Origin of the sequence: uncultured Erythrobacter sp., from assembly GCF_947499705.1 — a bacterium.
Taxonomy (GTDB): Bacteria; Pseudomonadota; Alphaproteobacteria; order Sphingomonadales; family Sphingomonadaceae; genus Erythrobacter.
Genome location: NZ_CANMPJ010000001.1, coordinates 2,494,100 through 2,609,442 on the forward strand (window position 1 = coordinate 2,494,100; position 115,343 = coordinate 2,609,442).

General features: G+C 59.2%; 98 protein-coding genes, 1 tRNA gene and 2 riboswitches (2 of these 101 running past the window's edge). Of the genes, 44 read left to right on the forward strand and 55 right to left on the reverse strand.

Annotated elements, in window-relative coordinates; translation table 11 throughout:
* The 4 genes from Q0837_RS11680 to Q0837_RS11695 form a co-directional block, all read left to right on the forward strand.
* A protein-coding gene (locus Q0837_RS11680; RefSeq protein WP_298469192.1) for a YadA-like family protein crosses the window boundary here: on the forward strand, positions 1-843 show its final stretch. The gene continues 2,226 nt to the left of window position 1, outside the view; the window shows 843 of its 3,069 coding nt (coding positions 2,227-3,069); its start codon lies off the left edge, out of view; its stop codon occupies positions 841-843.
* A 233-nt stretch (positions 844-1,076) separates the two neighbouring features.
* Entirely contained in the window at positions 1,077-3,194 is a 2,118-nt protein-coding gene (locus Q0837_RS11685; protein ID WP_298469194.1) for a YadA-like family protein, read from the forward strand.
* Positions 3,195-3,447: 253 nt separating this feature from the next.
* On the forward strand, positions 3,448-6,612 hold the full coding sequence (locus Q0837_RS11690) for a YadA-like family protein (RefSeq protein ID WP_298469196.1): 3,165 nt from the start codon (positions 3,448-3,450) through the stop codon (positions 6,610-6,612).
* 198 nt (positions 6,613-6,810) lie between these two features.
* Positions 6,811-10,542, forward strand: a complete 3,732-nt coding sequence (locus Q0837_RS11695) for a hypothetical protein (RefSeq protein WP_298469198.1) — start codon at positions 6,811-6,813, stop codon at positions 10,540-10,542.
* A 22-nt stretch (positions 10,543-10,564) separates the two neighbouring features.
* Here the strand turns inward: Q0837_RS11695 and Q0837_RS11700 are convergent, their stop codons facing one another.
* Entirely contained in the window at positions 10,565-11,536 is a 972-nt protein-coding gene (locus tag Q0837_RS11700; RefSeq protein WP_298469199.1) for an MBL fold metallo-hydrolase, read from the reverse strand.
* Positions 11,533-12,813 carry an amidohydrolase family protein gene (locus Q0837_RS11705; RefSeq protein WP_298469201.1) on the reverse strand — a complete coding sequence of 427 codons (1,281 nt, stop codon included), beginning with the start codon at positions 12,811-12,813 and terminating at the stop codon, positions 11,533-11,535. The genes Q0837_RS11700 and Q0837_RS11705 overlap by 4 nt, the downstream gene beginning before the upstream one ends.
* A 152-nt stretch (positions 12,814-12,965) precedes the next feature.
* Here Q0837_RS11705 and Q0837_RS11710 point away from each other — a divergent pair, with 152 nt between their 5' ends.
* The gene (locus Q0837_RS11710) at positions 12,966-15,050 is read left to right on the forward strand and encodes a S9 family peptidase (RefSeq protein WP_298469203.1); all 2,085 of its coding nucleotides are present in this window, start codon (positions 12,966-12,968) and stop codon (positions 15,048-15,050) included.
* A gap of 128 nt (positions 15,051-15,178) precedes the next feature.
* Here the strand turns inward: Q0837_RS11710 and Q0837_RS11715 are convergent, their stop codons facing one another.
* On the reverse strand, positions 15,179-16,174 hold the full coding sequence (locus tag Q0837_RS11715; RefSeq protein WP_298469205.1) for a MipA/OmpV family protein: 996 nt from the start codon (positions 16,172-16,174) through the stop codon (positions 15,179-15,181).
* 165 nt (positions 16,175-16,339) lie between these two features.
* Between Q0837_RS11715 and crtY the strand changes: the two genes are divergently transcribed.
* From crtY to Q0837_RS11750, 7 genes are all read left to right on the forward strand, one after another.
* Positions 16,340-17,572, forward strand: a complete 1,233-nt coding sequence (crtY, locus tag Q0837_RS11720) for a lycopene beta-cyclase CrtY (RefSeq protein WP_298469206.1) — start codon at positions 16,340-16,342, stop codon at positions 17,570-17,572.
* Entirely contained in the window at positions 17,569-19,146 is a 1,578-nt protein-coding gene (locus tag Q0837_RS11725; protein ID WP_298469209.1) for a phytoene desaturase, read from the forward strand. Before crtY ends, Q0837_RS11725 begins: the two co-directional genes overlap by 4 nt.
* Before the next feature lie 5 nt (positions 19,147-19,151).
* Complete coding sequence (locus Q0837_RS11730) at positions 19,152-19,733, forward strand: TIGR00730 family Rossman fold protein (protein ID WP_298469892.1); 582 nt, start codon at positions 19,152-19,154, stop codon at positions 19,731-19,733.
* Positions 19,734-19,743: 10 nt separating this feature from the next.
* The gene (locus Q0837_RS11735; RefSeq protein ID WP_298469212.1) at positions 19,744-20,724 is read left to right on the forward strand and encodes a phytoene/squalene synthase family protein; all 981 of its coding nucleotides are present in this window, start codon (positions 19,744-19,746) and stop codon (positions 20,722-20,724) included.
* Between the two features lie 33 nt (positions 20,725-20,757).
* Complete coding sequence (locus Q0837_RS11740; protein ID WP_298469216.1) at positions 20,758-21,258, forward strand: nuclear transport factor 2 family protein; 501 nt, start codon at positions 20,758-20,760, stop codon at positions 21,256-21,258.
* Positions 21,248-23,134, forward strand: a complete 1,887-nt coding sequence (locus Q0837_RS11745; RefSeq protein ID WP_298469219.1) for an acetyl/propionyl/methylcrotonyl-CoA carboxylase subunit alpha — start codon at positions 21,248-21,250, stop codon at positions 23,132-23,134. Before Q0837_RS11740 ends, Q0837_RS11745 begins: the two co-directional genes overlap by 11 nt.
* 93 nt (positions 23,135-23,227) lie before the next feature.
* Complete coding sequence (locus tag Q0837_RS11750; RefSeq protein WP_298469894.1) at positions 23,228-24,778, forward strand: acyl-CoA carboxylase subunit beta; 1,551 nt, start codon at positions 23,228-23,230, stop codon at positions 24,776-24,778.
* Here Q0837_RS11750 and Q0837_RS11755 read toward each other — a convergent pair.
* Positions 24,775-26,007, reverse strand: a complete 1,233-nt coding sequence (locus tag Q0837_RS11755) for a multidrug effflux MFS transporter (RefSeq protein WP_298469222.1) — start codon at positions 26,005-26,007, stop codon at positions 24,775-24,777. The two genes, Q0837_RS11750 and Q0837_RS11755, sit on opposite strands and share 4 nt — an antisense overlap.
* Before the next feature lie 114 nt (positions 26,008-26,121).
* Here Q0837_RS11755 and dinB point away from each other — a divergent pair, with 114 nt between their 5' ends.
* Positions 26,122-27,246 carry a DNA polymerase IV gene (gene dinB, locus Q0837_RS11760; protein WP_298469224.1) on the forward strand — a complete coding sequence of 375 codons (1,125 nt, stop codon included), beginning with the start codon at positions 26,122-26,124 and terminating at the stop codon, positions 27,244-27,246.
* On the opposite strand, the gene Q0837_RS11765 is transcribed toward dinB, so the two are convergent.
* From Q0837_RS11765 to Q0837_RS11780, 4 genes are all read right to left on the reverse strand, one after another.
* On the reverse strand, positions 27,238-27,738 hold the full coding sequence (locus Q0837_RS11765) for an NUDIX domain-containing protein (RefSeq protein WP_298469227.1): 501 nt from the start codon (positions 27,736-27,738) through the stop codon (positions 27,238-27,240). The genes dinB and Q0837_RS11765 overlap by 9 nt on opposite strands.
* Positions 27,726-28,358, reverse strand: coding sequence for a 6-phosphogluconolactonase (locus tag Q0837_RS11770; RefSeq protein WP_298469230.1), 633 nt, complete (start codon positions 28,356-28,358; stop codon positions 27,726-27,728). Before Q0837_RS11770 ends, Q0837_RS11765 begins: the two co-directional genes overlap by 13 nt.
* An 85-nt stretch (positions 28,359-28,443) precedes the next feature.
* Positions 28,444-28,905, reverse strand: a complete 462-nt coding sequence (locus Q0837_RS11775; protein WP_298469233.1) for a DNA starvation/stationary phase protection protein — start codon at positions 28,903-28,905, stop codon at positions 28,444-28,446.
* A 133-nt stretch (positions 28,906-29,038) separates the two neighbouring features.
* Positions 29,039-29,602, reverse strand: coding sequence for a TMEM165/GDT1 family protein (locus Q0837_RS11780; protein WP_298469236.1), 564 nt, complete (start codon positions 29,600-29,602; stop codon positions 29,039-29,041).
* Between the two features lie 135 nt (positions 29,603-29,737).
* Between Q0837_RS11780 and Q0837_RS11785 the strand changes: the two genes are divergently transcribed.
* A complete protein-coding gene (locus Q0837_RS11785; RefSeq protein ID WP_298469238.1) occupies positions 29,738-30,532 on the forward strand; it encodes an SDR family oxidoreductase in 795 nt (264 codons plus the stop codon).
* Between the two features lie 30 nt (positions 30,533-30,562).
* Here the strand turns inward: Q0837_RS11785 and Q0837_RS11790 are convergent, their stop codons facing one another.
* The 6 genes from Q0837_RS11790 to Q0837_RS11815 form a co-directional block, all read right to left on the reverse strand.
* Positions 30,563-30,676, reverse strand: a complete 114-nt coding sequence (locus tag Q0837_RS11790) for an enoyl-CoA hydratase (protein ID WP_298469240.1) — start codon at positions 30,674-30,676, stop codon at positions 30,563-30,565.
* 35 nt (positions 30,677-30,711) lie between these two features.
* Positions 30,712-30,825, reverse strand: a complete 114-nt coding sequence (locus tag Q0837_RS11795) for an enoyl-CoA hydratase (RefSeq protein ID WP_298469242.1) — start codon at positions 30,823-30,825, stop codon at positions 30,712-30,714.
* Between the two features lie 45 nt (positions 30,826-30,870).
* Positions 30,871-30,984 (reverse strand): enoyl-CoA hydratase, encoded by a 114-nt coding sequence (locus tag Q0837_RS11800; protein ID WP_298469244.1) that lies wholly within the window; start codon positions 30,982-30,984, stop codon positions 30,871-30,873.
* 193 nt (positions 30,985-31,177) lie between these two features.
* The gene (locus Q0837_RS11805) at positions 31,178-31,726 is read right to left on the reverse strand and encodes a hypothetical protein (RefSeq protein WP_298469246.1); all 549 of its coding nucleotides are present in this window, start codon (positions 31,724-31,726) and stop codon (positions 31,178-31,180) included.
* A gap of 236 nt (positions 31,727-31,962) precedes the next feature.
* A tRNA-Gly gene (locus tag Q0837_RS11810) sits at positions 31,963-32,036 on the reverse strand.
* A gap of 47 nt (positions 32,037-32,083) precedes the next feature.
* Entirely contained in the window at positions 32,084-33,172 is a 1,089-nt protein-coding gene (locus tag Q0837_RS11815) for a tyrosine-type recombinase/integrase (protein ID WP_298469248.1), read from the reverse strand.
* 530 nt (positions 33,173-33,702) lie between these two features.
* Between Q0837_RS11815 and Q0837_RS11820 the strand changes: the two genes are divergently transcribed.
* Entirely contained in the window at positions 33,703-35,130 is a 1,428-nt protein-coding gene (locus Q0837_RS11820; RefSeq protein ID WP_298469251.1) for a hypothetical protein, read from the forward strand.
* 1 nt (position 35,131) lies between these two features.
* Here the strand turns inward: Q0837_RS11820 and Q0837_RS11825 are convergent, their stop codons facing one another.
* Entirely contained in the window at positions 35,132-35,899 is a 768-nt protein-coding gene (locus tag Q0837_RS11825; RefSeq protein WP_298469254.1) for a hypothetical protein, read from the reverse strand.
* A gap of 118 nt (positions 35,900-36,017) precedes the next feature.
* On the opposite strand from Q0837_RS11825, the gene Q0837_RS11830 reads away from it, so the two are divergent.
* A complete protein-coding gene (locus Q0837_RS11830; RefSeq protein ID WP_298469257.1) occupies positions 36,018-36,239 on the forward strand; it encodes a helix-turn-helix domain-containing protein in 222 nt (73 codons plus the stop codon).
* Here Q0837_RS11830 and Q0837_RS11835 read toward each other — a convergent pair.
* From Q0837_RS11835 to Q0837_RS11845, 3 genes are read right to left on the reverse strand one after another with little or no spacing between them, the layout of a single operon-like run.
* A complete protein-coding gene (locus Q0837_RS11835; protein WP_298469260.1) occupies positions 36,196-36,693 on the reverse strand; it encodes a hypothetical protein in 498 nt (165 codons plus the stop codon). The two genes, Q0837_RS11830 and Q0837_RS11835, sit on opposite strands and share 44 nt — an antisense overlap.
* Complete coding sequence (locus tag Q0837_RS11840) at positions 36,690-36,884, reverse strand: hypothetical protein (RefSeq protein WP_298469263.1); 195 nt, start codon at positions 36,882-36,884, stop codon at positions 36,690-36,692. The genes Q0837_RS11835 and Q0837_RS11840 overlap by 4 nt, the downstream gene beginning before the upstream one ends.
* Positions 36,881-37,447: a recombinase family protein gene (locus Q0837_RS11845; RefSeq protein ID WP_298469266.1), complete on the reverse strand. Its 567-nt coding sequence runs from the start codon at positions 37,445-37,447 to the stop codon at positions 36,881-36,883. Before Q0837_RS11845 ends, Q0837_RS11840 begins: the two co-directional genes overlap by 4 nt.
* Positions 37,448-37,951: 504 nt before the next feature.
* Between Q0837_RS11845 and Q0837_RS11850 the strand changes: the two genes are divergently transcribed.
* Positions 37,952-38,323 carry a TrbC/VirB2 family protein gene (locus Q0837_RS11850; protein ID WP_298469269.1) on the forward strand — a complete coding sequence of 124 codons (372 nt, stop codon included), beginning with the start codon at positions 37,952-37,954 and terminating at the stop codon, positions 38,321-38,323.
* A gap of 269 nt (positions 38,324-38,592) precedes the next feature.
* Here Q0837_RS11850 and Q0837_RS11855 read toward each other — a convergent pair whose 3' ends face one another.
* From Q0837_RS11855 to Q0837_RS11885, 7 genes are all read right to left on the reverse strand, one after another.
* Positions 38,593-38,844, reverse strand: a complete 252-nt coding sequence (locus Q0837_RS11855; protein WP_298469272.1) for a hypothetical protein — start codon at positions 38,842-38,844, stop codon at positions 38,593-38,595.
* Positions 38,845-39,031: 187 nt separating this feature from the next.
* Positions 39,032-39,412, reverse strand: coding sequence for a hypothetical protein (locus tag Q0837_RS11860; protein WP_298469275.1), 381 nt, complete (start codon positions 39,410-39,412; stop codon positions 39,032-39,034).
* Positions 39,409-43,833 carry an RHS repeat-associated core domain-containing protein gene (locus tag Q0837_RS11865; RefSeq protein ID WP_298469278.1) on the reverse strand — a complete coding sequence of 1,475 codons (4,425 nt, stop codon included), beginning with the start codon at positions 43,831-43,833 and terminating at the stop codon, positions 39,409-39,411. Before Q0837_RS11865 ends, Q0837_RS11860 begins: the two co-directional genes overlap by 4 nt.
* Positions 43,834-43,888: 55 nt before the next feature.
* A complete protein-coding gene (locus Q0837_RS11870) occupies positions 43,889-44,305 on the reverse strand; it encodes a hypothetical protein (protein WP_298469281.1) in 417 nt (138 codons plus the stop codon).
* Between the two features lie 10 nt (positions 44,306-44,315).
* A complete protein-coding gene (locus Q0837_RS11875; RefSeq protein WP_298469284.1) occupies positions 44,316-44,876 on the reverse strand; it encodes a hypothetical protein in 561 nt (186 codons plus the stop codon).
* A 368-nt stretch (positions 44,877-45,244) separates the two neighbouring features.
* Complete coding sequence (locus tag Q0837_RS11880; protein ID WP_298469286.1) at positions 45,245-46,342, reverse strand: HigA family addiction module antitoxin; 1,098 nt, start codon at positions 46,340-46,342, stop codon at positions 45,245-45,247.
* A gap of 3 nt (positions 46,343-46,345) precedes the next feature.
* A complete protein-coding gene (locus tag Q0837_RS11885) occupies positions 46,346-46,684 on the reverse strand; it encodes a type II toxin-antitoxin system RelE/ParE family toxin (RefSeq protein WP_298469289.1) in 339 nt (112 codons plus the stop codon).
* 157 nt (positions 46,685-46,841) lie between these two features.
* On the opposite strand from Q0837_RS11885, the gene Q0837_RS11890 reads away from it, so the two are divergent.
* Both Q0837_RS11890 and Q0837_RS11895 read left to right on the forward strand, forming a co-directional pair.
* Positions 46,842-49,082, forward strand: a complete 2,241-nt coding sequence (locus Q0837_RS11890) for a DUF262 domain-containing protein (protein ID WP_298469292.1) — start codon at positions 46,842-46,844, stop codon at positions 49,080-49,082.
* Positions 49,083-49,146: 64 nt separating this feature from the next.
* Positions 49,147-50,289, forward strand: a complete 1,143-nt coding sequence (locus tag Q0837_RS11895) for a phospholipase D family protein (protein ID WP_298469295.1) — start codon at positions 49,147-49,149, stop codon at positions 50,287-50,289.
* Here Q0837_RS11895 and Q0837_RS11900 read toward each other — a convergent pair.
* The 4 genes from Q0837_RS11900 to Q0837_RS11915 form a co-directional block, all read right to left on the reverse strand.
* Positions 50,286-51,977, reverse strand: a complete 1,692-nt coding sequence (locus Q0837_RS11900; protein WP_298469299.1) for an N-6 DNA methylase — start codon at positions 51,975-51,977, stop codon at positions 50,286-50,288. The genes Q0837_RS11895 and Q0837_RS11900 overlap by 4 nt on opposite strands.
* Before the next feature lie 284 nt (positions 51,978-52,261).
* Entirely contained in the window at positions 52,262-53,275 is a 1,014-nt protein-coding gene (locus Q0837_RS11905; RefSeq protein WP_298469302.1) for a hypothetical protein, read from the reverse strand.
* Positions 53,251-54,192 (reverse strand): tetratricopeptide repeat protein, encoded by a 942-nt coding sequence (locus Q0837_RS11910; RefSeq protein WP_298469305.1) that lies wholly within the window; start codon positions 54,190-54,192, stop codon positions 53,251-53,253. Before Q0837_RS11910 ends, Q0837_RS11905 begins: the two co-directional genes overlap by 25 nt.
* A gap of 316 nt (positions 54,193-54,508) precedes the next feature.
* Positions 54,509-55,399 carry a glycosyltransferase family 2 protein gene (locus Q0837_RS11915; protein ID WP_298469307.1) on the reverse strand — a complete coding sequence of 297 codons (891 nt, stop codon included), beginning with the start codon at positions 55,397-55,399 and terminating at the stop codon, positions 54,509-54,511.
* A gap of 162 nt (positions 55,400-55,561) precedes the next feature.
* On the opposite strand from Q0837_RS11915, the gene Q0837_RS11920 reads away from it, so the two are divergent.
* The 5 genes from Q0837_RS11920 to Q0837_RS11940 all read left to right on the forward strand — a co-directional run bounded on the left by Q0837_RS11920 (position 55,562) and on the right by Q0837_RS11940 (position 60,504).
* Positions 55,562-56,317 carry a WecB/TagA/CpsF family glycosyltransferase gene (locus Q0837_RS11920; protein WP_298469309.1) on the forward strand — a complete coding sequence of 252 codons (756 nt, stop codon included), beginning with the start codon at positions 55,562-55,564 and terminating at the stop codon, positions 56,315-56,317.
* Positions 56,318-56,524: 207 nt separating this feature from the next.
* The gene (locus tag Q0837_RS11925; protein ID WP_298469312.1) at positions 56,525-58,021 is read left to right on the forward strand and encodes a CoA-acylating methylmalonate-semialdehyde dehydrogenase; all 1,497 of its coding nucleotides are present in this window, start codon (positions 56,525-56,527) and stop codon (positions 58,019-58,021) included.
* A 10-nt stretch (positions 58,022-58,031) separates the two neighbouring features.
* Positions 58,032-59,261: a polysaccharide deacetylase family protein gene (locus tag Q0837_RS11930; protein ID WP_298469315.1), complete on the forward strand. Its 1,230-nt coding sequence runs from the start codon at positions 58,032-58,034 to the stop codon at positions 59,259-59,261.
* Positions 59,262-59,373: 112 nt separating this feature from the next.
* On the forward strand, positions 59,374-60,108 hold the full coding sequence (locus tag Q0837_RS11935; protein WP_298469318.1) for a glycoside hydrolase family 19 protein: 735 nt from the start codon (positions 59,374-59,376) through the stop codon (positions 60,106-60,108).
* 9 nt (positions 60,109-60,117) lie between these two features.
* Positions 60,118-60,504, forward strand: a complete 387-nt coding sequence (locus tag Q0837_RS11940; RefSeq protein WP_298469321.1) for a RidA family protein — start codon at positions 60,118-60,120, stop codon at positions 60,502-60,504.
* A gap of 15 nt (positions 60,505-60,519) precedes the next feature.
* Here the strand turns inward: Q0837_RS11940 and Q0837_RS11945 are convergent, their stop codons facing one another.
* The gene (locus Q0837_RS11945; RefSeq protein ID WP_298469324.1) at positions 60,520-60,927 is read right to left on the reverse strand and encodes a hypothetical protein; all 408 of its coding nucleotides are present in this window, start codon (positions 60,925-60,927) and stop codon (positions 60,520-60,522) included.
* A 125-nt stretch (positions 60,928-61,052) separates the two neighbouring features.
* On the opposite strand from Q0837_RS11945, the gene Q0837_RS11950 reads away from it, so the two are divergent.
* The 6 genes from Q0837_RS11950 (at position 61,053) to mmsB (ending at position 66,082) form a co-directional block, all read left to right on the forward strand.
* The gene (locus Q0837_RS11950; RefSeq protein ID WP_298469325.1) at positions 61,053-62,198 is read left to right on the forward strand and encodes an acyl-CoA dehydrogenase family protein; all 1,146 of its coding nucleotides are present in this window, start codon (positions 61,053-61,055) and stop codon (positions 62,196-62,198) included.
* Positions 62,195-62,590: a VOC family protein gene (locus tag Q0837_RS11955; RefSeq protein WP_298469327.1), complete on the forward strand. Its 396-nt coding sequence runs from the start codon at positions 62,195-62,197 to the stop codon at positions 62,588-62,590. Before Q0837_RS11950 ends, Q0837_RS11955 begins: the two co-directional genes overlap by 4 nt.
* Before the next feature lie 8 nt (positions 62,591-62,598).
* Entirely contained in the window at positions 62,599-63,669 is a 1,071-nt protein-coding gene (locus Q0837_RS11960; protein WP_298469896.1) for an enoyl-CoA hydratase/isomerase family protein, read from the forward strand.
* A gap of 334 nt (positions 63,670-64,003) precedes the next feature.
* Positions 64,004-64,282: a hypothetical protein gene (locus Q0837_RS11965; protein WP_298469329.1), complete on the forward strand. Its 279-nt coding sequence runs from the start codon at positions 64,004-64,006 to the stop codon at positions 64,280-64,282.
* Entirely contained in the window at positions 64,257-65,081 is an 825-nt protein-coding gene (locus Q0837_RS11970; protein WP_298469898.1) for an enoyl-CoA hydratase-related protein, read from the forward strand. Before Q0837_RS11965 ends, Q0837_RS11970 begins: the two co-directional genes overlap by 26 nt.
* A 113-nt stretch (positions 65,082-65,194) precedes the next feature.
* Positions 65,195-66,082, forward strand: coding sequence for a 3-hydroxyisobutyrate dehydrogenase (gene mmsB, locus Q0837_RS11975; protein WP_366519679.1), 888 nt, complete (start codon positions 65,195-65,197; stop codon positions 66,080-66,082).
* Here mmsB and Q0837_RS11980 read toward each other — a convergent pair.
* Positions 66,076-66,807, reverse strand: coding sequence for a hypothetical protein (locus tag Q0837_RS11980; protein WP_298469333.1), 732 nt, complete (start codon positions 66,805-66,807; stop codon positions 66,076-66,078). The genes mmsB and Q0837_RS11980 overlap by 7 nt on opposite strands.
* 91 nt (positions 66,808-66,898) lie before the next feature.
* Between Q0837_RS11980 and Q0837_RS11985 the strand changes: the two genes are divergently transcribed.
* Together Q0837_RS11985 and Q0837_RS11990 are read left to right on the forward strand one after the other, a co-directional pair.
* A complete protein-coding gene (locus Q0837_RS11985) occupies positions 66,899-67,720 on the forward strand; it encodes an NTP transferase domain-containing protein (RefSeq protein WP_298469335.1) in 822 nt (273 codons plus the stop codon).
* Between the two features lie 21 nt (positions 67,721-67,741).
* Positions 67,742-69,040 carry an oligosaccharide flippase family protein gene (locus Q0837_RS11990; RefSeq protein ID WP_298469337.1) on the forward strand — a complete coding sequence of 433 codons (1,299 nt, stop codon included), beginning with the start codon at positions 67,742-67,744 and terminating at the stop codon, positions 69,038-69,040.
* Positions 69,041-69,049: 9 nt separating this feature from the next.
* Here Q0837_RS11990 and Q0837_RS11995 read toward each other — a convergent pair whose 3' ends face one another.
* The 13 genes from Q0837_RS11995 to galK form a co-directional block, all read right to left on the reverse strand.
* Positions 69,050-69,511: a phage tail protein gene (locus Q0837_RS11995; RefSeq protein ID WP_298469340.1), complete on the reverse strand. Its 462-nt coding sequence runs from the start codon at positions 69,509-69,511 to the stop codon at positions 69,050-69,052.
* A gap of 11 nt (positions 69,512-69,522) precedes the next feature.
* Positions 69,523-71,115, reverse strand: coding sequence for an aminomethyl-transferring glycine dehydrogenase subunit GcvPB (gcvPB, locus tag Q0837_RS12000; protein ID WP_298469343.1), 1,593 nt, complete (start codon positions 71,113-71,115; stop codon positions 69,523-69,525).
* Positions 71,112-72,476 carry an aminomethyl-transferring glycine dehydrogenase subunit GcvPA gene (gene gcvPA, locus Q0837_RS12005; RefSeq protein WP_298469346.1) on the reverse strand — a complete coding sequence of 455 codons (1,365 nt, stop codon included), beginning with the start codon at positions 72,474-72,476 and terminating at the stop codon, positions 71,112-71,114. The genes gcvPB and gcvPA overlap by 4 nt, the downstream gene beginning before the upstream one ends.
* Before the next feature lie 55 nt (positions 72,477-72,531).
* Positions 72,532-72,903: a glycine cleavage system protein GcvH gene (gene gcvH / locus Q0837_RS12010; protein WP_298469349.1), complete on the reverse strand. Its 372-nt coding sequence runs from the start codon at positions 72,901-72,903 to the stop codon at positions 72,532-72,534.
* Between the two features lie 5 nt (positions 72,904-72,908).
* Positions 72,909-74,060: a glycine cleavage system aminomethyltransferase GcvT gene (gene gcvT / locus Q0837_RS12015; protein WP_298469351.1), complete on the reverse strand. Its 1,152-nt coding sequence runs from the start codon at positions 74,058-74,060 to the stop codon at positions 72,909-72,911.
* Between the two features lie 48 nt (positions 74,061-74,108).
* Positions 74,109-74,220, reverse strand: a riboswitch (glycine riboswitch).
* Positions 74,221-74,330: riboswitch (glycine riboswitch) on the reverse strand.
* 99 nt (positions 74,331-74,429) lie between these two features.
* Positions 74,430-75,638, reverse strand: coding sequence for a serine hydrolase (locus Q0837_RS12020; protein ID WP_298469354.1), 1,209 nt, complete (start codon positions 75,636-75,638; stop codon positions 74,430-74,432).
* A gap of 60 nt (positions 75,639-75,698) precedes the next feature.
* On the reverse strand, positions 75,699-76,592 hold the full coding sequence (locus tag Q0837_RS12025; RefSeq protein ID WP_298469357.1) for a phytanoyl-CoA dioxygenase family protein: 894 nt from the start codon (positions 76,590-76,592) through the stop codon (positions 75,699-75,701).
* Between the two features lie 84 nt (positions 76,593-76,676).
* The gene (gene metH / locus Q0837_RS12030) at positions 76,677-79,316 is read right to left on the reverse strand and encodes a methionine synthase (RefSeq protein ID WP_298469360.1); all 2,640 of its coding nucleotides are present in this window, start codon (positions 79,314-79,316) and stop codon (positions 76,677-76,679) included.
* A gap of 4 nt (positions 79,317-79,320) precedes the next feature.
* Positions 79,321-79,848 (reverse strand): GNAT family N-acetyltransferase, encoded by a 528-nt coding sequence (locus Q0837_RS12035; RefSeq protein WP_298469363.1) that lies wholly within the window; start codon positions 79,846-79,848, stop codon positions 79,321-79,323.
* A complete protein-coding gene (locus Q0837_RS12040) occupies positions 79,845-80,891 on the reverse strand; it encodes a homocysteine S-methyltransferase family protein (RefSeq protein WP_298469366.1) in 1,047 nt (348 codons plus the stop codon). Before Q0837_RS12040 ends, Q0837_RS12035 begins: the two co-directional genes overlap by 4 nt.
* Entirely contained in the window at positions 80,888-81,817 is a 930-nt protein-coding gene (metF, locus tag Q0837_RS12045) for a methylenetetrahydrofolate reductase [NAD(P)H] (protein ID WP_298469368.1), read from the reverse strand. Before metF ends, Q0837_RS12040 begins: the two co-directional genes overlap by 4 nt.
* The gene (locus Q0837_RS12050) at positions 81,814-82,815 is read right to left on the reverse strand and encodes a metalloregulator ArsR/SmtB family transcription factor (RefSeq protein ID WP_298469371.1); all 1,002 of its coding nucleotides are present in this window, start codon (positions 82,813-82,815) and stop codon (positions 81,814-81,816) included. The genes metF and Q0837_RS12050 overlap by 4 nt, the downstream gene beginning before the upstream one ends.
* A gap of 44 nt (positions 82,816-82,859) precedes the next feature.
* Complete coding sequence (galK, locus tag Q0837_RS12055) at positions 82,860-84,035, reverse strand: galactokinase (protein WP_298469374.1); 1,176 nt, start codon at positions 84,033-84,035, stop codon at positions 82,860-82,862.
* A 153-nt stretch (positions 84,036-84,188) separates the two neighbouring features.
* On the opposite strand from galK, the gene Q0837_RS12060 reads away from it, so the two are divergent.
* From Q0837_RS12060 to Q0837_RS12075, 4 genes are read left to right on the forward strand one after another with little or no spacing between them, the layout of a single operon-like run.
* The gene (locus tag Q0837_RS12060; RefSeq protein ID WP_298469377.1) at positions 84,189-86,096 is read left to right on the forward strand and encodes a beta-galactosidase; all 1,908 of its coding nucleotides are present in this window, start codon (positions 84,189-84,191) and stop codon (positions 86,094-86,096) included.
* Between the two features lie 40 nt (positions 86,097-86,136).
* Positions 86,137-87,216: a Gfo/Idh/MocA family oxidoreductase gene (locus Q0837_RS12065; RefSeq protein WP_298469380.1), complete on the forward strand. Its 1,080-nt coding sequence runs from the start codon at positions 86,137-86,139 to the stop codon at positions 87,214-87,216.
* Positions 87,217-87,218: 2 nt separating this feature from the next.
* The gene (locus Q0837_RS12070) at positions 87,219-88,175 is read left to right on the forward strand and encodes an aldo/keto reductase (RefSeq protein WP_298469383.1); all 957 of its coding nucleotides are present in this window, start codon (positions 87,219-87,221) and stop codon (positions 88,173-88,175) included.
* Positions 88,168-89,076 (forward strand): TauD/TfdA family dioxygenase, encoded by a 909-nt coding sequence (locus Q0837_RS12075; protein WP_298469385.1) that lies wholly within the window; start codon positions 88,168-88,170, stop codon positions 89,074-89,076. The genes Q0837_RS12070 and Q0837_RS12075 overlap by 8 nt, the downstream gene beginning before the upstream one ends.
* Here Q0837_RS12075 and Q0837_RS12080 read toward each other — a convergent pair.
* The 8 genes from Q0837_RS12080 to Q0837_RS12115 all read right to left on the reverse strand — a co-directional run bounded on the left by Q0837_RS12080 (position 89,056) and on the right by Q0837_RS12115 (position 102,627).
* Positions 89,056-90,774 carry a solute:sodium symporter family transporter gene (locus Q0837_RS12080; RefSeq protein ID WP_298469387.1) on the reverse strand — a complete coding sequence of 573 codons (1,719 nt, stop codon included), beginning with the start codon at positions 90,772-90,774 and terminating at the stop codon, positions 89,056-89,058. The two genes, Q0837_RS12075 and Q0837_RS12080, sit on opposite strands and share 21 nt — an antisense overlap.
* Positions 90,771-91,697, reverse strand: a complete 927-nt coding sequence (locus Q0837_RS12085) for an SDR family NAD(P)-dependent oxidoreductase (protein ID WP_298469390.1) — start codon at positions 91,695-91,697, stop codon at positions 90,771-90,773. The genes Q0837_RS12080 and Q0837_RS12085 overlap by 4 nt, the downstream gene beginning before the upstream one ends.
* 30 nt (positions 91,698-91,727) lie before the next feature.
* Entirely contained in the window at positions 91,728-93,311 is a 1,584-nt protein-coding gene (locus Q0837_RS12090; RefSeq protein WP_298469393.1) for a sodium/sugar symporter, read from the reverse strand.
* A 117-nt stretch (positions 93,312-93,428) separates the two neighbouring features.
* Positions 93,429-95,816 (reverse strand): glycoside hydrolase family 3 protein, encoded by a 2,388-nt coding sequence (locus Q0837_RS12095; protein ID WP_298469396.1) that lies wholly within the window; start codon positions 95,814-95,816, stop codon positions 93,429-93,431.
* 88 nt (positions 95,817-95,904) lie between these two features.
* Positions 95,905-97,077, reverse strand: coding sequence for an MFS transporter (locus Q0837_RS12100; RefSeq protein WP_298469398.1), 1,173 nt, complete (start codon positions 97,075-97,077; stop codon positions 95,905-95,907).
* A gap of 41 nt (positions 97,078-97,118) precedes the next feature.
* Positions 97,119-98,174, reverse strand: a complete 1,056-nt coding sequence (locus Q0837_RS12105) for a LacI family DNA-binding transcriptional regulator (protein ID WP_298469401.1) — start codon at positions 98,172-98,174, stop codon at positions 97,119-97,121.
* Between the two features lie 22 nt (positions 98,175-98,196).
* Entirely contained in the window at positions 98,197-99,174 is a 978-nt protein-coding gene (locus Q0837_RS12110; protein ID WP_298469404.1) for a glycoside hydrolase family 16 protein, read from the reverse strand.
* A 102-nt stretch (positions 99,175-99,276) separates the two neighbouring features.
* On the reverse strand, positions 99,277-102,627 hold the full coding sequence (locus Q0837_RS12115; RefSeq protein ID WP_298469407.1) for a TonB-dependent receptor: 3,351 nt from the start codon (positions 102,625-102,627) through the stop codon (positions 99,277-99,279).
* A 194-nt stretch (positions 102,628-102,821) separates the two neighbouring features.
* On the opposite strand from Q0837_RS12115, the gene Q0837_RS12120 reads away from it, so the two are divergent.
* The 4 genes from Q0837_RS12120 (at position 102,822) to Q0837_RS12135 (ending at position 110,465) form a co-directional block, all read left to right on the forward strand.
* Complete coding sequence (locus Q0837_RS12120; RefSeq protein ID WP_298469410.1) at positions 102,822-104,336, forward strand: tryptophan halogenase family protein; 1,515 nt, start codon at positions 102,822-102,824, stop codon at positions 104,334-104,336.
* A gap of 182 nt (positions 104,337-104,518) precedes the next feature.
* Positions 104,519-105,646, forward strand: a complete 1,128-nt coding sequence (locus tag Q0837_RS12125; protein WP_298469413.1) for a hypothetical protein — start codon at positions 104,519-104,521, stop codon at positions 105,644-105,646.
* 77 nt (positions 105,647-105,723) lie between these two features.
* Positions 105,724-106,998: an amidohydrolase family protein gene (locus tag Q0837_RS12130; protein WP_298469416.1), complete on the forward strand. Its 1,275-nt coding sequence runs from the start codon at positions 105,724-105,726 to the stop codon at positions 106,996-106,998.
* 179 nt (positions 106,999-107,177) lie between these two features.
* Positions 107,178-110,465: a TonB-dependent receptor gene (locus Q0837_RS12135; protein ID WP_298469419.1), complete on the forward strand. Its 3,288-nt coding sequence runs from the start codon at positions 107,178-107,180 to the stop codon at positions 110,463-110,465.
* Between the two features lie 79 nt (positions 110,466-110,544).
* Here the strand turns inward: Q0837_RS12135 and Q0837_RS12140 are convergent, their stop codons facing one another.
* Positions 110,545-111,009 (reverse strand): lasso peptide biosynthesis B2 protein, encoded by a 465-nt coding sequence (locus Q0837_RS12140; protein ID WP_298469421.1) that lies wholly within the window; start codon positions 111,007-111,009, stop codon positions 110,545-110,547.
* A gap of 138 nt (positions 111,010-111,147) precedes the next feature.
* On the opposite strand from Q0837_RS12140, the gene Q0837_RS12145 reads away from it, so the two are divergent.
* From Q0837_RS12145 to Q0837_RS12160, 4 genes are all read left to right on the forward strand, one after another.
* Positions 111,148-112,113 carry a hypothetical protein gene (locus Q0837_RS12145; protein ID WP_298469424.1) on the forward strand — a complete coding sequence of 322 codons (966 nt, stop codon included), beginning with the start codon at positions 111,148-111,150 and terminating at the stop codon, positions 112,111-112,113.
* A complete protein-coding gene (locus tag Q0837_RS12150) occupies positions 112,110-112,403 on the forward strand; it encodes a PqqD family peptide modification chaperone (RefSeq protein ID WP_298469427.1) in 294 nt (97 codons plus the stop codon). Before Q0837_RS12145 ends, Q0837_RS12150 begins: the two co-directional genes overlap by 4 nt.
* 7 nt (positions 112,404-112,410) lie before the next feature.
* Positions 112,411-114,279 carry an asparagine synthase-related protein gene (locus Q0837_RS12155; protein ID WP_298469430.1) on the forward strand — a complete coding sequence of 623 codons (1,869 nt, stop codon included), beginning with the start codon at positions 112,411-112,413 and terminating at the stop codon, positions 114,277-114,279.
* 76 nt (positions 114,280-114,355) lie between these two features.
* Positions 114,356-114,499 carry a hypothetical protein gene (locus Q0837_RS12160; protein WP_298469432.1) on the forward strand — a complete coding sequence of 48 codons (144 nt, stop codon included), beginning with the start codon at positions 114,356-114,358 and terminating at the stop codon, positions 114,497-114,499.
* 120 nt (positions 114,500-114,619) lie between these two features.
* On the opposite strand, the gene Q0837_RS12165 is transcribed toward Q0837_RS12160, so the two are convergent.
* A complete protein-coding gene (locus Q0837_RS12165) occupies positions 114,620-115,156 on the reverse strand; it encodes a phage tail protein (protein WP_298469434.1) in 537 nt (178 codons plus the stop codon).
* A gap of 53 nt (positions 115,157-115,209) precedes the next feature.
* Positions 115,210-115,343: the final stretch of a phage tail protein gene (locus tag Q0837_RS12170; protein WP_298469435.1), read on the reverse strand. 403 nt of this gene lie beyond the right edge of the window; the window shows 134 of its 537 coding nt (coding positions 404-537); its start codon lies beyond the right edge, outside the window — the gene reads right to left on this strand; the stop codon is at positions 115,210-115,212.

Consider the following 115,343-nt stretch of genomic DNA (forward strand, 5'->3'; position numbering starts at 1 on the left):
ACCGCGCTGGGTGCGGGAACGCTGGCGACCGGCGTGCAGTCCACCGCTGTCGGCTCCGGTGCAGGCGCGAACGGTGTCGGCGCTCTCGCCTTTGGTGCGTTTTCTCAAGCGCGCGGCACGTTCTCGACCGCGCTGGGCTATCAGTCTTTCGCTGCTGTCGACCGTGCCACGGCAATCGGCAACACCGCGCAGGCGACCAATGTGCAATCGACCGCTATCGGCTTTGGCACCCGCGCTCGTGGGACGGACTCGACCGCCATCGGTTCGGGAGCCGTCGCCGACCAAGCCAACGCTACGGCAGTTGGCGCTGGAGCCACCACCACAGCCGCTAACCAAGTCGCTCTTGGCGGCACGGGCAGCGCGGTTCGGATCGGCGATATCGAAGCCTCGACCATGGCGCAGGTTGGGCCGGTTGACGTGGTCACTGTCGATCAGAACGGAACGCTCGGTCGTCAGCAAGTCGCAGCCGCCGCTTCGGTGCAGAATGTGCGCACCTCGATCAACGCTCTCGCCGAAATTTCAGACGCGCAGTTTGACGCGCTCGCTGGGCGGGTGACTTCGGTCGAAGGACGGCTCGATCTGGTCGAAGGGCAACTGGAAGTCCTCGGTAACGAGATCGCCAGCTCCACTGCGGTTGCTGTGGCGATGGGCGGAACCACCTTCCTGCCTGACACCAGTTTTAGCCTTAGCGCCAATGTCGGCACCTATGATGGCGCGCATGCCGGATCGTTCACGATCGGCGCGCTCGTCAGCGAGAATGTCGCGGTCAACGCCGGTGTGGCGACCGGCTTCAACCGCAACGGGAAAACTGCCGGACGCGTTGGCGTTACGCTGGGCTTCTAAGATAGCGAAACAAACGGAAGAACGATTGCGTGGGATGCGAACGTCGCATTCCACGCAATTTGAAATTGTCTCATTTCGACAAGTAAGCAGTAATCCAATGCTCTAAAGCCTTCACGATGCGGAGGTTTTGAACGGATTAGGGACAACTGGCGCAGTTTTCATAATCGGCCACAGAGCCGACTGGTCGGGTCGTGAGCCGACCGTCCCTTCATCGCTGATGAAAGGGAAATGAAATGAGGAATACACTGCTGCTTTCGACTGCGCTCACAATAGGCGCTGTCGCTTCGTTGATTGTGCCCGCGGAGCAGGCGCGCGCCGATGACTGCCTGCTAGACCGGGACAATGATGGCAATGTCGATCTGGGCCCTACCGACAATGATGGCGGGGCGAACTCTTCGGATTCAGACACCCGAACGGCGTGCGGCGTCGGCGCAGTGGCCACGGGTTCATTCGCCAGTGCTTTTGGCAGCGAGGCCAATGCAACAGGGCTGCGCAGCATTGCAATTGGTCGTATCTCGGAAGCAACGGCTGCTGACGCGACGGCTGTGGGCCACTTCGCCCAAGCGACCGGTGATGATTCCACGGTTGTCGGACAGGCCGCAATTGCGAGCGGAGCTCGCGCGACCGCTCTCGGTCAAGGTAGCTCTGCAAGCATGGCTGACGCCACTGCAGTCGGCCAGTCCGCCAACGCCAGCGGTGCGGGCGCAATCGCAATTGGCCACGGCGCCGCTGCGCCAACCCAAAATTCAATCGCCATCGGCACCGATTCCGACGCCACCAATTCGGGCAGCGTCGCGATCGGAGGCGATGGCACCGATGGAGATACGCTAGGCGCGCAGGCGACCGGAGCCGAGTCTGTCGCGATTGGTGCCGACGCGGTGGCATCAACCGTTGCAGCGGTCGCCTTGGGCAAGGGGGCAACCGCCAGTGGCGTTGGCGGGACCTCTATCGGCACAAGTACGATTGCCTCTGGCGCCCGCTCGACTGTCGTGGGTGTGAACTCGCAAACCATCGGAACCGACAGCACAGCAATCGGCGCAAACGCAATCGCAGATTTCAACAATTCGACCCTGCTAGGAGCCAGTTCCGCAGTCGGAGGCGCTAACAGCCTCGCGGCAGGTTTTGGCGCGAACGCTAACGGTGAAGATGCCACGGCCATCGGCGCTGGGGCGCAGGCGGCTGCCTTCGGCACGGCTTTCGGACGTCTGGCCATTTCAAGCGCCAGCGAAGCTCTCGCTATCGGCCAGAATAGCGACGCCACCTCCACAGCCGCTGTGGCAGTCGGGACGGATGCGCAGGCCACAGGTATCGCTGCGGTTTCGCTGGGACGGCAAGCCAACGCTTCAGCGAGCGACGCCATCGCAATCGGCCGGTCAAGCGCAGCCAGCCAAAGCAACGCGCTGGCCTTCGGGTCCTTCGCGGAAGCCACCGGTACCGGAGCTCTTGCCTTCGGGGCGCGGAGCGATGCCACCGCAACGGGCGCAATTGCCATTGGCGGCGATGCGCCGGTTGATGTGGATTCGGACGGCGCAAGCGCTACAGGCGACTTCTCGCTTGCCATCGGACCGGATGCTTCGGCGTCAGGCGGACTGTCTTATGCACTCGGTGCAATTTCCAGTTCCAGCGGCACCAATGCGACTGCCATCGGCTCATTTTCGAACGCGGCGGGCGGTTCGTCTTTGGCGATTGGTTCTTCCAGCTCCGCCGCAAGCGATCGTTCGACAGCGCTCGGCGCAGCGGCTGCCGCCACGGCAGAAAACGCCACAGCGCTCGGCGCCAGAGCCAATGCCGGTTTTGCGAACTCAACCGCTCTGGGCGTTGATGCAACGTCAACCGCAGCCAACCAAGTTACATTGGGCGGCACGGGAAGCTCGGTGCGGATCGGCGATATTGCTGCAAGCACGGCGGCGCAGGTAGGCCCGGTTGAAGCGGTGACGGTCGATGGCAGCGGTGTGCTGGGCACAAGCTCCGTCGCGACAGCCGCTTCAGTCGAGAATGTCCGGGTTTCGCTGAACGCTCTCTCGCAAGTCAGCGATGCCCAGTTTGCGCAGCTCGAAACCAGCGTATTGGCGCTCGATGGGCGGGTGTCCGGGCTGGAGTTCCAGCTCGAGGATCTCGACGAGCGCACGCGCGGCGGTGTGGCGATGGCAATGGCCATGGGCGCAGCTCCGATTGTGCCGGGCAAGAATGTCTCGATGACGGTCGCCGCCGCCAATTATCGCGGCGAGCAAGCGTTCTCAGGATCGCTCACCGGGCGCGTGTCGGAAAGCGTGTATCTGTCCGCCAGCGTCAGCGGCAATACGAGCGATGAGAATGTCGGCGCGCGGGTCGCGGCGACCATCGGTTTCTGAACGACGCCTTCTGAAAAACGCCTTCTGCAATCGCGGCGCTGGGTGTCCCGTAACGGGGCATCCAGCCCTGCAAATCGCTGGAATACCGTCGGAAATCTACAATTTTTTGCTTTGGTTTCCGGTTAGCTCAGTTATCTTCACAATGTTTCTGATCGAGTGGGGGTGATCGAAACAGGGCATTGACCGGCAAATATGCCGGCAGCCGATCGCGTCGCACCGCGGTTTCCCTGCTCACCGTAGCAAGGGGAATATAATGAAAAATGCACTGCTGCTTTCGACCGCGCTCACTCTGGGTGTCGGGGCGTCAATGATGCTGCCTGTCGAACAAGTACGGGCCGATGACTGCCTGCTGGATCGCGACAATGACGGGATTGTCGATCAATTCACCGACAATGATGGCGGGGCGAACTCCAACAACAATGACGAGCGGTTGGCATGCGGTGTGGGTTCAGAAGCAACCGGCAACAGATCCACTGCGGTCGGTAACTCTGCGTCCGCCACGCAGGCCGATGCGACCGCGCTAGGTCAGGCTTCAATTGCATCGGGCATCAACTCCACCGCTGTGGGCGAGGATGCGATTTCAAACCAGAACGAAGCAACCAGCGTAGGGGCCGATTCAAGAGCCATTGGCCTCGAATCAACCGCGATTGGCCGCGCTGCGAACGCAACGGGAACCGGCGCAACAGCAGTTGGGCGCGGGGCGATTGCTTCGAACACCAGGGCCACCGCTGTTGGACGCAATTCGCAAGCGACGACGCTCGGTGCAACGGCAATTGGCGAAAGCTCCAGTGCGACCGCTTCAGGCACTGTCGCTCTGGGATATCTGGCGGAGGCTACCGGCATTTCCTCAACAAGTATTGGGGTAGATGCAGAGGCCAGTGCGACGAACTCCACCGCTTTGGGCTGGATCGCCGAAGCATCAGCCGTGGGCGCATCTGCCATCGGAAACCAGTCCGATGCAACCGGAGAAGATTCCACTGCGCTTGGCTTTGACGCTCGGGCTACGGCGACCGATGCATCAAGCTTCGGCGCGAGATCGCGAGCATCATTCGCCAATGCAACTTCGGTTGGATCGAACGCTAACGCATCCGCCGTGAATTCAACTGTTCTGGGCGCATACGCTGAGGCAGCCGGCATATCGTCAATAGCAATCGGCGTGGGAGCCGATGCAACCCAATCAAGTGCGGTCGCAATAGGGGCCAACAGTTTGGCCAGTGGGTCGAATTCGGTTGCGCTGGGAACGGACGTCGAAGCAAGTGCGACAAATACGGTCGCGATTGGTCACGATGCCATTGCCGATACAATCGATGCCACGGCAGTAGGCAAATCAGCCAGCGCGACCTCTGATAACGCCAGTGCATTTGGTGAATCGGCGAGCGCATCGGTGACAGGGGCTGTTGCTATTGGTGCAAATAGCTCATCGGCAGGGACAAGAACCGTCGCCCTTGGCACAAATTCTTCCGCCGCGAACACCCGCTCCATCGCAATAGGAGGCGATACTTCGACCAGCGGCAACCGCTCCATCGCCATAGGGGGCGAATCTTCAACCAGCGGCGCCAATTCGATTGCACTGGGTTCCAGTTCTCAAACGTTCAGCAGCGGTGCTATTGCTATCGGCGGTGATTCCAGTGACCCGGGAGAAGAGGGCGCGCAGGCAAGCGGAGTGGACTCCATCGCGTTTGGTGCAGATGCCAGCTCTGGGGGCACGGACGCAATCGCCATTGGCGCAGCCGCCAACGCCAATGGTAACGATGCAATCAGCATTGGCGGAAACACTTTGTCCACAACCCTAAGCATGGCAGTTGGCACCGGCGCACAGGCAACAAGTCCACGTGCCACAGCTCTTGGGTCGGCTGCAGTAGGTAGCGCGCAACGGAGCACGGCCGTAGGTTTCGAAACGGAAGCAACAGGCACCAACAGCACCGCATTGGGCAGCGCAGCTCTTGCCAGCGGAGAGAGTGCGACTGCTTTGGGCATCGCCACAACAGCCACCGACATTGGTGCGACAGCAATTGGAAATTCCGCCGATGCGACCTCTGTGAACACGACTGCGGTAGGCAGGGCAGCTCAGGCTACTGCCGGCTCCGCCGTCGCGCTTGGCAACGCTGCGAATGCCAGCGGCGTCTCTGCGTTTGCGCAGGGCTCCCTTGCCAGTGCATCGGGCGACAACTCGGTTGCAATTGGCGCACAAACTGTCGCCGCAGCCGAAGGTGCGATTGCGATTGGCGAAATGGCGGATGCTCAGGGTGTGGACAGCTTCGCGCTCGGCACGCTCACCACAGCCAGCGGGATAAGCGCAATCGCCATCGGCGGGGATGGTCCGATCGATGCCGATGATGAAGGGTCGGAGGCGACCGGTGATTATTCGACAGCTATTGGTCCGGACGCGAAGGCGACGGGTGCATTATCCTATTCGCTCGGCGCGATTTCCAGCGCGAGCGGGGTCAATTCAACCGCGCTCGGTTCTTTCGCCAATGCCAGCGGCGGGTCTTCACTGGCGCTTGGTTCGGGCGCAGACGCGACGGCCAACTTCTCCTCTGCCATCGGCACCGGATCGAGCGCGCTGCACGCCGCCTCCTTTGCCTTGGGCGCGGGTGCGATCACGACGCGGATCAACCAGATTGTGCTCGGACAGGACGGATCGGGCTTCGGCGCCACCGGCCCGGTGACTGTCACCATTCCTGGCTTGCCGACCGGAGCGTCGAACGCTGCGCAATCGGGATCGCTGTTCTTCGTTACGGTGGATTCTGCCGGGAACCTCGGATTCACCAACAGTGTGCCGTCGTCAGCCAGCGCGCCGGTAGGCATGGTGCAATCCAATCAGGCTGTCGCGTCAGAAGCCGCGCCGACCTTCACGCATACCAGCGTCGATGGAGGCCCGGTCGGAGCACCCGGCGAAGGTGTAATGACAGCCGATGCGACACGCGGGCTCGCCGAGCGTCCGACCGAGATTGCGATGATCGACGAAACGCAGGCGGTGACGGCACCGCCTGCTGACGCCGATGCGGACGCAGGCACACGCCGCGTGGCGACTTCGGCAACGGGAAGGAGCCCGGCAGTGCTCAACACCCTCGCCACGCCGGCGCTGGCGCAGGTGACGGATGCGCAGTTCACCCAGCTTTCGGGCAGAGTGACTGAGCTCGAAGGGCAAGTCGACACGCTGTTCGACCTTGCCGGAACGATCGACCGCGACGCGCAGCGCGGCATCGCGGCGATCGCAGCGCAGGCCAATCCGCACTTTCCCTCCGAAGCAGGCAAGACCAGCTACGCGAGCAATGTCGCGACCTATCGCGGCGAAGTGGGCGTGTCGCTGGGCGTGATGCACCGGTTGGAAGGCGACTTCGCCATCACCGCCGGTGTCACCTATGCAGGCGGCAATTCCACCGCCGTTCGCGCCGGTGTTGCCGGGGAGTTCTGACGCCGGCTTGATCGATCACCGAGCCGGGTGTCTCGCCTGAGGTGCCCGGCCATTTTCAGACTAGGCAACCACGCGAGTGTCGCTGAGATACTTGCGCTTGTAATCTCATTTGTCTTCAATGCGTTCCAACAGGGGCGCGAAGAATCGATGGCGAATTGCCGTCGCCGTCCCTTGCTGTGTCAAACGAAGGGACGTGCCATGAAGACCAGATATCTGCTTTCGACCGCTTTGAGCTTGGGTGTTGCTGCGAGTGTGTTGGCGACACCGCAAGAGGCACGGGCCGACGACTGTCTGCTGGACCGTGACGATGACGGCGTTGTCGATGCGGCGACTGACGATGATGGCGGGGCGGATTCGGGCGATGATGACACAGCGCTGGCTTGCGGGGTCGGGGCCGATGCAACGGGTACCGGAGCGACGGCGATTGGCGTGCAAGCCTCTGCGCTCGGAACACGAAGCACAGCCTTAGGCACAACGTCGAGTGCAACAGGTGAGGACAGCATCGCCATCGGCACTTTGGCCAACGCTTCACAAAGCCGCGCCGTTTCCATTGGCGAAGAATCGATCGCCAGTGGTTCGGTATCGGTAGCGATCGGCTCGGAAGCCGAGGCCACCGCGACACGCGCGACAGCTATCGGTTTCGATGCGCGCTCAACACAGCCCGGGGCAACCGCGCTCGGAAATAACGCATTGGGGCTCGGCAATTCCTCCACCGCGCTCGGTATTGGCGCAACCGCGAGAGACACGTTCGCAATTGCCATCGGACATGTGGCCACAGCGGAAGCGCGCAATTCCATCGCGGTCGGGAATAATGCCGATGCCCAGGGCGAAGACGCGATCTCGGTAGGGACCAATGCGGTGGCGACCGACAGTGGCTCTATCGCAATCGGCGGCGACGAAGGTGACGGCGATCTGCTTGGCGCGCAGGCGACAGGATTCAACGCCATTGCCATCGGCGCAGACACAGTTGCGAGCGCATCTGAAACGCTCGCGATTGGTCACACGGCCATGGCCACCGGAAATCGCGCTACGGCTGTTGGCACAAGCGCGGCAGCAACCGCCAGCGGCGCAGTCGCAATCGGCGACGACGCCGTTGCGGACATCACGCGGGCTACGGCGATTGGCGAAGATGCAGCGGCGAACGCAACGAGCAGTGTCGCGCTTGGAGCTGGCTCAGTTGCCACCCAGGCGAACACCGTCTCAATCGGCACCAGCGGCGGCGAGCGCCGGATTGTGAATGTCGGGGACGGCGTGGCGGATACCGATGCAGCGACCGTGGGGCAGCTCAATACGGCGATTGCCGGGATCTCGGTTAGCGGGAGCCCTTACATCGAAGTCAATTCCACAGGCACCGCAGCATCGGCGACCGGGGAAGACGCAATTGCAATCGGCGAATCCTCCAGCGCTTCCGCCATTGATGCAGTAGCCGTGGGCATGCAGGCAGACGCTGCTGGCCAATCCTCGATCGCAATCGGCACTCTGACTGAGACTGCGGGCTTCGGGTCGACCGCCATTGGATTTAACGCCGAAGCATTGGAGGTCGGTGCAACGGCAATTGGCAACGACGCATCTGTCGCGGCGGGCAGCACCGGCGCGATCGCCATCGGCGATGCGATCGTCGATGGCGTTCGCGCTATCGGTATTGGAGCAAATTCCAATGTCCGCGGCGACAGGAGCGTTGCGCTGGGAAGCCTTGCTTCGGTCGCTGTAGATGTGACCGACTCGGTGGCATTGGGAGCCAATTCGCTCGCCGACGAATCGAATGTCATCTCCGTCGGGCGTTCGGGTAGCGAACGGCGCATAGTCAACGTTGCAGAAGGCACAGCGCAAACTGACGCGGCAACGGTGGGCCAGCTAGACGCAGCCGTAGCCATGATTTTAGGCAGCGGAGACAGCAGCCCGTACATCGATGTGAATTCGGCCGGCACCCCGGCAAACGCGACCGGGACAGATGCCATTGCAATCGGTGCCAGCACAATCGCGAGCGATGAGAGCGCGATTGCCATCGGAACCGGAGCGGATTCCAGCAATGAAGCCGCTATCGCGATTGGCGAAGCGTCCGCTGCAACGATGGCCGGTGGCATCGCTATCGGCGGCGATGGCTTCGATCTTGGCACCGAGGGTGCGCGGGCAACCGGCGGTGGTGCCAGCATTGCAATCGGGGCCGATGCCCTCGCCAGCGGGTTACTCTCGACCACAGTTGGCTCAAATTCCCAGGCAACCGGGCAAATCTCGAGCGCATTCGGCGCCACCTCCCAGGCCACTGGGCAGTCTTCAACCGCTATTGGCTATGGTGCCGATGCGACCGCGCAGAGTGCCAGCGCGTTCGGCGCTACTGCGTCGGCTACAGGTGAGTTCTCGACCGCGATTGGTCAAAGCTCGTCAGCCAACATGAATAGCGCCAGCGCGCTAGGCTCCAGCGCGCAGGCCTCCGGATTGGCGGCAACCGCTATTGGCGCCTCCGCAGAAGCAAATGCTACCGATAGCACCGCTGTCGGACAGAACACGACGGCTCTTGGCGTCGGTTCGATTGCGCTTGGCGCGGACGCTTTTGCCAGAGAGGAAAGCTCAATATCCATCGGCGCTCAGTCTTTGTCCGATACGTCGGGTGCCATCGCCATTGGCGGCGACGGAACCGACAGTGATGCGCTGGGGGCGCAAGCCAGCGGCGAAGGCAGCACGGCTCTGGGTACCGATTCTGTTGCCAGCGCGTTTCTCGCCACCGCAACCGGGAATCAAGCGCGAGCTTCCGGGAGCGGCTCCACGGCACTGGGCGCATTCAGCAATGCGTCAGAGATTTCTTCCACCGCTATCGGGATTGCCGCTGCAGCGACGGGGGAGCGAGCAGTTGCTCTCGGGAATAATTCGGAGGCGACCGGGAGACTTTCCACGGCCCTCGGAACTGGCTCCGACGCAACGGCCGAACGGGCGGTCGCTCTAGGCAATATTGCCAATGCATCGGGTGTCAGCTCGGTGGCGATCGGCAGTGATGGTGACGACGATGACAGCGGCGGCTTTGCAGGCGCCCAAGCCCTTGGCACGCAGACAACATCTGTGGGTGCTGATGCTTTCTCGGCAGGTCTAAACACCACCGCGCTCGGCTCGGGAACACTGGCCACCGGCGTGCAATCCACCGCTGTCGGTTCTGGAGCTAGCGCGAACGGTGTCGGTGCACTCGCATTCGGTGCCTTTTCAACCGCACGTGGCACGTTCTCGACCGCACTCGGCTATCAGACCTTCGCGCCGGTCGACCGCGCCACGGCCATTGGCAACACCGCTCAGGCGACCAATGTGCAGGCGACAGCCATCGGTTTTGGAACGCGAGCTCGCGGGACGGACTCTACCGCTATCGGTTCGGGTGCTGTCGCGGATCAAGCCAATGCGACGGCCATCGGCACCGGTGCCACCACTACCGCAGCCAACCAAGTAGCCATTGGCGGCACGGGCAGCGCGGTCCGCATCGGCGATATCGAAGCGTCGACCATGGCGCAGTCTGGTCCTGTCGACGTGGTGACGGTTGATCAGAACGGCACGCTGGGGCGTCAGCAGGTCGCGACCGCCGCATCGGTAGCCAACGTCCGCACGTCTGTGAACGCTTTGGCGCAGGTCAGCGAGACGCAGTTCGGACAGCTCGAAACCAGCGTGCTGGCGCTCGATGGGCGGGTGAGTGGGCTGGAGTTTCAGCTCGAAGATCTCGACTCACGCACCCGCGGCGGGATCGCGGCGGCCATGGCGATGGGCGGACCCGCAATTGCTCCAGGCCAGAAAGTGTCGCTGTCGGTATCGGTTGCGAACTATCGCGGCGAACAAGCGATTGCGGGCAACGTCACCGGAGAAATTGCACCCGACGTCTATCTCTCGGCTGGTTTCAGCGGCAACACCGCCGACGGTGACATCGGCTCGCGCGCGACGGTGCTGTTCGGGTTTTAACCCCGGTTGGAGCTGCGCGTGGCTATTCCTCGCGCGGCTCCGACAGGCATACCCGGTCGCCTCGGCGCGCGACATTGAAACCGCGCGCCTCGACTTCGCGGCTTTGCTCGCTGTGCGGGTCGCGGATCGGATTGGTGTGGTTGTAGTGGATGAAGTGAACCTTGGCGCGCTCGGTATCGGGTAGCGTCTGCAAGCGATCCATTGTCGCCTTCACCCTTGGATGCGGGATTTCCGACATATCGCGACCAGCTAACTCGTTGTCGTCCCAGAAGGTTGCGTCGATGAAGAGGTTGTCCGCGCCGGCGACCAGTTCTTCCAGCGAACTTCCCGATGCCTCGGCGTATTCGTCCCAGCTATCAAGATCGGGCATGTAGATCGCGCGTTTGTCTGGCGTCATGATCAGGAAGCCGACAGTCTCGGAATACTCATCGCGATGTGGGACAGTGAGCGGGAGAACGCCGAACTCGTCTGAGAGCACGGCAAACTGCCCCTCGGCCATCTCGGTAATCGCGATATTTCCAAGTTCGACCAGCTGGCTCCACGGACCGTTGCTGCGCAAGAACTGGGCCATGCGCGGCATGGCGAAGACCGGCACGTCTTTCGCCCCGGCAGCCTCGCGGCCAAGATAGGCGAGGCCAAGATAGTGGCCGATATGCGCGTGGGTCAGGAAGATACCGTCAATCCTCAGACCCGGTTCGGGCGGCGTTGATCGGTCGGTCCGCGTCGCTTGCTCCAGGTCGGCGAGTTGCCGCGTGATCGCTGGAGTGGCGTCGAAGAGAAACCGCTGCCCGTTCTCGCGGTCAATCAGCCCGAGCGAGCTTGGATAGAGATATGGGCCGTTGTCGGAGAAATTCCCGATCTGCGGGGCGCCCGCATCCTGCCCTGCGCCGAGAACCACCAGCTCGCGCTGGCATTGCGGTTCTGGAAGCTCGGCTGGTTCAGCAGGTGGCAGCGCAATCGTTCCGCCGATTGCCGCGAGCGCGAGCAGACTCACTCGATCACGCGCCCGCGCACCATGACGAAATCAACGTCTTCAAGCACAGTCACATCAGCCAGCGGATTGCCATCGACTGCGATGATATCGGCGGAGAAACCGGCGGCAATGCGACCGATTTCATTCTCCATCCCGATAATCTCGGCGGCGACCGTGGTCGCACTTGCCAGAGCAGAGCGATCCGACATGCCATTGGCTTTCAGCAGCGCGAATTCGCCTGCATTCTCGCCATGCGGGAATACGCCTGCGTCGGTGCCAAACGCGACTTTGACGCCCCAGCGATCTGCACGCTCCACAATAGTGCCGGCGATCTCTGCCACCGCGCGGATCTTCTCTTCGACGACTGGTGTGTAGAACCCTTTGCCAAGGTTCCGCTTGATCCCTTCGTAGGCCATCAAAGTCGGCACAAGAGTTGTACCGCTGGCTTTCATCGCATCCGCAGCCGCTTCATCGATATAGGTTCCATGCTCGATCGTATGGACACCCGCACGCGCCGCCGCTTCGATCCCGCGTGCGCCGTGCGCGTGGGCTGCGACTTTCAGGCCGAGCGTCTCGGCGGTGTCGACGATCGACTTCATTTCTTCCGGCGTGAAATGCGCCTCTAGGCCCCTGCCCTGCTGGCTGAGCACGCCGCCGGTTGCGGTGATCTTGATCAGGTCGGCTCCGTATTTAGATGCGGTGCGAACCTTCTCGGCGCATTCGACCGGGCCGGTGCAGGCGAAGTCTGCGGTGATCGCGTCGTTCACTTCCTTGCGAAAGCCGTTCGTGTCTCCGTGTCCGCCGACAATCGCAATGGTGCGTCCCGACGTGACGATCCGGGGACCGGCCACCACGCCATCAGACGTCGCACGGCGCAGGCTTTGCATGACCTGATCGGTCCGCGAGCCAAGATCACGAACGGTAGTGAAACCTGCCAGCGCGGTGACCCGCGCGTTCTTGGCAGCGATCAGCGTATACCATTCAGGAGGGTTGGTCGCACCCCGCCAGAATTCGCCGCTGGGATCGCCGGAAAGATGCGTGTGCAGGTCGATCAGGCCGGGCAGCACTGTCTTGTCGGAGAGGTCAATCTCGCGATCCGCGTTCGTATCGCCCTCCCCTTCGGAAATGCTCACGATCCTGCCGTCTTCAATGATGATGGTCGCTGGCCCGGTCGGCGCGCTGGCAGCATCAACGATCACGCTGCCCGCACGGATAGCAATGGTTTCTGCCGCAACCGGCGCCGAAAGCACCGCTGCTATCGCCGCTGCGGGAACCGCGAGTTTGCTCAAGAATTTCATAAGTGTGCTCTCCCTTGGCAACGTGATGCCGTCCGATTGCCTTCGGCACAAGGGCGAAGATCGCGCGGTAAAGGCGCGCAACAGAATTTGCCTTACGCGGGGCGGTCGTTATGACTCCCCGCAATATTCCACCAAACAGGGACAATATTCGCATGACCTCCCGGCTGACCAAGACCGCCACCATCACTGCCACTTTGCTCGCAGGCGCATCGCTCGCCGCGACCGCACAGGCCCGCCCGATGACACCGGAAGACGTCGCCAAGCTCGAGAGCGTTGGTGCAATGGCTGTTTCACCCGATGGCACGCGGATCGCCTACACCACGTCGAGCCTGCCCGATGTGACCGAGGGTGAAGACAATGGCGGTTTCAAAAGCGAGCTGAAGATCGCGACCGCGCCCGATGTGGCGCGCGCTTATCTGCCGGATGACGTCAGCCCCGGCGGCGTCGCGTTCTCTCCCGATGGCCGCATGGTCACGTTCCTGTGGTCGAAAGACAAGGAAGATCGCGCTGTCTGGGGCGTGCCGGTTGATGGCGGTACTTACACCAAGATCGCAGCGGTCGAAGACACCGGCGTGCGCAGCTATCGCTTCAGCCCCGATGGCGGCACGATCTATCTGCTGACCGGCCCGGGTGAAGACAAGCAGCGCGAAAAACAGCGCAAGGCTGGCTTCAACTCGAAGGTCTATGAAGAGGAATTCAAGCCCGCACGCATGTTCGCAGCGACCGTGGGCACCGAAGTTGACGAAAGCCCGCGTGAGATCGCCCTTCCCGGCTTTGTAAGCGCGTTCGATGTCGCTGCCGATGGCCGTATGGGCATCGTCGAAACCGCTCCCACCCCGCTTGTCGACGACAGCTACACCAAGAAGCGGGTTAACATTTTCGACCTCAATGCCGGCGAAGTCACCAACGTGATCGCCACGCCGGGCAAGATCGGCGATGTCGAGATTTCACCTGACGGCCGGCAGCTTTCGCTGATTGCCGGGGTCGATATGAACGACCCGGCAGCGACCACGCTCCACCTCGTTGACACAGTAACGGGCGAGTACCGCGCGCTGAATGCAGGCGCCGCCGAGGCTGCAACGGACGCCGAGTGGCTCGACGATGGCCGCCTAGCGGTTACCGTCGATGTTGGCGCGCAGTCAGTGCTGCGCTTCTACAATGCCGATGGCAGTCTGGCCGAAGAGATCGATCCGGGTGCGCTCATCTTGACCGGGGTCGAGGCCGATGGTGGGACGCTCGCCGTGCGCGCCGACAGCCCTTCACATCCGAGTGAGCTGTTCGTCGTGAGGGACGGCTCGTTCCAGCGCTGGACCAGCCACAACCCCTGGCTGGCCGATATCGATATGGGCGAGCAGCGCACCTACACCTACACCGCCCGCGACGGCCAAGAGGTCGAAGGCGTGCTGATCCTGCCGGTCGGCGGCGTTCCCGAAGGCGGCGCTCCGACGATCATGAACATCCATGGCGGCCCTGAGGCACATGAAAGCAATGGCTGGCAGACCGCCTATTCAAAACCGGGGCAGATGGCTGCGGGTAAGGGTTATGCGGTGTTCCTGCCGAACTATCGCGGCTCAACCGCCTACGGCACCGCATTCTCGAAACAGCATCAGGACAATTACACCGATCCTGAGTTCACCGACATTGTCGATGCCAAGCGCGCATTGGTCGCCGAAGGCATCACCGATGGTGACCGCACCGGGATCACCGGCGGTTCGTATGGCGGCTATGCCAGTGCATGGGGCGCGACCTATCACTCCGCCGAATATGCAGCGTCGGTGATGTTCGTTGGCATTTCCAATCAGGTTTCGAAGTTCGGCACCGGCGACATTCCATACGAAATGTACAACGTGCACAGCCGCAAATGGCCGTGGGATGATTGGGTCAAAATGCTCGAAGTCTCGCCGGTCTATCACGTCGACAAGGCCAACACGCCAACGCTGATCATGCACGGCGAGGAAGACACCCGCGTCGATCCGGGCCAGAGCCTTGAGCTTTATCGCTCGCTGAAAGTGCGCAAGCCAGATGTGCCGGTGCGGATGGTGTTCTATCCGGGTGAAGGCCACGGCAACCGTCAGGCCGGATCGCGCTACGATTACAGCCTACGGATGCTCGAATGGTTCGACACCTATCTGATGACCGGCGACCGCCGCGCCCCAATGCCGGACCCGCGTCCACAATTGGCCGAGGGTGCCAAGGGTTCGAGCGCCGACGATACGGACGACGATAGCGAGGATTGATCAAAGGCATCTAAGCCGGTCGCGCTATGTCGACGCCAAAGGCGTCGCAAGGCCGACCGGCCGCCCGCAGCGATGCGGCTGAAAGCCGTACGAGCGAGGATATCGAACCCCGGATGGGGTGCGGAGAATCAAAACGTATACCCGATCCCAATCCCGCCGATAAACTGGTCCGCACTGCCGCGCACTGAGGTGAACGGCGTATCCGCCGCATCGCCGACCAGCCGCGAATAGCCGCCGATGCCGTAGATGTTGAAACCGCCGTTCATCACATTGTTGTCTAGGTCGATGGTTGCGATGGCTAAGGCGCCGACGCTGTTCAGCCCGCCATCGGCGGAAAACTGCGCCAGCCCGCTCGCCGCGCTCTGCTGCGGTGTAACGCTGTAGTAATAATCCGCAAAATTGTCGTCGACGAAGCTGAGATTTCCGGACAGTTGGATCGCTGCACCGCGCCCGAGCGGGGTGAAGTAGGATACCCCCGGCTCGATCAACATTCCGTCATGCGCGCCAAGAATATCCCAGCTCACCTGTGTCGATAGGGACAGGCGGTCAAAGCGGTTGATCACTCCGGGAAAGCTCACACCGGCCTGCGCCCCGACTTCAATGGCGGTGTCCAGATCTCCGGCGAGTTCGACCACTTCATCTTCGATCTGACCGTCGCGGTCATTGCGAAGGCGGAAGGTTGGCCCGAAGGAAAAGCTGGTCTCGGGCGGACCTCCGGTCGGTGCCTGCGACAACAGATCCAGCGCAAAGCCGGGGCCGTTGGGGCTGATGCCCACTCCTGCAACACGGCCGACGATCAGCGGAAGCGGAAAGACGACATAGTCGTTGGAGCCTGAATAGCTCGGCACCAATCCGGCACCGATCCCGATCGTCGCCCATGTCTCGTCGAAGACAGGCTTTTCGCCTGGCCGCATTCCGGGAGGACCGACCGCTGGCGGACCTTGGCGTTCGGTGTCCTGCGACCCCCCCTGAAACGCGGTGAGTTCGAAACCTTCTGCGCTTTCATTGTCGGGCGCCGCCATTTCTATCACAGCGCCGCCTGCCTCTTCCGCCAACGCAGGTGAGATACCGAGGAACGCGGTAGCACCGCCGAGAGTTAGGGAAACACGACCAAATCTACGCATGATATTCAACAGGCTCCTAAATCGACCGGGCAGCGCCCAGTCGACAATCCAATGCCGGGGACGATTGCCCGTTCCCGGCCCACATGTCGCATTTGGTGCGGTGAGGCGTTTCGGTCACGCCGCGACATTGCTCCATCCGGCCCGCTCGCCTAGGGCAAATGCCGCATGAGCGATTCAGAACAAGACGCGATGACGGATGTCGCAATCGTCGGCGGCGGGTTGGCCGGGGGGCTGATTGCGCTCGCTCTGAACCGGCATGCGCCAGACACACGGTTTGTGCTGATCGAGGCAGGCAAAGTACTGGGCGGAAACCATCGCTGGAGCTGGTTCGAAAGCGATCTCGACGCGGCGGGCAAGGAATTGCTGTCGCCCTTGCGCCAGACAGAATGGCACAAAGGCTACGAGGTCAGGTTTCCGAAGTACCGGCGTAAGCTCGACACCGGCTATCGTTCGATGTCATCGGGCGACTTCCACGAGGCGCTCAGCCGAATTCTCCCTGAGGGCAGTCTGGTGTTCAACCGCAAGGCATCGGCAATCGATGCGCGCGGGGTCGATCTGGATGACGGGACCCGGATCAAGGCACGCACGGTCATCGATTGCCGCAGCTTTACGCCAAGCGAGCATTTGCGCGGCGGTTGGCAGGTCTTTCTCGGACGGCAGATGCGGCTGGACAAGCCGCATGGGATCGAACGCCCGATGATCATGGATGCGAGCGTCGATCAAGTCGCGCCGCATGGCAATGGCGGAGCCTACCGCTTCGTCTATGTCCTGCCGCTGGGCGCGCATGACGTGTTTGTGGAGGACACCTACTATGCCGACGATCCGATGCTGGATCGCGGAGCATTGTCCGCGCGGATCGACCAATATTGCCACCAACATGGCTGGCAGAAAGGCGTTCCGGTGGGTCACGAAGCGGGCGTTTTGCCGGTCCTGACCGGAGGCGACTTCTCTGCCTATCAAAACGAAGTGCGGATCGACGGCGTCGCGGTGGCGGGAGCGCGCGGCGGCTTCGTCCATCCGCTGACCAGCTACACCATCCCGATTGCGGTCGAGAATGCCCTGGCGATTGCCGCAGAGGCCGATCTGCCCGGCGCACAGCTCGCCGCCATGATGGAAGCGCGCGCGCGCAAACACTGGCGCAGTACCGGCTATTACCGCTTGCTTGGCAGGTTTTTGTTCTTCGCTGCGGATCCAGAACGCCGCGTGAACATTTTTCAGAGGTTCTACGGATTGCGACCGCGCCTGATCGAGAGGTTCTACGCGGCGCGCTCAAGTTCGTTTGACAAGGTGCGCGTCCTTTGGGGCAACCCGCCCGTATCTATTCACCGAGCCATCGCCGCGATGTTCAAGCGCGGCAAACCCCTGAAAACTCCCACCCAGACGGAGACTCCGGCATGAATGCTGATGCCAAGCTAGACCTCAATCCTCCGGTGACCGGAGGTAAAGGGATCAATCCGGCGATTGCCGAGAAATACGAAGGCAAAAGTGCGTGCGTTGTTGGCGCCGGGTTTGGCGGGATGGCGCTGGCGATCCGGCTGCAATCGGCGGGCATCACGACCACCGTGGTCGAAGCCCGCGACAAGCCGGGTGGTCGGGCTTACTTCTGGGAAAAGGAAGGCTTCACCTTCGACGCAGGGCCGACCGTCATCACCGACCCGCCTTGCTTGAAAGAGCTATGGGAGCTGACCGGCCACGACATCGCCGAAGACGTTGAGCTGATGAACGTGATGCCATTCTACCGCCTGAACTGGCCCGACGGCACGAACTTCGATTATTCGAACGACGAAGACCAACTCAACGCCGAGATCGCGAAGCTCAACCCCGACGACGTGATCGGTTATCAGCGCTTCCTCGAATACGCCTCTGAGGTGCACGAAGAAGGCTATGTGAAGCTCGGTCACAAGCCGTTTCTCGACTTCAAGAGTATGCTCAAGGCGGCGCCTGCCCTGGTCAAGAAACAAGCATGGCGCAGCGTCTATTCGATGGTGTCGAGCTATATCGAAAGCGAGAAACTGCGCGAGGCATTGAGCTTCCACACGCTTTTGGTCGGCGGCAGCCCGATGAAGACGAGCTCGATCTACGCGCTGATCCACAAGCTGGAAAAAGATGGCGGCGTCTGGTGGGCGCGCGGCGGGACCAACCGTCTGATCGCGGGCATGGTGCGGCACTTCGAGCGGCTCGGCGGCACGATGCGCATCGGCGATGGTGTTAAGCAGGTTCACACGGTCGGCACTCGCGCCACCGAGGTGGAAACCGAAAGCGGTTGGAAACAGCGCTTCGACGCGGTCGCTTCGAATGCCGACATCATGCATTCTTACAAAGATTTGCTCTCAGCATCGCCGCGCGGTCCCAAATACGCGAAGTCGCTGAACCGCAAGAGCTTCAGCCCCTCTCTATTCGTGGTCCATTTCGGCCTCGAAGGCACATGGCCGGGCATTCCGCACCACATGATCCTGTTCGGCCCGCGCTACAAAGGGCTGGTCGAGGACATCTACAAGAACGGCGTGCTGCCGCAGGATTTCTCGATCTACCTGCACCACCCGACGGTCAGCGATCCCAGCATGGCTCCGAAGGGCAAGAGCACGTTCTACGCGCTCGTTCCGGTCGCACATATGGGCAAGATGCCGATCGACTGGGACGTCGAGGGTCCTAAGCTGGAGAAGGCAATCCTGGACGAAGTCGGTCGGCGCCTGATCCCGGACATCCACGACCGGATCGTCACCAAGTTCAGCTACGCCCCGAAGGATTTCAAGCAGGACCTCAACGCCCACATGGGCAGCGCCTTCAGCCTCGAACCCGTGCTGTGGCAAAGCGCCTATCTGCGCGGCCACAACCGCGACGACGTGATCGAAAACTTCTACCTCGTCGGCGCGGGCACCCATCCGGGCGCGGGCATTCCGGGAGTGGTCGGCAGCGCCAAGGCAACGGCGGGTATTGTTCTGGAGGATTTGGCGGCTAAGGCGACTGCATGAGTCAAATGAAACGTCTCGCCGTCTATTGCGGATCCGCCTCGCCCGAAGACCCGCGCTATCTCCAGCTTGCAACCGAAGTCGGCAATGGCCTCGCCGAGCGCGGGATCGGCGTTGTCTATGGCGGCGGGCGCCTCGGGCTGATGGGCGCAGTCGCCAAGGGCGCGAAAGATGCGGGCGGCGAAGTCATCGGGGTGATCCCAGAAGCGCTGGTGAACTCCGAGGTCGCCAATCACAATTGCGACGAATTGATCACCGTCACCGGCATGCATGAGCGCAAGCAGCGCTTTACTGATCTGTCCGATGGTTTTGTCACCATACCCGGCGGCGTCGGCACCATGGATGAGCTATGGGAAGCGATGAGCTGGGCGCAGCTTGGTTATCACTCGGACCCGGTCGGGCTGCTTAACGCGTTCGGGTTCTACGACGACCTGATCAAGTTCAACGCAAAGATGGCTGCAGTCGGCTTCGTCCGTCCGGCGCATCAGAACATCCTGATCAGCGCCGATACCTTGTCAGAACTGCTCGCCAAGATGAAGAGCTACACGCCGCACACGCCGATCTTCCGAATGAAGGCCGAGGAGCTTTAGCGAGCACTCAATGGGCGTCGAACCAGTCCTTGAAACCAAGCTGGAAACCAGCCGCCGCGAGGCTTTGGTCGAGCACGCACGGCTCGCGATCAAGCATGGCTCGCAGAGTTTCTCTGCTGCCGCCCGGCTGTTCGACGCGGAAACGCGCGAGCGCGCTTGGCTGCTCTATGCATGGTGCCGCCGCTGCGATGATATTGCCGACAATCAGGTCATGGGCGGCGAATTGGGCGACCAGTCCAATCTCGAAAGCCGCCTCAACCTGATCCGCAAGCTGACCGCCAAGGCGTTTGCGGGCGAGCCCACCGGTGATCCGGCCTTCGATGCGCTGGGCATCGTCGCGAGCGAAGTGGGCCTCACCCCGGCCATGGCCGAAGACGTAATCGCCGGTTTCGCGCTTGACGCTGAGGATTGGCGCCCGCGCACCGAGGCAGACATGATGCGCTATTGCTATCACGTCGCTGGGGCCGTCGGTGTGATGATGGCGGTGGTAATGGGTGTGTCGCCGGACGATCAGGACACGCTCGACCGCGCCAACGATCTTGGCCTCGCATTCCAGCTGTCGAACATCGCCCGCGATATCGTAGAGGATGACGCTGCGGGTCGCTGTTATCTGCCGATCCGCTGGCTGGTCGAGGAAGATATCGAACCCGGGCAGCACACCAAGCCGCACCACCGTCAGGAACTCGCCGATATGGCTGCGCGACTGGTAACACTGGTCGAAAAACACGAAGCCGCCGCCCGGGTTGGAGCCGCACGTCTGCCCTTCCGCAGCCGCTGGGCGGTGCTGTCTGCCGCACGTATATACGGCGCGATCGGGCGCAAAGTCCGCAAACGCGGGACCGAAGCATGGAACAGCCGTACCTATGTGCCGCGCTGGGAAAAGGCGATGTATGGCGCGCGCGCATTCCTCTCTGCGGCAATCAACCGCGAGAAGCACCCGGACGGCCCTATCACTTGGGGCATCAAGGATTTCCGACCTGATCCTGCTTGATGCGCGAGCCACGTCGGCGTAGCGCTGCTGTTCATGAGAGGACTCCCGATATGTGCCGCCGCGCTTGCGCTTGCCGCTCCCGCTTTGGCTGACAACCACACCACGCCGGAACAAGACGCGGTCGCCGAAGCGGCCACCAACTTCATGGCTGCCATTTCGAGCGATGACAGAACACTGCTGGCCGAGCTGATGGTCTCCGAGGGCATGATCTTCGTTCACAACCGGATGGACTCTGCGAACCCGCGCCTCGCAATCGTGCCCGTCGCCGACCATGTCGAAAGTTGGAAGACACGAACCGCCGATTACGAAGAGGTGATGAACTACTCGCACATCCTGGTGGACGGCGACATGGCGCAGGTCTGGGGACCGTATTCTTTCACCGCCGACGGCACGTTGACCCATTGCGGCATCAATTCGCTGAGCATGGTGAAACGCGACGGAGCATGGAAGGTCGGCAACACAAGTTTCACAATGGTCAAGCCATCGGAGTGCATGGCCGTTGGCGCAGACTGGGTCGAAGGCGATGATAGCTAAACTCCTGATCGCCAATCGCGGCGAGATTGCCTGCCGGATCATGCGCACCGCGCGCGAAATGGGCGTTGCCACGGTCGCGGTCTATTCGGATGCCGATGCTAAGGCGCTGCATGTGCGATCCGCTGACGAGGCGGTGCATATTGGCCCCTCGCCCGCCGCCGAGAGTTATCTGGTCGGCGAAAAGATCATCGCGGCGGCCAAAGAGACCGGCGCAGAAGCGATCCATCCCGGCTACGGATTCCTGTCGGAGAACGCGGGCTTCGCGCAGGCGGTAATCGACGCCGGGTTGATCTGGGTCGGCCCCAAGCCCGAAAGCATCCGCGCGATGGGTCTGAAAGACGCCGCCAAGGGGCGCATGATCGCTGCCGGTGTGCCGGTTACGCCCGGTTATCTGGGTGAAGACCAATCGGTCGAGCGCCTCACCAAGGAAGCCGACGCCATCGGCTACCCCGTCCTCATCAAGGCAGTCGCGGGCGGCGGCGGCAAGGGCATGCGCAAGGTCGAGCAGGCCGAGAATTTCGCGGCTGATCTGGAAAGTTGCCGACGCGAAGCCAAGGCGAGCTTCGGCAATGACGAAGTGCTGCTGGAGAAGTGGATCACCTCACCCCGCCATATCGAGGTGCAGGTGTTCGGCGATGCCCACGGCAATGTCGTCCACCTGTTCGAGCGCGACTGCTCGCTGCAACGCCGCCACCAGAAGGTGATCGAGGAAGCCCCCGCCCCCGGCATGGACGAGGCCACTCGCGAAGAAATCTGCGCCGCCGCCGTGCGCGCCGCCAAAGCAGTCGATTACGAGGGCGCGGGCACCATCGAATTCATCGCCGACGCCAGCGAAGGCCTGCGCGCCGACCGCATCTTCTTTATGGAGATGAACACGCGGCTTCAGGTCGAACACCCGGTGACCGAGGAGATCACAGGGGTGGACTTGGTCGAGTGGCAGCTGCGCGTCGCAAGCGGCGAGCCAATTCCGGTCAAGCAGGAAGAGTTGAGCATGAACGGCTGGGCCATCGAAGCACGGCTCTATGCGGAAGACCCGGCGAAGGGGTTTTTGCCGAGTACGGGGCGGCTCGATCACCTCGAACTTGTAGGCGACCGTGTGGAAACAGGAGTGGAAGAGCGAGACGATATCTCACCTTTTTACGATCCGATGATCGCAAAGCTCATTAGCTGGGGCGAAGATCGAGAGGAGGCCATCAAAGGCCTGTTAGACTCCTGTCTGGGCACCGAAGTTGAACCCGTGCGCACGAACGCCTGGTTTCTCGCTCGTCTGCTCGCCGAAGCATCCTTCCGGGAAGGCGACCTGAGCACAGGCTTCATAGGCGAGAATCAAGATCGATTGATCGATCCACCGGTCGCATCGCATGCGCTGCTGCAAGCTGCTGCGGACGAGCTGGTTTCGGAGCAACACTCAGATGACGAAAGCTACATGCTCAAATCTCTGCGGGGATTGCGTCTCAATCGCCGACCAGAGCACTCGGTCCGACTTCGGGTGGACGGTGAAACGCAGACAGTCGAGCTTAGCGACCAAGAGGTTTGGGAGGGATACGTTCGAACTCTCGTCAGGGAGGGAGATGTCCGCACACTGTTTGAAAACGGCGCAGCGTTCAAGGTTTCGAGCGACAGGAACGAAGCAGGCGGAGCCACCTCCGCCGCCGATGGCGCTATCCTTGCTCCCATGCCGGGCAAGGTTATCGCCGTCGATGTGGCCGAGGGCGATGCTGTCACCGCGGGCCAGCGGCTGATGGTACTTGAGGCGATGAAGATGGAGCACGCGCTCACCGCGCCGTTTGACGGGACCGTGACCGAGCTTTCCGCCAGCACCGGCGGGCAAGTGCAGGTCGAAGCGGTGCTTTGCGTGGTGGAGCCCAGTGAGTAACGCGCCCACCCCCAACCCCTCCCGCAAGCGGGAGGGGGGCGAGACTTGCCAGCTTGCTGGCTTAGTCGCAGCGGGGTGGGCATGGAACACGCCATGACCTGGGCGAAAGAACTCGAAGAACTCCGCGCACGCGAAGCGCTCGCCGAACAGATGGGCGGCGAGGACAAGGTCGCTCGCCAGCATTCGCGCGGCAAGATGGATGCCCGCGCGCGGCTCGCAGCGTTTTGCGATGAAGGCTCCTTCCGCGAGATCGGCAAGATCGCGGGCAAAGGCCACTATGACGAAAACGGCGACCTTGTAGGCGTTACTCCTGCCCCATTCCTGTTCGGCAAGGCAACGGTCAACGGACGCCCGGTGGTCGCGACCGCAGACGACTTCACCATTCGCGGCGGCGCAGCCGATGCCGGGATCGCGCGCAAGATGGTGCAGGCCGAAACCATGGCGCACGAGCTCAAACTGCCGATCATCCGCATGATTGACGGCACCGGCGGCGGCGGCTCGGTCAAAACGCTCGAACAGATTGGCGCGACCTATATCCCCGCCGTGCCCGGCTGGGGCGATGTGGTCCAGAACCTCGATACCGTGCCGGTAGTGGCGCTGGCGCTTGGACCGACTGCCGGTCTTGGCGCGGCGCGCACGGTCGCGAGCCATTATTCGATCATGGTGCGCGGGCTGTCTCAGCTGTTCGCCGCTGGCCCTGCCGTGGTCGATGCGATGGGCTCCAAGTACGAGCAGGCCAAGGACCATGGACAGGCCAAGGAAGAGCTTGGCGGAGTCGACATTCACACCCGCAACGGGGTGGTCGATGATGAGGTCGCGAGCGAAGCCGAGGCCTTCGCCCGCGCCCGGCATTTCCTCTCCTTCATGCCCGAACATGTCGGTCAGCTTGCGCGCCGCGCTGCCTCGACCGATCCGGTCGATCGCCGCGAAGAGGCATTGCTCAGCCTCGTCCCCCACGATCCCAAGCAGGTTTATTCCATGCGCCGCGCGATGGAGATGATCCTCGACCATGGGACTGTATTTGAAATCGGCAGGAACTGGGGCCGCGCGGCAATCACCGCCCTCGCCCGGCTTGATGGATATCCGGTCGCGGTGATCGCCAGCGACCCGAGCTATCTCGGCGGATCGTGGGAGGCCAAGACCAGCGAGAAGGTCGAACGGTTCGTGAAGCTCGCCGACCAGTTCCGCTTGCCCGTCGTCCATCTGGTCGACAATCCCGGCTTCATGATCGGGCGCGAAGCGGAAATGGCGGGGACGATCCGCTACGGCGTGCAGGCCATGAACGCGATCTATGAGGCGACCGTCCCACTCGCGAGCATCGTGCTGCGCCGCGCCTATGGGATCGCAGGCAGCGCAATGAGCAATGCCGAGCGGTATCAGTACCGGTTCTGCTGGCCTTCAGGAGACTGGGGCAGCCTGCCGATCGCGGGCGGGCTGGAGGTCGCCTACAAATCCGAACTCGAAGCCAGCGAAGATCCAGCGGCAGAGCTGGAGGCGATCAAGGAGAGACTGGCCAAGGTGACATCGCCGTTCCGATCCGCCGAGCGCTTCAACGTCGAAGACATCATCGACCCACGCGACACGCGGCCTTTGCTGTGCGAATTTGCGGAACTGGCGTGGCGAAAGCTGGAGAGCGAGGCTTAGTCTGTTGGCGCATTGGGGCGTGTAAACAGCACGCCCTTTTCGCTGAACAGGATAAAGCCAAGGCCTACGAGCCCGCAAACCAGCATCGCCAATGCCAGCGGACCGGACGTCCCATCATATTGGTAGCCGATGAAGGCACCCAAGATGGCGCCCGTTCCCATCCGCAAAGCCGTGTGCGCGCTGCTCGCTGCGCCTGCGATATGGCCGAAGGGCTGCATCGCGATCGATGAAAAGTTTGACCCGATGAAGCCCAACATCGCCATGTTCAGGCTGAGCAAGATCACGAATTCCGTCAGCCCTTGCGGTTGATTGCTGGCGGACCACCACATCACGCAGCTGATCACGATGAAGCACAGCAAGGCCGTGTGTCCTACACGCCGCGCGCCGAACCGTTCGACAATCCGCGAATTGGTGAAATTGGCGACAACCATACCGACCACTGCCCCGCCAAAGATGATTGCGAAATAATCGCCCATGCCAAACGCTTCGCCGATCAACTGCTGCGAGGAATTCAGGAACCCGAACAGGCTGCCGAACACCAACGCGCTACCGATAACATAGCCGATCGAGCAGCGCACCGAGACTGCCTCGCGCATGTTGCGCAATATGGTTGGCGGATCGATTTCCTGCACATTCTCCGGCGCGAGACTTTCCGGAAGCCTGATCCATACCCAGCCGCCGACGATCACGCCCATTAGAGCCATCGCGCCAAAGATTGCGCGCCAGCCTGCGACCATCATGATCCCCTGCCCGACCGCAGGAGCGAGGATCGGAACCAGCAGGAATATCATCATGATCAGGCTCATTAGTCGCGCCATGCGATCCCCACCGACATGATCGCGCACAATCGCGGCGGGAACCACGCTCAAGCCAGCACAGCAAATCCCCTGAACGACTCTCAAAGCGACGAGGCCCCAGAAATTGCTGATCAAGGCGCAGGCAAGCGATAGGACAATGTAGGCAATCAGGCCAACAGCAAGCACAGGTCTGCGCCCGAACCGATCGGCAAATGCACCCGGGAAGAAGGCACCGATCCCCGCACCGAGAAAATAGGAACTGATCACCAGTTGGCGGTCGTTCCCACCCGCGCCCATTTCCTCCGCCATCTGGCCGAGCGCAGGCAACATGGCATCGATGCCGAAAGCCTGCAGGCTCATCAGCAGCGCCATCAACACAATCATTTCCCGCTCGCCCAGCTGGCGGGTAGTCGAGGCGGTGCTTGCAGTCACTAAAGGTCCTTGGGCGCAACCGATCGATAAGGAAAGCGCGATTTTGGTGAGCCCTTGAAGCGATCGTTCTCGTGATAGGTTCCGAACACGCACAAACCTGACTATCATTGCCGCATGTCGGATGCGCAGCTGAGGGATAGTGAAGACGGCGAGGCAGTGGGCCTGCGCAAGATCATACATGTCGATATGGATGCGTTCTTCGCCAGCGTCGAACAGCGCGACAATCCGGAGCTGCGCGGCAAGCCGGTGGCTGTCGGTGGGTCGGGCGGGCGCGGTGTGGTCGCGGCGGCGAGTTATGAAGCGCGCAAATTCGGGGTGAAAAGCGCGATGCCATCAGTCACGGCCAAACGATTGTGTCCCGATCTGATCTTCGTGAAGCATCGCTTCGACGCCTACAAGGAAGCCAGTCGGCAAATCCGGGCGGTGTTCGAGCATCACACGCCGCATGTCGAACCACTCAGTCTCGATGAGGCCTATCTCGATGTGACCGAAGACCGGCTTGGTATCGGCAGCGCCACGCGCATCGCTGAATTGATCCGGCAGGAAATCCGTGCCAAGACACAGCTGACCGCAAGCGCGGGGGTCAGCTACAACAAATTTCTCGCGAAGCTCGCCAGCGATCAGAACAAACCCGATGGCATGTGCATCATTCGCCCTGGGCAGGGTGCGGATTTCGTAGCAGGGCTGCCAATCCGCCGGTTCCACGGGGTCGGTCCCAAGGCCGAGGAGAAGATGAAACGACTGGGGATCGAGACCGGGGCAGACCTTGCGGCGAAGGATATCGAATTCCTGCGCGCCAATTTCGGATCATTCTCCGATTACCTTTACCGCGCCGCGCGAGGGATCGACCTGCGTCCCGTCCGGGCGCATCGCATCCGCAAATCCGTGGGTGGGGAACGGACTTTCAGCGACGACATCTCGAGCGGTGCGCAACTGCGCGAGACGCTGGAGAATACGATAGACTATGTTTGGGACAGCATCGAGCGCACCAAGGCGCGTGGGCGCACCGTTACGCTCAAGATGAAGTTCACCGATTTTCAGAACATGACCCGTTCAAAATCGGTCTCGCACTGGATCGAAACGAAGGAGGAGTTTGGGCGGTTGAGCCGCGAACTCCTTGAGGAAGCACTCCCCTTGCCAATGCCGATCCGGCTGATGGGACTGACGCTCTCAAACCTGGACCATGGGGACGCCGAGGACGCGCCGCAAAAGGATGATGCTCAGCTTTCGCTACTGTGAGCTACCGTCACCTGCACCGCGTTTGCGCCATATCTCGATCCGCGCGCGGGTAATCCGGCCCAGTGGCTCTGGGAGCGAGTGCGAAGGGAAGAACCGCGCTTCGATCACTTCCCGTCTGTCAGGTTTGGGTCGTGCGTCAGTGATCGCTGCGAACAGATAGGCGGTGTGCTTCGAACCAGAGACCACCTCGTTGGAAACGCTCAACTCCCGCATCTTGCCTAACGTAATGCCGAGCTCTTCCTTCACTTCACGCCTGGCAGCATCTTCGGGATCTTCGCCGCGATTGATGCCGCCGCCGGGCAGCGCCCAGACCTTCGGCCCGTAAGAATGGCGGAGCAGCAACACACCTCCTGAGAGGTTGCTTATGACGACAGCACACCCAGCAAGGTCAACCTTGCGCCAGCGCCTCGAGCGATGACGGATACCAAATGCGAGCGGTAGCAGCGCCCGGTGAATGGGCGCCGGGAGTAGCCTTTCGATCAGGTGAAGCATGTGATTGCGAGATTGTCTCGCTTGTCCGCCGCTCTCAGCAGGCGGGCGATTGGCAGATCGTGCTCACCAGCAAGAGCAGCATCGAACACGGCGCGTTTCTCCCCTCCGCGCATAACGAAAATCATCCGCTCGCATTGGAGCAATGCGGGCATGGTCAGCGTAATCCGGTCAAAGGGGGCTTCTGGTGGCAGCGGATCGGGCGTCAGGCGGCGCACTTGCTGCGGATCATCGACTTGCGGATCGGTGTTGGGGAACAGCGACGCAATATGCCCGTCAGCGCCCATACCCAGCCACACCAACCAAAATGATGGCGGCGTTGCATCGGCTTCCAAAGCGATGACGCGCGCACCGACCGGCTCGAACACTTTGCGGATCTTGCCAGTGTTGGACGCGGAATGATCCTCCGGAACCACCCGATCATCGCCAGGCCAAATGTCGAGCCGGGCAAAATCCAGGTCGCGGGTCACGAGCGCTTCGAAGATCGGAAACGGGGTCGATCCACCCGGAACCGCGATGGCAACGCGCTCATCAGTACCGGCCAGAGCGGCACGGAGCTCGGTTTCCAGCCAGTCGGCAATGGCCGGATTGTCGGCGTTTTCTTGAAATTTGATCTGTCCCATCAGCCCCGCATAGCAAAAGGGCCGCTCCCGGCTAACCGGAAACGGCCCTTTTTGTACAAGACGCTTAGCCGCGCATTCGTATTTCTTATCCGAGGATCGAGGTGAGGAACCACACGCGCTCTTCGGCCATGTCGGTCCAGTCGTCGATCAGACCATCGGTGGCGTTGTCGCCAGCGGCTTCGGCGGTTTCCTTCATGCTCTTGAGACGGTCGACCATCTTCTGGTTGTCTTCGCGCAATTCGGCGATCATGTCCTCAGCCGAAAGCGTGGCCTTGTCCTGATCCTTCACCTGCGTGTGCTGGGCAATCATGCCGACCGAAGTGATGGTATCACCGCCCAACTTGCGGGCGCGCTCACCAATCGCATCGATCTGGTCGCGGATTTCAATCGCCTGCTCGTCGAACAGCAGGTGCAGGTCGCGGAAACGCGGTCCCTTCACATGCCAGTGAAAGTTCTTCGTCTTAACGTAGAGCGCGAAATGATCGGCCAGCAGGCCATTGATTTCGGCAACCATTTGGGTCTTGGCGTTGTTGTTTGGGTCAAGCATTCTTGATCTCCTGATTGAGTGTTCTGCGCCCAAAAGTCGGGGAACGGGGCGCGCCTGATATGTTCACTCAATCAACGGACTTGGAGGGAATAGGTTTCGAGAAATTCCAGATCGCACAGATCGAACAAAGCGATCACAGGAACGTGAAACGAGCATTCAATCCGATCACTAGTGCCGCAACGATCAAACACAAGGCTATGGTCAGACGGATCGGACGAAGCGGGATCCTGGTTTCCAAATCCGACCCCATCGACCAGCCCAATGCCAATGCGGCGAACCCGCCAATTGTACCGCCAATAATGGTCACCAGCGGATAGGTTGCTTCGGCTGCCAGAGCAAAGATGACAAACCGCGCAGCGTCGCCGATCTGGCGCGCCAGCAACACCAACCCGATCGCGCCATAGGATCGTGTCGGTTCGTCCATCGCCTTCATCTTGACCGGCCATGCGAGCTCGAAAGCGGCGATTGCGAGCGCGAAAGCCACCAGCATATTGGCGGCGCGCGGCGGCAGGATATCGGCCATGGTCGATCCCGCAAACGCCATGACGCCCGCGCTCACCAACGCGCACAGCCCACCAAGCACAAGCAGTTGGGTCGAGCGCTCAAGCGTGGAGGACAGGCGCGCAACCAGCACCTGATCGCGCCCGCCCAGCGCAATGGCGAAGATCAGCAGCATCGAGAAAAGGAACGAGTCCATGCGCACGCCCCTAGCACGCAAGGCTTTCCGCATTGCAAAGCCAATAGCTGAGTTTTCCAACCACTTTCGCGAGGTTGCAGTCTGACAGGGTCCGGTTAGTCAGGCATCGAAGCTAGGAGTTGGGGAGAATTGCGGATGAAGCTCGAAACAGGAATGGCAGCGGTGGTAACAGGCGGCGCATCAGGATTGGGCCGTGCAAGCGCCGCCGCTCTGGCCGAGCAAGGGCTCAAGGTCGCAATCTTCGATATCAATGATGCGGACGGCGAAGAACACGCCGCAGCAATTGGCGGGACCTTCCACCATGTCGACATTACGGATGAGGCCAGCGTCGAAGCAGGCTTTGCCGCTGCTCGCGCCGCCAATGGTCAGGAACGCGTCACCATCCACTGCGCGATGGCAAGCAAGCGCGGGAAAACGATAGGCTTCGACAAGGCAACCGGCGGCTACAAGCGTCTGCCAACCGAAGACTACGCGTTCGGTGCCGAGGGTATCCTGGTCGCAAGCTACCGTGTCGCCAGCATGTCGGCGCTGGGGATGGCCAATTCCGACCCGGTGAATGACGATGGCGAACGGGGATCGATCACACTGACTGCGAGTGTTGCGGCGCAGGACGGGCAGATCGGGCAGGTGATCTATGGCAGTTGCAAATCGGGTGTGAACGGACTCGTTCTGCCGATGGCGCGCGATCTGATGGAACTTGGCATCCGGGTGAACTCGGTGATGCCGGGGATCTTCGCCACGCCGCTGATGCTGGGGATGAAGGATCGGAACCCGCAAATGTGGGACCAGCTCAACGCCAGCGTCCCGTTTCCTAAGCGGCTGGGGGAGCCGGAAGAATTTGCCTCACTGATCTGTGAGATTGCGCGGAACAGCTACATAAACGGGCATCAGTTCCGCTTGGACGGGGCGATCCGGATGCCGCCGAAGTAGTCTCAAACGGGCTTGGGTCTTTGAGAAGTCTTACGCGAACAGGCTCGGACTGGCTGGAATAATGGCTGCGGCATAGAGCACGGCGGACAGGCCGACCGAGATGAAGGCTGCGAGGACGTGGGTACGGGGGTCGGTGGCGAACATGGGGGGGCTCCTGTGGGTGGGTCTGAGTGTCAAACTCAGGCGAAAAGACCGGGGCTGGCTGGGACAATTGCTGCGGCGTAAAGGACAGCCGAAACGCTGACAGCGAAGATGGCGGCGAACAGATTGGTTTGGGTTTCGGTAGCGAACATGGTTGGTCTCCTGAGGGTCGATTGAGTGGCGTTGAGGCGCTTGAGTTAGGCGAACAGAGCCGGGCTGGCAGGCAAGATAGCTGCGGCATACAGGACAGCTGAAACACTGACTGCGAAGATGGCGGCGATGAGGTTGGTGCTGGTTTCGGTGGCGAACATGGTGGGTCTCCTGAGTGTAATTTCGTTTCCAGCAAGACCGTCTCGCTGGATGTCGAGTACTTTGCAGGCACCGTGCCAAAATCGAAAATCACGAAAATTCAATGCATTAGAAATTGGGCGTGCAGGCGTCACTCACGCCCAGACCAAAGGGTTGGGAGAAATTACCAACTTATGGGATGGGTGTTTTGCGCTGTTACCGAGCCGGCGGGAAATGCAGATAGCCAATCGCAACAAGGTTCGTGGATCCGCGCAGCGCAGCGTACAGATTGGTGAACCAGTCTGAATAGGTCGACCCATTCGGCAGCCGCCCAATCAGGTCACTAAACTCCGAACCCAGATTCTGCGCGCCGGGCACTGGCGATCCCGCCCTCAACGCACCTGCGATCCTGTTCACGATCTCGGTCGAAGTGACCATATAGCGACCCCGGCCATGGCGATGGGCATCGCTGCGCCCGCTGCGACTGGTGTAATCTCCATTGGCCAGGAAGCCGGAGATCGGCTGGCCGCTACCGCCCGCGCTCATGGTTCCAAAGCTTGGCTCCATGAAGAAATCGATCTTGCCGAATGGCGGATGCCCATCCGAAAACGGATCGCGCTGCGTCGGCCGACCATGATCGTCGCGAAGCCCGCCCGCTTGAACGTTCGAATTGTTGGCCTGAAAGAACGAGCTGGCGCGCAATGTGTAGCGCACATCGTGATCGGGATTCATGCCCGGGCCAAAACACAAACAGAATCCAGGCATCACTTCGCGCGTCATTGGCTATCTCCGATTTCGCCATGCCACCAAAATTCGGCGACATGCCGAGTCTTTGGCGTCAGGGATTGCTCAAAATGCAGCCGCAGGTCTGCGCACCGCAGTTGGTCAGTAAGCGAGATGTAGGGAAAGCCGCGCGATCAAGCTTGTAACGTTGCGCCAACAACCTTGTAGCCTTGCGCCAATCAGCCGAAATCAGTCTTCTTGGTCAGACCTTTGGCCGCTGGAGCGGGTGAAGGGAATCGAACCCTCGTCGTCAGCTTGGGAAGCTGCTGCTCTACCATTGAGCTACACCCGCATTTCAGGGACTTAACGCCCTAACGCCTCGGCAGTTTACAACACGGTTTACAAACCGCCCGCGAGGCGGCGGGTCAAATCGACCACAATCGCGCTATCGTCAACGTATCTTTTCCTGATCTGATCGACTTGTTCAGGAGACCAACCCATGAGGCTGGCGACCTCGTTGTTCGTCAAAGCGGCCTGTGAATGCGCCATGATATGGGTCGCATAGGTTCCTCGTAGATCATGCAACCGCTTTTGGGTGCACTTCTCCTCCCCGGTCAGGGGATCACGTTCAACGTGCCATATACCTGCGCCATCGTTGGCGCGCTTTCGCGCATCATGAAAACTGGAGGCCAATCCGTCACCAGACCAAGACTTCCCGAAACTGTTCACGAGCACTGTCTCAACGGAAGGTTTCCTGAACCTACCACGGAGCGCCTCAAGCAAAGTATCGAGTTCTGGGAGCCGAGGGACCGAAACAGTGTATCGCTTCCCTCTTGAGCGCTTTGAGGCTGTCCTCTTTATAGAGAGGTCGCCGACTTCATCCCAGCGTAGCGCAACCAAGTCTGCTCGTCGTAATCCTGTAAGAACAGCGAGGTCTATCGCGTCCTTCAATGGCTGCTGCGCCACCTTCTTGATTGCTTCAAGGTCTTCGCTCAACCAGACAATTGAGGCTCTGCTTTCGCCCCGATAGATATTTGGTATCCCCAGAGCGGGATTTTGGATCATGTGGCCCTTCAAAACGGCCCAGTCGAAGAACTTCGACAGCACCATAACGCAAATATCGGCTGCTCTTGGCGTGCCCGACATGCTTTCCTGCCAAGTCGAAATCTTGGATTTCATTCGTGGATCATCCAGCGCACGTACCGGAACCTTGCCCCATTTGGCTTCGATCCGGTCCAGCGCGCCTCCCCACGTTTTGCGCGTGCTATCAGCAAGGTCTTTCCAGTATTTGGACTGCCGAAACGCCGTAAGAGCGCCACCCACCAGACGTGCATCAGGTTTGCGGTCGAGTTTTCCAGCCTCGGCGATCCGCGCCCAGTCATTGGCCTTTAACTTAGGCTTCTTCGCACCTTCCGAGCGGAGGATTTGCGGGCCACCACGCCACGCATAAACATACCAAACAGGTCCCTTTGCGGTCTGCTTGAGCACGAAATGAGGTGCGCCTTTCAAAGACGATCACTCCACTGATCGAATGCGCTCGATCCTTGGCGCGCTGCGTCCTTCGATGTGCGGATACTGATTGAGCGATCCGGCAGCACATCCACTGCGCAGACATCAAGACCAGCCTGTCTAACTGCATCAACAGCCCTCTTAATCTCGGCCTTCCGAAAGTTCCTCGGCAGTCCCGGCAGCTTCTTTTCTGGCTGTTGCAGCTTTGCTCGTCGCGTAATCGGCATAAATCACCCTTTTCGGATTTATCCTACCGAATAGCATCGAAACGAGCAATAGTTAAGTCATTGACTAAAAAAGAAGAACTCGTAGATTTTTCGTCAATCCAATGCACATTACTTACGCTGAACTTTGCCACCGCCCCCGCGACTGCTGACGGCATTCGAGAGAGATTGAAGTTTGCAACACGATGCAATTTTCCTTGGAGCCAACAAAGTCAGCGGTTGTCTCGAATTGTTTTGCATTTCGAGTGAGCCAGCGGATAGCTTGCAACCGAACAGGCCATTGAATTGACACAAAATCCCGCAACCTCGCCGCGACCATCGCAGTATCACGAGTTCGCTTCTCGCTATCCGGAGTTCATGCAGGAATTGGCCAAACTGCGGCTGGAGTGGGAAAGTCGGCTTAGGAAACTGTCAGCGCGATCCCGCAAGGGCCAGCACGCGGAAGTTCGCAGGTTGCTGCGCTCAAGACATCTCTATCCGCTCTTTGCGTTCCATGCGCTCAAAGCAAAAGGGCAACTCCAGCGCGCCTCTCCCTCGTCCGTTCTGGGACTGGGAAATCGCTTTGACCCATTTAACCCTGTCCGTGATGAGCCTGTCACGCTGCTCGGTCACGGCGGCGTCGGTGATACCCGGCGGACAGTCCAAGATTTTGGATTACGGCGACGAATGCACCAGTATGCGGTGAGCCGCATTCTTCGCCAGCTACACCCATTGTTGGAACGCCAAAAGCTATTCAACGGTGGGATGCCGATGGCGCTTCGCGCTATCGAGGATGCCTACTCGGAAGGTGCAGTGTTTGCTTGCGAGGTCGACTTTGTCGGCTTTTACGGCAGCATTCAATCTGATGGGTTGGCGGAGATCATGCGGCCATTACCTTCATCGGTCACGCAACATGTTCTCTGGGACGACGAACTTCGTTCTGCGGGAGCCTTCGTGGTTCCCCCTGTGTCCGTCAGTCCTGCTCCTACCTCCGAAGCGCCGGAAGGGCTTGCATTGGGGTCCGCCACTTCCCCCGTGGTCGGCGAAGTAATCATTTGCCATCTGTTGAAGGCCGCACGGCTTGCTGGCGTGGTTACTTATGCTGACAACCTCTGTGTCTACGGGCACAGCGAAGCGAGGGTTGAGGCGCGGTTACAACGCCTCAATGCAGCATTGACTAATAGCCCCCTTCCGTGTGCTTCGGGGCTTAGCGTGCGCGATGGAGGCATCCGACAATTGGTTCATCGCGAACGGGTTGCAACTTTCGGTTTCGAGTTTGCAAAGCATGAAACCATCGTGGCTCCACCCCGGATCGAGGACGAAGTGTTTCCCTTCGCTTCACCCCGCATTTCAGGCTGGGGACCGTCCAGTGCCAAAGTTCGTGAATACCAAATTGTCGTCGCTCAAACTGCAACGCTGGACGACCTCAATCGAGCAATCTCCAAGGTCAAGAACTGGCGAAGAGCCTATCCCACTTGGCGCGACGGCGATGCCTTGGAAGCCGAGTACCTTGCCTCTTTGAAGGTGAAGCGCTTTCTTCTGGCAAGATCGCGTGCGCATCGTGACGAAGCGATTACGGCAATCACCGAGGCGTTCTTTGCCGACGACAAATTGAGGCCCCATACTGACTTCTTCCCCGAATACGACGCCGAACTGGACGAGGCGGTGCAACGTCGACTTGGCGCGATCTCAAAGGCTTTACGACGCAGAAGAGCCGCAGTCGAGCCGGGGTGAACTACAGGGCGCAATGCCCTTCCCATAAGTCCTTAAAATCTGCGTCTGATGGTGCCGCAATCCGATTGCTAAATGCGATGAACGGTTGCTGCCCAGACATCCCGCCAAAGCCATTGCGTGCGTTCACGAAGCCGCAGGTAACAAGCCCATCTTTATCGGAGACGAAGACATTTCCGAAGTCGGCGGAACTTGGATCGCGGAGCACGGCTCGAACATCGTCCTTCGCTTCCGAAATCAAGTGCTCGTCGCGAGCGTTGCGCGAAGCAACGCGGCTTTGACGCTCTTCGCGCGTCTCTGAACTGTCGACCTCCCCTTCCGCGAACTGGGTTTCAGAAACGCGAACTCTGGTCTCATTGTTGCATTCAACGAAGAACTGGAGTTCGTCGCGCGTCGAGCGTTCGCTTACGTCCACATAGAGCACGCGGTCGCACTCGCCATTCTGGAGAGCAAGCCCAGCAGCTTTCCGACCCAAGCCTTCCACCTCGAACACTCTGTCACCCAGCTTCTCAAAGAGCCTTGGGTAGTTTGCGCGATCTGCTTCGCTGTAGCTGGAAATCGCGTCCGCACCGATGCGACTGGCGACTTCTTCCTCGGTCAACTCGCGTTGGGTTTGCTCGCCACTACTTGACCCTTCTGGCGGCTCCGGAAGATCACAGGTTGCGACCAGCACAATTAATCCGATCACGACCCCCGCACATCCGATCCGCGAATATTTGGCAACCTTACGCTCTTTGTCCGTTCGCGGGCGATTGATCTGTTCAGAAGCCATGCACTCAATTCCTCATTGATTTGTATACGAAAGGCTACACCCTTGAGAGTGCGGAGCAAGCAATTTTGTATCCTATAATCTGGTGACGATGATCTTCACGTGTGGTCCATCATGCGTGATGAGCCTGCGTCAAAACCTTGCGACCAACCTCCGCCGTATCCGTGCAGAGCGCGAGATGTCACAGGATGACTTTGCCGCGCTGATCGACATCCACCGGACCTATCTGAACCATCTTGAAGGCGCGAAGCGCAGCCCGACCATCGACGTGATTGAAAAGATGGCCGAGCGGTTGGAACTCACCTTTGTGGACCTGCTGCGCGATCCGCATGAAGGTTCTTGATCCCTTCCAGCCAGTTGTCCTGCGCGGCGATCCGCAGCGCTTCTTCGCGCTCGATCTGAACTGTAAGAAGCGAGTGTGCCCAGCCTTCTCGGGCAACCACTTCTTCGAGGAACACTTGCCAGCGCGCCGGATTGCCAAAGCGGCGATGTATACGGGCGTGGCAGGAACGACAGATGTCCACGAGCGCAAAGGGGCGGAAATAATTCTCTCCGTGCCGCCCATCCGCTGGCCGCTTATTGCAAACGCTGCATTGGCCGAGGGGTGGCAATAAACCTGCCAGATCGCCGATCCGGTTCTGCTGCCACACATAGATGCGCTCGCGGCCCTTAGCGCCGTTATATGGCGCTGGAACTGGCCAACCCCAGCGAGGCAGCTTGGCACCATTGCGGATCATCTCATCGACCTCTGCTTCGATCTCGCGGTCTTTAATGATGCCCGGTTGTTGGTAGGTCATTGCGAGCCTCCGCACATCTGGTCGATCTCGGTGCAAATCGTCAGCCCGCGTTGCAACCCGTTGCAAATCTGATTGGAGAGAACGAGAAGATACTCATGCGGTTGGTCGGCGCGTTGGCCTTCGACGGTCAACCCGTGCGGGTCTTCGAGCAGCATTGTCAGGCTTGCGAAGCGCTCGGCTGGATCGCTCATGCCCGATCTTCCTTCAAAAGCCGATAAACGGACGCACGAGAGCAATTGAGCCTAGATGCGATATCCGAAGGGCGAAGGCCCTGCTCGGCCAATTCGCGCATCTCCGGCAATCTACTGCGGGCTGTAGGAGCACGGCCTTTGTAGCGCCCTTCGCGTTTGGCCTTCTCAATGCCCTCACGTTGGCGAACGAGCATCAGCTCGCGCTCGAATTGCGCGAGTGCTCCAAACATCGTCAGCATCAGTCGCCCAGTTGGCGACTGGGTGTCCATCACGGCACCACCGAAGTCGAGAATGCGCAAGCCAACCTTCTGGGCTTCAAGCCGATCCAGCAGCGCAAGAAGATCAGATGTGGAGCGCGCAAGGCGGTCCAACCGAACCACGACCAGCACATCATCTTCACGAACGAAATCTAGCGCGGCTTCAAGCTGGGCGCGCTCGCCAACTGATGAAACTTGCTCTCTGAATATCTTCTCCGCGCAACCTGCTTCCGTGAGTTGTTCGATCTGCGCCTCAAGCCCGGCCACTTGGTCGAACGTCGACGTCCTCGCGTAGCCTACGAGCATATTAAGTCACTGTTTTGCATGACTTAAGACTACCCAAGTGACAGGTGCAGGCAAGGTCTAAATGCAGGAAAATCAGGTAACTCAGACCAATGCGGAGATCGCTCTTAAACTGGTGTTTCCCGGTTTGTTGGATGCACTCTCTCCCGCTGTCCGACGCCAAATAATGGGCCGAGATAGGTCCTGTTTCGGCCACCCAACGAGCCGATTTTGCGCCCTAATTATCTAGAGAGGTCTATTTCTCTGAACGCCGGATCAGACGCGAACATCGCTTCTTAAATCGGGTCATATCTATTTATGTTTGCAACCTATCGGGTCCAATGTCTGGCAAACGGGATGAGGCTGGTTTGAATCACACCATCGTTGGCTACAGCAACGATAGTCGGAATGTCTGCTTTCGGGGTGATCCTGCCAAGTTGGGTGTGTCTTACTTTGGTAGGTGGAAGCGGACATCCAACACCTCACTCTTTGATTGGAGTCGGTTCGTACTTGAACTAAAACTTGCCTATGGCATTTTCTCGGCAACCATCACTGCTTGATCATTCAGACGCATCACCGATTGCTTCGGCGCTGGAGTGGATCAACAGCGTCCTTTTTGGTCAGGTTGCGGCGGGCCTGTGTGTGCTGGCGGTGGCGTTTGTCGGGTTCCAGATGCTGACCGGGCGATGGCCACTGCGTCTGGGGTTTCGCGTGGTACTAGGGTGCTTTGTGCTGCTCGGTGCGCCGGTGATTGCGGCGGGATTTATCGGAAACTGGAATTATTACCTTACGGCTGAAGCCCAACCGTTTGCGGCGATAGAGCCAGTGGAGCCGCCTAGGGGGGATCTGGAACCTGCCGACAATAGCCCCTACGGCGGTGCTTCGTTGCGAGGTCGATAGAGATGCTCTGATTTATTCGCTATTGGAACACTGAGCGCAGCTAGAGGACTAGGCATTTGAGATGAGTGCTCTCGGCGGGCTTCTTTTTCGATCCACTAAGCATGTGGCTTTTTGCTTCGTTTGGTATTCGATCGATGGCGTCCAGTTCTAGGGCGGATTGTCGTGATGCTGTGCATCTGGGCGAGTGCGGTCGCGAGGTTCTTAATGTTGGATGCACGTGATCCTTATGCCGGAGCAACTCTATTGCTCCCAACGAAAAGGCTCTACGGCTACTTGATTTCTTCATTCGCTTGCAAAGCGGCAACGTCGTCGATGAGCCCACGAATGATGCTGCGTTCTTCCGTATCCAGTGGAATTGCTAAAGATGCTGCTTTGGTCCTAATGTTGTCCAACTCCGGATAGGGTAGCGGTGTTGACGCAAAATCGACCCACTCGTCTTCTTCGATCTCGTCAGCAAGAAGCCTCCGAAGGCGATTTGCAAGTCCAGCTGCCGCGAGTCCTTGAGGCGAGATTCTCACCAAACCCACAGTCGCAAAAATAGCGAGGCAAGTTGCCAACCAAGAAACAAACCGCCTAAGCATGCGTCTCGATGATGATGATCTCATATTTTGCCGTTGAGTTGGACGACTTGCATTGCGCTGGAGCAAACAACTTTGAGCGTACCATGGACCGCGGGACTCACTTTTCCTGTTCTTCGCAGAATTGTACTTAGCTGAATGAGATCGTCTCTTTTTTCCGAAATTGCTCTATCTCCGACAAGGCTACACGAGCGATGCTGCGCAATGCGCTCCACTCGCTTGAGAAGATCATTCCCTGTACAGTACGCAGATCTGGTTTTGTCTCGAGCCATGACTGAATGGCGTCGAAACAGAGGAAGACTGAGGGTAATTCTCGCTTCAGTCGGTGAAGTTCCTTGTGCATCATCAAAGCGACCATATTCTCTTGAAAATCGACCAAGAATTCGTCAACGCGATCGTCCAGCCGCAACGGCAAGTCTTTAGCATCGAAAGATTTTTGCAACTCAAGCGTCTGCTTACTTGGACACAGTGAGAGCAGCTCGGTTGCTTCACGGATCGGATGGAGACTCACCAACCACCTCCAGAATGGATCTCTTTCTGACCTTTCTTTGGACGGCCATTAGCGACTCTCCAATAGGGTTTGCCGTTATTATGCCTCCCACTCACGTTCTTGGTCCAGCGCATGTGTCGATCAGTGTATCCAGTTCCATCAGGATTGATTTCGCGCAGAACGTAGTTCTCACCAGCGTTTTCCGTTGCGGAGGTACTTCCGCGCGTCCATTCCCATCCCGTTGGTGTCCCAATTTCCTCATAAGCCTCCACCAAGCTACGCGAATAAAGCATAGACCCCCCCGACGCCATAACTTCTTCAATACAGGATGCTGGGGTAAAGGCCTTACAAATGTTCCCAAGATTTGAGTACGGCGAGTTTCTCTTGGCTGCGCGCCAGATCCTAGCCAAGGCGGATGTATTCGCTTTATGCTCAGCCTCCATGTCGACGATCTCTGGTCCCTCAACACCTTGGTTGCTTGTTCGCCTTTCTCCAGCTCCTTCACCTAAGCCTTCGCGTCCTGCTGAGTTTCCGCCTATTCCGCTGATACTCGTACCTGACAGGAAAGAGGCAGCAAACCGCGCTCCCCGAAAGTCTGATTCGGACATATAACCGGCAGTGAGACCTGACGGATCGACAATGTTGATTGGATCTTGGCCGCCATACCCGTAGAGATTGACGTTATCCTCATAACCGATGGGATCGGTCTGGAGGAATCGTCCAAGTCGCGGTGAGTAGATGCGAGCCTTGTAGTAGTACATGCCGAGCTCAGGCAGCCACACTTGGCCGGTGTACTGGAACCGCCCGGTGTTGCTGGCGCTTGGCTGGCCGTATTCGTCGTAGGTGTTGACGCTGCGACTGTTACTGCTGTTATTTTCGTCCGAGCGGTATACGATTGAGCCGCGCGCATCACTTTGCAGGAACCGGGCGTAGGCTGATGACACAAAGGGGCTTTCGTAGCTCACCAGCGGATCGTCGGCACCTGCACTCGGACCGTGCAGATGGCGGCGCACGAGTGTGCCGCTTATTGCAAATTCCGCCACTAGCGCATCGCCATCATGGAGGTAGCGCGTGGTAGCCCCTTGTGCGCCGCAAGGATAGTTGATCGTCTTGGACAGGCGCCCGAGTGGATCATAAAACAGTTTCGCGGCAAATGCCCCTGGCGCAACGCTCGGGCAGTCGTCGGTCGGCCCCTTGTACTTCATCTCCACGAGTCGGTTCTCGACATCGTAGAGATACGTGTACTCACCATCGTCAGTGAGATTGCCGTTGGGATCGTATGCGAACGGCACGTTATCGACCGTCGAATACTGATTCAGACCATTGGCAACGTAAGGCGCCATGTCGTTTTGCGCGCCGTCCCAGGTAAATAGTTCGTTGTCTTGCGTCTCCGTCTTGATCTGGGAGGCCGCGTTGCGGGTGAAGCTCCATGAGATATTGTACGGGTTGCCGATGCTGTCGAGCTCGGTGGAGGCAAGACGGTTGATCGGATCGTAGGCCCAAGTCTGCGTCGGGGCAGAACCCAGTTTAATCGATTGTTCGAGCAACCCTCGCGTGTTGTAATTGTAGTCGATCAGGATCTTGTTCTGAGGGTCTTTGAGTTGATCGAACTGGCCGCCAGAGCTGTAGGTGTAACTGAACGTCGCACCATCCCATTGGTGCTTGATCGAGGTACGGCTGCCCGCCGCGTTGTAAGTGTATTCGAGCAGACGCCCGCCGGAGAACGTGGTGGTATCGTTTGTGTTAGTAAGCCTTCCATAGCGATCATAGGTCGAGATACTCCCCGGACCAGTGTCGCTGTCGAAACGGGCATGCTCCTGCAGGCCGCGAATGTCGTATTGGTAGTGCACGCTGCGGGTGTGCAGCGAAGGTGTAAGCAGCCCTGAATTGTCAGCGAGCGTCTTCTCTACAACGCGATTTAGGTTATCGTAGATGAAATTGATCTGTGAACCATCGCGTTTGGTCAGCTTGGTGCGATTGCCGTTTACATCATATTCGTAACGTTCGACGTCACTGGGATTGTGTACTCCTTCGACAATCGGGTGAGGGAAATACCACGCATTCTGACGGTCGAACCCGTCATACGTCATCAGCGCCTTGTAATCGCGAGCATCGGTCATGCTCTCCATCTGACCATTGTCGGTAAAGGTGTAGCGGGCGTAGTCGCGAACATCGGGGGTGCCGACACCTTGTTCGATGCGAATGACGCGGCCTTCCGTATCGTAGTGGTTCTGGGTGATCCGGTCAGGCTCGGCATAGCCGCCCGGGGTCTGTTGGCACTCTTCGTCGTGTGGCAAAGCGAACGACCCAGGGTTCATCCGAACAGCAGTGCACTTTGTGCGGTTTAATCCGTCGTAGTTCATCTGGGTGACCGAATAAGTCGTGCCTCCCGAGATCACGACGGTCTTCCGTGCGAGACGGCGCGAATCGTAGTTCGTTTGGGCGTCGACAAAAGTGCCGTTCGCAAAGCTCGTATCGGTCGCTAGGACGACGTTGCCGGTCTCAATTCGCGCCACTTGATCGTCGGCGTCCCGGTAAGTCGTCTTTCTTGCCGGCCGGAACCCATTTTCGCCCTTTGGTCCGATCTCCCATGTACGCCGATGGAGCGCGTCATAGCGATAATAGGTCGCATCGTCAGTCCCGGGTAGCGGGCCGTCCATCGACAGCATGTTACCCGCATTGTCATAGGTGTAGTTCGTGGTGAGGGGCGCATTACCGTCAAAATCCGTAATCGTTTCGCTGGCAACCAGGCTTGTCGTGTCGACATAGGTGAATTCACGGACGAATGAATTGGCCGTCCCGCAGGTCACTTCTGTGCCGCTTGCGTCCGTTTCGCAAATCTCTTCCTTAAGCAGGCGCGGGGTGCAACGCGGAGGTCCTGGCAACCCAAGTTGCAAGAACGCAGGGCATGTTTCGCCGTTGATTGCTATGGTTCCAGACCACGTGTTTTTGACCTTGCGGCGTCTCCCTTGTTCATCGACAGGATCGAGCTGCGTAAGGAGCGATCCCCATAAGTTCCACGTGAACTCGGTGCGCTTCTGTTTCGCATCCTCAACCCAAGTAGGTCGGTAGCAATTGAAGCCGATGATCCCACAACTGGTCGTTGGGAATGCAGCCGATTGCGTTATGTCTGGAAGCGACGACGTTGGCTTTGAGGAATCGGTCCTAGATACCAAGTTTCCGCGAGTATCGTAGCTTACCGAAACGGAATTGCCCTCGGGGTAAGTGACGCCTCTAAGCCGCTGAGCACCCGTGTACTGATATGTCGTTGTGTTCCCGAGCGGGTCTGTAACGGAGTCAATGCGTCGCCGAGGCGGATCGAATTGCCCTGTAGTCGCTTGCGTGTTTTTGACGTCGATGATCGTGGTGCCACCATTCGGATCGGTAATCCGCAATTCCTCGATTGCGTCGTCTGTGCCCGGCCAGTTGTTGTCTGCTACCGATACGTATTGATAGGTCACTCCATCGCGAGTGACCGAGCGGGTGTCGCTGCTTGCTTGTCTAAAAGTATCAAAGGCGTCGACACTCTCCCCCGGGAGCCGCAGCCTACTACCCTTGTTTTCAGGCCGGGTTGGGTAGATTTTCGGCGAGCACACACATTGCCAGACACGCCCGGCAATATCGGTGACCGTGTTTCCAGAATATGTGTGCGAAGCGAGGACGGTGTCGGAGTTTGTTGCTTTTACGATCTCCGCCTTGTGCACGAACCCCCAATTGTCGTCATCGCCGTTAGAATGATAAGTGAACCTTAGCTCATAGCCAGAGGTGCTTTTGACAACGACCGGTCTGTGGCGTTCAATACCGCCGATGAACTTCTTCTCATATTCAATCGCAAGATCGCTACCGCCTGGATTGATGATTTCATTGGCAAGGAATTGATTAACAGGTTGAGGCAAGGTGCCGCTCGCCCGCCCAGTTCGCTCAATAAAGTACATTGTCCTACCGCTGCCGCCTTGGCGGTAGTGCACACCTCCGAGACCAAGAACATCTCCAGGGCCTGGCTCAACGATCGGAGGCGGGGGGCAAGCTGGCCCATCGCAAATGGGTGGAACGTTAACTGGATTGTCGAAGCCTTCTGCATTGAAGAGCATGCCTCCGGTACCGTTGGATGCGTAACATGTCTCATTGCTACACTGTGCAAACACGTCAGACGCGATACCGCCAGCATTTACCGTGTAGATATTGGCATCGTACTCGACCGTCCCATCGCCAGTTACAACCTCTAGGAGCGGGATGAAGTCTCCTAGATTGCGAAACGTGAGTTCAGGCGCAGCAGGGATAGACAGCTCAGGCATCTGAGACGTGCTGACGTTGTTGCTGACCAGATCGATGCCATTGGGGTCTTGGTAAACATCGATTGGGTCAATCTCTTGCGCCGACACTGCGGCAGTGAGACCAGCCAGAGCGCCGACACCAATCAGACTATTCAGCGATCTAATCATCAAATGCACCTGATTATGCAGTTATTGTTGGAAGGCAGTCGGTTCATGCTCTCGATTAAGACCCGCCCGGAAGCAGCCCGAGCAACTGGCACACCTCTTGAGGGGTCAGTCCGTTTGTGTTGAGAAACTGCGATACGAATGCGGGGTCATCGACATCGGCTAGTGCACACATTGATGGGCCAGCCGCTTGAAGCCACTTCTTCGCATCAGCGCAATTGGTGCGATTGAAACCTCGCCCTTGAAGAATGGATTCGTAGGAAGCCGGCACCATGATCTTGGTTGTCTGGGCCGACCCTCCTGGCCCTGTTCCGGACCGGGCGAGACAGACATAACCGTTTTCTTCGGTCGCAGCGCCGTTCTGCTGCGGACCAGAACCCTGCTGGGCGAGTGCACCGCTGCCGTATCCAGCAACAAACAGGCTGGCTGCTAACAATCCGGTCAAGGCGGCGGCGCGCCGACTACCACTCAGCATATCGCTCTCCTTAATCGGCACTGATCGTAACCACTGAGTATCCGGGCGATGCGACTACGGCGTTTCCGGATTCAACCGTCCAATTCACATGCAGCACTGCCGGCGATCCCGGTGCAGCCAATCCGACATCGGGATTGATCCAGACTAACTTGGCGTGATCTGTTGCACCAAGTATCTCGTTTGACTGGAAAAAATCGTGAAAGAAGGAACCGCTTCCTGAGCCAACCTGTTGGACGGTTACCGTGTAGCTCAACTCGATATCAAAGCCGCATCCGGCAGACGTCGGGGCATAGACACGTGGCCAAGCGTAAGTGCCGTCGGGAACAGTGAAGTCATAGGGTCCAAGAACACAAGTGACACCGGCCCCCGAGGATTTGACCTCCGTCCGATTGTCCGACTTGTCGTAGGTATATTCACGCTGCTCACCATCTTTCGATCCGCCTTGAACTTCGACTTTCGTGAGGCGTCCGAATTGGTCATACGTATACGTCTTGGTGCTGTTCTGACCATGAGCCAGAGTAACTGGAAGCGTGGCGAGCAATAAGCCCGCCAAAACATGTTTGCGACTCATAAACGAAAACCCCTGTTTTCAAGCTCAAGCATCAAGGATGATACAAAAGAGTCAAGTTCCTAAAAGTGAAGTATTCCAGCAAAGGTCGAGCGGACGCGAATTTCGCTACGGCAATCTGGCGCGTTCATCAGCCGAAAGTCTTGGTCCGAAATTGGGTCGCTAGCAGTCAGTCTGCTTCAAGTCGTAGCTAGAGCCTCCTTGCCTATGACGAGAACCTTGCAACCCGTTGCAAAACGGGCTTCGCGGCGTCCTACTAGGGTCACAACATCAGTTAGAAGCGTCCAAATGGGCACTTCCAGAGTCATGTGAGACTGGAATTGCTTGATTGCGCTGGTCCAACATGGGCAGGAGTGTGTGGACTAGAGGGGCTACGTAGCAGCAAACTCAAATCTAGCCTTCAAATCGTTCATGTGGCTCCAAGGCAATGCCTTGTGATGCTGCAACATCCCAACAACAATGCCCGGATGCACTCCAACCGAACTAGCAAACCTTTTGACCTGCACTTTCGACTTAGGCCTCGTTGCCATGAATGATCTAAATCGCGCTCTGCCAACCAAATGCTCTTCTGCCCAGTCATCGGCTTCTTTTTCAACTTCGCTGCCGTTAGTCGTATCATCATCGACGAATGCGGCGTTACGAGCATGAAGGCAAAGGTGGCCAAGTTCATGGAAAAGCGTAAACCAAAAATGGTCATTGGTCTTGTGCCGCAAGGACAGTGCGATCACAGCTTGATCGTTTCTGTACCAGAAGGCTGCACCACTTAGCCTAGTGCCCTTAAATGGCGGAACTGGGACAACCGCCACGCCTGCATCTGAACAAATATCTTGGAGCCGAGGTTGGAACACCTCCGCCTTTAGAGAAGTAAGGCTTCGTAAGTCGTCTATTGAGTTTAACAGCCTTTTCTCGTCAAACTGTGTGGTTTGCACCTGCTCGGCAGCACGTTTTGCGAGTTGAAGCCAGACGCGCACACACTCGGGACTGCTCTTGTGCGACGCTGACGTCCTGTAGTTAACCGCAAAGCGGTTATCCCACTCACTGTAGGCGCGTTCATTCGCAACCCCGAAGAATGACAAGAGCGCATCTCGTTGAGCGTGAACGTCTTTCGTGTCAGGCAGCACACCGCGTTTCTTGAGTTCTTGCGTGGGAAACTTCCGGAGCCAAGCGGAAATCGTCGAAGTCTTCTGTGTCGATTGCTCCTTATTCCTTGTGGTCGCCAAGTCCCACTCATCTTGTAATCTAGTCCATACATACGCCTTTAGGCCAGTTACACGCTCAAGCATGACAGCCGTTCTGGCTTCGACCGGATTTGTCCCCTTAATGATCGTATTGACTAACTTGGGCGTAAGATCGGCTCTTCGCGCCAACTCGGCTTGCGAAAAACCGAGGGCCTCGATGTATTCCTCCAAAAACTCACCGGGGTGCACAGCCCAATCCGGTGAAAAATCTGCATTGATTTTATCGGCCATGGTTTATCCCTTGTGGTAATCTACGACTTCAAGAAGCCTGACCTTCGTTATGTTTTTGAGGTCTAGCGTTCCATCTTCGAGTTTTGGCAGTGGCTCGTTCGCAGGCTCAAAGACCAAGCGCCACTGGTCTTTGAGAACAACGGCGAACTGCCCTTGCCGATCTTCCTTTAGTTGATGACAGCGCGGTGGAGGCACACGCGGCACATCGGCAAGACATTCGACCTGACTTAGTAATGCAATACGCAGGCGCAGAGGCTTGGCTAACTGGCCATAAGTCTTTTGAAGCTGCTTTTCCTCCTCAAGCCGCTTCCGTAACTTTCGGTTGGCGAACTCGAGTTCCATGCCGTCATCCTTGGGTTACGTATCAGGTAATGATGAATGATGTATTACGCAAGAGGTAACGCGGAGTTGTCGGTCAGAAGTAGGCGCCTTGCAAACCGCAGTCATATGACCGAGACGACTATATGAGATTATCAGGCAGATGATTGAGGGGGATGAAATGGACGCTGATGACCTTCTCGTAGAGACCGTTCTGTCCGAGCCTCGACGGTTTATGGTGCCTCTTTACCAGCGGAAGTATCAGTGGGGCGATCCGAGGCTAGTGCCTTTCTGGGAGGACGTTGAAGCCAAAGCGGCAGAAGTGCTGGAGGGCACAAACAAGTTCCAGCACTACATGGGCGCGCTAATCCTCTCCCCGCTCACGGAAGGTACCCAGATTGCGGTAACGCCACGCGTTCAGGTTGTGGACGGCCAGCAAAGGCTCACGACATTCCAGTTGTTTCTAGCTGCGCTACGTGAAGTGGCACGTGTGAAGAAGGTCGATTATCTCATCGAGCAGGTCGACGGTTATCTGTTCAATCAGTTGAAGGCCAAAGACACCGAACCCCTCACCAAGTTCAAACTCACTCCCACGCCATCGGACCGAGACATCTTCATTACCCTGATGGAGAGTGATTATCCGACCGTTCAGAGCACGCTCGGCAAGTATTATTGGGGGAGCGGTGTTCCGAAGAACACCGCCTACCCTGCGCTTCGTGCCTACGACCTCTTCTACAAATGGATCACAGACTTCGTCGCCAACGGCCCTAGCGATTGGGAACCGGATACCGAAGATGGTGAAGAGGTTGAGGCGCTCGAAGAAGATGAAGAGCAGGAACTTGCCGAGCAGCGGCTAGAAGCACTTCTACGGGCGGTTCTAGAGCAGATGAAATTGGTCGTCATTACTCTCGGTGAAGGCGACGATGCGCAGGTGATTTTCGAGACGCTCAACTCAAAGGGCGAGCCGCTGCTCGCGATGGACCTTGTGCGCAACAACATCTTCCAGCGCGCCGAAAAGCAGTCCCTCGAAACCGAAAGCCTCTATAACAAGCTATGGGGTCCGTTCGATGCACCATGGTGGAAAGAGAACGCCCCTTTTGCTCGGCCCAAGCGCCCGCGCATCGATCACTTTCTTGCTCATGTTCTAGCTGCCGAAACTGGCGAGAGCATCGCTATGCGCGAACTCTACGCCGAATATCGGGCTTACGCCGTCCCGAAGGGCAAGCCGCGCTTTCCAGATGTTGAGGACGAACTCGGTGTTCTTCAACGCCACGCGCCAACCTATCAGACCCTTGAAGGTAAGGCAGAAACAAACCCGACGATGGAATGGTTGGGGCAAAAACTTGCTTCTTGGCAGGTCACAACAGTCTATCCCATTGCCTTCCAAATTGCGGCATCGAGCCTTGCGCAAGACGAGCAGGATGCCGTGGCTAACCTGCTCTACTCTTACCTCGTGCGACGAGCCGTGAGTGGACTGACGGGCAAGAACCTCAACAAGCTGTTCAACGCAATTGCGCAGCATTTCCATGAGAACGGTCCGTCATACGATAACTTGGTGACTTTCTTCCGCACGCGATCCGGCGAAAGTTCGCGCTTCCCGTCGAACAAAGAGTTCAAGCGTGCTCTAATTCTCAATCCTACCTACCAGTTTGCCCCGGGCGAGCGGACTAAGGACATCCTATGGGAACTCGAACTAGCGAGCAGGACCAAGTTCAGTGAAGCAACCGCACGCCCTAGCGGCCTTTGGACTGAACACATTCTGCCGCAATCTTGGAACGAAGGTTGGCCATTCGCCGAAGGTGAATATGCGGATCGCTACTCTGGCGATCCGCGAGCCGAGCGCCGAAACATACTACTACATTCACTCGGCAATTTGACGCTAATGACCAGTGGTTTGAATATCTCGTCAGGCAACAGTTCGTTCGCCGAAAAAGCGGCGAAATATGAAGAACACACGACGCTCTTTTTGAACAAGTGGTTTTCAGGTCGAGACAGTTGGAATGAAACGGACATTATCGAACGTGGCGAGTATCTTGCAGGTTTGGCATTAAAGCGCTGGGAGGGTTTGCCGGGAGATGACAACCCGGACAACGTCACTGCTAAGGCGCTTTCCACTGATCTAGTAGATAGCCAGCCTGCAATCACGAAGCCACAGGATAACATGCCGGAAACCGATAGTTGGCGCGATGTGCTTGTTTGGACGTTGCGCTCATTGGGAGGGAGAGCAACGCTTCCAGACATCTATGAACGGGCAGCGGAAGGGCGTAGAAAACTTGGCCTTGAGATCACTGCTGCACATGAGAACACTATTCGTGATTGCCTGCACAGACATTGCAGTGAGACAACGCGATTTGCAGGTCAGGAAGACTTGTTTTCGATGCCGGAAGGGAAAGGCGCTGGAGTTTGGTGTCTACGCGCTTGAACGAGACAAATCTCGCTAGACGGGCGTCTGTTCAGGATTACCATTCCAAGTTCCGAGGTGATTAATGGCCGTTGCAAAATCAATCTTCCAGCCCGTTGGGGGCGGTGAGCAACATGTGGCTAGGCTCAACGCTTTATTTGTCGAGGAGTGGATCACGGACTTGGTCGTCGCATCGGCGTTCTCAAACTCCGCAGGTGTCAGGGCAGTATCCGCAGCATTGGCAAAAGTAGCGAAAAGGACGAGAGCGTTTGTAGGCGTGCGCAATGGCTCAACGACTGCACAGGCGATGGCCAGCCTGTTGAAGCTAGGCGTGAAACTTTATGGCGTTGATACTGCAACCCGCAGCCGTATCTTTCACCCAAAACTCTTCCTCGCTTCTGGAGATGAGCGATCCCGAGCGATCATTGGAAGCGCGAACCTCACACATGCTGGTCTACACAACAACATCGAAGCCGGGGTTGATCTCGAACTGGATCATAACGTGGCGGCGGACAAAACCCTGCTTGAGAACTATCTAACTGGGTTTGAAGACCTAATTGATGGCCATCCAGAGCACTGCTTTGAGATCACGTCCGGGCGTCAAATCGTGGACTTGATGAGGCAAGGTCTGCTTGAGGATGAGCGCAATCCTAGAACACAGACGTCCTCTGGTGCGAGCAAGCAAACATCGGGACCAACAAAGCCACCAATCAAACTTCCGTTCACTGGCACGCCGAAGAAAAAGCGCCGGAAGATTGCCACGAGACAGGCGCTTCCGGCAGGCGCGGGAACGATTGCACCAGACCTAGAGTTGATTTGGGAAAGCAAACCTCTCAAGCGCCGTTCGTTGGGTATTCCAACTCGTCCTGGCTCCAACCCGACTGGCTCGACGACGTTGGGCACGGGCACCTTCCATGGGATCAACCGCGTCACCTACTTTAGAGATGATCTATTCGGACACCTTGATTGGACGCTGGAGGGGACAACGGAGACAGCATCACAAGGCGTCGATCTTGTGATTGCTGGGGTCCTTGTCGGCACATTCCAGATGACTTTTCGCCATAGCCTCACACGCGCTGCTGCCGAGGCGGCAGATCACAACTCGCCAACCAGCTTGAGTTGGAATGAGGCAAGATCACTTGTTGCAAGAGAGGACCTCTTGGACCGAACGATGCGGATTTGGCGATCCAGCAGTGATCGCACAAAAGTCCAAATCGAGATCGACTAGGCCGAAACAGCGTCGGAGGTCGTTCTTTGTCGGCGGTTTCGCAACTTCCGCCATCCCTCTAGCGCACTCGCCTGTTTGGCCTTCGATATTCCCAAAGCCCCCAACACCAACCCACCTTGTCGCTCTAGCGTCTCGTGAGTTGGCTTCGTGCGGATAGATTTATCGAGTTCGTTCAGATCGAGATTGGCGTGCATTGGCAGCGGTATCAAAAGTCGCTCGATTTCTGACGGTATCAATTCCAAGACACCGCCACCGTAATGCCGCCCTTCAAGTTCAGCACTCAACGCGGTTAGCGGATTAATGAAGCAGCCAACCAAGCGTTCACCGTCGCTCGCCTTTGTGCGGATGCGATAAGCGGTGTCGGTGGTGTAAGCCCCGATCTTGTTCAAGATGAGACGCGGAGTGTCATGGCAGCGTTTCAGCATACCGACTTCGGTCGAATACACCGAAGGCACTTTATACCATGGCGCTCTGATGCGGCACTTGTATCGAGTATGCAGGCTCTCCGCCTCGCCACTCTCGATGTATTGCTGTGCGCGTTTCGACATGGCTGATGGTGCATCATCGAACCAAAGGAAGTTCGTCGGATTGCCTTTTTGAGCGTTCGCAGCATGTTGCTTCTTATCGTAAATCACGCCGGGACAATGCTCGCTACGCCCGAACATCGGATGAGCATACTTGGCTAAATCATAATTCTCGACGGTTGAATTGGGCACGAGAAAGAACTTGTTCGCGCCCGTAACGATTCCAACATCTACTCTGGCAATATCGTCGAAGCGGTGAACGTTAGCGTGACCTTCAAGTTCATCGAAGAGATCACGCGTCTCTTGGTCCAATAAGGCTCTACTCCATTTGCCTTCGACCGTTTTCCCATTGATCGACTGTGGCTGCTCGAAGACATCTGACGGGGATCGTCTTAGGAACTCGCGCCCAGTAACACGGACGATACCAAGACCTTCTGCCGATTGCTGCGGACTAGCGCGCTTCTCGGCCATCAGGATGACGGCCCCTTGCAGAGTTCCATCAAACCAGAGTTCTTCGGGATCAACAATTACCAGACGCCTGCATTGCTCTCCTAGATAGCTGCGAAGTGATTTGGCGTGTGTCACATGGATGATCTCGGCGGGAACCACCATTGCCAAGCGCCCACCGGGACGAAGGATTGAGAGCGACGCAAGAATAAACGGAACCCACGCATTGGTGTGTTTCGTAAACTTGAGGCCAAGGTCATCAAAAATGGCCGCTGCCCGAGTTTGAAACTCCGGTGGCAGAAATTGGTATCGAACGAATGGGGGATTGCCGACTACAGCGTCGAAACGCTCACCACCTCTGTCCAAGTTGTCAATCGCCCAACCCAAAAAGTCTTCGGAGCGAATTGTCGCGTCGGACAAGTTCAGTTGATTTGCTCTGGCGGCTGACTTTCGTGCCTCTACCTCGTCAAGTTCAAAGCCCGTCAATGAGGCTTTCTGAAAACCGCCCACATCCGCCATGGCCTGAATGAATGCACCGTCGCCACAGCTCGGTTCGAGGACCTTGCTCGGATTGATCTCTCGGACCCAGCGCATAATGAAAGAAGCCAGGTCGAGTGGCGTGTAATAGCCGCCGCGCAGCTTTTGCGCTGTCTGCTCTTCCTTGAACTTCAAACCCAATCCCCTCGCAACCATCGGTTGCACTCTCTTGATCTTCATCCGACCCCTAGCGCCTTTTAGGAGACAAAGGAATCCTCACAGATCGCAAAGTGCCGCCTTTGTTCGACGATGACTAACGCCCAGATTTGCAACCCGTTGCAAATCTAGGTTTACAGCACTTTCGCAACGCTCTGATTTTATTGGGCCGATTTTGGCTCTAGTTTACACCAGTAACCCCAGAAAACTGTGCTTCCCGCGTGCTTGGGAAGCTGCTGCTCTACCATTGAGCTACACCCGCGAGGCAAGTCGGCCAATCGCTTGAGATCATCGCGATTGCAACCGGTTTATTCCGAAGCTTCGAGGTGCCTAGCCAGCACATCACGATCATACAGGCTTGCGCCTTCAAGCGCCTCAAGCTCAGTCTTGTTTGCAAAGGACCGCAGCCACTCGTGCAGCAGATTCGACGCCGATGAGGGAGCCAGTCCCTCTTCCGCTAGCCCGTTTTGAACGTCCCCCAGTGTGCGGGAGCGCCGTTCCAATGCCTCGCGCTGGTTTGCGTGATCGGGTTCGATCAAGCGCTCATGGATCAAAGCCAGTCGGTGACGCGCGCCTGCGAGCAGGAGCCGTGAAAGTCGTTGCCGATCCTGCGGTTGGTCGATGAGCCGCGCCCGAGCCTGGCCGACCATGACATCGACCACTTCAAGGTCCCTGCCTATGCTCCGACCGACCCGCTCCTGCGGCATGGACTTCCCGACCAGGCCAATCGCACGTGTGTAAGTGGCAAGCGAGGCGAGGACGTATTCATCGGGTTCTTCGCCTGCAAACTCTTCGACGATGATTGATCGAATGAACTTTTCGAGTTCGGCCGACTGCGGTGAACGGTCTACTTTGCCAGCTTCAGCCAGATCCGGAATGGGCACGGGATCAAAGGTGCCATTGCCCAGGCTTGCGCTGAAAAAGCTGTGCGTGATGTCAGCCGTTCCTGGTTGGCCGGAAACACCCGGGAACTGGAAGTGCGGATTGTCACGCCCGTTCACGTGGCATGAATGGCAGGAAAGCCCCGCTTTGGCAGCCTGACCGCCAAACAGAAACGGCGTTTTGAACAGCGAAGTTCCGACTTGCAGCTGGTCCTTCCAGTCCGCCGAACCAATCATTCCGGCGGGGTCGGGGAGTTGCTCCACCTGCCGTTCCAGATCTGCATCGAGCGTCGCGGGCTCGCTTACCAGAGCTTCCATCTTGCCGCTTTCGCTCAGCCACGCTTCTTCTCTAAGTTGCTCGCGATCTTGCGCGACCGCTACTGTCGCAACCGAAGCAAGACCCAGGAGCCAAAGCCCTAGCTTGTGCGGTTTGCGATCCAACTGCGCAGTTCCTCTGCTTCGTGACATCCGAAGGCACAAAGCTCGTCCAACCGGGCCAGGTGTGATCTGGCACCGTCGATGTCGCCGCGCTCGACCTTGAGCTCGCCATAATATTCCAGCGCTCCGAGGTGGTCGGGGGCGACACCCAATGCGCGCTGGTAGTAGGCTTCTGCCTTGTCAAACCGGCCAAGCTTGCGATTGGCAAAGCCTTGATAGGTGAGAACGTCCGGGTGTGGGCCGAACGCAATCCCGGCGTCTTTCAGGCTGATCAAAGCCAGTTCGTATTTGCCTTCGTTGATAAGACCAATGGCCTGACCATAACGAGCGTCGCCTTCAGCCACCTTGGTCAAGAGCGTCTCGGATGGACCGAAGCGGCTCAATTGCTTGCCGCCAAGCGCGCTTTCGACTTCGGCCACGATTGCATCGAGGCTGGCCTTTTCTTGGCAGTTTCCGGCACAAGCTGCCTGCTTTTGCTTGAGACCTGCGAGAACCGCATTCGCATCATCGGAGCGTTCAAGACTCATATAGACAATGGCAAGGTCGCGCTGAGCCGCGAGAAGGTCCGGCGCATACTTGACTGCTTTCTCAAGTGGCTTGCGCGCCTTCTTCGCGTCTCCGCCGCGCATATATGACACACCGAGCAGATAGTGGCTGTTGGGATCGCGCTTCGAAACCTTTGTGACCCGCCGGAAATGCTTTGCCGCAGTTTCGAACTGCTCCTGGTTCAATGCCTCAACGCCTTGGCGATACTCTTCTGCCGGATCGTATCGTGGTGCGCTCTGGCTTGGTGAGACGGAACCACCCCCTCCGCCGCCGCCCGCTGCGATCGCAGTAGTGCCCGAAGCCAGCAACACGGCTGTTGCCGCAAAGGCGGACAGGACTGGCTTGGTGCGGATAAGGTTGCGTGCGACGGACATGATCATTCCTCTCGGTAGCGTTCAGAATTGCAGACTTCGGCGACATCGCCTGATCTGAACTGCCGGTCCCCTGTGTCTGGGCCAGCGACTCAAAAACGTAATCAGACAGATGATAGCTCAAATTGCATTCGTGTTCGGCGGAGAAAGAGTTACACGAATTCGCTCGCTCGGCAACGGATGGGCCATATGCTGCCTGAAGTGGTCAATCAGATTGGTGAAGCGCATGACCACTTCGGACATGCGCTTCACCATGCCTTTCGACGCCGCCCTCTGATCGGCACGTCTGTGGTTATGAGCCGCCCCAACCGCTTAGGGTTTAGTTGGGCAGCCAGACCTTGCGAGCCTTCCATGCAGGCCACCACTTGCCCTTTCGACCGACCAGCCGCTCTGCGACGCCTCGCGCCAATATGCCGAGCAACAGTAAATGGCATCCCAACGCCGCAGGCGTGTATCTTCGATAAAGAAGGTATCGGCCGCTCATGACCAGGGAGAGTTCGTCGGATTCCGATTTGGAGCTCGCGCCGCCGATATGAACGTATCGCACGAATTGCGAAACGTAGGTCGAATACCCACAAAGCCGCGCTCTGACGCAAAAATCGACGTCTTCACCATACATGAAGAATTCTTCGTCGAACCCGCCAAGCCGCTCCCATATCTCGCGTTCAATGAGCATCAGGCAGCCGGCAATGGCAGGTACGGGCTCCACTCTTTTGCCGGGCCTCGGGTGAAAGCTGTCGGGCGAGAAGCGGCGGGTGAACGGGATCGTGCCAAGGCCAAATGCGAACTTTAGAGCATGGGGCAAATTGGGCTGCGAAAGAACGGGTATATGCCTGCCAGGTTCGCCCTTAGCGTTGCGCGAAATCCCGCCTATGATTGCTGGGCCGCCAAGACTTTCCCGGCATTCGAGCAGCGTGTCGACGCAGTTATCGTCCAGCCGCGTATCGGGGTTCAACAGCAGCAACAGATCGAATTGCTCCCCCTTCACGGCCTCATTGACCCCCCGAGCGAAACCGAGGTTTGTGGCGCTCCGGATCACCTTCGTTGTCGCAGGGTGCTGTTCTGCGAGGTCAGCGCTGTCATCCGAAGACGCGTTGTCGAGGATGACAACCCGCAGCCGGTGCGTAGACCGCAGGATGCTGTCCAGACACGCACCAATGTCTTGTGAGCTGTTGTACGTCACAATCACAACAAGGACATCGGACGGCATCGTTGCTCCCTCTGCGACCATTCGGTCTATTCCAGACCACGGATACCCTTAGCCGTCTTTTCGCCAATAGCCTCTGTTTTCACACCGCCGCTTGATCGTGGTCAATTTGCATTTGCGGTATCCGGCTTATGCGCGTTGCGCTCTCATGCTAAAGGTGTGCTTGTGGATGACCACCCTGCCCCGATATTCGGCCTTTCTTTCAGCTCCATGAGCGCGAAGGCGGTCGCTGCGCATATATTACAATCAGGCCAGCTGGATCGTCAGGCGTCCCAGGTACTTGTCACCCCCAATATCCAGCACGTTGCCGAGATGGGGAGATCGGAAGGGTTCAAGGAGGCCATGCACTCGGCTGATTTGGTCGTCTGCGATGGATTTCCGGTGGCAATTCTCGGGCGAGCGCGAGGTCTTTCGCGGCTGAGACGGGTGACAGGCCGGGAGGTCGTGCATCGCATTCTGTCGGACGAAAGAGCGCTCTTGAACCAACGCGTGTTCTTTATCGTCGATTCCAGTCAGACAAGAGACGGCCTGTATCAGTGGCGAACATCCCTCAACGTAGAGTGTGATATCAGCGTCGATGTTGCGCCCGCAAAATTTGCAAGCGGTTCACAATACGCGAAGCAGCTGATCGACAAGATATCAGCATTCAGGCCGTCCCTGGTGTTCGTGTGTTTGGGAGCGCCGGAGAGCGAAATCTTCGCCTCCCAGTGCAAGACGCAGTTGCATGGGTCCTGGATATTGTGCGTGGGCCAGTCGCTGCGGGTATTCGTTGGTCTGTCTCCCAAGCCCCCAGCCGTGGTCGAGCTGCTGTGTCTGGAGTGGCTGTGGCGCATCGGACACGAACCCGTCAGATTACTTCCGAGATATGCGTCGGCTTCGTGGCGGTTCCTTGGCTGCGTGGTGCGAGAGCTTCGGCAGTAGACCGCGCGGACTGAGAACCGCTCCCTCGGATGGTTTGGCCAACCAGAGCGAGCGTGAAGCACGTTCAGTGCCAATGCGATTGCCGTGCAGAGTGGTCATTCAGATAGGTGAAGCGTGCGCATGCGATTAGTATCGCCACCGTCATTGGATTCGCGCTTAGCGCACGCTAAAGCTGCGGACAGATTCGAATAGTTGAGAGGAATAATCATGCGTCAGGTCGATCACTTCCTAGTTGGCGGCTCAGGCGGGCCTGCTGCTCGCACGCACCAGATCTGGAACCCCTCGACCGGCGAAGTTCAGGCCGAGGTTCCGTTGGGCGATGCGGCGTTGCTGGAACAGGCAGTCGCCACAGCCAAGAAAGTCCAGCCCGCCTGGGCCGCAACCAACCCGCAGAAACGCGCCCGCGTGATGTTCCGCTTCAAGGAGCTGGTCGAGGCCAACATGCAGAGCCTCGCAGAATTGCTCAGCTCCGAGCATGGCAAGGTTGTCGATGACGCCAAGGGCGATGTGCAGCGCGGACTTGAAGTGATCGAATATGCTTGCGGGATTCCGCAAGTCATGAAGGGCGAATACACGCAAGGGGCAGGCCCCGGTATCGACGTCTATTCCACCCGCCAGCCGCTCGGCATCGGCGCGGGCATCACGCCGTTCAACTTCCCGGCGATGATCCCGATGTGGATGTTCGGCATGGCCTGCGCTGCGGGCAATGCCTTCATCCTGAAGCCATCCGAACGCGATCCCAGTGTTCCGGTGCGGCTCGCAGAGCTGTTCCTGGAAGCTGGAGCGCCAGAGGGCCTGCTGCAAGTGATCCACGGTGACAAGGAAATGGTCGATGCAATCCTCGACCACGCCGACATTCCGGCCATCAGCTTTGTCGGCTCATCCGACATCGCTCAGTACATTTATTCACGCGGGGCCGAAAACGGTAAGCGGGTGCAGGCGTTTGGCGGTGCGAAGAACCACGGTATCGTGATGCCGGACGCCGATCTCGACCAGGTGGTAAACGACCTCGCAGGTGCAGCCTTCGGTTCAGCCGGCGAGCGCTGCATGGCGCTGCCCGTGGTGGTCCCGGTCGGTGAGGACACGGCAGACCGGCTGCGCGAAAAGCTGATCCCAGCGATCAACGCGCTGCGCATCGGTGTCTCGACCGATCCAGACGCGCATTACGGCCCGGTGGTCACGCCCGAACACAAGACCCGGATCGAAGGCTGGATCGACACGGCCGAGCAGGAAGGCGCCGAGATCGTCGTCGATGGGCGCGGCTACACGCTTCAGGGGCACGAGAACGGATTCTTCGTCGGCCCGACACTGATCGACCGCGTAACCCCGACCATGAGCAGCTATCAGGAAGAAATCTTCGGACCGGTGCTCCAGATCGTGCGTGCCAACGACTTCGAGGACGCAGTACGGCTGCCAAGTGAGCACCAATACGGCAACGGCGTCGCAATCTTCACCCGCAATGGCCACGCCGCGCGCGAGTTCGCCAGCCGCGTGAATGTCGGCATGGTCGGCATCAATGTCCCCATCCCTGTGCCGGTCGCCTATCACTCTTTCGGAGGCTGGAAGCGTTCGGGCTTTGGCGACATCGACCAGTATGGCACGGAAGGCCTCGCGTTCTGGACCAAGAACAAGAAGGTCACCCAACGCTGGCCCGATGGCGGCGGAGACGGATCGAACGCGTTCGTGATCCCAACCTTCGGATAAGGGCGAAACCATGCTGCGCTGGCTGCTCACTGCACTTGCCCTGACACTCGGTGCGCAGCTCGCCGCGCAGGACAAACGCATCGCGCTCACCTTTGATGATACGCCGCGTCATGCGGGTGTGCTGTATTCCGAAGATGAGCGTGCGATCCGCATCATTGCAGCGCTCAGCGAAGCCGAGGTTGAGCAGGCGGCGTTCTTCCTCAATCCGGGCAAGCTGGCCGAGCGGCCCGGCGGCGAAGCGCGGATTGCGGCCTATGTCGCGGCGGGTCACGTGATCGCCAATCATACAAGCAACCATTCGCAACTGCGCGACACCGATGCGTCGGACTACATCGCCGATATCGATGCCGCGGCAAAGTGGCTCGACGTGCGCAAAGGCGCTCGCGCGTGGTTCCGTTTCCCCTATCTCGATGAAGGTGGCCGTGACAAAGCCAAGCGCGACGCGATCCGCGCTGCCTTGGCAGAGCGCGGACTGATCAACGGCTACGTCACCGTCGATGCCTCGGACTGGTTCTATGACGGCGCATTGAGCACAGCGACGCGCGCCGGAAAACCGGTTGATCTGGAGGCGTTGAAAGCGTTGTTCATCGAAAGCCACATCGAGGCCGTGCGTTACTACGACGCTTTGGCGCAAAGGGCACTGGGGCGCTCTCCTGCGCATGTCTTGCTGCTGCACGAAAGCGACCTTGTTGCGCTTGCCCTGCCCGATCTGGTTGCCGCGCTAAGAGCTGACGGCTGGACAATCATCACCGCCGATGATGCCTATGCCGATGCGCTGACGGATGAGCGCCCCGATGTCCCTTTCTCGCAGGGGACCATCACCGAAATGATCGCATGGGAGCGCGGCCTCCCTGCACCCCGCTGGTATGCTCGCAACGACACGAAGCTGGCGCAGGCAGAATTCGACGCAAGGGCAATCGGCAAAGCGTCCTCCGCGATCCCCGCGCGCTATCTTGGCGTGTGGGATTACGAGGGCGGCACCTGCGCCCCCGAAAGCGACTTGCGAATGGCGATCCGGCCGCGTGCAATCACCTTTTACGAAAGCGTCGGCAAGGCCACCGACGTCAGGCTGGATGGCGAGGATGTAATTGTCGATCTGGCAATGGATGGCGAAGGAGAGACTTGGGAGCAGTCGCTACGCCTGTCGCTGGTCGGCAACGGTAACGAGCAGCGATTGCACACATCGGATGCCAGCGAACCCAAGACAAAAGACGACCTTCCGCGAAAGCGCTGCCAATAACCGAACGCGACGCCACCAGCCATCGCGGTGGATGAACAATTGGCGCAATCAAACAATCGCGCGGCGCAGTCCATTGCTACGCCTTCAACTGTAACGGCTACAGGAGAGGGCCATGAAAAACGCAAAACGCGCGCAGCAACGACTGAAAGATCGCGGATATTCTCTGGCGGTAGATGGAGACTTTGGTCCCGTAAGCATGGCAACGCTGATGAGCTTCGTGGGTCAGAAGTCCAGCGTCAGCAGTCTGCGCAAGGATCTGGGCAAAGCCGCTCATGCTGAATTTCCCAAGGTCGATATCACCTCGCCGCTGCGGATCGCGCATGTGCTTGCCCAGCAATCGGTCGAGACAGGCGGGTTCTCCAAGATGACCGAGAGCATGAACTATTCGGTGCGCGGACTGCTGCTGGTGTTCTCGCGCAGCCGGATCAGCGAAGCCGATGCCAACCGGCTCGGTCGCAAGTCAGGCGAAGGCGCGTTGTCGGTGGAACGCCAGAGCGCCATTGCCAACATCCTCTATGGCGGCGACTGGGGCCGACGAAACCTCGGCAACACTGAGCCGGGTGATGGTTGGCGCTATCGCGGGCGCGGGATCAAGCAAACCACTGGCCGACACAATTACGGCGAGGTCAAAAAGGTCACCGGCATCGATGTGATCGCCGATCCTGAACTTTTGTCCAACCCGGCGACCGGTGTGCGTGCAGGCTGCATCTACTGGGACAGCCGGAAGTGCAACAAAATCGCCGACAAGGATGACATTGTCGCGCTTACCAAGAAGATCAACGGCGGAACCAATGGTCTGGATGATCGCCGAAAGGCACTGGCCCGGGCGAAGGAAATCGTGCTTTAACTTGGCGCTATGAGCACAAGACAACGCACGACATCAGGGTCACCTTTCGAAGCGGAGTTCGGCTTTTGCCGCGCGGTCAGAGATGGCGATCGCATTATCGTCGCCGGGACCGGCCCGGTTGAGCCCGATGGCTCGACCACGCCGGGCGGTGCTGCCGAGCAGGCGGAAAGGTGCTGCGCATTGATCGTCGCGGCCATCGAAGATTTGGGCGGTTCAGCGGACGACGTGGTGCGAACCCGCATGTTGCTCACCGATTTCAACGATCAGGAAGCCGTTGGTTCAGTCCATGCTCGCTATTTTGGAGACGCGAGACCGGCTGCGACAATGGCCGGGGTCGCGTGGCTGTGTCGCAAGGAATGGAAGGTCGAGATCGAAGCCGAAGCCCTGATCACCTGATAATCGCCAGGCGCGCTAAGCAACCACACGCAATCTCGGGCCATACAGACTTTCGATCACCAGCCTGTCCTCAACCCGGGCGATCAGCTGCGCGGCATCCGTCATGGCGTCGAGCTCCTCTGCCGAGATCAGAATTTGTGGTTCCTTGCCGTTCGCGCTGGTCAGAATGGCGGGCAATGGGAATTCATGGTCCGGATACGCCTCCGCGAAATCGTCGCGGTGGTGAAACACGACATCCATCGGCAACCTGCCAAGAAACGCCTTCCATTCGCCCCGCATCGACACCGCTCCGTAAGTAAGCGCGCATAAGGAACACGGATAAGTCTCTGGCCGGACCTGTTTGTGCACTGCATGCATCAGGGCATTAATGATGCCGCTATCGGCATTGTAGACGATCAAAAGGCGCGCGGGCTGCTGGGTCATATCAGGAGATACGCGCGGGCACTCTGTTTGGTTACGCGAATTGCAATCACCCTAGCAAAAATCCCCATCGTCCGGTGTTCGCACGCCCTTCCCTCGCCCCGCGCGAGGGGCTAATGCGCGCAGCCATGACAGGACAATTTGCACTCACGGAAGACCAGCTCGCCATTCAAGAAATGGCGCAGCGCTTCACCGCCGACAACATCACCCCGCATGCCGGGGAATGGGACGAGAAACACATCTTCCCGATCGACACGATCAAGCAGACCGCCGAGCTTGGCTTTGGCGCGATCTATGTGTCTGAGGAAAGCGGCGGGATCGGACTTGGTCGGCTTGAGGCGGCGCTGATCATGGAGGCAATGGCCTATGGCTGCCCGACCACCAGCGCATTTATCTCAATCCACAATATGGCGGCGTGGATGATCGACACGTTTGGCGGCCAGGACGTGAAGGATCACTACCTTCCTGACCTCGTGACGATGGACAAAATCGCCAGCTATTGCCTCACCGAACCGGGCAGCGGATCGGACGCAGCGGGCCTGAAGGCCAATGCGCGGCTGGATGGCGATCACTACGTCCTCAACGGCACCAAGCAGTTCATCTCCGGCGGCGGCGTCAACGACGTCTATGTCACAATGGTCCGCACCGGCGAGCATAAAACCAAGGGCATCACCTGCCTCGTGATCGACAAGGACACGCCGGGCGTCAGCTTCGGCGCGCCCGAAAAGAAGCTGGGCTGGAACGCCTCCCCAACTGCGCAGGTGATTTTCGAAGACGCGCGTGTGCCAATCGCCAACCTCGTCGGCGATGAGGGTGAAGGATTCCGGTTCGCGATGATGGGGCTTGATGGGGGCCGCTTGAATATCGGCGCATGCTCGCTCGGCGGGGCGCAGCGCTGCCTCGACGAAGCGGTCGCCTACACCAAGGATCGCAAGCAGTTCGACCAGCCGATTGCCGACTTCCAGAACACCCAGTTCATGCTGGCCGATATGGCGACCGATCTGGAGAGCGCCCGAGCTCTGCTCTATCTTGCAGCGGCCAAGGTGACCGATAACGCACCCGACAAGTCGCGCTTCTCCGCGATGGCTAAGCGGCTGGCCACGGACAATGGCAGCAAGGTCGTCAACGACGCGCTGCAATTGTTCGGCGGCTACGGTTATCTGAAGGACTACCCGATCGAACGCTTCTGGCGCGACCTGCGCGTACACTCGATCCTTGAAGGGACCAATCAGGTGATGCGGATGATCGTGGGCCGGGATCTGCTGCGGCAGTGAGCGCCGAGACTCTAGCGACTGTTACCCTCGTCGTACCCGACTACGACGCGGGGACCGAGTTCTATGTCGGCAAACTCGGCTTCGAGCTGATCGAAGACGTCGCTCTTGGCGACGGAAAGCGCTGGGTTGTGGTCGGTCTGGCTGGCGGCGCACGATTACTCCTCGCCAAAGCCGCAAACGACGCCCAAGCCGCCGCCATCGGTAATCAGACCGGTGGCCGGGTGAGCTTCTTCCTCGAAACCGATAATTTCGCCGAAACGCACGCCCGGTTTATGGCCGCAGGGGTGGAATTCCTCGAAGAACCGCGCCACGAGGTGTACGGCATAGTGGCAGTATTCAGCGACCCATTCGGCAATCGCTGGGACTTGCTCGAACGAAAAGAGACCCGATGACTGACCCGATGACTGAGGATGTCCTCATCCGAAAAAATGGCCCGATCGGGCACATCTCGCTAAACCGCCCCAAGGCGCTACACGCGCTGACGCTCGAAATGTGCCACGCGATGAGCGCCGCGCTGTCCGAATGGGCCAGTGACGATGAGATCGCCGCCATCATCCTTGACCACGCAGAAGGCTCGCGTGGATTTTGCGCAGGCGGCGATATCGCATTTCTGCGCGATTCTGCGCTCAACGATGGCGGTGTCTCGGGACGCAAGTTCTTCCACGACGAATACCAGCTCAACCATCAACTGTTCACCTATCCCAAGCCCGTGGTCGCCTTCATGGACGGGATAACGATGGGCGGCGGGGTCGGCATTTCGCAGCCCGCGAAATTCCGCGTCGCGACCGAGAACACGCGCTTCGCCATGCCCGAAACCGGGATCGGCTTGTTTCCTGATGTTGGCGGAGGATGGTATCTTTCGCGCCTTGGTGGACGGCTCGGGCAGTTCCTCGCACTCACCGGCGCACGGCTCGACGGTTCTGAGTGCCAGTGGACCGGGCTTGCGACGCATTATGTGCCTAGCGAGATGCTGGATGACCTGAAGGCGCGCATTATCGAGCGCCCGGGACGGATCGCCGGCATTCTGTCAGAGCCTGTTGGCACGCCGCCCGACGCACGGATCGAAAAGAACGCGCTGCGTATCGCCAAGCATTTCGCCAGCGACAGCTATGAAGATATCCTCGCCAGCCTCGAAGCGGAGATAGAGAGCAACGAAAACGGCGGAGCGGAGTGGGCGCAAAAGGAGCGCGATACGCTCGGCACCAAGAGCCCGCAGACCTGCAAGGTCGCGCTGCGCCAGCTGGCGGAGAGTGCGCAGCTGACCGACTTCGCCGACAATATGCGGATGGAATATCGCATCGCCAGCCGCGTGCTGACCCGGCCCGATTTCGCCGAGGGCGTGCGCGCAGTGATCACCGACAAGACGGGCGATCCCAAATGGGACCCGGCAACTCCTGAAGAGGTGAGCGAGGAGTTGATCGACAGCATCTTTGCTCCCCTGCCTGATAACGAGGAATGGACACCACTATGAGCTCGCCATCGATGGCTGGCGGTAAGCTGCTTTGATCGGTTTTTTCCTTATTGTTCTTGGGTCACTGCAATCCGGTGAGCCGGCTCGCACCGTGAACGACGCGGAGTTGGGACCAGCAGAAGAATTCACGACACCCGGCCCGGGAACAGTTTGCCTTCGCAATCTGGTTGTTCGACCATCAGAAGGACAGTCTGTTCAACTCATCTATTTGGGTATCCATTACGGCTCGGTTCAACTCAATTTGGCAAACGGAGACGAGATAGAGTTCACCGAAGGTGACAACTTCCTAGACCAGCGTAGCCGTGGCCAACGACCCGATTGGCGCCAGAAGCGCATGAACTTCTACCGGATTGACGACGAAGAGGGCGAAGTCAGGTACCAGATCGAAGGGCGCGGTGTTCGAACCCAATATGACGTCCGACCACGCGTCATGGTCGCGGGTTCCAAACTCGTCGGAAATCGTTCGGACCGAAAGCTGTTCGATGTCGTGAACTTTGAAGAACCCGGCGAGGTTGAGTGCGACGTTCGCTATGAATACGGATGGGGCGTAATTCTGGGCGATACTCCGCTCGAAACCAAGAATAATGATGCTGGGGAAAGCGAGGAGAATTGAAGTGAGCAGTTACGACACAATCACCGTCGAAACCGACGCGCAGGGCACCAAGGGTGTGACGCTGATGACGCTCAACCGGCCCAAGGCTTTGAACGCACTCAACTCGGTCGTCCTCGATGAGCTGATACAGGCATTCGCCGCCTATCAGGCCGATGACAGCCAACTTTGCGCGATCCTGACCGGTTCGGGCGACAAGGCATTCGCGGCGGGTGCTGACATCAAAGAGATGTCCGACAAGGCCGCTGCCGATTTTTATCTCGACGATTTCTTCTCGCCGTGGACCAGCGAGATCGTGAAGAAGACCCGCAAGCCATGGATCGCGGCGGTCAACGGTTTTGCGCTAGGCGGCGGGTGCGAGCTGGCGATGATGGCCGACTTCATCATCGCCTCTGACAACGCAAAGTTTGGCCAGCCCGAGATCAAGCTCGGCGTCGCTCCCGGCATGGGCGGATCACAGCGCCTGACCCGCGCCATCGGCAAGTCGAAGTCGATGGAAATGTGCCTGACCGGTCGGATGATGGGCGCGGAAGAAGCGGAGCGCAGCAATCTCGTTGCCAAGGTCGTGCCGCATGCCGACCTGCTCGCCGAGACGCTCAAGACCGCTGGCGTCATCGCCGGAATGCCGCCGATGGCGACCATCGCGAACAAGGAAATGGTCAATTCCGCCTTCGAAATGACGCTGGATCAGGGCCTGATCGTGGAGCGCCGTATCTTCCAGATCCTCACCGCATCAGAGGATAAGCAGGAAGGCATGGCGGCATTCATCGAGAAGCGTGAGGGGAACTGGAAGGGACGGTGACCCATCAATTTTCGTCATTGCGAGGAACGCAGTGACGAAGCAATCCAGCGTCGAACCTGGCCGATAGAACAGAAACTGGATTGCCGCGCGGCTGCGCCGCTCGCAATGACGAGATGGAGAGGAAATACCACATGAAAATCGCCTTTATCGGCCTTGGAAACATGGGCGGCGGCATGGCTGCCAACTTGGTAAAAGCGGGCCATGAGGTGCGCGCGTTCGACCTATCCGAAGACGCTCTGGCGGCGGCCAAAGAGGCTGGTTGCGGGACGTTCGGAACCGCCAAAGAAGCCTGCGCAGAGGCCGAAGCAGTGGTCTCGATGCTGCCCAATGGTGCGATCGTGAAGCAAGTCTACTGGGACGATGTGATCGGTCACGCTCCCGAAGGTGCGATCATGCTCGATTGCTCGACCATCGACGTGGCGACCGCGCGCGAAGTGATAGAAGTGACCGAGGCACACAATTATCAGATGGTCGATGCACCGGTTTCGGGAGGTATTGCGGCTGCAAATGGCGGGACCCTTACCTTTATGGTCGGCGGCACCGAAGAGGCGTTCAAACGCGCCGAACCGATACTCAACGCGATGGGCAAGGCCGTCATCCATGCAGGCGATGCCGGGGCCGGACAGACGGCCAAGATCTGCAACAACATGCTGCTTGCGATCACCATGATCGGAACCGCCGAAGCGATGAAGATGGCGGAGAAGCTGGGGCTCGATCCGCAAAAATTCTACGAAATCAGCTCACAAAGCTCTGGCTATAACTGGTCGCTCAACGCCTACACACCGCTGCCCGGTGTGGGTGTGGAGAGCCCGGCCGACAATGGTTATGCAGGCGGCTTTGCAACGCCCCTGATGGTGAAGGATTTGCGCCTCGCCATGGAAGCTGCCGAGACCGCCGATGCCGCCGTGCCGCTCGGTTCGCGCGCGGCTTCGCTCTATGAAGACTTTCTGGGCGCGGGCAACGAAGCGCTCGATTTCTCGGCGATCATCAAGACCTATTGAGCGGGTTCGTGGATTTGGGCGATCACGCGGTCAAGCCACTCTCGCGGTGCCTTGCGCCTGCCGACGTCAGCAACGAACTCCTGGCCGCGTGCAACGCTGCAAAGCTTGCCGCCCCGCATCCAGCGGTCCTCGCGGTCGTGATACGATAACCCGCCGCGTTTGAGCCAAGCCGGGCGCTGCCACAGGCTCGGCGGGCCGCCGGGCACGGTCAGTCTCAAGGCATCGCTTGCTCGCGAGGCAAGCCGCCCTTCTCCACGCCAGATCACATCGTTTGAACTGTGCATCGCCAGAGCATGCGGATGGTCGAGATCGAGCACATCCTGCGGAACGCCATCCGCGAGCGCGATCATCTCATCCACTTTCAGGTAGCCGAAAATCCGATGATGCGGCTCGCCGGTTTCTTCTTCTGCAAACAATCCGAAAAACACGAACACATCGCCCAAACTCACGCCTTGCCGCTCAAGGTGAGTTTGCGCCGCGCTGTGCTGTCCGAACACGCAGATATTGTCATCAGTGAACATGGGATCATGGTGGCACAAATCATCAGCGCTGATCCTTCCCTTGCTCGCTTTCGCGGCCAACGCGCCAAGCCCCAGATCCCCGTAAGTCGTACAAGATGCGGTCCCGGCCGGGATGGGCAAGCTCACCGGACGTCCGTCCACAATCGGCGACGGACCGCCGCCAGCGCTGCTGTCGAACCCCTTGCGAGAAAAGACGATCTTCATCCCAATCGCCATGGCGTGCGACGAAAAGTTGCACAAGCGGCATCTTTCCTTGCTTTGCGCATCGCTTAGATTAGCGCTAAAGGCGCCCCCCATGAGTGATCCAATTAACCAACAAAAAGTCACAGCCCTGATCATGGCAGGCAAGCGGTCGGGCGTGCTCGATCCACTCGCCGAACGGGCCGGTGTCGCGCAGAAATGCGTGGTCCCGGTGAATGGCATTGCGATGATCGAACGCGTTGTGAGTCAGGTTTCCGCATGTGACCGTGTCGGAGCGATCCGTATCGTCGCGCACGAACCGGATGAGATTGCGCAGCAACCGACGATCGCCAAACTGCTGGCAGAAGGTCGCCTGACCTTCGCCGAAGGCAAGTTCAACATCGTGGACAGCGTATTTTCAGGCGCAGAGGGCGCAGACTTTCCTCTGATGATCACGACGGCAGACAATTGCCTGGTCACCCCGGAAGGATATTCCGAATTCATCGGCAAGTGCCTCGAGGCCGAAGCTGGCGGAGCCGCTGGCCTCGCGCGCAAGGAAGACGTGAGGGCGGCCGACCCTCAGGGGCAAGCAAAGTTCTATCAATTCAAGGACGGCGGATACTCGAACTGCAACATGTATTGGCTCGGCAGCGAGCAGGCACTGAGCGCTGCCGAGATCATGCGCGAAGGTGGGCAGTTCGTGAAATTCCCGCGCCGGATCATCAAAGCGTTCGGCCTGATGAACCTCATCAGGTTCCGCATGGGCACGGGCTCCAAGGAAAAGCTGTTCGACCAGATTTCACGTCGCTTCGGCATCAAACTGGTTCCGGTGGTGGTGTCCGATGGTCACTACGCAATCGATGTCGACAATGAACGCACCTACGCAGTGACCGAGAAAATCCTGAAACGCCGTGAGGGTGACGCCGCTGCCGGTTGACCGGCGGCGGGCGCGCAGCGAATGGGTCGTCTGTTCGCCAATATGGGCTGGCTGCTTGGCGGGCGCGGTATCAATGCCGTGCTCAGTCTGGTCTATCTCGCGCTCGCCACTCGCACGCTCGGCACCGAAGGTTTCGGATATTTTGCGTTAATCGTCGCTCTGGGGCAGACCGTGACCGGGATCGCCAACTTCCAAACTTGGCAATTCGTGGTCCGCTGGGGAGCAAATGGGGAAGGCCCCGCCGAAGCCACAGGTTTTGCGATTGCGCTCGATTTGCTTTCGGTCGCGATGGGCACCGTATTGGCGGGGCTCCTCGTCTGGACCGCACAATTGTGGCTGCCGCTGCCAACAGAGCTGATGTGGCTAACCTTCGGCTATTGCATCGTTTCACTGCTCTCGATCCGCACTACGCCAACCGGATTGCTCAGATTGCGCTTCAAGTTCGGCATCGCAACCGCCGCCGAGACTGTTCAGCCGGTAATCCGCGCCATCGGCGCGCTGCTCGCTGTCGTATTCATGCCCAACGTGATGGGCTTCATCCTCGCTTGGGCAGCATCAGAGGTGACAGTCGCCCTTGCACTCTGGATCGTCGCAGCAAGGACGGAACGCATCGACCTGTCCAAGGTCAGCCTGACCCGTATTCCGCAAAAGCATGCCGATGCCTGGCGCTTCGTCTGGTCAACCAACATGTCGGGAAGCCTGACTATCGCCAGCAAGCAAGTGATGATCCTGTTGGTCGGAGCGTTCGGCGGAGCGGCACTCGCTGGCGGGTTCCGGGTCGCGAGCCAATTGGGGCAAGCGCTGGTCACGCTTGCACAAGCCATCTCCAAAGCGATCCTGCCAGAGCTGGTACATGCCAAGGACGATGCGCTCGCGATCGCTCGCCGCATGGCCAATATCGCGCTGGTCGGCGGTGTAATCGCGGTCGGCGTCTCATTGCTGTTTGGTCGCTGGGGCTTGGAATTGATCGCGGGCGAAGAATTCCGAGTGTTCTACTGGGCAATGGTGATCCTCTCGATTGCAGGCGCGGTCGAGCTTGTCGGGGCGAGCCTGGAATCACTGCTTGTCTCTGCCGGGCGCGCCGGCACGGCGTTCCTCGTGCGGGCGGTGCCAACAATTCTGGCCCTGGTGTTCCTGGATGCAGCCATCGACTGGAATGGCGCAAAGGGCGCAGCCTTCGCGGTGCTGGGATCAAGTTCGCTCGCGGTCGTCGGCTTCTATGTGGCGATCCTCAACCTGCGGGAGATCAAACTGGTGGTCGAGCCAGCGGAAACAGAACCCGGCGAAGCACCCCAGAAGGTCGCACCGCCCGCCGAATAAGGCTCCTACTCAGCCATTTTTCATCGTGACGGTCTCGAATGCCAGTTCGACAGTATCGACCGCCACTTCATTGCTGTCGGATTTCAAGTCGGTACTGCTCACCTTGGTTGGGAACGCATTGGTCAGCTTCCAGACCATCGTCGGCGCACCCGCTTCATCAAGCAGCGAAATGGTGACCGTCTGACGATTGACCGTGTTCATCTTGACCTCGTTGAACCAATCCCAAAACACGTGGTCGTTGCAGAATAGGCCCCTTTTCATAGTCACAATGCCGGATTTCTTGAGACCCGGCATATTGATCGGTGAAAACGCAGGCGAATTGCCATGGCGATACTCAATCACCTCGCTTTCGGCATCGAGACCGCTGAGCTCCTGGAACGGGACCGGATCTGCGTCGCCGAACCTGACCTCGAAATGGAACTTGGGGAGTGGCCAGACCGAACCCGTTTGCGCCGATCCATCATCCGCCATCGCTTGTTCTCCTACCCCTCGTCCGGCGCTTCCCAAGCCAGCTTGGGCTTTCTTGCCGCCGCTGTCTCATCGAGCCTGCGACGCGGTGCGTAGTACGGTGCCTGCTTGAGCGTTTCGTCACCGGCTAGCGCGCGCTCGGTCACGGATCGGAACGCGGTGATGAATTGGTCGATGCTCGCCTTGCTCTCGGTCTCGGTCGGTTCGACCAGCATCGCGCCGTGCACGACGAGCGGGAAATACACTGTCATCGGGTGGTAGCCTTCGTCGATCAGCCCCTTGGCGAGATCAAGAGTTGAAAGCCCACCGCCGAAATCCTTATCGCCAAACAGCGCCTCGTGCATGCACGGGCCGCTGTCTGCAAAGGGCGCGTAGAGGATGTCTTCAAGGCTGCGCAGGATGTAATTGGCGTTGAGCACGGCGTCTTCGGCAACCTGCTTTAGCCCATCGGCACCGTGGCTGAGCATATAGGTGAGCGCGCGTGTGAACATGCCCATCTGACCGTGGAACGCCGTCATCCGGCCAAAGTGGCTTAGCGGGCCGCCAAAATGCTCCCTGGCGAAAGTTTCGGCCTGTTCTTCTTCGACCAGATGGACAACGCCATCGGCGGTCCGCGCCGTGTATGGCAAAGGCATGAAGGGTGCGAGCGCTTCGGAAAGCACAACCGGCCCAGAACCCGGTCCACCGCCGCCATGCGGAGTGGAGAAGGTCTTGTGCAAGTTGATATGCATCGCATCAACGCCAAGGTCGCCGGGGCGCACCTTGCCAACAATCGCATTGAAATTCGCACCGTCGCAATAGACGTAGCCGCCTGCTTCATGGACCGCATCGGAGATCTCTCGCAGATCCGGCTCGAACAAGCCGCAGGTGTTGGGATTGGTGATCATCACCGCTGCGACATCAGGGCCAAGTCGATCTTTGAGCGCTTGCAGGTCGACGCGGCCTGCGGGTGTCGCGGGGATATTTTCGACACGGTAATTTGCGAAGGCGGCGGTGGCTGGATTGGTGCCATGCGCGCTTTCGGGGACGAGGACGACTTCGCGGGCATCACCGCGCGCTTCCAAAGCAGCACGGATACACAGGATTCCGCAAAGCTCGCCATGTGCGCCCGCCTTGGGGCTCATCGCGACGGAGTGCATCCCGGTGAGATCGATCAACCAATGCGCCAGCTCGTTCATCACCTCCAGCGCTCCTGGTATGGTCGCGACCGGTTGCAATGGATGAATATCGGCAAAGCCGGGCAACCGCGCCATCTTCTCGTTGAGGCGCGGATTGTGCTTCATCGTGCAACTGCCGAGCGGGAAGAAACCGAGGTCAATCCCGTAATTCTGACGGCTGAGGCGCGTATAGTGGCGGACGGTCTCCGGCTCAGTCAGGCCGACCAGACCGATGGGTTCGGAGCGTTCGAGACCGGCAAGGCGGGTCGGTGCGTTTGCATCAAGCTCAGGCAAGTCCACACCGGTGACTTCTGCATGGCCAATCTCGAACAGCAGTGGCTCTTCCAGCATTAGCGCGTGGTTGCCGGTGGTGGTCGCCGGGCCGTTGTGGATGCCGTCTTCCGACACGGTCATTTCGGGCTTCCATCCGGATTTGTTCGGCGCGTTCATGACAGCACTCCTTCGAGCTCAGTCGCGAGCGTTTCGATATCTTCCTCGGTGGTCAGTTCGGTCACAGTCACCAGCAGCGCGTGTTCGAGCGCTTCGACGCCCGGATAGAGCCGCCCGAGCGATACGCCGCCCAGTACGCCGCGATCCGCAAGCTCTCGCACTAAGTCGCGCGCGGGTTTGTCATCGAGCATCAGGGTAAACTCGTTGAAGAAGGCGTTGTTGAGCAGTTTCACGCCTGGCACTTTCTCCAGCCGGTCGGCGGCGAGGCACGCCAATCGGTGGTTCTCTGCCGCCAGCTCGCGCAAGCCCTTCTCACCCAGCAGCGTCATATGCACGCTGAACGCCAGCGCACACAGGCCGGAATTTGTGCAGATGTTCGAGGTCGCTTTCTCGCGGCGAATATGCTGCTCGCGAGTTGAGAGCGTCAGCACGAACCCGCGACGCCCTTCGGCATCCGTTGTTTCTCCGCAAAGCCGGCCCGGCATCTGGCGGACATGCTTCGGATTACGCACCGCGAACAGGCCGAGATACGGACCGCCAAACTGCAGACCGACACCGATGGCCTGCCCCTCGCCTACGACGATATCCGCGCCCAGCTCGCCGGGAGATTGGATCGCGCCCAGAGCCACCGGCTCGGTGTTGACCGCGACCAGCAGCGCGCCCTTGGCATGCGCGGCTTCGGCGACTTTGGATAGATCGCTGACCCGACCGAGAATGTCGGGATATTGCACGACCACGCAGGCGGTGTCTTCATCGATCCGGCTGATCAGGCCCTCAAGGTCCGGCTCGGTCTGGATCGCAGGTTGCGCATCGGCAATCGTGTCGCCAGTGAACTGCGCCATCGTTTTGACCACCTGCGCATAATGCGGATGCAGTGCGCCCGACAGAACCGCCCGTTTACGCTTGGTCACACGGCCCGCCATCGCGACCGCCTCCCAACACGCGGTCGAGCCATCATAGAGCGAGGCATTCGCTACAGCGCAGCCATACAGGCGTGCAACCTGCGTCTGGAACTCGAACAGCATCTGCAACGTGCCCTGCGCGATTTCGGGCTGATACGGCGTGTAGGCGGTCAGGAACTCGCCGCGCTGGATCACGGTGTCGACGCTCGCCGGGATATGGTGGCGATATGCCCCCGCGCCGAGGAAGAACGGAGCATCGCCAGCGGCGACGTTCTTAGCCGCCAGCCCCTTCATATGCCGCTCAACCGCCATCTCGCTGGCATGCATCGGCAGATCGCGGATCGGACCATCAAGCCGCGCGACTTCGGGCACATCGACAAACAGATCATCGATCGAGGATGCTCCAACGCGCTCCAGCATATCGGCGCGGTCGGTATCGGTGAGAGGCAGGTAACGCATGTTCAATAGCCTTGCAGGTTCGGTGCTGTAGCTGCGGAGATACGCAGAGCCGGCGTCAAAGGTTGTCGACGAACGCCTTGTAGCCCTTGTCGTCCATCAGCCCTTCGAGCTCGGCGCTGTCGCCGATGGTCATGCGGAAGAACCAGCCTTCTTCCTCAGGCGAGGAATTTACCAACGCAGGTTCATCTTCGAGTGCGGAATTGCCTTCGGTCACTTCACCCGTGATCGGAGCGTAGACATCGCTGGCGGCTTTGACGCTCTCGACCACCGCAGCATCGCCGCCCTTGTCGAGCATTGCGCCGACATCGGGCAATTCGACGAACACGATGTCGCCCAGCTGCTCTTGCGCATAATCGGTGATGCCGACCGTGGCGCTATCGCCTTCGACGTCGATCCATTCATGTTCATCAGTGAAGTAACGCGGCATAAAATTCAGCTCCCTCGATAATAGCGATGTGGGACAAACGGCATGGGTGAAACGGTTGCGGGCAGGCGCTTTGAGCGCACTTCGCATTCCAGCGCGGTGCCATCAGCGGCATGCGCGATATCGACATAGGCCATGGCGATGGGCTGTCCGAGCGTGGGCGAAAAGCCGCCGCTGGTGACGCGGCCAACTTTGGTGTCGCCCGAATAGACGTCCGAACCCTCGCGCGCAGGCATCCGGCCTTCGAGCAGCAGGCCAACCCGCCTTTGAGTGGGACCGTCTTCAAGCACCTGCATCACCGGTCGGTGGCCCAGATAGCCGCCTGCCTCGCGGCGCTTTTTGGAAAGGGCAAAGGTGAGGTCGGCGCTGACTGGGTCAATCTCGGCGGTGATATCGTGGCCATACAAGGGCAAGCCCGCTTCAAGCCGCAGCGAGTCCCGCGCGCCGAGGCCAGCAGGCTTCACACGCTCATCGTCGCAAAGGGCTTCGGCGAGATCGACTACGAAGTCTTCGTGCACCGTGATCTCAAATCCGTCTTCGCCGGTATATCCCGAACGGCTGACCCAAAGATGCGTGCCATTCCATTCAAACAGCTCTGAATTCATGAAGGTCAGCTCGGCTGTCGCCGGGACCAGATCGGCCAGCACTTCGCCTGCTTTCGGGCCTTGCAGCGCCAACAGCGCGCAATCATCGAAGTGATGCAGAGTGATCTCATCGGGCAGATGCTCGCGCAGATGGCCGATATCGTCCCACTTCACCGCGCCGTTCACGACCACGCCGATGCGCGGGCCGTTATTGGTCACCATCAGATCATCGAGGATACCGCCATTTTCATCGAGCAACATCGAGTAGCGCATTTTGCCGCGCTTCAACGACGTAATGAGACCCGGCACCAGAGCTTCGAGCGCTTCGGCAGCCTGCGCAGCGGCCTCTTCCCCATCCTCGGATGGACCAGACAATCCGACCTGCCCCATATGCGAGACGTCGAACAGGCTGGCGCTTGTCCGCGTCCAGTTGTGCTCAGCCACGATACCATCATACTGGATCGGCATTTCATAGCCCGCAAACGGCACCATCCGCGCGCCATAGGCACGATGCCATAAATCGAGCGGCAGCTTGCCCAACGGGATCGCTTCTTCTTCGGTGTGTTCGTCGCTCAAATCAACAGTCCCCGCGTGGCAGCTCAACGCCCCGAATGGTGCGTCGTTCCTGCCCCCTCTGTCGGGTGACCTGAGAGCTTAGCTGCGGGCTTGAAAAGGCCCCGCAGCCTTCCCCTTCGGTGGTGAGAAGCAATTCGCCAATCACGCTTTCCAGAGTGCCCATTCCAGCGCGGTCCGTTTGCCTGAGAGTTTCCGGGGCGGTTGCTCCTTCGGCGCCTTGCCCCGTTTCGCGCATTGCGCTCCGGACCAAATCTCTCCCGCGAAAGATGCCAGAATCACTTCTGGCGGACGCGCATCATGTTGCGCATGCGAAGGGGTGCGTCAATCGCGCTGTGCGACTAATCGGGGATTTGCGAAATATTCGTGCGATCAGTCGCTATTCTGAGCGGCAAGCAGTTCCCGAGCGCGTGCCATCAGCGCAATTTCGCGAGGGTCGAAGCCGCCTTCGTCCTCAGCCGATTGGCGCGGCGGGACGGCGGTGGTGAAATAGGCGATGCCGGTCTTGTAGTCGGGCGAGAACCATAGGCCTGCCCGCAGCCCATAGGCTTCACCGGCATGGCCGACACGCGGGAGACCATCATCGAACAGTCGGTCCTGACAGTCTGCCTTCGGCCACTCGATGATCTGCACACCAAGCCCGTAAACGCAGAAGAAGTCCTGCGAAGGATTGGGACTATCGAACAGGGCACGGACGGAGACCTGCATCGCATCCATACCCTCTTTGGAAACCCAGCCTTCTTCTTCATTCAGAAGAGCCTGCCCCATTCGCGCGAGATCGATCATCCCGATCCGCACCCCGCCCTGGGGAGAGAAGATCGAAGCATTGGTTCCGGGAACGTAGTTTTCGATGTTGCACTCGGTGCCTTCGGCCACAGGGATCGTGCAATTTGGCGGCACATCGCTTGGATCGTCGCGCGCCACTTCGCCGGTATTGCGATAGAGCGTAACCGCGCGGGCGATCATGTCCGCATCGCAGCCAACCCAGTTGAGGCAGGCCTTGATCCCGAGCGGTGCGAATACAGTTCGTTCGACCAATTCATCATAGCGCTCGCCACTTGCCGCTTCGAGCACGGTTGCGACTACCGGCGATCCGAGATTGGCATATTCGAACGGCGCTTCGCGAGGCGGAGCCTCAGCATACCAAGCCTCCGGTTCGGCCAGCTTGGCTTGCAGGCTTTCTCCCAACGGGATCACATAACCCGCTGTGTCGCGCAGTCCAGAACGGTGCATCAGCAATTGCGCCAGCGTAACCTTCGCATCCGGAAAATTCGGCGAGCGCACTTTCCAGCCGAGATAGTCCGACACATCGGCATCAAGATCGACCTTGCCCTCATCGACCAATCGCAGACTCGCGAGCGCCATGATCAATTTCGAAATGCTCGCGATCCGCACAGGATCATTGGCTTCGACCGCGCGCCCGCTATCGCGATTGGCGACACCATCGACGATCAGCGGGGTGATGCTGGTCTCGTCGAAAGCAACCACCACCGTCGCCGGTCGGTCCGGATCATATTCGGTCGCGGAAAGGGTGGTCGGCATTGTCAGGACCATTGCGGCGGTGAGAAGCCTCTTTATCATTCTGTCAGCTTCGCGCGGGAGAGCCGTCAAAGCAATCGCGATATTCACATTTGATGCTGCTCACACCCATTCAGATCGCGTTTCCAATGTCGGGGCGTAGTAGTTGATGTATTGAACGAGCCGGGGTCGGCCCGCACGGTTTGGGCTCGCGCCGTGCGGCAAATCCTGACGCCATATCACCAGGTCGCCTGCGTTCCCCGGTACGGTCTGCGCCTCGGATGAAAGATCGACTTCCCTGGGGTGAGCACCGCCCAGACTGTCGAGCCACTCTGATATGTGTCGATGAAAACCCGGCACACAACGGAACGCGCCTTGATCGGTCGACGTATCGGTCAAGTACAAGACCGCTTGGGTCGCAAACGGAATCGGCTGCGCCAGACTCACATCCCAGTGCAGACCCGATCCGCTGAATGGATAGTCGGCTCGCTCAGGCGGATTGAACCCAAGCCGGTCGATTGTAACCCACAGCTCTGCCGTACCCCAGAGCTGCGCAAATGCTTTGTGGATGCGCGGTGAGCGACGCGCATATTGAAGCGATGCATGCTGAAAAAGCGGGATCATGATCCCTTCGATATCTGCATCATACCAAGTTTCCACGTCGTCCGGTTCCGCTGCGATACTCTGCCAAAGCAGCTCGGCCACCTCCCCGGCCTCTTTCTTCGAAATGGCATCAGGCACTACGAGAAAGCCTTCACTCTCCCATGCGCTCAGCTGGGCGGGTGAAAGCACATCATCCATGGCCTCAATTTCGGCAAGCCTCGACTGCGCTCTCGCGGTCGCTGTCCCCTGTCCCATCTTTGCATTGTAACGCGACACCAGTTCAGGGTCAGGTAGTGCGGCGGTTTCGACAATCCACGCTTCGAATTCCGGCTGATCGGGCCGCGTTCGTGCGAGAAACTCAAACGCCTGCTGGCCCGCAATATTCAACGTATCGAGCAGCAATCGCTGCGTCATATCAGAGAGTTGCGCGTCACCATCTACAATTGAGCGACGAAAGTCGTCGAGATGCACAATAGCTGGCAGTCGCTCCATCGGCATCTAGTCGAGGTTTGGTCGCAGCCAGCGTTCTGCTGTAGCGAGATCGACCCCGCGCCGCTCGGCATATTCCTCAAGCTGATCGCGCCCGACCCGCGCCACACCGAAATATTCCGCTTCCGGATGTCCGAAATAGAATCCGCTCACCGCCGCCGTTGGATACATTGCGAAACTTTCGGTCAAAGTCAGACCGACATTTTTCTCAGCCTCCAGCAGTTCGAAAAGGATCGGCTTTAGCGAGTGGTCGGGGCAGGCTGGATAGCCGGGCGCCGGACGAATACCGCGATATTCTTCCTTGATAAGCGCTTGGTTCGTGAGTTGCTCGCCCGGCGCGTAGCCCCAAAGATCGGTGCGGGTGTGCTGGTGAAGACGTTCGGCAAAGGCTTCGGCAAAGCGATCCGCCAGCGCCTTAAGCAGGATGTCGGAATAATCATCCTTGTCTTCCTGGAACCGGGCCGAATGCGGTTCGATCCCGTGAATGCCGACGGCAAAGCCGCCGATCCAGTCGCCATCGGGGTCGATAAAATCGGCGAGGCACATATTGGCGCGGTCGCGGCTTTTCTTCACCTGTTGGCGAAGGAACGGCAGCGTCACATGCTCTTCGCGCCGAACGCGGTGGATCGTAACGTCATCGCCATCGCGGGCACAGGGCCAGAAGCCTGCGACACCACGCGCGGTAAGCCACTTCTCCTCGATGAGTTGATCGAGCATCGCATTGGCATCGTCGAACAGCTGGCTCGCGGTTTCGCCCACCACTTCATCGGTCAGGATCGCCGGGTAATTGCCGTGCAATTCCCACGCGCGGAAGAATGGGGTCCAGTCGATGTAATCGCGCAAATCTGAGAGATCCCAGTCGTCGAAGACGTGCACACCGGGCTTGAGCGGCGGCGCGGGTTTGTCGCTGAGATAGGCGTCGTAATAGTTCGCGCGGGCTTCCTCGATGGAGAGCAACACGCTGGGCGCCTTGCCAGAGCGGGCCACGCGGACCTTTTCGTATTCGCCTGCGGTTTCGCCAACAAATTCATCGCGCTGCGTGTCCGACAACAGCTTTGAGGCAACGCCGACCGCACGGCTCGCATCGAGCACATGGATCACCGGGCCATCGTAATTCTGATCGATCTTCAGCGCGGTGTGCACCTTGCTGGTTGTCGCCCCGCCGATCAGCAGCGGCATCGTCATTTCGGCGCGCTGCATCTCTTCGGCAACGGTTACCATCTCATCCAGCGATGGCGTGATCAGACCCGACAGCCCGATCATATCAGCATTGTTGTCGTTCGCCTCTTCGAGGATCTTGGGCCACGGCACCATCACGCCCAGGTCGATCACCTCATAACCGTTGCACTGCAAAACGACGCCGACGATGTTCTTGCCGATATCGTGCACATCGCCCTTCACGGTCGCCATGATGATCGTGCCTTTGGACGTGCGCTCGGCTTCCGGCAGCAGTTCCTTCTCCGCCTCGATATAGGGGATAAGGTGCGCGACCGCCTTCTTCATCACGCGGGCGGATTTGACCACTTGCGGGAGGAACATCTTGCCGCTGCCGAACAGGTCGCCGACGACATTCATGCCGTCCATCAGCGGGCCTTCGATTACCTCGATAGGCCGTCCACCCGCCTCCGCAGTGGCGGAGCGCATGATCTCGGTATCATCAACGATATGCGCATCGATGCCCTTCACCAGCGCGTGTTCGAGGCGTTTCTCGACCGCCCAGCCGCGCCACTCGGCTTCCTGCTTCTCGTCTTCCTTGGACTTGCCTTTGAAGCTTTCGGCGAGATTGATCAGCCGCTCGGTCGCGCTTTCCTCGCCCTCTACCGGACGCATCAGGATCACGTCTTCGCAGGCGTCGCGCAGCACGGGATCGATCGTGTCATACACATCGAGCTGCCCGGCATTCACGATCGCCATGTCCAGCCCGGCGGGTATCGCGTGGTACAGGAACACTGAGTGCATCGCGCGGCGCACCGTCTCATTGCCACGGAAGCTGAAGGACAGATTGGACAAGCCGCCGCTGGTCTTGGCATGGGGGCACTGGGCTTTGATTTCCTGCACGGCTTCGATGAAGTCGAGACCGTAGCGGTCATGCTCTTCGATCCCGGTCGCGACCGCGAAGATATTGGCGTCAAAGATAATGTCTTCGGGAGGAAAACCCTCCGCGACCAACAGGTCATAAGCGCGCTTGCAGATTTCGATCTTGCGCTCTTTTGTGTCGGCCTGACCAACCGTGTCGAACGCCATCACGACCACCGCCGCGCCGTAGGCCATGCATTTGCGCGCGTGCTCAAGGAAAGCCTCTTCGCCTTCCTTCATGGAAATCGAGTTCACGATCGGCTTGCCCGAAACGCATTTCAGGCCAGCTTCGATCACGTCCCATTTGGAACTGTCGATCATCACCGGGACACGCGCGATGTCCGGTTCGGCAGCGATGAGTTTCAGGAAGGTGGTCATGGCATGCTCGGCGTCGAGTAGCCCTTCATCCATATTGACGTCGATCACCTGCGCGCCGTTTTCGACCTGCTGACGCGCAACCTCGACCGCAGCGGCGTAGTCGTCCGCCATGATGAGCTTCTTGAACCGGGCAGAGCCGGTGACATTGGTGCGTTCACCTACGTTGATAAAGCGCGCGGTCGATTGGTTGTTCATGGCATCAATTCCGGTTCAGATCGCGCGCGAGCACGATATCGTCATAAAGCGTCCCGCCGACATTGAAGCGGCGTGTGTCGATCTGGGAAAAACCCTGTTTCGTGTAAAAGGCGATGGCACGATGATTGTCGGCTTTGACACCCAAAAGAAGCCGTTGGTAGCCCGTCGCACCCTGCTCAACCGCGTCAAGCAGGCGCGAGGCGACGCCCTGGCCTTGAAAGCGCGAGAGCAGATATATCTTCTTCAATTCGATATCACCTGTCTGAGCTGCATCGAGATCCGACCTCGTCAGCAGTGCATAGCCAACTGGCGCATGGTCCAATTCGGCGAGCCAAGCTTTGGCCCCCTCTTCCAGAACCTTCGCCAGATAACGTGGCGCGTGCATTTCTTTGCAATGCGCGACGAGAGCATCGCCAGCGATCTCACCAGCAAAAGTCTCTAGAAAGGTCGCATCCGATATGAGCGACAAGCGAACTGCATCGTCCGGGCCTGCCGGACGGATTGTGACTTTGTCGGCTTCGTTGTCTGTCACGCCGCTATCGTGAATGCTTCAAGTCCCGATAGCCGCATCGCGGTCTCAGGTGTGGGTACCTCGCGCGGCGAAACGCCTTCGACCGATTTGGCAATCGCCTCGATATGCGCAGGGGATGAACCGCAGCAGCCGCCGAGAATGTTCACCTGTCCATTCTTCGCCCAGTCGGACACGAGGCCCGCTGTCGTTTCCGGCATCTCGTCATACTCGCCCAGTTCATTGGGCAGGCCGGCATTGGGATAAGCCATCAGCAAAGTGTCCGCGATGCCGGACAGCACCTGCACATGCGGGCGCAGCTGATCCGCGCCAAAGCTGCAATTGAGACCGATAGTGATCGGATTGGCGTGGCGAACCGCGTACCAGAAAGCCTCAACCGTGTGGCCGGACAGATTGCGGCCCGAGAGGTCAGTCAAAGTCATCGAGATCATCACCGGCACTTCGCGGTCCAGCTCGGATTCGAGCTGCTTGACCGCCATCACGCCTGCTTTGGCGTTGAGCGTATCGAACACTGTTTCAATCAGGATAAAGTCGCATCCGCCTTCCACGAGAGCCGCAGCCTGTTCCTTGTAGACGGCGGTTAGCTCGTCGAAATCGATCTCGCGAAAGCCGGGATCTTCGACGTCGGGGCTTAGCGAGAGTGTCTTGTTGGTCGGGCCGATTGCTCCAGCGACGAAGCGAGGCTTGCCGTCCTTGGCCGCATACTCATCAGCGAGCGCACGCGCGATTTTCCCGCTGGCAATGTTGATCGCGGCGACTTGATCCTCGGCAGCATAGTCCGCTTGAGAAATACGGTTGGCGGAAAACGTGTTGGTTGAAATCACGTCCGACCCGGAATCGAGATAAGCGCGCGTAATATCCTGAATCACATCCGGACGGGTCAGCGCGAGAATATCGTTGTTGCCCTTCTGGTCCGCCTTCAGGCCCAGATCACCCGCATAATCCTCTTCGGTGAGCTTACGGTTCTGGATCTGTGTCCCGAATGCGCCATCGAAGATCAAAACACGCTCGGCCGCGGCGGCTTGCAATTGTTCGCGAGCACTCATGCTGCGTCTCCAACCGGGCGCTTCCCGAGCATGTGGCAGATCGCGTAGCTCAACTCGGCACGGTTTAGTGTGTAGAAATGAAATTGCCGGACGCCGCCAGCATACAACCTGCGGCACAGTTCAGCAGCGATGGTCGCGCTGACCAGCTGCCGCGCCGCCGGACGCTCGTCGAGCCCGTCGAACAAGCCTTCCATCCAGCCGGGAATGGCGGTCCCGCACATGCTCGACATGCGCTGAACAGCTGCAAAACTCATGACTGGCATGATGCCCGGCACGATCTCGCCTTCGATGCCAGCGGCGGCAGCCCGCTCGCGAAAGTCGAAGAAGCACTCGGTGTCGAAGAAGAACTGAGTGATCGCGCGGGTCGCCCCGGCATCGAATTTGCGCTTGAGATTATCGATATCCGTTTGCGCGTCGGGCGAGTCCGGATGCACCTCAGGATAGGCAGCCACCGAGATTTCGAACGGCGCGATCTTCTTGAGACCAGCGATCAGCTCGATTGCATTGGCATAGCCGCCGGGATGCGGAACATATTTGCCGCCGCCATCTGGCATGTCACCGCGCAAGGCCACGATGTGCCGGATCCCGCTTTCCCAGTAATGACGCGCGACTTCGTCAACTTCTTCTCTCGTCGCTTCGACACAGGTGAGGTGCGCGGCAGCAGGAATGCCCGCTTCATTCTGGATGCGCACGACTTGCTCGTGAGTGCGCTCGCGGGTCGAACCGCCCGCTCCATAGGTTACCGAAACGAACCGCGGGCCGAGCGGGCTCAGGGTCGCGACGCTATCCCAAAGAGTCGTCGCCATCTTTTCGCTTTTGGGCGGAAAAAACTCGAAGCTTACCTCGAGATCGCCGGGAAGGCCCGAAAACAGTGGTGCATCGCGGGCAGTGCGGGCTTCGTGGGATTGATCAAGCTGAGTCGTCATGCGGTCTGTTCTTTCGCGGTGGATTCAGTGTGCGGTTCGGTTGCAACGGTTCCACGCCGCTGTCCGATCCAGATTTTTACGACAAGTTCGCCTTCATCAAGCGCGATGGGCGCCCGAGAGGAGAAGCCTGAGCGGCGAAGGAGATCGCGCAATTGGCGATCTGAGAAGCCGAGGCGCGCGTGCTGGTGGCGCGTGCGTAATTCTTCGTGATCGTGAGCCGCAAAATCGATAATCGCGATCCGCCCGCCGGGCCGGGTAACCCGCGCAGCTTCGGCGAGCGGTACTGCAGGGTCCTGTGCGAAATGGAGCACTTGGTGCAGCACCACCGTATCGAAGCTTCCTGCCGCGAACGGCAAATCGCCAAAATCGCCCTGAACCAGTTCAATTTGCGCGGTGGGCAGGTGCTGGAGTTTGGCGCGGGCGACGCGCAGCATTTCAAGATTTTTATCGAGCGCGACTACGTGCTCCGCTTGCTCCGCGAACAACTCCGCAACGCGGCCGGTGCCAGTGCCGATATCGAGCACGCTGCCCAATGGCGCATCACCTAGGGCGTCAAGCAATTGCTCTTCGACTTGCGCGTCGGCGCTGTGGAGTGCGCGGAGCTCATCCCATTCGCTGGCGTGCTGGGCAAAGTAGCTTTCTGCCGAGGACTCTCGCGCCTCACGGATCGCAGCAAGTCTGCGCCGATCGTCCTCGCAAGTTTTCGCGAAATCGGCACTCTCGCGTTCTGCAGTGGCTAGCAACCGATCCACAGCAGCAACCACCGGATCGGATTCCTCGGTACCGCTGGTTGACCGCAGAAACACCCAGCTGCCTTCGCGTCGGCGCTCAGCCAAACCAGCATCGCACAAGATGCCAACGTGACGCGAGACACGCGGCTGGCTTTGCCCGAGCACCTGTGCAAGTTCCCCGACAGCAAGCTCCATCGTCGACAACAGCCGTGCGATGCGCAGCCGCGTCGGATCCGCTAAGGCCTTGAAGATCGCGTCGATCACCATCCGAGAACATATAAAGATATTTTTATATCTGTAAATGCGCCGAATTAACCGGTGGCAATCTGGTGCGCCCCGCCGCTGGTGCGAAGCACTTCGACCTTGGCCGGCACTTGCCCAGGTTGGTTGTAGCGCTCTTCCACAGCTTCAACCAATTGTTCGACGGCTTCATCTGCTACGACTGCCACCACGCAGCCGCCAATCCCGTTGCCGGTGAGGCGCACCCCTCCGCGATCACCAAGCGCTGCAGCGACGATATCGACAAGCCGGTCGATCTGCGGATCGGAAACTTCGAAATCATCGCGCAATGAAACATGGCTCGCCCGCATGATCCGCGCCAACTCCGCCGTGTTGCCCTTCACCAGCGCGACCGCCATCGGTTCAACCCGCGCGATCTCGCCCACCACGTGCCTGGTCCGGGAATAGGCAATCTTGTCGAGGTCACCGCGCCATTCCTTCGTATGATCTGGCGTCAATTCCCGCAGCGTTTTGACATGGTAGTGTTCGGCCGCTCGGGCGCATTCCTTGCGCCGCGCAATCGCTGTTTCGCCCGAGCGATTTCTCGGCACACCCGATTCAATGGCAGCGATTGTCAGCCCTCGGGCAACCGGAATCGGCATGTGCTGCCGGCTTTGGCAGTCGAGCAGCAGTGCGTGCCCGGCCTCACCGCAAGCGGTTACCAGTGTGTCCAGCATTCCGCTGTCAGTGCCGACAAAGTCGCGTTCAGCTTCAAGCGCGATTGACGCGACACCCTCTGGAGAGAATCCCAATCCAGAGAAGCTCGAGAGGGCAGAGGCGAGAGCGACGCTCAGCGATCCCGACGATGAAAGTCCAACGCCAATGGGTATGTCGCCGGCAATCGCAATCCTGACGGGTTTGATCCGGTGACCGTTCCGGCGCAGCGTTTCGGCTATTCCGCGGGCGAAATTCTGCCAATTGTTCTCGCCGTGATCGATCTCGCTATTGGCCGAAAACCGGTCGCGAGCGCCGCCCATGTCGATGGCAACCACGTCAATGAATACGCCCTTTTCGTCACCGGCAGGGCCAATGGCGATGATCGTGTCGCGATTGATTGCGATGGGCAGAACCAGGCCGTCGTTCTGTTCGACATGATCGCCCATCAGGTTCAACCGGCCCGGCGCAGCGTAGAACCGAGTGGGTTCGACCCCGTAGGCCATCCGGAAGCCTTGCCTGGCCCGTGCAATCAGACGTTCTCTCCGCTCCATCTCGCACAGCGTTATGGATAACGCGGCCCCGTGTCACTACGCATCTGGTCTCAGAAGCATCGAGGCTAGTCGTCCGGCAACATGACGGTTACAGCCAGAGGCCTTGCATCCAGTCACCGGAATGTGTTCGGCGGCGATCAATAGGCAGGCGCGATGAAGCTAGGTTGTTGTTACTTTCCCGAGCATTGGCCGGAAGACATGTGGGCCGATGATGCGCGGCGGATGCGCGAAATGGGTCTGCGGTTGGTGCGGATCGGCGAGTTTGCATGGAGCAGAATCGAACCAGAGCCTGGACGCTATGACTGGAGCTGGCTCGACCGCGCGATTGAAACGCTGCACGCGGCGGGTCTTGAGATCATGCTCTGCACCCCGACCGCGACGCCGCCCAAATGGCTGGTGGACCGGATGCCCGATATGGTTGCGGTGGACGCTGACGGTCGCCCGCGCGGTTTCGGGTCGCGGCGGCACTATTGCTTCTCGCATATCGGCTACCGCGCTGAATGCCGCAGGATCGCGGCGGCACTCGCCAAACGATACGGAAAGCATCCAGCGGTGGTCTCATGGCAGACCGACAACGAGTATGGCTGCCACGACACGGTCCTGAGCTTTTCCCAAAGCGCCGCGACCGGTTTCCGCCGCTGGCTCAGCGCGCGATATGAGACGGTCGACGCACTCAACACCGCTTGGGGCAATGTGTTCTGGAGCATGGAATATCGCACCTTCGATGACGTCGACCCGCCCAACCTGACCGTTACTGAAGCCAACCCGGCGCACTGGCTTGATTATCGCCGCTTCGCATCCGATGAAGTGGTGAGTTTCAACCGCGAGCAGGTCGATATCCTGCGCGAACACTCGCCCAGGCAAGACGTCTCCCATAACTTCATGGGTTTCTTCACCGAGTTCGATCACCACGATGTCGGGCGCGATCTCGATGTGGCGACCTGGGACTCTTACCCGCTGGGTTTCCTCGAGCAGTTCTGGTTCTCGGATAAAGAAAAGCAAGCCTACCTGCGCCAAGGCCATCCAGACATCGCCGCGTTTCATCACGATCTCTATCGTGGCTGCTCTAGCGGACGTTGGGGTATCATCGAACAGCAGCCCGGGCCGGTGAACTGGGCACGCTTTAATCCGGCTCCGCTGCCCGGCATGGTCAAACTGTGGACCCTCGAAGCGATGGCCCACGGCGCAGAGTTCACCAGCTACTTCCGCTGGCGACAGGCGCCGTTTGCTCAAGAGCAAATGCACGCTGGGCTGCTGCGCCCCGATAGTGCCGATGCCGAAGCCGCGGATGAAGTGCGCGAGACGGCGCAAGTGATTGAGGAACTGGGCCCGCAGAAGACCCGGCAAGCGCCCGTCGCGCTGGTCTTTTCCTATGAAGCGGCGTGGGTGTGCGGCATCCAGCCGCAGGGGCAGAGCTTCCGCTATCTTGAACTGGCCTATGAATGGTATTCGGCCGCCCGAAAGCTCGGTTTGGATATCGACATAGTCAGCCCGGACGCTGATCTGACCGCCTACCAGATCGTGCTCGTCCCGACGTTACCAATCATACCGGACGGGTTCACCGAGAAGCTTGCAGCTCTCACCTGCCCGGTACTCTTCGGACCTCGCTCTGGCAGCAAGACCGACAGTTTCTGCATCCCCGATGGCCTCGCTCCCGGAAAGTTGCGCGACCTCGTCCCGATCACCGTCACCCGCGTCGAGAGCCTGCGCGATGGCGTCACCGATCCCGAAAACAAGTTCGACCCGCCCCGCTGGCGCGAGGACATTGCGACCGGATTGGAACCTGAATTCGCCCCTGAGGACACGGCGGGCGTAGTCTTCAAACACGGCACGACGCGCTATGTCGCAGGCTGGCCCGGTCGCGAATTGTTGCGCCGCCTGATCGAGCGGATGGCCGACGAGGCCGACATCGCAATCACCAACCTGCCCGAAGGCCTGCGCATTCGCCGGACCGCGACACACACATTCGTCTTCAACTACTCGGCAAATCCGTGCCTGTTCGGGCCTGAAGACGAAGTTATCAGCCCGGCGCAATTTCTCGTCATCGCCGACGGCGCATGACCGCTTGCCAAGTGAACATCACTCTCGCAAGAGCGGCGCGATGAGCGAGAGGCGGACTTACGCGATTATTGGCTGCGGGATGATGGGCCGCGAGCATATGCGCAATCTCGCGTTGGTGCCGGGCGCGGAGCTGGTGGCGATTGCCGATCCCGATGCGGGCTCGCGCGCTTCTGCGCTCACACAGGCCGATGCGCTCGGCCAATCGATCCAGTGCTTCGATGACAATGCCGCAATGCTGGCTGAGGCACGGCCCGATGCCGTGATCATTGCCTCGCCCAATTTCACCCATTTCAACGTTGTGCGCCCGATCATGGATGCAGGCTGCGCGGTGCTGCTCGAAAAGCCGATGTGCACGACGCTGGCCGATGCTGAAGCGCTGGCGAAAGCGGCAAGCCACTATTCAAACCTGTTCTGGGTCGGCCTGGAATATCGTTACATGCCGCCGGTCACTTCATTCATCGAGCGCATTCACGCGGGCGAAGCGGGGGATATCAAGATGCTCGCCATCCGCGAACACCGCTTTCCCTTCTTGGAAAAAGTCGGCGACTGGAACCGCTTCAACCGCAACACCGGCGGAACACTGGTCGAGAAGTGCTGCCACTTTTTTGACCTGATGCGGCATATTCTGCGCGATGAACCGGTGCGCGTGTTCGCCAGCGGCGCACAGGATGTGAACCATCTGGATGAAAGCTATGGCGGCGAAACGCCTGACATCATCGACAATGCGTTTGTCATGCTAGACTTCAAAGGGGGCGCACGCGCCGTGCTGGACCTTTGCATGTTCGCCGAAGGGGCAGAGCAGCAAGAGGAGATCAGCGCTGTCGGGCCACTCGGAAAGCTGGAGGTCAAATTGCCGAAAGCCGAAGTGAGCTGGTCCCCGCGCGACAAATCTGGGCCGTTCAGGGAAACTGTCGCTACACCGCCCGATGCTCTGGCAGCTGGCGATCATCACGGCGCGACCTATTTCCAGATGCGCGACTTTCACGCCGCACTGGTGAATGGCACTGACCCGTTGATCACCGCGCGTGACGGCTATCGCTCGGTCGTGATCGGTGCGGCGGCACAGCAAAGCATCGCCACTGGCCAGCCGGTCGACATTCACTTCGCAGACGAGGAATAGACGTGCTCGAAACCATGCCCCGGGTCGGCTTCGGCCTTTGGAAAATCCCGCAAGAGGACACCGCTGCCAGCGTCGTCGAAGCGATCCGTGCAGGGTATCGGCATTTCGACAGCGCTGCCGATTACGGCAATGAGGTGCAGACGGGGGAAGGCATCGCTCGGGCGATCAGCGAAGGACTGATTACGCGCGAAGATTTGTGGGTCACGTCGAAGTTATGGAACACGTTCCATGCGCCCGAACATGTTGAACTGGCGTGCCGAAAGTCACTCGAAGACCTGCAATTGGAGCAGATCGACCTATACCTGATCCACTTCCCCATCGCGCTGGAATTCGTGCCGATAGACAAACGTTACCCGCCCGAATGGGTGCATGATCCGGACGCCGCCGAGCCGCGCATGCACAAAGCATCCGTGCCACTACATGAGACATGGGCGGCGATGGAGGCTTTGGTCGACAAGGGCCTCGTGAAGCGGATCGGCGTGTGCAATTACACGTCCGGCCTAGTGCATGATCTGATGAGCTATGCGCACATCAAACCTGCAATGCTCCAGATCGAGGCACATCCCTATCTGACGCAGGAAAAGCTGATCCGGTGTGCCAAGGGCTATGGGATCGACGTCACCGCCTTCTCGCCGCTCGGCGCGCAAAGCTATTTCGAGCTGGACATGGCGCGCAAGGAAGAGAGCCTGCTGGAAACCGCACCCGTGATGGTCGCCGCGCAAACCCACGGCAAGACGGCAGCGCAGGTGCTGCTGCGCTGGGGCGTGCAGCGGGGCACAGCGATCATTCCCAAGACCACCAAGCCGGATCGGATGCGTGAGAACCTCGCCATCGACGATTTCGAACTGTCGCAGGTCGAAATGGCCGCGATCTCTGCGCTCAACCAGAACCGCCGCTTCAACGATCCCGGCGTCTTCACCGAATCAGCCTTCAACACGTTCCATCCGATTTATGACTGATTTCCCAGCCATTATCGCAGGTGGCGGCGACCTTGCCGCGTTTCTGAAAGCCAACAAGAGTGCCGTGGATGCGGCGCTGGACGACGCGGGTGCGCTGTTGTTTCGCGGGTTCGATGTGCCTAACGCCCATGCGTTCGATGCTGCGGTCGAGGGCTATGGCGAGCCGGGTTTCACTTACGAAGACTCGCTTTCCAACGCGGTGCGAACCAATGTGACACCGCGCGTCTTCACCGCCAATGAAGCCCCGCCATCGACCGAGATCTTCCTGCACCACGAAATGGCACAGACGCCGCTCTATCCGAGCAAGTTGTTTTTCTATTGTGAGATCGCGGCTGAAAAGGGTGGAGCCACCCCCTTGTGCCGGTCCGATTGGGTGCTGGAGCGCTTGGCCAAAGACGCACCGGATTTTGTCGCTCGGGTGGAAGCGGAAGGCGTTCGCTACACCAATGTGATGCCGGGCAGCGATGATGCTGGATCGGGGCAAGGTCGCAGCTGGCGCAGCACTTTGAGCGTTGTTGACAAGGGAGCAGCAGAGGCCCGCCTCAAAGGCCTTGGCTATTCGTGGGAATGGCAAGATGATGAAAGCCTGCGCGCGACTACTCCCGCGCTGCCAGCCATTCGCAATCTTGGTGATGGACGGAAGGCGTTCTTCAATCAGTTGATCGCCGCATTCCGAGGCTGGGCAGATAGCCGCAACGATCCAAACCGCGCGATCACTTTTGGCAATGGGACGCCGATTTTAGCAGAGGACATGGCGCCGGCAATTGCGATTGCAGATGAACTGACCGCTGACCTCGCTTGGCAGGCGGGCGATGTGGCGCTGGTCGACAACTTCCTGGTCATGCACGGTCGCCGCCCGTTTGAGGGCAGGCGAAGAGTGCTAGCCAGTTTGGTGGCCTAAGACCGGTCTCTGCCACGCCCGCCCCCAGATCAGCCCATTTACGAAAACGACTGCTGAGATCAGCAGCACAAACGCATTGCCAAAGCCATCTACTGAGGCAACGCCTAAGGGCGAGAACAGCAAGTAAGTCGCCACCACACAGCTGAACAGCGTCATCGCCAGCGGTTTTGCAAATCGCCATGGCGTCATATCGACCTGCTCGTTGCGGGTAAATTCCCACGCTTTCGCGCGCGGGGCGAGCGCTCCGCAGATTAGCATGATGCCGACCTCGATTACGAACAGCACCGCGTAGAGGTGGATGAAATGCAGCGTTACCACTTCGTCGAACACGAAGCGCAACAGGCCGTAGGCGATGACGTGGAAAACGATCACCAGCTTTGCACCGAGAGCCGGAACGCTCGCAGTGAACAGCCCGACAATCACGATCACGATCGTCGGTATGTTATAGAAACCGGTGAACTCACGGATGATCTGCCACAGCCCTACCGGTGAGAAGTACAGCAGCGGCGCGACCGCGAATGAGAACAATGCAATCACAAGGCTGGCGATCTTGGCGACACGGACCAGTTCTTCGTCGCTCGCTTTGTCACCCCGCGCGGGCGCATAGACGTCGAGACTAAACAGCGTCGCCGCAGAGTTGAGCAAAGAGTTGAAAGAACTGAACACCGCACCGAGCAAAACTGCGAGGAAGAACCCCGACAGGTACACCGGCAGCACATCGCGGATCAGGCGCGGATAGGCTTCATCAATCGTTCCCAATCCGGGCCCGTACAGATGGAACGCGATCACCCCGGGGATCATCATCATGAAAGGGACCATGATTTTGAAGAAGCCGGAGAACAGCACGCCCTTCTGCCCCTCGGCCAGGCTCTTCGCGCCGAGTGTGCGCTGGATCACATATTGGTTGGTGCACCAGTAGAACAGATTGGCGAAGATCATGCCCGTGAAGATCGTCCCGAACGGTGTCGGATCGGTCGATGAGCCAATCGCGTTGAGCTTTTCCGGATGATCGGCGGCGAGTTTCGACATGCCACTGGCGAAGTCACCTCCGCCGAGCGCGATCAGTCCGAAAACAGGCACCAAGACGCCGATGATGAGCAGGCCAACTCCGTTGAGCGTATCGGACACCGCAACCGCACGTAGCCCGCCAAAGATCGCATAGATCGAACCAACTACGCCGATCAGGACCACCATCGCCACGAGCGAAGAGAAGTAGTCCAGACCGGACAGCCCCGGCACGTCGAACAGCAGCAGCACCGCAACCGAACCGGAATAGAGTACGCTGGGAATCGTCACGAAACCGTATCCAAGCATGAACAGAACTACCGACATGCGCCGTACCGTCGGATCAAACCGATCGCCCAGGAACTGAGGCAATGTGGTGAATGCACCAGCAAGGTATTTCGGCAGAAAGATGAGCGCCATTGCGATGGTCGCAACGGCGGCGGTCACCTCCCAGCCCATGCTCGACAGGTTGTGGCCGTAAGCCGATCCGTTCAGTCCAATCAGCTGCTCAGCGGACAAGTTGGTGAGCAGCAACGAGCCTGCGATAAAGGTCGCGCCCAGGCCGCGCCCGGCAAGGAAATAGCCGTCTTTGGTGTCTGCGGTCCCGCGAGTCTTAAGCCAGCTTACCCAGCCGACCAGTGCCATAAAGCCGATGCAGCTCACCAATGTGAAAATCAGATTCTCGCTGCTCATGCTTGCTCCTTCTGCGCGGCGAGCAGCGTAGCGTAATGATCGTGCAAAGTGTCGCTTCCAAACTCGGGAGTGGCATCGGCATCGTATTCGACGGTTTCAGAATTGAGCACCAACATGCTTTCGGTCGCGTAGTAATGCGCGATGCGGGCATATTCGGCCTTCTCCGCCAGCCAGCCGGACACGCCCGCACCGAGCGATAGAACGCGCGAAGCTGCCTTGAACAGTGAAGGTGAAATCGAGCGATAGCGCGGCTCTTGTCCCGTCAGTTCAAACAGCATCTCGCCCTGCTCACGTGGCGAAATCGCAGGACCGGGGCCGCCGACCGGGAGCACCTGATTGCACCTCCCGGGATTTGTCACGCAATCGGCGATAAAGCGCGCTAAGTCTCCATCGCTGATCGGCTTGCATCGGGTTTGCTGACCGTCACCAAACAGCAGAAACGGTTTGCCCTTGCGCACCCGTTCGACTTGCCCGGACAGAGATTTGAAGAATGCAGTCGGGCGGATGACTGTCCAATCAATCGGACTTGCTTGCAGTTCTGCTTCGAACGCAAGTTTGGCGTGCTGGAAAGCAAGTCTCGGGCGCTGCACACATATCGCCGAGAGTAGAATGAAGTGCTTCACGCCGCCTTTCTCTGCTGCCGCCAGCAGGTCGGCATTCGCCTGATAATCGACCGCACGTGCATCTTTCGGCGAACCCGTCCGCGAAGCGATGCAGGAAACGACCGTGTCGGCCCGGACGTCACTCCAATCGCCAAACGTGATCGCCGCGCCCGCCTGTTTCAGTGCTTGCGCTGCCTCCCGACCGCTTTCGCTGTCACGTAGCAGGCAGACAACGTCATGGCCGTCAGCCAGCAATGCATGTGCGACAGCCCGGCCAATCGTGCCGCTCGCTCCTGCGAGAAGTATGGTCTTGCGCTGCACCCCGTCCGTCACGCGGAGAGGCTTAGCGCATCACCACAAGACTACATAGAGGCCGATCAGGATCGCCACCGTGATCGCCGCAAGTGTGTTGAACAGCGGCGTGGTACCAAAGCTGATATCACCGAGCTTCACCGTGCGTCCTTCATCCGGAGTTGCCGTCAAGCGTGAGATCACCGCTGCCGCAACCAGCGCCAGCAGGAAAACAATCCAGATGCGGATGATGAATGGCATGTCGGGCGTGGCGAACTTCAAGAACACGTTCACTGCAATCGAACCGAACAGTGCGACGAATGCCCCCACTTCGTTGGCGCGCTTGTCGAAGAACCCCAGCAGGAACACGACGACGATGCCCGGCGCAATATAGCCAGTGTATTCCTGCACCGTCTGGAACGCGCTTTCGAAGCCGCCCAGGAATGGACGGGCGAGCAGCAACGCGATCACCATGGCGGTGAATGCCGCAATCCGGCCTACCATCACGTAATGCTGCTCAGGCCGATCAGGCCGCGCACTGCGATAAAGGTCCATCGTGAAGATGGTCGAGATCGAGTTCATCATCGATGCCAGCGAACTGACAACTGCGGCAATCAGAGCCGCAAAGACCAGCCCGCGCAGACCAGCTGGGGCAAATGCCATCAGCTCACCATAGGTACGGTCCGAACGTTCATTGAGCGCGCCGCCATCAAGCACACCTTGCTGCGCAAGGATCACCGCTGCGATCCCCGGGATCACGACAATGAACGGCACGAGGATCTTCAGGAACGCCGCAAAGGCCAGGCCCTTTTGCGCTTCGCCGAGGTTCTCAGCACCCAGAGCACGCTGGATGATGTACTGGTTGAAACCCCAATAGCTGAAGTGCAACACCCATAGCCCGCCTAGCAGCGTCCAGATGCCTGGAAGGTCTCCATAGGCCGGATGATCGTCATCGAGTATCATCTCGAAGTGCCCGGGCATCTCTTGCATCAGATAGCCAAGACCGCCCATCGCGCCCTCCGCCGGAAGGGCATCGAGCGCAAACCAGGTGATCGCGAGGCCGCCAAGGATGAGGATCACCACCTGAATGATATCGGTCAGCGCCACTGCCTTGAGCCCGCCATAGAGCGAGTAAAGCGCAGCAAACGCCGCGAGCGCCGCCATGGATGGCAATACGCCCCAGCCAGTGAGCGACTGTACCGCAAGCCCGCCGAGCCAGAGTACGGTTGTGAGGTTCACGGCGGTGTAGAGCGCAACCCAGAACACGCTCATCAGGTTCTTGACGCCCGGACCGTAACGCTGCTCGAGGAATTGCGGCATCGTGTAGATGCGCCGTTTGAGGAAGATCGGCAGGAAGTACTTGGCGACGATGATCAGGACGATCGCGGCTTGCCATTCATAGGCGGCAATAGCGATCCCGACGGCAAAGCCTTGGCCCGACTGGCCGATGATCTGTTCGGCCGAAATATTGGACGCGATCAGAGATGCGCCGATTGCCCACCATGGAAGTGCACGCCCGGCAAGGAAGTAATCCTCGGTGTTCTTGTCGTGCCCCGCAGGCTCACGGCTTACGGCAAGCGCGATGCCAAGCAAGGCTATCGCGTAACCGATGATGATGACGATATCGATTGTCTCAAGCGTCATGGGATGATCCCCTCCCCTGTGCGCAGCTTTGGCGCTGCGTCACTGTCCCTTTATCTGTTGCCCCTTACAAGCCAGGCCAGACGCGGCCCTGTTCACAACAGGGTGCGCCAAATCCGGTCAGAACGAGCACTGCGTCCCTTCGGGAGCTTCCTCGCGCAGGATTGCGCTGACTTTCAGTTCAAACGGAGCATCAGCCGAAATTGACAACGATGTCGTATTCGCTCCGACACACGCGCTCGTCAACACCATTTCGCGCCAGCCCTTGCCTTCGGCGACCTGCATCGGATGTGTGATGTCGAAGCTCTTACCGCCTGCGGTTGCGGTAACATTGCCCTCTGGCTTGGTATCGACCGAATAGACAATGCGCCATGCGGCATCGCTTTCCGGCCCCGATACGGTAAGTGTTGAGCCCGGCGTGAAAGTGATCGCTCGGGCATCTTCCTGGCGGTCCTTGTCGATGCCCCGCGCGACAATCCCGCCAGCTTCTCCTCGCAAGTTCGGCAGAACGGTGCCGTCCGCCGATGCGGAAATTCCAGCAACCAAGCGGCCATCGGAGTACCAATCAGCAGCAGCCCCGGCACCGACGAAACCGCAATCCTCATCAAGCGCGCCGAGTGGTGACTCGTCTGCCAGCGAACGACCGAAACCAAGCGGGAACAGCGCGCCATCCGGTCCGTTCAGCGGTTCTCCTTCACAGCGAGCTGGCCAGCTGAACGTCAACTTGCCAGTCGCTTCGCTCTCGCCAAACAGCACGTCGGCAACGCCCGCGCCTTCACTGCCTGGCAGCCACGAAGCAACAAAAGCGTCGGCTGCGTTAAGCTCGCGATTGACCCACATCGGGCGACCCGAAAGGAACACGGCAACAGCAGGAATGCCTGCAGCGTCGAAATTGCGCAGCAGCTCAAGACCTTCCTCGTCTTTGAATGCGAGGTTCTTTCGGTCTCCGGCGAACTCGGCGTAGGGCTCTTCGCCGAACACAACGATGGCGACGTCAGGCTTCGATTTGAAAGTGCCGTCTTCGGAGAGAACGGCTGAGCCACCGCTGGCCTCCGCAGCCTCCTTGATCCCTGCAAAGATCGATGTCGCGCCGGGGAAATAGTCGTTGGTAAGCTCGCGCCCGCCCTGCCAGGTCAGTGTCCAGCCTCCGGCAGCTTGTGCAATCGAGTCTGCCGCTACGCCCGCGACAAGGATCGAGGCCCCTTCCTTGAGCGGCAGGACGCCTTCGTTTTTCAGCAACACTTGCGACTTCGCGACTGCTTCGCGGGCCACCGCACGGTGCGAAGCCATGCCGAGCTTGTCGTATTCGCCAGCGTTCGGGCGAGCGGACGGCTTCACTGCATCCGGACCAAGAAGGCCAGCGCGCTGCTTAAGGCGCAGGACGCGGGTGACCGCTTCGTCGATCCGCGCCATCGGGATCGTGCCGTCCGTGACCTGCGCGATGATTGTTTTGTGAAGACCGACTGCGTCGTCGGGCACCATATAAATATCGAGCCCTGCCATCAGGGACTGCGCGCAATCGCTGACTGTGCAGCCCTTGACCTGCCCGTGTCCGTTCCAGTCGCCGACAACCAATCCGTCAAAGCCCATTTCGCCGCGGAGGACGTCTGTCAGCAAGTCCTTGTTGCCATGCATCTTACGGCCATTGATCGAGTTGAAGCTCGCCATGATCGTTTCGACCCCAGCGTCGATCGCATAAGGGTAAGGGACGGAGTGGATCGCCATCAACGCGTCGATATCGCCGTTGACGTCGCCCTGGTCGACGCCCTGTTCCGTCCCGCCATCGCCAAAGAAGTGCTTGGCGGTTGCGATCACACGGCCTTGGCCGAGATAGTCGCCCGCGCCTTTTCGGCCCTGCAAACCTTCGACAAGGGCAGCGCCCATTCTCGCGACAGTCTTCGGATCTTCTGAATAACTCTCGTATGTCCGGCCCCAGCGATCGTCGCGCGCGACCGCTACCGTGGGGGAGAAGTTCCAGTCGATCCCCGTGACTTCGATCTCGACCGCAGTCGCCGCACCGATCTCGCGAACAAGGTCCGCATCGCCCGTCGCGCCAAGCGCGATATTGTGGGGGAAGATCGTTGCGCCGATCACATTGGTGTGGCCGTGGACCGCGTCAGTACCCCATATCGTCGGGATTGCCGGTTCGTCGCCGGGAAGCGGCGCAGTCGAAGCATCCCACATCGCATCGGCAAGGCGAAGCCATTCTGATGCAGGCGCGAACTCATCGCCGTATGGGCCGCCATTGCCGCCATTGAGATAGCTGCCCCAGCGGTACTCGCGCATCTCTTCCGGTGTGACCGAATTGATCTGCGGCTGGATCAATTGAGCGACCTTTCGCTCCAAAGTCATGCGCGCCAGCAGGTCGGCGATTTGATCAGATGGCTGGGATTGAACCGTAGCGGGCGGAGCAGAACTGCTAGCCGATCGCAAAGGCTCATCGGTGCACCCGGAAAGCACGCCTGCCAAGCAGGCACCGGCCACGATAAGCCGTGCGTTCATACCCATCCCGATTAGCCCCTCCCAAGGCCGTCTACGCGTTCAAAATCCCAATTTTGAGAACGTTCTCAATTTGTCATCACTCGCATGCTGAGGATCAAGAATCAAGACTGTTTGAAGACTTCGGGACTGTCGCCAGCAATCCGGCGGCAAGCGCGGCCAGAGCTGAGAAAAGAGCGAACAAAGCCGCAAAGCCGAATGACGGCACCAATGTCAGCGTCAGCCACGGCATTACCAGAGAAGGCACCGTGTTGGTGAGATTGAAGACACCTAGGTCCCGGCCACGATGCTGCGGCTTGGGAAGCACTCTCAACGTCTGTCCGGTGTGGAGCGAAAGGAAGATCGTCGCCGCGATTCCGAACAGCACATAACCGGTGATCGCAAGCGGCAATTCGTTCGCGAATGCCATCAGCACCAGCCCGATTGCCGATAGAGCGGCGCAAAGCGCAAGTGGTGCGATTGGCCTCGCATGCTGATCAGACCAACGCCCGAGCCAAAGCGAAAGCGGCACCGAGATGATCAGCACGATGCTGAAGATATTGGCAGCCGTGTTCTCGTGGAAATCGGCGACAATCGACCTGAGCCAGAACAGCAGGAATGCGAACAGCCCGGCCTCGGCAATCTGTACCAGAAAACGCGCGAGCCACATTCTGATAATGATCGAGCGCGAATGATCACCCCGCACGACATTCTCGTCGGATCGTTCGACCGGACGCCGCAACTCGGGCCGGGCTTGCCTCCGACCGAAGATCACCGCGGGCAGAACCAAAACCACCACCAACGCAGCGACAGCGGTGAGACGCCATTCGACACCGACTAGCAACTCAAAGGTGACCAATGAGCCCGCAACCGCTCCCATCGCCGGTGCAACAGCAAGATAGCCGCCGAGCTGCCCCTTCTGGCAATCAGGCACGCAGTCACCAGCCCATGCGAGCAGTGGTCCCAGCATCATATTGAGCCCGATCTGCCAGAGCATCACCAGCATGATGAGTTCGATCAGATTGGACGCGTACCCGATTGCGATCAGCAGGGCGCTGGATGTCGCTAACCCGGCCAATATCCACGCGGTGCGATTGCGGCTGCGATCGCTCAGGATTCCGAATACGATGTTGGCGAGGCTGGCGATCACGGCGCCGTAGAATGTGACCCGGGCAAGTGCGCTAACATCCTCTGTGCCCATCAGGGTGGTGATTTTCAGAGGCAACAGGACAGTCAGAAGCGGAACATACGCGATCGATCCGCCGCCTGCGGCGAGCGCGAACAAGATCATGAACCACAAGGGTTGCCTGGCAACCGGAGCTGAAGCTGAGCTCACTCCGCTCTCGGCGCTGGTCCGGTTGATGCGCGCTCAACCAATTGCGCTTTCACATCGGTCACGCCGCTGGGCGGTGCGGCTTTGCGCAGCTGGATAAGCTGTTCGACGGCGGCAGACACGGTTTCCGCAATCGGCTGATCAACGGCTGTCAGTGGCGGCTGCGAAAAGCGGACGATCGGCGTGTTATCAAAAGAGATCAGCGATAGGTCACGCGGCACATGCAATCCGCGATCTCGTGCAACTTCGAGCGCGGCAAGCGTCATCTGGTCGCTGCTGCCGATGATGGCGGTCAGGTCCGGATCGCGGTCCAACAACGCGCGCGCCGCCTGCGTCCCGGATTCATATCCGAAGTCGCCGCGTTCAAAGAGCCCATCGACGTCGAGACCATGCTCCTCCATCGCTCTGCGCCAGCCCGTAACGCGCCAACCGCTCAAGCTATATTGCTTTGGCCCCGCAATCATGCCGATGCGCGAATGGCCGAGTTCGATCAGGCGCTTGGTTGAGTGATAAGCGGCGTCTTCATCGCCCATCGTCAAACGCAGACCCGGCCCTTCCTCGGTCGAGCCGATCCGGGCGAATGGAATGTTCCGCTTCGCCAGCAGCTTTGTGATCAATTCGTTTTCCGAGTGCGGCGGCGTGAGGATCACGCCATCCGGTTGCAGCGCTGCAATCGCCGCACCAAGCTCGCGTTCGACATGGTCGCTATGCGTGTCGACCAGTTCAACCATCATGCGGTAGCCATGCTTTGAACAGGTCAGGATCCCGCCGAGCAGCATCTGGTCGACCCAATCGGTGCCCTGTCGTTCGCGCCAATCCTGCAGCGTGCGTTCGCGGTCATTGATCGCAAGGATGATGTAGGAGCGCGAGCCGCTCATTCGCTGTGCGGCCAGCGACGGGACGTAGCCGAGCCGGTCGATCGAAGCCTGCACCCGGTCGCGCATTTGCGGGCGGACATTGGGCTCATCGTTGATGACACGGCTCACGGTCTGGAGCGAAACACCCGCATCCTCCGCCACTTCGCGGATCGTCACCGTATTGCGACGCCTCGCCATTATCCCATCGCCCCTACTTCGATCACTTCATGCATGCGAGCCCGGTCTCCCGGTCGTCGTGGCATTGATAAACCCTAATCCAATCAATGGTGAATTGATTGGGAATGGAACTGTCCGCAAGCCCTTTCTCATTGCTTTCCTCCGGCCATTTACCCCCGACCGCGAGGTTGGCCATCACATAGAACGGCCTGTCAAACGGCGCATTGGGGTTGCCTTCGGCGTCGGGCGAGCCGGTGAACCATTCCTCTTTCGGGACGGTGAAATGCACACGATCGTCAACAAGGAACCGGATCAGGCCCTCGCCCCATTCCACGGCGTAAGTATGGAATTCATCTGATGGCAGCGCCAGGTCCGGGAGCGGCGATTTTTGGTCGACATGACTGTTCTTCGGCCATGCTTCCCCAAAATGCAGCGCGCTGACCGTGCGATTCTCGCCGACATCGCCTTCGCATTCATCGCAAGCCGCACCGATGTTCACTGCCTCAAGAATGTCGATCTCGCCTGAAAGCGGCCAACTGCCATAATGCGCTTCCTCCGGCATCATCCACACGGCAGGCCACATGCCCTGCCCCGCCGAGACCTTTGCCCGCACTTCGATCCGGCCATATTTCCAGCTGTGCAGCCCGCGCGTGCGGATCTTGCCCGAAGTGTATTCCTGCGTGACTTGCGGATTGGGATCCTCGGCAATCTCTGGCGGACGATCAGGGCCGGTGAAGGTCTCCTTGCGAGCTTTCAGATGCAGGAATCCATCCTCTAAAACGATGTTCTCCGGTCGGTCAGTGTAGCATTGCCGCTCATTATTGCCGCCGCCCCAACACGATTCCTCGGGTGCCCACTTGGTGCGGTCGAGTTCGGTTCCGTCGAATTCATCCGACCAGACCAACTCCCATGATTGCGCATCCACCGGCGCAACGACAATCGCTTCGGAAGCCGCCTCTTCAGCGCAACCTGCAACGCCAACTGATGCGGCCAGCAAGCTGACCCAAGTTCCTCGACGCATTGATTTTCCCTCTCGAAGCAGCACCATTCCCAAAGTCTTGCAAGAAGAGGGGACCTTGCCCCAGCAAAGCCCCCTCTTGCACTCACTCGCTAATTCAGTCCCCTAGAAATCGAATCGAGCAAGGAAGGTGTAGCGCCGGTCATTGCGGAAGGCAGACCGAGTGATCCGCGTCCCGTCGAAGTCGACGACCTGGCTGGTTTCGGTAACCTCGTCGAGCAGGTTCACGCCCTGTACGCCGAGCTTCAGATAATCCGTCACCGAGAAGAATATCGACGCGTCGAGTTGACCGGTGTCTTCCTGCCAGATCGGCGAGAACGGGAAGATGTCGTCTCGCGGCGTGATCAGGAACTCGGAGCGCCAGTTGTAAGCGGCGCGCATCGACAGCGGACCTTTTTCGTAGAACACGGTCGCGTTGAGCGCATGCTCCGAAATACCCGCAAGCGGCTGTTGGCCAACGAACGCCCCTCCGCCTAGGTCATTTGCCGCCGTTGTAATGGACGACTGACCGACATCAGACAGGTTCGGGTTCGAGAAATCACTGCCATCGACATAGGTGTAGGTTACCTGCGCACCCAATCCATCGAGGAAGCCCGGAAGGAAATCGAAGGTTTGCTGGTACGCAAGTTCGAAGCCTTTCAGTATTCCATCTTGGGAATTGGAAGGCCCCTCAACCGCGACTTCGACCGGAACGCTGGCGTCATAGATCACCGTGGAGAAGCCGTTGTCGATGAATCCGTCGACGTCCTTCAGGAAGAACGATGCCGTAATCGAGCCGACATCGTTGAAGTACCATTCGACCGACAGATCGTAGTTCCATATCTCGACTGGCAGCAGGTTGCGGTTGCCGGTCGACAACGCGAAAAGCGGTCCCGATGCAAGCGCCTGCGCGCCAGCGGTCTCGAGCGCGTTCGTGTTGTCACCTATGCCGCCACCGGCGCGGAACAATTGCAAATCGGGGCGGGCGATGTTCTTCGAAGCTGCCACGCGGAACAGCAGGCCATCGCCCACATCCAGCTTGGCATTGAAGCTTGGGAGCCAATGATCGAACCTGATCTTGCGATCATCGATCAAGACCTCACCGGTGTGAGCCGCCGCGAATTCGGCCAGCCGTGCATCGGACAGGGCGCAATAGCCACGCTGAATTCCGGGCACGTCCGGTGTTGAGCATAGCGCCTGAAGTTCGGACACCTGAACGATACCATCACCGTTCGAAACACCGTTCTCCGGATTATCAAATCGGCTCGCGTCGGGAAGGCCAATGCGCCCGCCGCTTGTGATCTCGGTTTCGACATAGCGAAGGCCAATGTTGCCTTCGACGTTCCAGCCATTGCTGAAGTCGTGGCCGAAATCAACGCGGGCATAGGCGGCTTTGGTAATTTCGGTCACAGTTGAGACTTCACCCGGGCAGAACACGCCTTCGATATCGCAGGGCACGATCTCACCAGTCAGCTCATCAGGCCGGAAGCGACCATTCACACCATAGTTGAAGCGTTCCGGCGATTGGCCGAATTCCTGAATTTCGGCGAATTGCTGATCGGTGAGACCCGACAGATACTCCCCAAGGAAGTCATCCCCGCCAAAGAAGTAGCCCGCTCCGTTCTCAATCGGCGTCGGCGCGTTTCCGCGCTGGAAGTTGTCGCCAAACACGTCGCGATATTGCGAGAAAGCAGGGAATTCGTCGACGAAAGCGCCACCCGCAATCGCGAATTCCTGACCCGGAAGACCGGTGAACCAGCGTCCAGGCTGGAACCCGCCAGTAGCGGCACAGCCCGGCCCTTCGTTCCAGGGCGCACAGCCCGCGCGGCCGGCCCATGGAGCAGAAAGGTTGCCCCACGTGCTGAAGTTGGTGTTGCGGGTTGTGCGATCACGCTCCGCCCAGCGCGCGCCGAAACGTGCGCTCTTGAAGAAGCCATCATCGCTGATGTCATACTCCGCATCGAAGCGAAGGCTGTGCAGGTCGCCTTCGTTCTTCTCACGGCTGTCGAGCCCGAACCAGTAATAGGTGCTCTCGCCGGACGAGAAGTAATCGGTAGGCGAACCCGGAGGCGCGAGAAAACTGACCTGCGGCACGCTGCCGGTCAGGTCGAGATCGACATTCGCGAAAGTGCTGAGCGCGCCAAAAACGGAATCGCGTGACAGCTCCGAACTGATGCTTTGCGCTTCGAAGTTTACCCGGAAACGATCGGTAACATTCCATTTTGCGTCGAATGAGAAATCCTCAGTCGTGGAGTCCAGTTCACGCAGGAACCGCAGTGAATCGATCGGAATGCCGCCGCGGCCGAATGGCGTGGCATAGGCATCGCCAGGCCGCTGTGTCAGGATGCCGCTTTGGAAAATCCCGTTCTCATCGAATTGCAGTGTGCTGCCTTCGGCTGCGACAGGGAATAGCCCTTCGTCGTCAACACGCGAGATGAGGGCGTATTCTTCCGTAGCGAACGTCGTATCGGACCGGAGCCATTCGAACGTGGCAACGAAATCGCCCGTTGGATCTTCGTACTGAAGAACAGCCGACCATGCTTCACGGTCGCGGTCCAGATCTGTCGTTCGAACCCCTGCACCCTTAGGCACCAGGACGGACCCTGCTGGCGGGAAGTTCGCCGCATCGAAGTTCGGATCGCCGACAAACCCGCCTGACCCCACGGAGAGTGCGCGCAGACATGGCCCGTCGAGCGTTGCCGCACGATAACATGGGTCGGCGACCTGCGATGCGTCAGTACGGCTCTTCAGTTCCGATTTCGCATAGGAAAGCTGGACGCCGAGCGTGCCGCCATCGGTCACAACGTTGGTAGAACCAAGCAGTGAGAATTCCGGCGACCACTCTTCGCGAAGGTCGCCATAGTTCACACCGACTGTCCCCGCGAGGCGGGTACCCGGGTTATCGAGCGGCTTGCGCGTGACGAGGTTCACCGTTCCTGACGGTCCGCCTTCGATCATGTCGGCGGTAACGTTCTTGAACACTTCGACCCGGCCCAGAAGTTCAGGCGAGACATCGTTGAAGCTGAGAACACGGCCACCGGTCGCGGAGAAGATGTCACGGCCATTCAGTTCGGACCGTGCAAACGGCAGGCCGCGAATGATGACACCAGTGCCCTCGACCGAGAAACGGTCCGGGTCGGTCGTTTTTTCGAACCGTCCGATAGTGATGCCAGGAATACGCTGGAGGGTTTCGGCAACCGAGCGATCAGGCAGCGCGCCAATATCTTCGGCTGTCACCGCATCGACGAAGGTGTCCGCGTCACGCTTGATGTTCTGGGCGTTTTCGAGCGACGCTCTAAAGCCCCCGGTGACGATGATTTCGTTTTCGAAGTCGCCTTCTGCAACTTCGGTTGAATTCTCATCAGTCTCGGCATCCTGCGCAAGCGCGGGCGATACGATCATCATCGAAATCGCCAGACCCGAAGCGGTGCTCAACGCGAATCGGCGCCGCGAAGGCGCAATACGAGCGGTGTTCATGTGAATTTATTACCTCCCAAACCCCACTGGCGACATGTTCTGTCGTCCAATAACCCCTGCACTAGCGAAAATTGTTAGCGTTCACAAGACTTGCAATATATTCTTCATATTGCATGCTCGCGAGGTGAGGATTTGCGGTCACACTTTTGTGATCGCCATCGGCGCGGTTTTGGGCCGGCGGGGTAGAGGAAATAATGGCAATTCAAGAGATAATCATCGTCGGCGGCGGGACTGCCGGATGGATGGCAGCGGCGGCGCTATCGCGGCTCAAGACCGGTCGCGAGCTGGGCATAACCCTGATCGAATCGGAAGCGATCGGTACAGTCGGGGTCGGCGAAGCGACGATTCCTCCGTTTGTCGGGTTCAATGATTTGCTCGATATCGACGAGCGCGAAATGCTCGCCGCCGTGCAGGGGTCTTTCAAGCTCGGTATCCAGTTCGAGAACTGGGGCAAGGTCGGCGACAGCTACATCCATCCCTTCGGTGCCTATGGCTATTCGATGGGCGGGATTGCCTTCCATCACGTGTGGCACAAGTTCGCTCAAAGCGGCGACAACCGGCCGATCCAGGTCTTCAATGTCGAGACGATGGCCGCCTATTTCGGGAAGTTTGCGCGCAGCGAAGACTATCAGAAAGAGCGCGATGACCTGCCGCCGATCAATTACGCTTATCATCTCGATGCGGGACGTTACGCCGCATTCCTGCGCAAATATGCCGAAGCGCGCGGAGTTGTCCGCCGCGAGGGCAAAGTCTCCGATGTGCAGCTCGATGCGGAGAGCGGCTTCGTATCTTCGGTCACGCTCGACGACGGCACCGTGATGGCAGGCGACATGTTCATCGATTGCTCGGGGTTCCGCGGCCTGCTGATCGAACAGGCGCTGGAAACTGGCTACGAAGACTGGACACACTGGCTTCCCTGCAATCGGGCCGTCGCGCTCCCCTGCAAGCGGGAGGATGGCAGCCCTCCCCCGCCCTTCACCCGCGCAACCGCCCACCGCGCGGGATGGCAATGGCAAGTCCCTCTGCAGCACCGCAACGGCAACGGCCATGTCTATTGCAGCGAGTTCATAGAGGATGAAGAAGCGCACGATATCCTGGTCGGAAACATCGCAGGTAAACCACAAGCGGACCCGAACTTCCTGCGCTTCACAACAGGGCGACGGAAGAAGTTCTGGAACAAGAATGTCGTCGCGCTGGGGCTATCGGCAGGCTTTATGGAGCCGCTCGAATCCACCTCGATCCACTTGATCAACACCGGGATCGACAAGCTGATGTCGCTGCTTTCGCTGGAGGGGATCACCCAGACCCAGCAGGACACATTCAACCGCCTGACAGGCCGCGAATATGCCCGGATCCGGGATTTCCTGATCCTGCATTACAACGCGACATCGCGCGACGATTCAGAGTTCTGGAACTACGTCCGCACCATGAAAGTGCCCGATACGCTCACCGAAAAGGTCGAGATTTTCAAAGCCAACGGGCAAATCTTCCGCGAGGAAGACGAGCTGTTTACCGATACAAGCTGGGCGGCCGTGATGATGGGTCAAGGTATTCAGATGAACGGCCACAATCCGATGGCGGATACGCTGGATACTCCGAAGAACCGCAAGGAGGTGGACGAGATGGAGCAGTCGATCCGCTATCTCGTCCAGCACATGCCGGGGCACGGCGAGTATCTTGCGAACTACTGTCCGGCAAAGGCAGCCTAAAGGCACCCAAGAGGCACAGAGCAGATGTCGAACCGTGGACAGAATCACACAGGTGAAGCTGTAAATGCGGCACGACATGCCTACTGCGCGAATTGACGAAATTTGCCCTATCTGATTTGTTAGCGTTCTCAAATATGGCCAAAATGACGCTTAAAGAGCACTTGGCTTAGGGGAGGAAGAGAATGAAGTTCACACACGGTGCAATCCTGACCGCATGCTTCTGTTTGGGTGCCGGACTTGCGGCCATCCCTGCCGCAGCTCAGGACGATACCGTCCTGGAAGAGCTGGACGCGCAGCTCCCCGGCGATCTCGCAAATGATCCTTCGCGGATCGACTGGCAGAGCTATGGCGCCGATCTGAGCGCCGGTTCCGTGGTTGACGAAAGCATACCCGGCGGCGGAGCGGCGAGGCGCTTTGAAGTCAGGCGGCCGGCCGAGTTCATCTACACCGCCGGGACCAACATTCCTTTGACCGGCAATATCAACCGCGGCGAAACGGTAACTGTCGGTTTCTACGCCCGCACCGTCGAGGCGGACACAGATGATGGAAAGGGCATCCTGCGGGTCCGGTTTCAGCGCAACGTCGAACCCTATCCTGGCTTCGGCGAAGAGACGCTGTCGATCGGAACAGACTGGCAATGGTATGAAGTCAGCGCCGAAGCCGAACAAAAGCTGCGCCCCAAGGACGGGATCGTCGCGCTACAATTCGGCCGGACCAAGCAGATCATCGAAATCGGGCAAGCCATCGTCGTGAGCGGTGCTGCAACAATCGCAGGCGAAGGCCCGGTTCAAGTCGCCGCAGCGCAGGTGCAGACAGCAGAGTTGGAAATGCCCGACGGGCTGCAAGGCACGGGCACGCTGATCAACGATCCCGGACAATCGGCATGGAAATTTGGCGGTTCAGCCGGAACCTATGCCAATCGCGCGGAGCCCGAGATATGGATGATGAAGGCGACCCGGTTCGAAGTCGCTGAGCCGGGTACAGAACTGACCGATCTTTCCGCTACCATTCCCATCAATCAGGCGATCAAAGCAGGCGACGATCTGGTGATCGCAATCGCGGCCCGCACCATTGGCACCGCAAACGCCGACGGGCGTGCTGTTGCCGCCTCGCGAATTCAAGGCACTGCGCCACCATTCGAAAGCTTCGCTGCCAATCGCTTTACGCTCGGCGACAAGTGGCAACTCATCAAGATCCAAACCAAGGCACCGCGTGACTACTCCGCAGGTGGAGCGGAACTGGAACTGTATTTTGGAGGAAGCGAGCAAGCGGTCGACCTCGGCGCTGTCTACATTTTCAAAGCCGAGTGATCGCGGCCGCGAGGATAGGATTTGCCGCTTGAGCGAAAGCTGTTAGTCACTTCGCACTCGCAGCAGGAGACCTCAGCTTGAAACTTCGCACCCTCGCACTTGCGGCCACCGCTCTGTTCGCATCCACAGCGGCACAGGCCGATACGGTTATCCTGACAGCCGACGCGATGGTGGATGTGGAGAGCGGTCGGCTCGTCGCGGATCCGGTGGTCCGGATTGAAGATGGCACGATCATCTCAGTCACCACGGGTGAAGCGCCTCAAGTTGAGGATGCCAAATATGTCGATCTTGCAGGCAAGACGATCCTGCCCGGCCTGATCGACATGCATGTCCATCTGACCAGCGACAGCGACACGCATGGCTATCGTCGGCTTGCAATCTCCGATGAACGCGCGACTATCACCGGGGTCGTGAATGCCAAGAAGACACTGATGGCGGGTTTCACGACGGTGCGGAATGTCGGAGCGGGCAGCTTTGGCGACGTCGCGCTGCGCGATGCGATCAATGAAGGTGACATTCCCGGCCCGCGCATGCTTGTGTCTGGCCCGCCCATCGGCATTACCGGGGGGCATTGCTCGGACAACAACCTGCTGCCGCCCGAATATGAGGCGACTGGTGAAGGCGTTGCCGACGGTCCGTGGGCGGCGCGCAGCAAGGTCCGCTACAACCGCAAATTCGGTGTCGACCTGATCAAGACCTGCTCAACCGGCGGGGTCCTGTCCAAGGGCACCAAGGTCGGTGCACCGCAATACACTATCGAAGAGCTCACCGCCTTGGTTGAGGAAGCGCACAGCCACGGGCTGAAAGTCGCCAGCCACGCGCATGGCAGCGAAGGGATCGTCAACGCGCTCAAAGCGGGCGTCGATACGATCGAGCACGCGAGCTTCATCGACGATGAAGGCATCCAGCTAGCCCGCGAGAATGGCGCCTATCTCAACATGGATATCTACGTGACGGAGTTCATTCTGGGTGAAGGCGAAGCTGCAGGTATCTTGCCGGAGAGCCTCGAAAAGGAGCGCGTCGTCGGTCAGACGCAGCGCGACAATTTCCGCCGCGCGCACGAGGCAGGTGTGAAGATGTCGTTCGGCACCGATGCGGGCGTTTATCCCCATGGTGACAATGCCAAGCAGCTATCGCGCATGGTGCAGTTCGGGATGACCTCGGCTGAGGCTTTGCGCGCGGCCACCGTGAACTCAGCCGATGCGCTTGGCCGGGCAGGCACGGTTGGGATCATCGCAGCTGGCGCGTCAGCTGACATAATCGCGGTCGCGGGCAACCCCTTGGCCGACATCTCCTTGCTTGAGAATGTCACCTTCGTGATGAAGACAGGTGACATCTACAAGAGCGAGTAGTGCGCACATTTTGGGCAGAATTTGCCCAATTTATGGACGATAACCGTCCTCAGCATGGCAAAATTGCAACATAATCGCAGCGACAGCGACTCCTATATTACGCTCCAATGATCGGTTCTTGACAGTTTCTTACGCCCCCGCAAGCGTGTTGCATCGCAACAAAAAGCCGGGGACTCTTTATGCAAAACCGCAAATTCTCGATTCAAGCCATCCTGCTCGCCGCGGCGAGCACCATGCCCTTTGCCGCACATGCGCAGGACGCTCCCGATCAGGATGAAGCGGCCAGCGAAGACGAAGCGACAATTGTTGTCACCGGCTCGCGCATCGCCCGCGATCCGAACATTGGCTCGCCCGCGCCGATCCTTTCGGTGAGTGCCGAAGAGCTGACACAGGCCGGTACTTCCGATCTGGTCGACACGCTCCGCGACATTCCCGCTCTTTCGACTTCAACATCGTCAGAAGCGTCGATCGACGGTGTGTTCGCCGAGGCCGTCGGCCAATCCATCCTCAACCTGCGTGGACTCGGCGCCAACCGGACGCTGGTACTCGTCAATGGTCGCCGTCACGTTTCAGGTGTCGCGGGTGAGCAGGCGGTCGACATCAACTCGATCCCGACCGCGCTGATCGAGCGGGTCGAAACGCTGACCGGTGGTGCCTCGTCGATCTACGGCGCAGACGCTGTGTCCGGTGTTGTGAACTTCGTCCTGAAAGACGATTTCGAAGGCATCCAGGGCAACGTCCAGACGGGCCTTTCATCCGAAGGCGATTCCTGGCGTATCAATGCCGACCTTACCTGGGGCGTGAACTTCGCCGATGGCCGAGGCAACTTCGTAGTGTCGGGCGAATATGCGCGCGGCGACGAATTGCAGTTCGGCGAACGAGCCTTCTCGCGCAGCAACGGTATCTTTGACGACCAAGCCAACCCTGCCCTGCGCTTCCAGACAGGCGAACTGGGTACCGACACGCCGAACTTCCTAGCCAATGGTGCAGTGCTCGGCGGACTGATCCCCACAGATGCGACCGGCTTTACCCCGACCGCAACAGAGCAGGCGCTGATCGCGCGCTCAGTCAATGCGCCGCGTCGCTTCATCGCCGGCGACCCGCGTTTCTCGCTGTCCTCGGCTGGCGGCATCGTTGCACCAGGCGATATCGGTCTCAGCAACGGTCCTGACATCAACAATAACGGGACACCCGATTGCCTTGAGTCGGCAGTCGGTTTCAACAGCACTTTCGAACCGGGCGCATTCGGCCTTGCAGGCGGTTGCGCTGTGATCAATCCAGACGGCTCGCTTTCAGTCTACCAGGACGGACTCGTCACAGGTCTGTTCAACCAGTTCGGCGGCGACGGCATCCAGAATAACTTCGACGTGAACTCGCTGATCCCGGAAACCGAACGGTGGTCGGTCAACGCCAATCTGACCTATGAAATCTCGCCGGCGGCAACGGTATTTTTCGAAGGCAAGTATGTTTCGAGCTCGGCCGAATTCCAGGCCCAACCGAACACATTCTACGACCTGCTAACCATTCGGGCAGACAACCCGTACATCACAGGCGATCTGCAGGACTTTGTCGCTCCATTGTTCTTTGGCGACGGTGTGCAGGAAGGTCTGTATATCACCCGCGACCCGGCCGATCTGGGGCCGAACCGCAACCGCAACGAGTTTGAGACCTGGCGCTTTGTCGGCGGTGTTCGCGGCGATATCTCGGATCACGTCTCATACGAAATCGCAGCGAACTACGGACGGTTCACTCAGACAACGTTCGACGCCAACCGCGTCATCACGGACCGTTTCTTCGCTGCGATCGATGCAACGACGGACGCGAATGGGAATGCCATTTGTCGTTCGGACATCGATCCTACTGCACCGGCAACCACGCCATTCGGCATTCCGGCGAGTGATCCTGGCTTCTTCACCTTTAATCCAGGTGACGGTTCTTGCCGTCCGGCCAACATCCTTGGCGGTGTCGGTGCGATCAGCCAGGAAGCGATCGACTTCATCACCACTACGGTCGAGAACGAATTCCAGCTCGAACAACTGGTCTTCAGCGCGGTCTTCACCGGCGATACCGGCGGTTTCCTCGAGCTGCCGGGCGGCCCTGTCGGCTGGGCGTTCGGACTGGAGTATCGCGAAGAGCGGTCGGAATCGAACTTTGATCCGCTGGTTCAGGGGATCGTCCCGGTAACAACGCCAGACGTCACCGCAGGAACTCTGCTGACCGGTCAAGGCTTCTCGCAGACCTCGCTGGTATTCGACCCGGCTTCGCCGAGCTTCAACTCGCGCGGCACTTTCAGTGTCTACGACATCTATGGCGAAGTTCGCTTGCCGATCCTTTCGGGTGTTCCGTTTGCCGAGACGCTTGAGCTTGGTGGTGCAGCCCGTCTTTCGAGCTATTCGACAGTGGGCGATACATTCACCTGGAACGTTAACGGACTGTGGGCTCCGGTGGAGGATATCCTATTCCGTGGCACCTACGCCCGTGCGGTTCGTGCGCCAAACATCAGCGAACTGTTCGATCCGGCCCAGGGCGCGTTCTTCCGCCCCGTCGATCCGTGCGATGTCGGCAACCTGGTGACTGCAGCCGATCCGACACTGCGTCAGGCGAACTGCACTGCGTTCTTCAATGGAATCGGCTTCGATCCGACGCTTGGCACTGGGACTTATTCCTATGTCGACCCGCTGACGGCGCGCTTCTCGGGCACGCTCAGCGGCAACCCCGATCTTGAAGAAGAAACGGCGACAACATGGACCGTCGGCGCGCAGATCACGCCAAGCTTCCTGCCGGGCTTCATTCTCAGCGTCGATTACTACAACATCGAAATCGAGGATGCGATCGACCCGGTCGCCGCACAGGACATCGTCGACAATTGCGTGGACAGCACGGATATCAACAACGGCTTCTGCGGTCTCATCGATCGCAACCCGGCAACCGGTGGCTTCACATCCCTGCGCCAGACTTCGGTCAACTTCGCACGGTTGGAAACTGCCGGGATCGAAGCAGCGATGCAGTACAGCTTCGATGTGGGAGAACTTGGCTTCACCTTGAACGCCAACGGCACCTGGGTCGATAAGCTCAACGACTTCTTCGACCCGTCCGACCCAACCCTTGTCGACCCCGAGCTGGGCGAACTTCAGCGCCCTGAATGGGCGGGTAACGCCTCGCTGACGGTCGACTACAAAGGTTTCAGCCTGACCTGGGGCACCACCTATCTCGACTCGATGGGCCTTCGTGCTGTTGAGATCGAGCAAGTCGGCAACACCGGGACGGATACCTTCTCGATCGCGAACGGTATCTCCAGCGATGCCTTCATTCATGACATCAGCTTCAACTTCGAAGCCACTGATGAACTCGAAGTCTATGGCGGTGTGAACAACATCTTTGACCGCCAGCCATTTGTGACTGAGCAGGCATTCCCGGTCAGCCCGGTCGGCACCTTCTTCTTCCTGGGTGCCCGCGTCTCGATGTAACGCGCGAAGCGATTGCTTGAATATGGGCGGGGCGGCTGACTGGCTGCTCCGCCCTTTTCATATCCAGCAACGATGTCGCCTAGCCACGATCGCTCCCCGTGAAGCAACGCACAACAGTGTAGCTGTCGAAGCTGCGGCCTCCGCTGACGGGTACATCGCCGACCATCACCCAGGCGTGCGCGTCCATCGCTTCATCGCCTTCTCCCTTACGCAATCCGAAGAACATGCCGTGGGGCACGCGTCGCAGTCGCAGCAGCAGGCGGGCGACCAGCGCTTGCGGATAGCAATTCGCCGATTCCGGGCTGTAGCGCACAGCCAGAGTGATCGCCTCACGCACAAACATCGCCGCTTCCTGGTCCGCTGCGCTGGCTTCAGGAATAACGATTTCGACGCCATGATCGCGGCCATAGAAACGGGCCAACCGCCGCAGCGGCACCGCCAGCACCACAAGCCGCGCAGGCCACAGCATGAACCAGACCAGCGCAGTCACTGCGACCATCGAAACCGGCAGACCGGCCGCCGTTCGCAATTTTCGCAATGCCACTGGCAACAGTTTCAAAGCCTTCGCAACCATGATAGCGATCTAATCGGTTCAGGCAGACACACAAAGCGGTTTGTCGAAATGGAGGCCGAACGGGGAACAGGGTCCGCCCCTCGAAAACAGGCAAATGGCAGTACGGACATGACACCCACAAGCGACCCTGCGCGCGCTCTGCGCCGGGTCTATGGTCTCAACATTGCAAGCGATCTCGATCTGCCAGAATTGCAGAGTGCCGCTTTCGTGCATGACCCTGACGTCGTCATCGAGAAAGGGGCGGTGCCTGAGGCAGAGGAAGCCGATCCGAACAATATGCGTGCCTATGTCGACGGCTCTCCGGACCGGCTTTGGCTCGACATTCCGGACATTGTACGAATGACGATCACCGATGGTCGAAGCATCGTCTATTCGCGCTATCCGAACGTTCCCGACGATGAATTGCGGCTGTTCCTGCTCGGTTCGGGCATGGGTGCACTCCTGATGCAGCGCGGGTACATTGTTGTGCATGGTAATGCGATCATGCTGCAGGAGCTTGGCGGAGCAGTTCTGTGCGTCGGAGATTCCGGTGCTGGCAAGTCGACCACCGCAATCGCCATGATGCAGCGTGGCTATCCGATCCTTGCCGATGATGTCTGCCCGATCAGCGCCGAAGGCGTTGTGCCGCCAGGCATGCCCCGGGCCAAACTGTGGGATGACACCGCGCAGCAATTAGGCATCGACACCGCGCCGCTGGAGCGCCTGCGCGAAGGCGATGCCAAATTCAATCTCCCACTCGGCGATGCGCATTGCCCGCAGGGCCAACCCGTCAAAGCGTTCTTCTGGCTGGTCCCGGAGGAAGTCGGCAGCGTTGCAGTCACGCCCTTGTCCGGCGCCGAAAAATTCACCGTCTTGCGCAACAACATCTATCGGCCAGAATATCTGCGCCCGTTGGGCCTGGAGGTCGACTATCTGCAGCGCGTCGCCCATCTCGCATCAACAACTCCGGTGTTCCGGGTCTCGCGTCCTGCCACCGGGTTCGATATTGACGCTGTCACCAACACAATTCTTGCAACGGCAAGCGACATAGCGCCTCGCCATGACACTCATGAACTCACGGAAGCCAATCCATGACCAACGCCACGATCGAACCTTCAACAAAGCTCAAACAGGCTACCGGCGTGGTCGCCGCCGATATGAACGGCGAGACTGTGATGATGGACATCGAAAAGGGCGTCTATTTCGCCCTCGCCGGGACAGGAAACCAGATCTGGACCGCCTTGGAAGCGCCTGCGACACTCGGCGAGATAATCGAGCACATTCGCCTGGAATTTGACGTGACGGATGAAGACGATCTGGATCAAACAGTGACCGAATTCCTCGCCAACTTGCTGGAAAAGGGACTGGTGATCAAAGCCGACTGATACAAGCATGTTCGCCGCCATCATCATGCGCGGCTCGCGCGCCGCGCCGCAGGAACTTGCCACGGGTCAGGAATTGCTGGCGGCGCTGATGCCGTTTTCACAGGCGGATACAACCGGCGTGTGGCACGCTGACAATGCTCTGATCGCACAGGCCACTTGGCACAACACACCGGAATCGCTGCACGAAAAAGCGCCTGAAATTTGTCCCGACACCGGCCGAGTGATTGCCAGTTGGGTGCGGCTCGACAACCGGGCGGAACTATGTGCGGCGCTTGGATTGGATGAGGCTGCAACTCTCACGGACCCGCAGATCATCCTTGCCGCGCACCGCGAATGGGGCCGCGCGTGTTCGGATCGACTGGACGGCGATTTCAGCTTCGTGATCTACGATCCGAATAGCCATGAAGCCTTTTGCGCGCGCGATACGATGGGCGCGAAGCCATTCTACTATGTCCTGACCGATGCCTATTTCCTGGCGGCCACTTCCGCCGCAGCTCTGAAGATCGTCAAAAACCTCGATCTGACGCCCAACGTGCAATGGGCAGCCCTGTACGCGGCAGGTCTCAACTTTGCCCATTCCGAAAGTGCGTATGAAACAGTGCGCAAGCTGCCTTCGGCGCACGATCTGGTCGTGGGCCGGGAAGGACCTGCTGAACCGCGGAAGTATTTTGCATTCGACCTGGCCGCGCCGCATGCGACGCACCGCGATCCGGTTTGGGTGGACCGGTACCGCGCAGCATTCGACCGTGCCGTCGATGTGCGCGCGCGCAGCCAATTCCTCGTCGGGGCGGAAAGCTCGGGCGGGCTGGATTCGTCTTCCATCATCGCTCGTCTCGCAGAGGCTGTGCCCCACAGTCGAGATGATTTTCATACCTTCGCACTCGTCTGCATGGAGGACGAAACGGAGAAGCTTATGGCCGCTTCGACGATGTGCGATGTCCGCCACACGCATGTTCTCTATCGTCCGGAAATGCTGCGCATGGACGACGCGTTTGAGCGAGCGCTGACCGCTATGGGTCATCCGCCTGAGCACGGGCAGACGCTGATTTACCCGACGTTTTTTGAACAATGCCAATCGCTTGGGATCAGGACGATGCACTCCGGTTTTGGCGGCGATGAAATCGTGACGAACCATGCCCACAACATGATCGACGAATTGCATGTTCGGGGAGAACATGGCGTAGTGCTCGCCGAACTGCCTGGCACATTGCCTGCCCGAATCGTTCGCCTGGCAAAGCGAATGCGGCGCGGGCCCGACGACCCAGCAGCCTCGATGCGCCGCCTCATCGATTACAAGCTATCGATCGCCTGCCTTCGCCGGGACTTCCTGGAAGACACCGGTTTGCGCAAGCGGATCGATCACTGGGCGGTGCCAGAACGTTCTGAGTTCACATTGAACACGCTGGCAGGATTGGAAGCGGGCTTCCAATTTGCGCGTCCGGCCCGGCTGGAAAGCTCTGCCCTGTTCGCTGCGACATACGGCGTGGAGTATCGCTATCCCTTGCTCGATCGGCGGCTCATCCAGCAATTCTTTGCGACACCATCGATAGAGAAGCGCTGCCGCGATATGGGCCGGTACCTGCACCGGAGGGCGATGGTGGGCCGTATCCCGGATAGCATTGTGTGGCAGAGAACAAAGGATATGGGCGGTTTTCTAGGCGGGAAGCCCGCTCATGAAACTGCGCCAGTTCTCGCATTCGACGAACTGCCGCAAGAACTGCAGACAATCATGGATCCCCAGGCATTTGCCCAGCTTCAGAACAAACCGAGCGGTGCCGCAGACGCTACCAATGACACCGCAATGCGGACGCGCCTCTTCCTTTGGCAAGTCCGCCAACTGTCGACATGGCTTGAACGCGGTCGACGCTTGCCATAAGCATAGGGGGATCCGTGTTGACTCAACACGGGAATAGGGGTTTAGCCTGACTGAGCCATTGCGACAGGGGATTTTGATGATCGAACAGAAGAGCCAAGGGCAGGAGCGCACCAAGAAGCGCTTCGTTAAGCCAGAACTGCGCGTCCTGGACGTGAAGGGTACGAAGACTGGTCCGTTCCCGGATCCTTCGGAATTCCCGGGCATCCTGAATATGTCATGATTTGCTTGGTAGGTCGCTGATCAAGCGACCTTACCAGAGCATATATATCCGGCCCTGAGCCGGACAAAGAAAGGCCCGCCAGACGATACCGTCCGGCGGGCCTTTCTTGTTGTGCGGAAATCAGCTGCGGCTTGGGAAAGTCCCCACCAGTGCGATGATGTAGTTCACCGCTGCATAAGGCTGCATGTTGTTCACCGGCTGGTTGTTGCCGGTGTTGCCAACAACAATCGAATCCGATGCCATGCTCACTTCAGTCGCAGGAACCGGAGGCGCATAAATGTTGGCTCCCGTGGTGATGACACCCAGCAGGTTGCCCGTAGGGTTGCCGGTGGTTCCCGGCGCGCTTTCGGCCCGCATGGTCGCTGTGTGATTGTGCGAAGGCAGCTGAGTGGTGTTCAGCGTATTTGTCTCGGTCCCGCTACGCGAACCAAGCGGACGGTTGGTCAGCCCCGGGCCGTTTCCGGCGTGTACCGCTGCCCGGCCACGCAATTCTGGCAAGGCGAATGTCGTCCGGCCATCCCCGCCATAGATCGTGCCCAGGATCGAAAACAGTGCCGTGTTCTGTGCAATCGGCAGCAATTGCCCGCTGCAGAACGCCCAACCGCGCGGCGCGAAATTCCCGCCGAACATGATGATTTGTCCAATGAATGGGTCCATCTCGTAAACTCCTCCCCTCAGGTGGTTATGCGACGAGATGGACCATACGCAGGTTAAGACCTACTTGGGAAGAGACCCTGTGTGCAGATGACGTAGTTGAGCGCCTGGAATGGCGGCACGATGTTGAAGCTGGCATTGCCACCAGCGTTGCCGACCGTGACGCTGTCGGGGTGCATGGCAACCTCAT

What these genes read in the sequence shown, in the direction of transcription:
- Q0837_RS11695 (WP_298469198.1), top strand. Translation starts at nt 6,811, where the DNA reads ATGAAGACCAGATATCTGCTTTCGACCGCTTTGAGCTTGGGTGTTGCT.
- Q0837_RS12115 (WP_298469407.1), bottom strand. Translation starts at nt 102,627, where the DNA reads ATGAACACCGCTCGTATTGCGCCTTCGCGGCGCCGATTCGCGTTGAGC.
- gcvPA (WP_298469346.1), bottom strand. Translation starts at nt 72,476, where the DNA reads ATGCGTTACCTGCCTCTCACCGATACCGACCGCGCCGATATGCTGGAG.
- Q0837_RS12155 (WP_298469430.1), top strand. Translation starts at nt 112,411, where the DNA reads ATGTTCGCCGCCATCATCATGCGCGGCTCGCGCGCCGCGCCGCAGGAA.
- Q0837_RS11910 (WP_298469305.1), bottom strand. Translation starts at nt 54,192, where the DNA reads ATGTCCGTCGCACGCAACCTTATCCGCACCAAGCCAGTCCTGTCCGCC.
- Q0837_RS11865 (WP_298469278.1), bottom strand. Translation starts at nt 43,833, where the DNA reads ATGATTAGATCGCTGAATAGTCTGATTGGTGTCGGCGCTCTGGCTGGT.
- Q0837_RS11805 (WP_298469246.1), bottom strand. Translation starts at nt 31,726, where the DNA reads ATGCCTGGATTCTGTTTGTGTTTTGGCCCGGGCATGAATCCCGATCAC.
- Q0837_RS11935 (WP_298469318.1), top strand. Translation starts at nt 59,374, where the DNA reads ATGAAAAACGCAAAACGCGCGCAGCAACGACTGAAAGATCGCGGATAT.
- Q0837_RS11740 (WP_298469216.1), top strand. Translation starts at nt 20,758, where the DNA reads ATGAGAGGACTCCCGATATGTGCCGCCGCGCTTGCGCTTGCCGCTCCC.
- Q0837_RS11940 (WP_298469321.1), top strand. Translation starts at nt 60,118, where the DNA reads ATGAGCACAAGACAACGCACGACATCAGGGTCACCTTTCGAAGCGGAG.
- Q0837_RS11845 (WP_298469266.1), bottom strand. Translation starts at nt 37,447, where the DNA reads ATGCTCGTAGGCTACGCGAGGACGTCGACGTTCGACCAAGTGGCCGGG.
- Q0837_RS12040 (WP_298469366.1), bottom strand. Translation starts at nt 80,891, where the DNA reads ATGAGTGCTCGCGAACAATTGCAAGCCGCCGCGGCCGAGCGTGTTTTG.
- Q0837_RS12135 (WP_298469419.1), top strand. Translation starts at nt 107,178, where the DNA reads ATGCAAAACCGCAAATTCTCGATTCAAGCCATCCTGCTCGCCGCGGCG.
- Q0837_RS11965 (WP_298469329.1), top strand. Translation starts at nt 64,004, where the DNA reads ATGAACTTCTACCGGATTGACGACGAAGAGGGCGAAGTCAGGTACCAG.
- Q0837_RS11925 (WP_298469312.1), top strand. Translation starts at nt 56,525, where the DNA reads ATGCGTCAGGTCGATCACTTCCTAGTTGGCGGCTCAGGCGGGCCTGCT.
- Q0837_RS11705 (WP_298469201.1), bottom strand. Translation starts at nt 12,813, where the DNA reads ATGAAATTCTTGAGCAAACTCGCGGTTCCCGCAGCGGCGATAGCAGCG.
- Q0837_RS11775 (WP_298469233.1), bottom strand. Translation starts at nt 28,905, where the DNA reads ATGCTTGACCCAAACAACAACGCCAAGACCCAAATGGTTGCCGAAATC.
- Q0837_RS12150 (WP_298469427.1), top strand. Translation starts at nt 112,110, where the DNA reads ATGACCAACGCCACGATCGAACCTTCAACAAAGCTCAAACAGGCTACC.
- Q0837_RS11765 (WP_298469227.1), bottom strand. Translation starts at nt 27,738, where the DNA reads ATGCTTCACCTGATCGAAAGGCTACTCCCGGCGCCCATTCACCGGGCG.
- Q0837_RS11880 (WP_298469286.1), bottom strand. Translation starts at nt 46,342, where the DNA reads ATGGCCGATAAAATCAATGCAGATTTTTCACCGGATTGGGCTGTGCAC.
- Q0837_RS11945 (WP_298469324.1), bottom strand. Translation starts at nt 60,927, where the DNA reads ATGACCCAGCAGCCCGCGCGCCTTTTGATCGTCTACAATGCCGATAGC.
- Q0837_RS11835 (WP_298469260.1), bottom strand. Translation starts at nt 36,693, where the DNA reads ATGACCTACCAACAACCGGGCATCATTAAAGACCGCGAGATCGAAGCA.
- Q0837_RS11960 (WP_298469896.1), top strand. Translation starts at nt 62,599, where the DNA reads ATGACTGAGGATGTCCTCATCCGAAAAAATGGCCCGATCGGGCACATC.
- Q0837_RS11900 (WP_298469299.1), bottom strand. Translation starts at nt 51,977, where the DNA reads ATGAAGATCAAGAGAGTGCAACCGATGGTTGCGAGGGGATTGGGTTTG.
- gcvPB (WP_298469343.1), bottom strand. Translation starts at nt 71,115, where the DNA reads ATGAACGCGCCGAACAAATCCGGATGGAAGCCCGAAATGACCGTGTCG.
- Q0837_RS11915 (WP_298469307.1), bottom strand. Translation starts at nt 55,399, where the DNA reads ATGCCGTCCGATGTCCTTGTTGTGATTGTGACGTACAACAGCTCACAA.
- galK (WP_298469374.1), bottom strand. Translation starts at nt 84,035, where the DNA reads ATGGAGCGGAGAGAACGTCTGATTGCACGGGCCAGGCAAGGCTTCCGG.
- Q0837_RS11995 (WP_298469340.1), bottom strand. Translation starts at nt 69,511, where the DNA reads ATGGCGGATGATGGATCGGCGCAAACGGGTTCGGTCTGGCCACTCCCC.
- Q0837_RS12105 (WP_298469401.1), bottom strand. Translation starts at nt 98,174, where the DNA reads ATGGCGAGGCGTCGCAATACGGTGACGATCCGCGAAGTGGCGGAGGAT.
- Q0837_RS11785 (WP_298469238.1), top strand. Translation starts at nt 29,738, where the DNA reads ATGAAGCTCGAAACAGGAATGGCAGCGGTGGTAACAGGCGGCGCATCA.
- Q0837_RS11930 (WP_298469315.1), top strand. Translation starts at nt 58,032, where the DNA reads ATGCTGCGCTGGCTGCTCACTGCACTTGCCCTGACACTCGGTGCGCAG.
- Q0837_RS11715 (WP_298469205.1), bottom strand. Translation starts at nt 16,174, where the DNA reads ATGCGTAGATTTGGTCGTGTTTCCCTAACTCTCGGCGGTGCTACCGCG.
- mmsB (WP_366519679.1), top strand. Translation starts at nt 65,195, where the DNA reads ATGGAGAGGAAATACCACATGAAAATCGCCTTTATCGGCCTTGGAAAC.
- Q0837_RS11840 (WP_298469263.1), bottom strand. Translation starts at nt 36,884, where the DNA reads ATGAGCGATCCAGCCGAGCGCTTCGCAAGCCTGACAATGCTGCTCGAA.
- Q0837_RS11730 (WP_298469892.1), top strand. Translation starts at nt 19,152, where the DNA reads ATGAAACGTCTCGCCGTCTATTGCGGATCCGCCTCGCCCGAAGACCCG.
- Q0837_RS11770 (WP_298469230.1), bottom strand. Translation starts at nt 28,358, where the DNA reads ATGGGACAGATCAAATTTCAAGAAAACGCCGACAATCCGGCCATTGCC.
- Q0837_RS12165 (WP_298469434.1), bottom strand. Translation starts at nt 115,156, where the DNA reads ATGGACCCATTCATTGGACAAATCATCATGTTCGGCGGGAATTTCGCG.
- Q0837_RS12025 (WP_298469357.1), bottom strand. Translation starts at nt 76,592, where the DNA reads ATGACGCAGCGATTGCTGCTCGATACGTTGAATATTGCGGGCCAGCAG.
- Q0837_RS11685 (WP_298469194.1), top strand. Translation starts at nt 1,077, where the DNA reads ATGAGGAATACACTGCTGCTTTCGACTGCGCTCACAATAGGCGCTGTC.
- Q0837_RS12120 (WP_298469410.1), top strand. Translation starts at nt 102,822, where the DNA reads ATGGCAATTCAAGAGATAATCATCGTCGGCGGCGGGACTGCCGGATGG.
- Q0837_RS11830 (WP_298469257.1), top strand. Translation starts at nt 36,018, where the DNA reads ATGAGCCTGCGTCAAAACCTTGCGACCAACCTCCGCCGTATCCGTGCA.
- crtY (WP_298469206.1), top strand. Translation starts at nt 16,340, where the DNA reads ATGAGCGATTCAGAACAAGACGCGATGACGGATGTCGCAATCGTCGGC.
- Q0837_RS11790 (WP_298469240.1), bottom strand. Translation starts at nt 30,676, where the DNA reads ATGTTCGCCACCGACCCCCGTACCCACGTCCTCGCAGCCTTCATCTCG.
- Q0837_RS11870 (WP_298469281.1), bottom strand. Translation starts at nt 44,305, where the DNA reads ATGCTGAGTGGTAGTCGGCGCGCCGCCGCCTTGACCGGATTGTTAGCA.
- Q0837_RS11710 (WP_298469203.1), top strand. Translation starts at nt 12,966, where the DNA reads ATGACCTCCCGGCTGACCAAGACCGCCACCATCACTGCCACTTTGCTC.
- Q0837_RS12065 (WP_298469380.1), top strand. Translation starts at nt 86,137, where the DNA reads ATGAGCGAGAGGCGGACTTACGCGATTATTGGCTGCGGGATGATGGGC.
- Q0837_RS11980 (WP_298469333.1), bottom strand. Translation starts at nt 66,807, where the DNA reads ATGAAGATCGTCTTTTCTCGCAAGGGGTTCGACAGCAGCGCTGGCGGC.
- Q0837_RS11990 (WP_298469337.1), top strand. Translation starts at nt 67,742, where the DNA reads ATGGGTCGTCTGTTCGCCAATATGGGCTGGCTGCTTGGCGGGCGCGGT.
- Q0837_RS12075 (WP_298469385.1), top strand. Translation starts at nt 88,168, where the DNA reads ATGACTGATTTCCCAGCCATTATCGCAGGTGGCGGCGACCTTGCCGCG.
- dinB (WP_298469224.1), top strand. Translation starts at nt 26,122, where the DNA reads ATGTCGGATGCGCAGCTGAGGGATAGTGAAGACGGCGAGGCAGTGGGC.
- Q0837_RS11885 (WP_298469289.1), bottom strand. Translation starts at nt 46,684, where the DNA reads ATGGAACTCGAGTTCGCCAACCGAAAGTTACGGAAGCGGCTTGAGGAG.
- Q0837_RS11745 (WP_298469219.1), top strand. Translation starts at nt 21,248, where the DNA reads ATGATAGCTAAACTCCTGATCGCCAATCGCGGCGAGATTGCCTGCCGG.
- Q0837_RS11690 (WP_298469196.1), top strand. Translation starts at nt 3,448, where the DNA reads ATGAAAAATGCACTGCTGCTTTCGACCGCGCTCACTCTGGGTGTCGGG.
- Q0837_RS12080 (WP_298469387.1), bottom strand. Translation starts at nt 90,774, where the DNA reads ATGAGCAGCGAGAATCTGATTTTCACATTGGTGAGCTGCATCGGCTTT.
- Q0837_RS12095 (WP_298469396.1), bottom strand. Translation starts at nt 95,816, where the DNA reads ATGGGTATGAACGCACGGCTTATCGTGGCCGGTGCCTGCTTGGCAGGC.
- Q0837_RS11795 (WP_298469242.1), bottom strand. Translation starts at nt 30,825, where the DNA reads ATGTTCGCTACCGAAACCCAAACCAATCTGTTCGCCGCCATCTTCGCT.
- Q0837_RS11985 (WP_298469335.1), top strand. Translation starts at nt 66,899, where the DNA reads ATGAGTGATCCAATTAACCAACAAAAAGTCACAGCCCTGATCATGGCA.
- Q0837_RS11890 (WP_298469292.1), top strand. Translation starts at nt 46,842, where the DNA reads ATGGACGCTGATGACCTTCTCGTAGAGACCGTTCTGTCCGAGCCTCGA.
- Q0837_RS11800 (WP_298469244.1), bottom strand. Translation starts at nt 30,984, where the DNA reads ATGTTCGCCACCGAAACCAGCACCAACCTCATCGCCGCCATCTTCGCA.
- Q0837_RS11780 (WP_298469236.1), bottom strand. Translation starts at nt 29,602, where the DNA reads ATGGACTCGTTCCTTTTCTCGATGCTGCTGATCTTCGCCATTGCGCTG.
- Q0837_RS11970 (WP_298469898.1), top strand. Translation starts at nt 64,257, where the DNA reads ATGCTGGGGAAAGCGAGGAGAATTGAAGTGAGCAGTTACGACACAATC.
- Q0837_RS12050 (WP_298469371.1), bottom strand. Translation starts at nt 82,815, where the DNA reads ATGGTGATCGACGCGATCTTCAAGGCCTTAGCGGATCCGACGCGGCTG.
- Q0837_RS11825 (WP_298469254.1), bottom strand. Translation starts at nt 35,899, where the DNA reads ATGGCTTCTGAACAGATCAATCGCCCGCGAACGGACAAAGAGCGTAAG.
- Q0837_RS12020 (WP_298469354.1), bottom strand. Translation starts at nt 75,638, where the DNA reads ATGATAAAGAGGCTTCTCACCGCCGCAATGGTCCTGACAATGCCGACC.
- Q0837_RS12160 (WP_298469432.1), top strand. Translation starts at nt 114,356, where the DNA reads ATGATCGAACAGAAGAGCCAAGGGCAGGAGCGCACCAAGAAGCGCTTC.
- Q0837_RS11875 (WP_298469284.1), bottom strand. Translation starts at nt 44,876, where the DNA reads ATGAGTCGCAAACATGTTTTGGCGGGCTTATTGCTCGCCACGCTTCCA.
- Q0837_RS12145 (WP_298469424.1), top strand. Translation starts at nt 111,148, where the DNA reads ATGACACCCACAAGCGACCCTGCGCGCGCTCTGCGCCGGGTCTATGGT.
- gcvH (WP_298469349.1), bottom strand. Translation starts at nt 72,903, where the DNA reads ATGCCGCGTTACTTCACTGATGAACATGAATGGATCGACGTCGAAGGC.
- Q0837_RS12060 (WP_298469377.1), top strand. Translation starts at nt 84,189, where the DNA reads ATGAAGCTAGGTTGTTGTTACTTTCCCGAGCATTGGCCGGAAGACATG.
- Q0837_RS12090 (WP_298469393.1), bottom strand. Translation starts at nt 93,311, where the DNA reads ATGACGCTTGAGACAATCGATATCGTCATCATCATCGGTTACGCGATA.
- Q0837_RS11735 (WP_298469212.1), top strand. Translation starts at nt 19,744, where the DNA reads ATGGGCGTCGAACCAGTCCTTGAAACCAAGCTGGAAACCAGCCGCCGC.
- Q0837_RS12110 (WP_298469404.1), bottom strand. Translation starts at nt 99,174, where the DNA reads ATGCGTCGAGGAACTTGGGTCAGCTTGCTGGCCGCATCAGTTGGCGTT.
- metH (WP_298469360.1), bottom strand. Translation starts at nt 79,316, where the DNA reads ATGAACAACCAATCGACCGCGCGCTTTATCAACGTAGGTGAACGCACC.
- Q0837_RS11750 (WP_298469894.1), top strand. Translation starts at nt 23,228, where the DNA reads ATGACCTGGGCGAAAGAACTCGAAGAACTCCGCGCACGCGAAGCGCTC.
- Q0837_RS11725 (WP_298469209.1), top strand. Translation starts at nt 17,569, where the DNA reads ATGAATGCTGATGCCAAGCTAGACCTCAATCCTCCGGTGACCGGAGGT.
- metF (WP_298469368.1), bottom strand. Translation starts at nt 81,817, where the DNA reads ATGACGACTCAGCTTGATCAATCCCACGAAGCCCGCACTGCCCGCGAT.
- Q0837_RS12100 (WP_298469398.1), bottom strand. Translation starts at nt 97,077, where the DNA reads ATGATCTTGTTCGCGCTCGCCGCAGGCGGCGGATCGATCGCGTATGTT.
- Q0837_RS12125 (WP_298469413.1), top strand. Translation starts at nt 104,519, where the DNA reads ATGAAGTTCACACACGGTGCAATCCTGACCGCATGCTTCTGTTTGGGT.
- Q0837_RS11850 (WP_298469269.1), top strand. Translation starts at nt 37,952, where the DNA reads ATGGCATTTTCTCGGCAACCATCACTGCTTGATCATTCAGACGCATCA.
- Q0837_RS11895 (WP_298469295.1), top strand. Translation starts at nt 49,147, where the DNA reads ATGGCCGTTGCAAAATCAATCTTCCAGCCCGTTGGGGGCGGTGAGCAA.
- Q0837_RS11950 (WP_298469325.1), top strand. Translation starts at nt 61,053, where the DNA reads ATGACAGGACAATTTGCACTCACGGAAGACCAGCTCGCCATTCAAGAA.